Genomic DNA, 115,343 nt, shown 5'->3' with positions numbered 1-115,343 from the left:
GGTATTTCAAGGTGCGAGACAGATTGTCGCAAGCCAGGCTGTCCAACCAATGTAAGCCAGCCCAACTACGCAACCAGGTGAATTGCCGCTTCGCCAATTGGCGAGTGGCAATAATGCCGCGCTCCTGCATTTCAACTGATGTTAATTTGCCATCAAGATGATCCCAGACCTGGCGATAACCAACCGCTCGTATAGACGGCAGTCCCGCATGCAAGTCACTTCTGGCTCGCAGCAATCGGACCTCGTCAACGAAGCCCTGTTCCAGCATTTGCCCAAATCGTAGCGCAATCCGCTCGTGCAACACGTGCCGATCATTCGGTGCAATGGCCAGGCTGGCGACAGTATAGGGCAAATGACCCGCTGCCGAAGGGCCTGCGGCGCTACTTTCCGCGGATTGACGCTGGCGATGTGCTGTCATTGTCATGCCGCTGACCCGATAAACCTCGAGCGCACGGATCAGGCGCTGGGGGTCATTGGGGTGAATCCGCGCTGCCGATTCCGGATCAACTTCTGCCAATTGCTGGTGCAGGCCCTGCAATCCAAAGCGTGCAGCCTCTTGCTCAAGCTCGGCGCGCACCTGCGGATCAGCCGCCGGCATATCGGCCAGGCCTTCGAGCAGAGCCTTGTAATAAAGCATGGTGCCACCAACCAACAGCGGTATTTTGCCGCGGGTGGTGATGTCGGCCATCGCCGCCAACGCGTCACGACGAAAATCAGCCGCCGAATAGCTTTGCGCCGGGTCGAGAATATCGATCAGACGGTGCGGATGCGCCGCCAGCACTTCTTTCGAAGGTTTGGCGGTACCGATATCCATGCCCCGATAGACCAATGCCGAGTCGACACTGATCAGCTCACAGGGCAGCACCTTGGTCAGTTCGATGGCCAGATCGGTCTTGCCCGCCGCAGTCGGGCCCATCAGGAATATCGCGGGAGGTTTGCCACTCATGTCATCGACCGCGCAGGAACAGTTTGTCCAGATCGTCCAGGCCCATTTGGGTCCAGGTCGGTCGGCCATGGTTGCACTGGCCGCTGCGCTCGGTGTTTTCCATGTCGCGCAGCAAGCCATTCATTTCCGCCAGGGCCAGACGCCGATTGGCGCGAATTGCACCGTGGCAGGCCATGGTGCCGAGCAATTCGTTCAAGTGCGCCTGAATGCGGTCGCTGGAGCCGTACTCCATCAGGTCGGCGAGTACATCCTGAACCAGACGATTGGCCTCAGCCTGCTTCAGTAGTGCCGGAATCTGACGGATAGCCAGGCTTTCCGGGCCCAGGCGCTGCAACTCGAAGCCCAGGCGTTGGAACCATTGGGCGTGCTCTTCGGCGCAATCGGCCTCGCGCTGGCTCAGAGCCAGGGATTCAGGCACAAGCAAAGGCTGGCCGCTCAGGCCTTCGCTGGCCATGGCCACCTTCAAGCGCTCATACATGATGCGCTCATGAGCCGCATGCATGTCTACCAGCACCAGACCCACGGCATTCTCAGCGAGGATATAGATGCCCTTGAGCTGCGCCAGGGCGTAACCCAAGGGCGGAATATCACCCTGATTGTCGGGCAATACCGCAGGCGCGGCCTGGTTCAGCGGGGCAAAAAATTCGCGGTAGACGCCCTGCGCTTCGGCAGCTGGCACAGCCTGGGCCGGGCGCGGCGTGTACTGATATTGATAACCGCCGCCACTGCCAGTGCCATCGCCCAGCGGCCGCACGCTCGGCTCGGCCAGCGGTTGTTCGAGCAGATTTGCCGCCAGGCGCATTTCACCTTGTGGGCCGAATTCGCCTGCCTGTATGCCACTGGGGCGGACGATTTCGCTGCTGGCAGCGGGCGCGGCCAGTTGATCTTCCGGGCGCACATCAGCCAGCGCCCGGTGCAAGGTGCCATAGAGAAAGTCGTGGACCATGCGCCCGTCACGAAAGCGCACTTCATGCTTGGTCGGGTGAACGTTGACGTCGACGCCCGTCGGGTCGACTTCCAGGAACAGCACAAAGGTCGGATGCCGGCCGTTGAACAAGACATCGCGATAAGCCTGACGCACCGCGTGCGCCACCAGCTTGTCGCGTACGGCACGGCCGTTGACGAAGAAGTACTGCAAGTCAGCCTGACTGCGCGAGAAGGTCGGCAAGCCAACCCAACCCCACAAGTGCAAGCCGTTGCGCTCGATTTCGATCGGCAGTGCCTGTTCAAGGAAGCCTGGGCCGCAGATTGCCGCGACGCGTCGGGCGCGTGCGGTGTCATCCAACGCTTCGTGCAGGCTGAGAATGCTCTTACCGTTGTGGCGCAGGTGAAAGGCCACGTCGAAGCGCGCCAGCGCCAGGCGCCGGATCACTTCCTGCAAGTGATCGAATTCGGTTTTCTCAGTCTTGAGAAACTTGCGTCGGGCCGGGGTATTGAAGAACAGGTCGCGTACTTCGACCGAGGTGCCGGCCGGGTGAGCAGCAGGCTGCACCCGTGGCGCCATGTCGCGACCTTCGGTTTCCACTTGCCAGGCTTGGTCGGCGTCGCGGGTTCGCGAGGTCAGGGTCAAGCGCGCCACCGAGCTGATCGACGCCAGGGCCTCACCACGAAAGCCCAGGCTCATCACCCGTTCGAGGTCTTCCAGATCGCGGATTTTGCTGGTGGCGTGACGCGCCAACGCTAGCGGCAGGTCATCGGCGGCGATGCCTCGACCGTCGTCACGCACCCGCAGCAACTTGACCCCGCCCTGCTCGACTTCTACATCGATTCGTCGGGCACCGGAGTCCAGGCTGTTTTCCAGCAGTTCCTTGATCACCGATGCCGGGCGCTCGACCACTTCACCGGCGGCAATCTGGTTCGCCAACCGCGGGCTGAGCAGCTCGATTCGCGCGCTATCGGTCATTGCTGAGACGCCAGGGCAGTCGTCGGGATGTTCAAGCTCTGGCCGACTTTCAATTCATCAGTCTTGAGACTGTTGGCCGAACGCAGGCTGGCCACGCTGACCTGATAACGCACAGCGATCATGGCCAGGGTTTCGCCTGGGCGAACGCTGTGTTCGCGCGGCCCTTGGGCGATCTTGCCACTGTCACGCAGGAAGGCGATGTAGGTGCCCGGCGGCGGGTTCTGCTGGAAGAACTGGCGTACACCACTGTGAATCGAGCGTGCCAACGATTGCTGGTGGCTGCGAGTCGCGAGCTTGGCCGCTTCGTTGGCATTGGAGATAAAGCCGGTTTCCACCAGGATCGACGGGATGTCTGGCGACTTCAATACCATGAAGCCCGCCTGCTCGACCCGCCGCTTGTGCAACGGGGTGACCCGGCCCATGTTGCCCAGGACCTTCTGCCCGACGTTCAGGCTCGAACTCAACGAAGCAGTCATCGACAAGTCGAGCAGCACACCCGCCAACATACGGTCTTTGTCGTCGAGGCTGACGTTGCCGGCACCACCGATCAGGTCCGAACGGTTTTCACTGTCGGCCAACCAGCGCGCGGTTTCCGAGGTGGCACCACGGTCAGACAGGGCAAATACCGAAGCACCAAAGGCCGCCTTGGACGGTGCAGCGTCAGCGTGGATCGAGATAAACAGGTCGGCGCCTTTCTTGCGGGCGATCTCGGTACGTTTGCGCAGCGGAATGAAATAGTCGCCGGTACGCGTCAACTCGGCACGGAAACCTTTCTCGCTGTTGATCTGACGCTGCAGCTCCTTGGCGATCGACAATACGATGTCTTTTTCATGTTGACCCTTGGAGCCCGAGGCCCCCGGATCTTCACCACCATGGCCGGCATCGATGGCGATCACGATGTCACGCTTGCCACTGGGCACGGGGGTTAGCTTGATCGACGGCTGCGCAGGCGTCACCGGCACCGCCGGGGTGGTCGCAACCGGAGGTGTTGGTGGCGGCGATACGGCATCCGCGGCCTGGTCGAACAGGTCGACAACCAGACGATTGCCGTACTGGGCGTTCGGCGCCAGGGTAAAGCTCTTGGGCGTTACCGACTTGCTCAGGTCAATGACCACCCGCAGGTCGGTCGGTGTACGCTGGGCCGAGCGCACACTGGTAATCGGGGTATTGGAGGTCGACACGGCCAACGGCGCGGCCAGTGTTGCACCATTGATATCGATGACCAGACGATCCGGGGCTGTCAGGGTAAACACGCTGTGCTGTACTGGCCCGGAAAGGTCGAACACCAGACGTGTGTTATCCGGCGCTCGCCACAAACGCATACTTTTGACTTGCGTGACGGCCAAAGCATCAACAGTTACCGCCGTAAGCAGCAACCCTACGACCGCAACCAGTGCGCGAATGCGCATACCTATCCCCATTTTCTATTTGAATTCCAAGGCCAGAGTGGCACACCAGGCTACGCCACGTGCCCCCTGCGGCGACAGGTTCAGCGAACGACCGCTCGCCTGGGGGCTTATGGTAATGGTCAGGTCGGGCTTTGGCAAAACACCCGCACCCTTTTGGGGCCATTCGAACAGGCACAACGCGTCATCTTCGAAGTAATCGCGAATACCCAAGAACTCCAGCTCCTCTGGATCGACCAAGCGATAGAGATCGAAGTGAAACGCACGAATATCGCCGATTTCATAAGGCTCAACCACTGTAAAGGTAGGGCTTTTTACCGCTCCGGTATGCCCGAGACCGCGAATGATGCCGCGCGACAAGGTGGTTTTACCGGCGCCCAGGTCCCCTTCCAGAAAAATCACGCCGTGACCTTTGGTCACTTCGGCAATACGGTTACCAAAGCGGACCATGGCCTCTTCGTCGGCCAAAAACAGGGTTACACCTGACACGCTGAATGCTCCTCCAATAAATGACGAATCGCCGGCAGCAAATCACTGGCCGCCAGCCCACGACCTTGCACAGCCAGCCGCTCCCCGGCGCAGGCATGCAGCCAGACACCCAGGCAGGCGGCGTCCCAGCTCGACATGCCCTGGGCCAGCAGCGCTCCCAGCACCCCACTGAGCACATCGCCCAGGCCTGCACCGGCCATCGCCGGGTGCCCGCGCTCGCATAGGGCAAGCTGCCCGGCCGGATCAGCCACCAGCGTACCCGCGCCCTTGAGCACACATACGACCGCGTATTTACGCGCGAGTTTGCGTGCCGCGCCCGCTCGATCAGCCTGCACCGCTTCGGTTGCGATCCCTAACAGCCGGGCTGCCTCTCCTGGGTGTGGGGTAATGATCGAACCACCCGCCAGCGCCAGCGGCGCCCGTGCCAGCAAATTCAACGCATCGGCATCCCACACCTGCGCCAGCCGCGCAGTGGCAACCGCCGACAGCAAGCTGCGTCCCCAGGCTGCCTGCCCAAGACCGGGGCCTACCACCGCTACCGAAGCTCGCTCGATAGGTGTCATCAGCTGGTTGGCCGAATGTACGCCCAGGCACATCACCTCCGGCAACCGCGCCAGGACAGCAGCGGCCTGTTCGCTACGCGTAGCCACTGAAACCAGCCCGGCACCACAGCGCAATGCAGCTTCAGCGCTGAGCATAACGGCGCCGCCGGTGCCGCGATCGCCGCCAACCACCAAGACATGACCAAAGTCGCCTTTTTGCGCCGCGCGCGGGCGCGGCGCGAGTGGCACCAAGGTGACGCTGCTGAGGATCTGTGATGCGTTTGCAGGGTGTTTGGTCTGAGGCATGGGTCAAAGGCTCCGATGTCTGGCAGAATTATACGCACCTGAGTCCGTATTGCCTTATTTCCCATGTCTGCTGATACCCCCGATCTTCCCGCGTTGGCCCAATCGATCAAAGACTGGGGTAAAGCGCTCGGCTTTGCCCATGTCGGCATCGCCGGGGTGGATCTGGCTGAGCATGAACAGCACCTGGAGCGCTGGCTGGAAGCCGGCTATCACGGCGAAATGGAGTACATGGGTGCGCATGGCAGCAAACGCTCGCACCCCGAGCAACTGGTGCCGGGGACCCTGCGTGTGGTCTCGCTGCGCATGGACTACCTGCCCGGCGACACACGCATGGCCCAGCAACTGGCCCAGCCGGGAAAAGCCTATATCTCCCGCTATGCCCTGGGTCGCGACTATCACAAGCTGATTCGCAAACGCGTACAGCACTTGGCCGAACGCATTCAGAAAGACATCGGCCCCTTCGGCTTCCGCGCCTTCGTCGACAGCGCCCCGGTCCTCGAAAAGGCCATTGCCGAGCAGGCTGGGCTAGGCTGGATCGGCAAAAACACCCTGCTGCTCAACCGCAAGGCAGGCAGCTACTTCTTCCTCGCCGAGCTGTTTGTCGACATCCCGCTACCGGTCGATGCACCGCAGGCCAGCGAACATTGCGGTCGTTGTAGCGCTTGCCTGGACATCTGCCCGACCCAAGCCTTTGTCGGCCCTTATGTGCTGGACGCCAGGCGCTGCATCTCGTACCTGACCATTGAGCTGAAAAGCGCGATCCCTGAAGAACTGCGGCCTCTGATCGGCAACCGCGTATTCGGCTGTGATGACTGCCAGATCGTCTGCCCGTGGAATCGCTTCGCCCGGCCGACTGCCGAGAGTGACTTCAAGCCCCGGCACAACCTCGATAGCGCGGAGTTGGCAGTGCTGTTCATGTGGGACGAACAGACCTTCCTCGACAGCACCGAGGGTTCGCCGTTGCGGCGTGCCGGGTATGAACGCTGGCTGCGCAACTTGGCGGTGGGATTGGGCAATGCGCCTTCGACCATACCGGTACTGGAGGCGCTGAAGGCGCGCCAGGATTATCCGTCTGAGCTGGTACGCGAGCATGTGCAGTGGGCGCTGGAGCAGCATGCAATGAAAGCAGCGACAAGCGCCAAGCCACAGGCTTCAAGCTGACCCCGCCTACTTGCAGCTTATAGCTTGCCGCTGAGCGCTTCAGTGCTCATCGTTGTAATGAAACTTGGGCATTTCCCAGTGGAAGCGAATAGCCAACAAGCGCAGCAGAAAGCCACCAAACAAGGTCAGCAGGATCGCCTGCTCGCTGGGCACATTGAAGTAAACGCAGCCCAGATAGAACCAGGCGGCCGCAAAGGACACGCTCGCATACAGCTCGCGACGGAAGATCAGCGGAATATCGTTGCAGAAGATGTCGCGCAAAATGCCGCCAAACACCCCGGTGATCACTCCACTGATCGACGCCACCAGCATGCCCTGACCCATTTCCAGTGCCGTCATGCAACCAATCAGGGTAAAAGCCACCAACCCCAGGGCATCAAGCACCAGGAACAAAGAGCGCAGATGGCGCATCAAGGGGGCGATAAAGATGGTCATCAGTGCGGCAAAACTGGTCAGCACCAGGTACTCCGGGTGTTTTACCCAGGTCAGCGGGTAATGCCCCAGCAACACATCGCGCACCGAACCACCACCGAGAGCGGTGATACAGGCGATCAACACCACGCCGAACCAGTCCATACCGCGACGCCCGGCAGACAGTGCGCCAGTCATGGCTTCAGCAGTGATTGCAATGAGGTAGAGCATCAACAACATGGCGCAGATCCGTGCAAGGGGGCGCGCAGTCTAACCAGTTGCCTCAGGCACCAAAAGGGGGCGCCGCACGGATTGTCTATACACCCGTGCGGCAAGGCGATCAGAACTTGATGAAGTGCTCGCGATAGTGACGCAGCTCGTTGATCGATTCGCGAATATCGTCCAGCGCCAGGTGCGTGCCGCCTTTCTTGAAGCTGTCACGCACCTCGGGCGCCCAGCGCGCGGCCAGCTCTTTGAGCGTGGAGACATCGAGGTTGCGGTAGTGGAAGTAATTCTCCAGACCGCGCATGTGGCGATAGAGGAAGCGGCGATCCTGGCAGATACTGTTGCCACAGATCGGCGACTTGCCTTTTGGCACCCACTGCTCAAGGAAGGCAATGGTCTGTGCTTCGGCTTCGGCCATGCTGACCTTGCTGTCCTTGACCCGCTGAGTCAGGCCGGAGGCGCCATGGGTGCGGGTATTCCACTCATCCATACGCGCCAGCACTTCGTCACTGTGGTGAATGGCGATCACCGGGCCTTCGGCCAAGGTGTTGAGATCGCTGTCTGTGACAATGGTGGCCATTTCAATGATGACGTCGTGGTCCGGATCCAGACCGGTCATTTCCAGGTCGATCCAGATCAGGTTCTGTGGGTTCTGCATGATTCTGCTCCTCGGTAGGTGCGCAGTTTAGCCTAGTGGAGCGTGCTAAACTCTTCGCCGTTTAATAATGCTTGCCGAACACGGAACCTTCATGGCCAAACGCCAGCTCAATCGCCGCCAAAATTGGCGGATCGAAAAAATCCAGGGTGAACGCGCTGCTCGCGCCGCCAAACGCGAACAACTGACCCTGAAGGAGCTCGAAGGCGGAGACCTGGGCCCGGAACAACTCGGCCTGGTGATCGCCCACTTTGGCGTGCAAGTCGAAGTCGAGGCGCAGGATGGTGACGACGCCGGCCAGGTGTTCCGCTGCCACTTGCGGGCCAACCTGCCAGCGCTGGTAACCGGCGACCGCGTGGTTTGGCGTGCGGGCAACCAGGGCATCGGCGTAATCGTTGCGCAAATGCCGCGCAACACCGAGCTGTGCCGGCCCGACAGTCGTGGCCAACTCAAACCGGTAGCGGCCAACGTCGACCTGATCGTGATCGTCTTCGCCCCGGCGCCAGAACCCCATGCCAACCTGATCGACCGCTACCTGGTGGCGGCTGAGCACGCCGGCATTCGGCCGCTGTTGCTGCTGAACAAGGCTGACTTGATCAACGAGCAGAATGCCCCGGCGCTGAACGCCCTGCTGGCGGTGTACAGACAGTTAGGCTATCCACTGCTGGAAGTCTCGGCCCATCACGGCGATGGCATGCAGCAATTGCAGAAGCAGCTGGACGGGCATATCAGCGTGTTCGTCGGCCAGTCCGGGGTCGGCAAGTCGTCGCTGGTCAACAGCTTGCTGCCTGAGGTGCAGACCCGGGTAGGCGACCTGTCCGAATGGTCCGGCCAGGGTACCCACACCACCACAACCGCACGCCTCTACCACTTCCCAGGTGGCGGTGAGTTAATCGACTCCCCCGGCATCCGTGAGTTTGGCCTGGGCCACGTCAGCCGCGCCGATGTCGAAGCGGGCTTCATCGAGTTCAACGATCTGCTCGGCACCTGCCGTTTTCGTGACTGCAAACATGACCGCGAACCCGGTTGTGCCCTGCTCAAGGCCCTCGAAGACGGCCGGGTCCAGCAGCAGCGGATGAACAGCTACCGCTCGATTATCGCCAGCCTGCCTCAAGACAGCTACTGACCTGCGGCGTGAGGCTCGCAACGAGCCTCATTACCCCCGCCTTGTAGGACGGATCTGCAGGAAAATTTACCAATCGTTGTAGGGGCCTTCTTTATCGCGAGTGGTCCCTTGCTGCGATAACAGCTTTGATTGATTGTCGCCTTTCAGGTTCGCCCTAACCCAGCGAACCCTCTCCATGCCGTGAGTATGAAAGGAATCAACAATGACAATCCGATCCTTACGTATCAATTGCTCTACCTACGTACCAGGAGGGCCCGCCTGATGCCTGTGGTTATCAGCTATCGCCACCAGGAACGCCTGGATGCCTTCATCATCAACGAGCGCCTGAAACTTGAAGGCATCGATACCCACCTGGACGTGTTCGACGGCAGCACCGGACAGACCACCGACGACCTGACCGGCCTGGTGTGTCGTAACGTCAGCGGCTGCACGCACTTGATTGCCGTCCTCTCTCAGGAAAATGCCGACACGTGGTGGGTACCGTTCCAATTGGGCGCCGCCACGCTCAGCAATCGACGCATCGCCCTGTTCCAATGCACAGACAGCGTATTACCCGAGTACTTGGAGAAGTGGCCGATAATGCGTTTACGCGAACACATTGATTTGTTCGTGCTTGCCTACCACGATGAACAGACCTTCAAGCGCTCGATCGATAAAGAAGGTGCTAACGCGGATGCCACCAACCGCGTCAACGCCGACTTCTTCCATGCCGACTTGAAGGCCAAGATTCGCCGCGGCTTCTGAGCCCCCGAAAGCACAACGCCCGTGAGCATCGCTGCACACGGGCGTTGTGATCACAGCACAGGATTACTCCTTGCTCTCATCCATCTTCAACACGCCGTCCTCGAAGATGTTCAGCTTCTGGCGTAGCTCGCGAGGCTGCATCGGCTCCGGTTCGGGCGCTGGCGCTGCCGCTGCCGGTGCAGGCGCCGGCACTTGAGCACCAGGCGCTGCCTCCTCTGGCGCGGCAGGCTGGGGCTGCTCACCTTCCAGGGTGCGCTGGGCTTTTTTGGTCAGGACAATAATGTCGATACGCCGGTTTACCGGATTGAGCGGGTTGGCCCGGTCGAACAGCGAAGACGAGGCATAGCCTACCACCCGTGCCACTTGCGCATCCGGATAACCACCCGCGACCAGGGCACGGCGCGCTGCGTTGGCACGGTTGGCCGACAGTTCCCAGTTGCCAAAGTCACCGCTGCCGGCATACGGCTTGGCATCGGTATGACCACTGATACTGATTTTGTTCGGCACTGCTTTTATGGTGTCGGCCATGGCCAGCAGGATATCTTCGAAATACGGCTGCAAGCGAGCGCTGCCGAGGTCAAACATGGGTCGGTTCTCAGCATCCATGATCTGGATACGCAGGCCATCCTGGGTAATTTCGAAGAGGATCTGATCCTTGAATTTCTGCAGTTCAGGGTTTTCTTCGACCTTGTTCTGCAGCTCCTGCAACAACAGCTCCAGACGCTCACGCTCAACCTGCTCAGCCATGCTTTCAACTTTGTCCTGCCCCAGCTGAATACTGCTATCCGGGGTTGGCTCGGACTTCTCTTCTGGGTTGATGGTCTTTTCCGGAGCGAGCTGGGGCGAACCACCGAGGTCGATAACGTAGGGCGTGCCGCTTTCGGAAAAACCGATCGGGTCTTTGAAGTAGCCTGCAATGGCGATCTTCTGTTCCGGTGTCGCGGTAGACAGCAGCCAGAGCACCAGGAAGAACGCCATCATTGCCGTGGCAAAGTCAGCGAAGGCGATCTTCCAGGCGCCACCGTGGTGACCGTCGCCAAAGCGCTTGACGCGTTTGATGATTATGGGCTGGTTGTTTTCCATGACTCAGCGACCGCGAACTGCTTGTTCCAGCTCGGCAAAGCTCGGACGGTGGGCCGGGAACAGCACCTTGCGCCCGAATTCCACGGCCAGCGACGGCGGCATGCCGGAAGCCGAGGCCACCAGCGAAGCCTTGATGGCTTCATAGACGTTGAGTTCTTCCCGGGCGTCCTGACGTAGGGCCGTGGCCAGCGGGCCGAAGAAGCCGTAAGCGGCGAGAATACCGAAGAAGGTACCGACCAGCGCCGCACCGACATGCAGACCGATGGACTTCTGGTCACCGTCGCCCAAAGAGGCCATGGTCACCACAATGCCCAGTACTGCCGCGACAATACCGAAGCCTGGCATGCCGTCGGCAATGCCGGTCACGGCGTGGGACGGGTGCTCGAGCTCTTCTTTCATGCTCAGCAGTTCCATGTCGAACAGGCCTTCAAGCTCATGCGGCGCCATATTGCCGGTGGACATGATGCGCAGGTAATCGCAAATGAACGCGGTCATGCGCTCATCCCCCAACACCGCAGGGTACTTGGCAAAAATCGGACTGGAAGCGGCGTCTTCGATATCGGCTTCGATCGCCATCATGCCTTCGCGCCGGCTCTTGTTGAGAATCTCGTAGACCAGCCCAAGCACCTCGATATAGAAGGTGTGGGTAAAGCGCGTACCAAACATCTTCAGCGACTTTTTGATTACATGCATGGTCATGTAACCAGGGTTCGCCTGGAGGAACGCACCAAAGGCCGCGCCACCGATGATCAGCACCTCGAAGGGCTGAATCAGTGCCGCAATTTTACCGTGGGATAGAACATATCCGCCGAGCACACTCGCGAATACGACGATGATGCCGATAATTTTAGCCATAGATAGAAAGCACTTACTGTCGTGGTCAGGGTCGTGAGCGGAAGTTAATAAAACTCTTCTTCTACTTATCGGCAGATCTGCGCCAGACTATAGTCAGTCAAGGCGAAAAGCCAGTTCGGCCCCTCCAGCATGCCTATTGAAACCATCGTGCCAGAACCAACACCTAAAACACTCGATGCCTGGGTCAAGCTGCTCGACAGCGTTCGACTACCGGTTCCTCTGGCCAGTTACGAGCAGGTAAAAGCGGCGATCGCCGACAGCCGCCGCTCATTGCGCGACATCGCTGAGTTGATGCAGGACAGCCCTGCCCTGGTGCTCAGCGTGATGCGCGAGGCCAATCATCACACCAGCAGCAGCCTTGGCGAACCGGCGGAAAGCCTGGAGACCGCCCTCAATCGTCTGGGCCTGGCGCGCACCACAAAATTGCTCGAGCGGCTGCCGGCGCTGGCTGAGGACGAGATTGCCCCGACCTTGCGCCAACTGCAGTTGGTCAGTCAGCATGCGAGCCAACAGGCTAATGGTTTGTTCGCCAGCCGCCTGGCGCGGCTCTGGCAGGAAATCCACTGGGGCAGCCTGTTGTTTCTGTCGCCGTTGTGGCCACTGGCCCTGACCTTTCCGAAGCTGCTCGAGGACTGGGAGCTACGGGTTGTGCACAAGGGCGAAGCGGCAGCGCGGGTGGAAGTGGAGTTGTTTGGCGTGCGGATACTCAGCCTGTGCAAAGCCCTCGCCGAGCACTGGCGCCTGCCAGCATGGGTCAGCCATGGCTATCAATTGCTGCAGGATGAGCGCCGCTTGCTGGCCAAGGCATTACTTATCGCCCGTGATCCGAACAGCCTGCACCAACAGCAGCGCCTGGACGAACAGCCAAACGTACGCCGCTGGTTCAATCAACCAGCCAACACCGTGCTGCTGGCCAACGGTCTGGCCCTGGCAGCACACGTCGGTTGGACCAACCCTCATGTACGGCGCTGGCAGCTGCTCACCAGCCTGTACCTGCAAACTTCACTGGATGACGTACAGCAACTGACGCACCAACAAGCGGTGAGCAGCGCCCGCCAGCATGCCAACCCTGGTCTTTTTCACCCAGCCGAAGCGCTGCTTTGGCCCTGGCACCAACGACGCCCGCACAAGGGCCAGATCGCCCCGCCGCCGCCTTCGGCCCAGGCCTTGGGAGCTTGGCGCAAACTCTGCGCCGAGTTGCTGGTCGAGCCAAGCCCGTTCAGCAACGCCATCCACCTGACGACCCTGGCCCGCGATGCACTGGTAGCCTGTGGTATGCAGCGCCTGATGTTGCTGATGAGCGACAAGACCCTGACCCAACTGCGCGTTCATCAGATTGCCGGATTGCCGACAGAAGCGGCTACTCTGGTGCTGCCAATCGAGCAGAGCAAGTTGTTGCAGCGCCTGATGAGCAGCGCTGCGCAGCTACGACTGACGCCAGACAATCACAAGCAGTTTGCCGCGCTGTTGCCGGCCCACCTGCACGCTTTGTTTCGCAGCGAACACCTGCTGCTGCGCTCACTGTCGAGCAATGGTCGTGTGGTGATGCTGCTGATCGCCGACCAGGGTGGCAAACCACTGGCCGACATCAGCGTGCAGGCCTTTGGTAAAACTGCGCAATGTATCGAACGCGCCCTGACCGCCTTCAGCAACCGCAGTGCCTGACCCATGCGCTACAATCGCCCCCTCTGTTCCGCCCTGGAGACTCTGGATGACTGACTTTTCTGGCTTGCCCCTGGTAATCGAGCCGGCTGACCTGCAAGCCCGGCTTGATGTACCTGAGTTGATCCTGGTGGACCTGACCAGCGTCAACCGCTATGACAGTGGGCATATACCAGGGGCTCGCTTTGTCGATCCCAAGCGTACTCAGCTGGGCCACCCCCCTGCCCCGGGCCTGCTACCGGCCAAAGCCGATCTGGAAAAACTGTTTGCCGAACTCGGCCACAATGCCAGTGCGGTCTACGTGGTCTATGACGACGAAGGCGGCGGCTGGGCCGGGCGCTTCATCTGGTTGCTGGATGTGATCGGCCACTCCCGCTACCACTACCTCAACGGCGGCGCCCAGGCCTGGCCGGCGAGCACCCTCAGCACTGAAGTCCCGGCCAAAGCCAGCGGCACGGTCAGCCTGACCCTGCACGAAGAGCCCACCGCCACCCGCGAATACCTGCAAAGCCGTCTCGGTGCCGCCGATCTGGCCATCTGGGATGCACGCAGCCCAGGTGAATACCGTGGTGAAAAGGTCCTGGCCGCCAAAGCTGGGCACATCCCCGGTGCCGTCAATTTCGAGTGGACTGCAGGCATGGACATGAACAATGCCCTGCGCATCCGCAAAGACATGCCCGAAATCCTCGAACAGCTGGGCATCAGCAAAGACAAGGAAGTGGTCACCCACTGCCAGACTCACCACCGCTCCGGCTTTACCTATCTGGTGGCCAAGCATCTGGGCTACCCTCGGGTCAAAGCCTATGCCGGATCCTGGGGCGAATGGGGCAACCACCCCGACACCCCTGTAGAAATTTGAAGAATCAAGGAAACCCAATGAAATCCCGCTTGTTCATCATCAGCCAGTACCTGCTGCCGCATAACCTGCTGTCACGCCTGGCCGGTTGCATTGCCGAATGCCGTGTTCGCTGGTTCAAAAACGCCTTCACCAGTTGGTTCGCCAAGCGTTATCAGGTCGATATGTCCCAGGCGCTGGTCGAAGACCTGAGCGCTTACGAGCACTTCAACGCCTTCTTCACCCGCGCCCTGAAACCCGATGCACGCCCGCTCGACGAAACGCCGGGCGCGATCCTCTGCCCGGCCGATGGCGCAGTTAGCCAACTTGGCCCAATCGAGCACGGTCGTATCTTCCAGGCCAAAGGTCACAGCTTCAGCGCACTGGAGCTGCTTGGTGGTGATCCGGCCAATGCCGCCCCGTTCATGGGTGGTGAGTTTGCCACTATCTATCTGTCGCCCAAGGACTACCACCGTGTGCACATGCCACTGGCCGGTACTCTGCGCGAAATGATCTATGTGCCGGGTCGGCTGTTCTCGGTCAACCAGACCACCGCCGAAAACGTACCTGAACTGTTTGCCCGCAACGAGCGCGTGGTCTGCCTGTTCGATACCGAGCGTGGGCCGATGGCCGTGGTTCTGGTCGGGGCGATGATCGTGGCGTCTATCGAGACCGTCTGGGCTGGCCTGGTGACGCCTCCGAAGCGTGAACTCAAGACTTTCCGCTACGACGAAGCTAGCCGTGCACCGATCCACCTGGAAAAAGGTGCGGAACTGGGTCGTTTCAAGCTGGGTTCGACCGCCGTTGTCCTGTTCGGACCAGAGCAGGTCAAATGGGCCGAAGAACTCGGTGCCGGTTCGGCCGTGAGCATGGGTCAGCGCCTGGCACTGCCCGCCCAGGCCTAAACATGAAAAAGCCCGCAGCGATGCGGGCTTTTTTGTTTCTGGCTCGTACGGCCTCGCTTTTCAGACCCGGCCGTCGCGATCGCGAAAGCCCAGCAAGTACAGCACACCATCCAGACCCAAGGTCGAAATAGCCTGCTTGGCCGACTGTTTGACCAGTGGTTTGGCCCGGAAGGCCACGCCCAAGCCAGCAATGGCCAGCATCGGCAGGTCATTGGCTCCATCACCCACGGCGATGGTCTGCTCCATCTGCAGTCCTTCCTTGCGCGCCAGCTCGCCGAGCAGATCAGCCTTGCGCTGGGCGTCAACAATCGGCTCGACCGCCACACCGGTGACTTTACCATCGACCACTTCCAGCTCGTTGGCAAAGACGTAGTCGATGCCCAGCTTGGCCTGCAGTTGCTTGGCAAAGTAGGTGAAGCCGCCAGACAAGATCGCAGTCTTGTAGCCCAGACGTTTGAGCTCGGCAAACAGCGTTTCGGCACCCTCTGTCAGGCGCAATGAAGCACCGATCTCGTCCAGCACGCCGACGTCCAGGCCCTTGAGCAAGGCCAGGCGTTCTTTGAAGCTGGCACGGAAGTCCAGTTCGCCACGCATGGCCCGTTCGGTGATTTCCGACACCTGCTCGCCTACTCCGGCAGCCTTGGCCAATTCGTCGATCACTTCGGCTTCAATCAGCGTCGAGTCCATGTCGAACACCGCCAGGCGACGGTTACGACGGAACAGCGAGTCCTGCTGGAAGGCGATATCGACGTTCAGCTCCTGTGCAACGCTGAGGAACTCGGCGCGCAAAGCCTGCGGATCTTCCGGTTCGCCACGCACAGAGAACTCGATGCAACCCTTGCCCTGATCGACCGGCGTATCCAATGCCACGCGACCGGAAAGGCGATCGATGTGGTCGATGTTCAGCCCGTACTTGGCAGTAATCGAGCTGACTCGCTGCAATTGTTCAGCTGTAACCTTGCGGGTCAGCAGGGTCACGATATGACGGGCCTTGCCCTGACCTTCAACCCAATTCTGGTAGTCGGCTTCGGAAACCGGGGTGAAACGGACCTGTTGATCGAGTTCGTAGCCCGCAAACAGAATATTTTTCAGCACCGATGACGCCTTCTCGGTATCCGGGATTTCCACCAGGATGCCAAAGGACAGGGTGTCATGAATCACCGCCTGACCGATGTCGAGGATGTTCACACCACCCTGGGCCAGAACGCCGGTGATGGCCGCAGTAAGACCCGGACGGTCTTCACCAGTGATGTTAATCAGAACGATTTCGCGCAAGACGGGCTCCGACTCGTAGAAAAAAGCGCATTCTACCGATTTTCGCGGACCATCGGGCGCAGTGGATGCTTTGCCGGTCCTTGAGCGCTCGCTATACTGCGCAACAACTTCTCCGACATAAAGAGCCGCGCTCTGTGAACCGGCCCACGCCCGTTAAAACTGACAACTTCTTCCTGCTGATTTTTCATGCTCTGCGCCAACGCCGTGTGCCGCTAGCGCTAAGGATCGCCTGCCACAACGTGCTGCTGGTAGCACTGGCCCTGGTGATCTACGCCTGCGTGATGGGTTTGCAGTTCAAGCAGGCCATGCATGAACAAGCTGATGCTCTGGGGCAGAGCCTGACCACGCAGACTGCTACCTCGGCTACCGAGCTGTTGGTGTCTAACGACATCCTCAGCCTCAATGTGCTGTTGGGTAACCTGGTAAAAAACCCACTGGTCGCCCATGCTGCCATCTACAGCGTCGACAACCGGATCCTGGCCGAAGCTGGTCAGCGCCCGAAAAACGGCCTTTTGGGTGAGGCCGAAGGCCTGTATCAGACCAAGATCACCTTCCAGGACGTGACCGCCGGGCAACTGCGCATCAGCCTGGACATGAACCAGTTCCAGCAGCCACTGACCATTAGCCTGCAAAGCATGGGCATTCTCGCCGGCATCCTGCTGGCCTTGGCCCTGGCCATGAGCTTGCGCCTGGGGCGGTACATCTCTACGCCGCTGCTGCAACTGCGAGTCTGGCTGCGGGACATCAACGAGTTCACCCCGGCCACCGAACGCCAGGACGAGATCGGTGACCTGGCTCGCCAGTTGCACACACGTTTTGCTCCGCCACCGCGCGAAGTCGAGCCGGAGCCAGAAGAGCTGGAGGAGGACGACACTGAGTTCGAAGTGCGTAACCTGCGCGATCCGAGCTTTGACGAACAACCTGCTGCGGCCAAGGTCAGCAAGCCGGTCACCGCCGATGACGAACACGATGACGCCTTTGCCGACCTGATCGACGACCAAGCACACAGTGCCCCAAGCCCTGCCCCACAGCCGCTCAGTCGTGAACCTCAGGCCAGCGCGGTATTGGCCGTACAGCTGGGCTCGCAGGAGCAACTTCGGCGTCTGCCGCGTACGCGCCTGACCGAACTGCTGGAGCGCTATCGCGACTGCCTCGATCAAGCCGCCTCGCTGTATGAAAGCGAAGTACACACCCTTAACGACGGCAGCACGCTGATGCTGTTCAACAGCCAGGACAGTGGTGAGGACTACCTGACCAATGCCATTTGCTGTGGTGAGCTGTTGCGCGCGTTGGGCCACGCCCTGCAGATCGAGGTGGCCGACAGCGGCATCACCTTGCAGCTGCAACTGGGCCTGGTGCTGGGTGAAGACCTGCATGGCCTGAGCCAGATCGATCTGTTGTTGACCGACAAGGCTCAGGACGCCCTGGCCTTGTCACAGCACAGCCGTAACCTTCTGCTGGTTGAGCGCAAGATCAGCGACGACGCACTGATTCGCCAGCGCGCCCGGATCCGTCCGATTGCCAGCCCTGAGGGCGCCTGCTGCGTCGAGCGGCTGATGGAGCCCTACCCATCCATGCTGGAGCGCCAGTTGGCACGAATGCACGAGCGCCGGATCAAGAGCTGATCCCTGATGACGAAAAAGCCCGCAGCAATGCGGGCTTTTTATGTGTGCCGGTTTCTGTAGGAGCCAGCCTTGCTGGCGATGCTATAACGCGCTGTCGGTTGGTGCGCGGTGTCTGCATCGCTGGCAAAGGCCTGCACCGACAAAAAAGCCCGCTACGATGCGGGCTTTTTTGTGGTGCTGCCTTAGAAGCGAAACACTTCCATATCGGTACGAATCGGCGTCGCCAGTGGGATCTTCGGCTTTTCCGGCCCCTTACGCACCTGCACCGGCGCCGCGCGCTTCGGCGACTCCTCAGCAATCGGTGGCTGGTTGGCCAAAGGCTTGAGAGCAATGCTCAGCTGCTCAGCAAGTTTTTGTAGCAGCTGGCCCTGGGCCTGTACCTGTGCCGCGGCGCTACCCGCATGCTGCTGTTCGAGGTGAACGATGCGATTGTCACGAACCTGGCCACGACGATCGAGCAGTCGCCACTGGGCGTCGAGGATCGCGGGCTGGTTGCTCCCGGAGTCCAGGCGGGTGATCGACAGCAGCACCTGTACGTCCGGGGTGAACCCGCTATTGCCTGGTGCCAGGACCACGCGCTGGCTATCCAGACGCCAGGCCAGCTGACGAACCAGCAATTGATCGATATCCGCCGACAGGCTGCCTGCCCAGCGGCCATCAGTCGCTGCGGTCAGGCTGCCATCGGATTGGCGTTGTAGCAGGGTCTCGCGCTGCAAGTAGTCAGCAACCGATACCGGGCCGAGTACCACAGCCATGCCCGCGCTTTGCTTGGGTTGGCCAGGCTCACCGCTGTCGAGCTGATACAGGGAAACCGGCTGGTGCATGCTGCAACCGGCCAGACCGAGTATGCCGCTCATCAGCAAAACAAACGGAAGGCGCAGAAATTTCATCATCCCATCCAGGCGGCTGCCACAAGGCTAACCGCAGTGATACTCATATAGATTCATACGGGCGCACAGCTACGCTGGCACCGCAAGGGCCCTATCATCCGCGAAATAACGGCCCGACTCCAGTGTTTAAGCCCCGAACGGGCGCTAAATTACCGATTCGGGGCCTTTGTCCGGTCTTATGCAGGATTTTCTACCAACAATGCATCAACCCGCTGGAAGCCGCGTGGCAGTTTGTTACCGCGACGACCGCGCTCGCCTTTGTAGTGCTCCAAGTCATCGGCCTTGAGTGACAGCGTACGCTTTCCGGCTTGCAACACAAGGGTTGCGCCATCAGCCACTACCGCCAGATCGGTGACGAACTCCTCGCGACTGGCGACCCGGTCACCCGGAATCCCGATGATTTTATTGCCCTTTCCTTTACCAAGCTGTGGCAGGTCGCTGATCTTGAAGATCAGGAGGCGGCCTTCGGTAGTGACCGCCGCCAGCCAGTTCTGCTCACGGTCAGCCACCGCCCGCGGGGCAATGACCTTGGCACCATTGGGCAGGCTGAGCAGTGCTTTACCGGCCTTGTTCTTGGCCTGCAGGTCTTCACCTTTGACCACGAAACCGTAGCCGGCATCCGAGGCAATCACGTACAGCGCGTCGTCTTCAGGCAACAGCACACACTCGAACACCGCACCCGGTGGCGGTGTTAGCCGCCCGGTCAGCGGCTCGCCCTGGCCACGGGCCGATGGCAACGTGTGCGCGGCTACCGAGTAACTGCGTCCAGTGGAGTCGATGAATACCGCAAACTGATTGGAGCGCCCGGCAGCAGCAGTCTTGAAGCCATCACCGGCCTTGTACGACAGGCCCGTGGCGTCGATGTCATGGCCCTTGGCGCAACGCACCCAGCCTTTTTCCGACAGTACCACCGTGACCGGCTCAGTCGGCATCAACTCGTTTTCTGACAGTGCCTTGGCTTCCGCACGCTCGACAATCGGCGACCGACGGTCATCACCGTAGGTTTCGGCATCCTTGATCAGCTCAGCCCGCACCAGTTTGCGCAACTTGCTTTCGCTACCCAGAAGCGCGGTGAGCTTGGCTTGTTCCTTGGCCAGTTCATCCTGCTCGTTGCGGATCTTCATCTCTTCCAGCCGCGCCAACTGACGCAGGCGGGTCTCGAGGATGTACTCGGCCTGGGTTTCGGTAAGGTCGAAACGGGCAATCAAGGCGGCTTTGGGGTGCTCCTCGGTACGAATGATGTGGATCACTTCATCCAGGTTGAGGAAGGCCACCAACAAGCCTTCAAGCAGGTGCAGGCGGCGTTCGACTTTATCCAGGCGGAATTTCAGTCGGCGACGCACCGTCTGTACGCGGAATTCAAGCCACTCGACCAACAGCGCGCGCAGGTTCTTCAACTGCGGGCGGCCATCCAGGCCGATGATGTTGACGTTGACCCGGTAGCTGGACTCAAGCTCGGTGGTGGCGAACAAGTGCTGCATCAGTTCGTCGAGATCGACCCGGTTGGAACGGGCGATGATCACGATCCGGCAAGGGTTCTCATGATCCGATTCGTCACGCAGGTCAGCCACCATCGGCAGCTTCTTGGCCTGCATCTGTGCGGCAATCTGCTCCAGCACTTTGGCCCCGGAAACCTGGTGCGGCAGGGCAGTGACGACAATATCGCCATCTTCAATGCGGTAAACCGCACGCATGCGCACCGAGCCGCGACCGCTTTGGTAGATCTTCAGCAGTTCCGAACGCGGGGTGATGATCTCGGCTTCAGTGGGATAGTCCGGCCCCTGGATATGCTCGCAGAGCTGTTCGATGGTGGCCTTTGGCTCATCAAGCAAACGTACACAGGCGCTGGCAACTTCACGTAAGTTGTGCGGCGGTACGTCAGTGGCCATGCCCACGGCGATGCCGGTGGTACCGTTAAGAAGGATGTTCGGCAAGCGCGCCGGCAACACCGCAGGTTCGTCCAGCGTACCGTCGAAGTTCGGCACCCAGTCGGCAGTGCCTTGGCCGAGTTCGCTGAGCAGCACCTCGGAATAACGCGACAGGCGTGCTTCGGTATAACGCATGGCGGCGAACGACTTGGGATCGTCCGGTGCACCCCAGTTGCCCTGGCCGTCAACCAAGGTGTAGCGGTAGCTGAATGGCTGGGCCATCAGCACCATCGCTTCATAGCAGGCCGAGTCGCCATGGGGGTGGAACTTGCCGAGCACGTCACCCACGGTACGCGCCGACTTCTTGTGCTTGGAGTCGGCGTCCAGGCCCAGTTCGCTCATGGCATAGACGATGCGACGTTGCACCGGCTTCAGGCCATCGCCGATATGCGGCAAGGCGCGGTCCATGATCACGTACATGGAGTAGTTGAGGTAGGCCTGTTCGGTGAAGTCAGCCAGTGACCGGCGCTCTACGCCATCGAGGCTGAGATCAAGGGAGTCGCTCATGCGGGCCTCATCATTTCAGGTTCTGGCGCAGCAGCAAGGTGCCACTACGCTGGGTAAATTCGAGTTGTTTCAGGGCACTCATGCCCAGCAATACTTGTTCGCCATCCAGCCCTGGCACTACAAGGGCGCGCACTTCGCGCAGCAGGATGTCGCCCAGTTGCAGGGTTTCCAGACGCGTACGGTAACCCTGGGTACGGCCGTTGGCGGTACTCAGGGTTACCGGGGCGCCGCGCTCAAGGGCAAGCTTGGCCGCCAACCCCTCGGGAATCGCCACATCAGTAGCGCCGGTATCGAGGAGAAAATGTACTGCCTGGCCGTTGATCTGGCCATCGGCGACGAAGTGGCCCTGACCGTTGCCTGCCAGTTGCACTTCGATAAAACCTTCACCGTGTTGCGAGCGCACCTGCGCATTGGGATTGGCCTGACGCTGCTCCCACTCACCAAAAAAGCGTGTAGCCAGGAATAACCCTGCCGCCCAGGCCAGAACCAGCAGCACTCTGCCGGCACGCTTGCCTGGTGGCTGACTCACGGCTTGGCACTCCAACCGCCGGCCGGAGCAGCAAAACGCCAGACAATAGGTCGCGATTCGCCGTCTTTGCGGGTCGCGCTGTTATTGTCCAGGCCAATCCAGGCCCCTTCGGCATCGATCACCAGCGCCTCGGCCAGGCCGAACGGCTGTGAATACAAGCGCGGCTCTGCCAATGCACCTTCGGCGTACGACCAGCAACGCTCGACCTTGGCGCGCACCGGATCACGACGGCAGATCCGATGGGCGTTGCGCTCCAGAGTGAAGAGCTTGTCGTTGAACAAGGCCAGATCGGCGAAATCCCGCGGTAGCGCCCGCGCACCTGGCATCTGCGGCGGCTGCATCTCAACCCCGGCCTCGCTGAGCAATACACAGCCATTCCCGCAGTTCCAGACCGTTTGCTGACGATTGATCAGTAGCAGGCCACGGCGCTCACGTTCGGCCGCTAGCCAGATACGATCGCCGGCCGGGCTCACCGCCAGGCCTTCGAACAAGGCATTGAAATGCAGAAGCATGCCACTGGCACGGGCCTGACGGACCATGCTCGGATCAATTTTCAACCAGTTCGGCTCACCCTCGACCGGCACCTGCAAAACGGCGGCATGGGCTTCGCTGACCACATAACGATTACCGGCGGCGTCGCAGCTGATACCTTCGAAATCCAGGTCACCACCACGCACTTGGCCAACAGCCCAGGTCCGCGAACGAATACCCCACGGCAAGCCACTCTCCGGAACCGGCGGAGCCACCAACGGCACGGACTCGGCCTGCCATACCGACTGTTTGGTATTCAGTCGGTACAACAAATCGTCGTCACGGTCGGATATCGTCCACAGTTCACCCTTGCACAGGGCCAGACCCGACAGGTTGCCACCGCGCATGCCTTCGACCGGATATTCGGCGACAAACTTCAGCTCCGGCCACGGCGCAGCCTGTGCTGACAGGGCAAATACACCAAGGACGGCTGCCAGGAGTGTACGAATCAAACCAGTACCTCTGCCAGATTGCCCTTCGACTCCAGCCAGTTCTTGCGGTCACCGGCGCGCTTCTTGGCCAGGAGCATGTCCATGATCTCGCGGGTGCCTTCCAGATCATCCAGGGTTAACTGGACCAGGCGCCGGGTATTCGGGTCCATGGTGGTTTCACGCAACTGAGGCGGATTCATTTCACCCAGCCCTTTGAATCGGGTGACCTGCGGCTTGCCGCGCTTTTTCTCGGCAACCAGGCGATCAAGAATGCCATCGCGCTCGGCTTCGTCGAGGGCATAGTAGATTTCCTTGCCCAGATCGATACGGTACAGCGGCGGCATCGCCACATAGACATGCCCAGCCTCGACCAGCGGGCGGAAATGCTGGACGAACAGCGCACAGAGCAGGGTGGCAATGTGCAGGCCGTCGGAGTCGGCGTCGGCGAGGATGCAGATCTTGCCATAGCGCAGCTGACTCATGTCGGCGGCGCCAGGATCAACGCCAATGGCCACGGCGATATTGTGCACCTCCTGGCTGGCCAGGACTTCACCGCCATCGACCTCCCAGGTGTTGAGGATCTTGCCGCGCAGCGGCAGGATTGCCTGAAACTCTTTGTCGCGTGCCTGCTTGGCCGAGCCGCCAGCGGAGTCACCCTCGACCAGAAACAGCTCGGCACGCATCGGGTCTTGCCCGGCGCAGTCCGCCAGTTTGCCCGGCAAAGCCGGCCCCTGGGTTACGCGCTTGCGTTCGACCTTCTTGCTGGCCTTGAGGCGGCGCCCGGCGTTGCTGATTGCCAGCTCCGCCAGTTGCATGCCCAGTTCAGGGTTCGCATTGAGCCACAGGCTGAATGCATCCTTGACCACGCCGGAAACAAATGCCGCCGCTTCACGCGACGACAAGCGCTCCTTGGTCTGCCCAGAGAACTGCGGCTCTTGCATTTTCATCGAGAGCACGAAGGAAATACGCTCCCAGATGTCCTCGGGCGCCAGCTTGACCCCGCGCGGCAACAGGTTGCGGAACTCGCAGAACTCACGCATCGCATCGAGCAGGCCCTGGCGCAGGCCATTGACGTGCGTACCACCCTGAGCCGTAGGAATCAGGTTGACGTAGCTTTCCTGAATGCTGTCACCGCCTTCAGGTAGCCACAACAGGGCCCAGTCGGCGGCTTCCTTGTTACCCGCCAGGCTGCCGCAGAACGGCTCGTCGGGCAGGCGCTGGAACTCGCTGACCGAGTCGACCAGATAGGAGCGCAGGCCGTCTTCGTAGTGCCACTCGACCTTTTCGCCGCTGGCCTTGTCTTCGAAGCTGACCAGCAGCCCCGGGCACAATACCGCCTTGGCCTTGAGCACGTGCTTGAGGCGGCTGATGGAAAACTTTGGTGAATCGAAATACTTCGGGTCCGGGGCAAAATACACGCTGGTGCCGGTATTGCGCTTGCCGACCGTACCGACAACTTCCAGCTCGCTGGCCTTGTAACCGTCAGCGAAGGTCATCTGGTACTCGTTGCCATCACGCTTGACCTTGACCCGAACCTGGGTAGACAAGGCGTTGACCACGGAAATACCAACGCCGTGCAAACCACCAGAGAACTGGTAGTTCTTGTTGGAGAACTTGCCGCCTGCGTGCAGCTTGGTGAGGATCAGCTCGACCCCGGAGACACCCTCTTCAGGATGGATATCCACCGGCATGCCGCGACCGTCATCGGACACTTCCAGCGAATGGTCGGCGTGAAGAATTACCTGGACCGACTTGGCGTGCCCGGCCAAGGCTTCGTCAACGCTGTTGTCGATAACCTCTTGTGCCAGGTGGTTCGGCCGGCTGGTGTCGGTGTACATGCCCGGGCGTTTGCGCACCGGGTCAAGGCCCGAGAGGACTTCGATGGCGTCTGCGTTATAGGCACTAGCGCTGGGAATGGCCATGGGGTCTCGTCGTCAGTCGTGGGTGAAAATAAGTCATCAAAATACAGAAAAATCGAGCGATTGATACTGCTGTGGGGCAATCCCGGCAAAGCTCAACAGGGCCGGCAGTCGCTCGGCAAAGCCTTGGAAACTGTGATCGCCACCGGCCTGGATACGCAGCGCACAGGCCCGATAGAACTGCTCGGCCCGGCGGTAGTCCAGGGTCTCATCGGCGGTTTGCAGCCAGACTTGATAGCGTCCGGCGTCCGTAGGCGGGGCCACTTCAAGTTCGGCCAGGGCCTGCACGTGACCCTCGGTCAGCTCCCAGGTTTCACCGGTGTAATGGTTCTGCTGAGGCCCCAGGTAACCATCGAACATCTGGTGCGGGTTGACGGCCGGGTTGATCAGCAGCGCCTTGAGCCCGTGGCGCTCGGCCAGGTGGGTGGCATAGTAGCCGCCGAGCGAGCTGCCGACCAGTAATGGCGATTCGAGCTCGGCAATGGCAGCCTCAAGCTGAGCAATGGCCTGGCGCGGGTGATGGTGCAGCGCTGGCACCTGCAGGCATTCGCCCAGGCCGATCTGCTGCATCACTGCGACCAGCTGGCAGGCCTTCGTCGAAGAAGGTGCGCTGTTGAACCCGTGAATATAGAGAATCGAACCCGACATGCCGCCCCCAAAATGCACCTGAATCGTCCGGCGCTGCCAGACAGGAAAGCGCGCATTTTAGCCTGTTCGACGGCAGATGGAGCGCTTTCACCCATTCAGCAACATTTAATAGCCATCGCCTGCATAGTCGACCGTAAACGCGAAGTCACGCACTCGCGACACCCCGGTGTCGATCGAACCATCAGTGTGCAGGCGTAGCCAGCGGTAGCCCGGGGCCTGTTCGCCGACCTTGAAGTCCTCACTACCCGGCTCAAACTGGATACAGGTGGACGGTGAGGCTAACAGTCGCACGGCATGGCGCTGCTGGTCCCATTCCTGGTGGATATGGCCCCAAAGTAAGGCCCTGACCTGTGGAAAACCGTCCAGCACAGCAAACAGCGCCTCGGCATTACGCAAACCGATCGGCGCCATCCAGGCGCAATTGATGGACACTGGCTGATGGTGAAAACAGATCAGGTGATGACGCTCAGGCGCGTCTTTCAAGGACTGCTCAAGCAACTGCAACTGGCCCTCATCAAGGCCCCCTGGGACTGATCCCGGCACCGCCGAGTTGAGCAGCAAAATCCGCCAGTTGCCAATATCGAGCACCGGGTTTAACAACTCTGTACCCTGTGCCGCCTTTTCCATCGGCAACGGCTCGTCGTGGTTACCCGCGAGCCAGCGCGCCGGGGCTTGCAGGGTTGCCGTTAGTTCACGAAAACACGTATAGGACTCTTCCGAGCCATCCTGTGACAAGTCGCCAGTGGCCAGCAGCACATCAATCCGTGGTTGTTCCTCACGCACCCTGTCGATCACCCGCTGCAGGCTGTCGCGGGTATTCATGCCCAGCAGCGTTCCTTGCGCGTCAGCAAACAAATGGCTGTCGGTCAGTTGCACCACATACACCGGTGCGTCGTTAGTGGGGATCGATTGTTGCGGCAAGGGCCGACTCCTTGAACGGATTCAGCACGATTATGGCGGCAAGCGGCACGTGAGCAAATACTCGGAAACGACCGCTGTCACATTTCAGCGAACGACAGCCAACTCATGGCCACAGGCCAGGCAGTGGCTCAGCCATTCACCCAGGAACAGGTTGAGCTGGGCTTTCTCGTCGGGCTGGTGCATCGCCGCGTTGGGGTAAGGGTAAATGCTGCGAAAGCGCCGGGCGTGTTCGGCGCTGACCACTTCGGCCATGCGCGCATCGTGGTACACCTGCACTTCCAGCTGCGGCACCGGCAGCCACGGCAGGCTGTGCTCCTGACGCACGCGAAGGGTGGTTGTATACGGACAGGCAAGCACCACATCAAGGGCCAGCACACCAAGCATCTGGTCACCCTGGGTCATGCCGATGCGGCGCGAACTCATGGCACTGCGCATGTCCGGCAACAAGCGCATCAAGCGCGCATAGTTAGCCTCGCAGGCTGCCTGCAAGCCGACCAGATCGACCCGGTAGCGTTCGCGCAACAGATTCACGACCATAGCCCCCTGACTTCATCCCGATTCAAAGCCAGCCATTGCAAGGCAATAATGGATGCCGCATTGGCGATCAGCCCATCGCGCACGGCCTGCAAGGCATCGTCGAATGCCCAGACCTTGACGCGGATATCTTCACCCTCTTCCTCCAGCCCGTGCAGGCCACCCGCCCCAACACTGCTGCACTGGCCCAGATACAAGTGGACAAACTCATCGCTACCACCGGGTGACGGAAAATATCGCGTCATCGGCCATAGCGCTTTGAACACAAGTCCAGCTTCCTCCTGCGCTTCGCGGTGTGCAACTTCTTCCGGTGCTTCATCTTTATCGATCAGACCAGCGACCAGCTCTATCAACCACGGGTTGGCGACCTTGCCCATCGCTCCAACGCGAAACTGCTCGATCAGCACCACTTCGTCTCGTACCGCATCGTAAGGCAACACACATACCGCATCGTGGCGCACAAACAGCTCGCGGCTGATCTCGCGCCCCATGCCACCAGCGAACAGCTCGTGGCGCAGGCGAACCCGATCGAGCTGGTAAAAGCCCTTGAAGCAGTTCACCCGCTCGACGATTGCAACGTCGGTGGGCACAGGTTTCAGCGTGTCTGACATGGGAATCCTCATTACCTCGTGTACTGCATCGCGCCATCCTAACTTGCGCATCGCCACGTTTCACCCCTTTAAAGTTGCCCGCTGGGCTGCGAGGATAGACAGCCTGCTGATATTCAGCTTAGTGGCGAACTGAAGGCCTTGCCGACGGTCCAAGCCCGATTACCTTTGCCTGACAAGGATCATCATGACGCTTGTGAAACTGACTGCCGTGGCCGTGCTGGCCCTGGTTCTGGGCGCCTGCCAAAGCCTGTTCCAGCCCAACATGCGCACCCCGCTGGAGGTCAAACGCGACCGCTGGGAGCACATCAAGCCCGGTTGCAACACGGCCGATTGCCCACTGGTCAATATCGACACCATTCACTTCCCGGCCAATCCAAAACTGGACGCTATCGTCGAAAAACGCCTGCTGCAGATGACCCAGGACAACCAAAATACTGCCCTGCCGAGTTCACTCAAGGCTTACGAAGACCAGTTCATGGCTACGGCCGAAACCCGCAACAGCAGCTACCTGCAAGCCAAGGTACGCGAGCAGCATGACGGACTGGTGATCATCGAGTTGTCCAGTTATCTGGACACTGGCGGCGCCCATGGCATGCCGGGTCGTGGTTTCATCAACTATTCGCGTCAGCAAGACAAGGTCCTGACCCTGCAGGACATGCTGGTACCCGGTCAGGAGGCGACCTTCTGGAAGACCGCCGAGGAAGCCCACAAGGGCTGGCTGATCAGCACCGGCATGGACAAAGACGCCGAGTTCGTCAAGAACTGGCCGTTCCAACAGACGCCACACATCGCCCTGACCTATGGCGCGGTAGTGCTCAAGTACGAAGTGTATGCCATCGCCCCCTATTCCATGGGCCACATCGAATTGAAAATCCCCTACCCGCGCCTGAACGGTGTGATCAAGCCGGAGTTGTTTCCCGGCCGCGGCTGACCGACGGCGCCGCTAGCCAGTAAACGCACCCTGCCAGCAGCAAAGCGGGCAGGGTCGAGCCAACATCGGCAGCGTAGTGCGCCAGCAGATGATAAGTGGCAACGCCACAGGCCCATGCCAGCAAAGCGCGCCAATGCAGGCTTTGGATGGCACTGGCGTCGCTGCGACGGCGACGCACCACGAAGTGATCGACCAGCACCACGCCGAACAGCGGGGCGAACACCGAACCGATCAGCAACAGAAAGTTCTGGTACTGCGCCAGTGGCGCGAAGCAGGCGATCAAGGTGCACAGCACGCCGATGGCCAACGCCAGGTGCTCGACCTTCAGGCGTACCAGCAAGCCGGTGGAAACCGCCGCAGAATGAATGTCGGCAAAGGCCTTTTCCGACTCATCGAGCAGAATCAACAACAGCGGAATCCCAATACCGGCGCCAGCCAGGGCTAACAGCAGGGTATTGACCTCGCCCGCCGGGGCAAAAGCCAAGGTGTAGGCCACGCCCAAGCTCATCATCCAGATATTGCCGACGAAGTAGCCCAGCGCTGTGCCGAAAAACACCCGGCTGCCTTGGCGGCTGAAACGTGAATAGTCGGCAATCAACGGCAACCACGACAACGGCATAGCGATAGCAATGTCGATACCTACTGCCAGCGACATTGAGCCATCACCAGCACGCGCCCAAAGGGCGGCGAGATCAGCCTTGGCAAACAGGTTCCAGGTCAGCCACAGGCAGGCACCCAGCAACAGCCAGATACCCCATTTGCGCAGGATCTTGCGCACGAAGGTCAATGGCCCGCTGACGGCCAGCAAGGTGGCCAGAGCCCCGAAACACACGGTCCAGAGCAAGGGACTGGTCAGCGCACTATCCTCGCCAAAGGCGCGGGCGCCGAGCAGGCTGGCGGCATCACGCATGACGATGATTTCGAACGAGCCCCAGCCGATCAGTTGCAGCAGGTTGAGCAGTGCCGGAAGCCGAGCCCCGTCGCGACCCAGGCTGCGCCGCAGGGCTGCCATGGAGGAGAGGCCGGTATCGCTGCCGATCACCGCGACGGCTGCCAGCAGCAGAACACCCACGCTGGTACCGAGAATGATCGCCAGCACGGCGTTGGCCAATCCCAGGCCCGGGCCGAGCAATGCGCCGGTCTGCAAGACCATCAGGCCGATGCCAAGGGAGAACCACAGGGAACAGAGGTCGCGGCCGCTGAGGACGCGCTGCTGGTTGCTGACCGGGTGATCCGGAGAAAATTGGCTGGGTGTGCTCACAAAGGTGGTCTCGACAGGAAGAAAATTATTGTTGTTTCAGGACCTATCGCTGGCCATGCCAGCGATACGGTGTGCAGAGCACACCGCTGAATCAGCCCAGTCAGACTTTCTTGTACAACTGGCTGCCTTCCTGGCGGAACCGCTCAGCCTGCGCACGCATGCCGTCTTCGACCGCCACATCCACCGTATCAATGCGCTGGTTGGCGGCGTATTCACGCACTTCCTGGGTGATTTTCATCGAACAGAACTTCGGCCCGCACATCGAGCAGAAATGCGCGACCTTGGCCGAATCCTTGGGCAGGGTTTCGTCGTGGAACGCCCGTGCGGTATCCGGATCCAGGCCCAGATTGAACTGATCTTCCCAACGGAATTCGAAACGTGCCTTGGACAAGGCATTGTCGCGGATCTGCGCACCCGGATGCCCCTTGGCAAGGTCGGCGGCGTGGGCAGCAATCTTGTAGGTGATGATCCCGGTCTTGACGTCATCCTTGTTCGGCAGGCCCAGGTGCTCCTTGGGCGTCACGTAGCAGAGCATGGCGCAACCGAACCAGCCAATCATCGCCGCACCGATACCGGAGGTGATGTGGTCGTAACCCGGGGCAATGTCGGTGGTCAGCGGGCCAAGGGTATAGAACGGTGCTTCGTCACAGCACTCAAGCTGCTTGTCCATGTTCTCCTTGATCAACTGCATCGGCACGTGCCCCGGACCTTCGATCATGCACTGCACGTCGTGCTTCCAGGCAATCTTGGTCAGCTCGCCAAGGGTCTCCAGTTCGCCGAATTGCGCGGCGTCGTTGGCATCGGCAATCGAGCCCGGACGCAGGCCATCGCCGAGCGAGAAGCTGACGTCGTAGGCCTTCATGATTTCGCAAATTTCATCGAAATGGGTGTAGAGGAAGTTCTCTTTGTGATGCGCCAGGCACCACTTGGCCATGATCGAACCGCCACGGCTGACGATACCGGTAACCCGTTTGGCGGTTAGCGGCACATAACGCAACAGCACACCGGCATGAATGGTGAAGTAGTCCACACCCTGCTCGGCCTGCTCAATCAGGGTGTCGCGAAACAGCTCCCAGGTCAGGTCTTCAGCGACGCCATTGACCTTCTCCAGTGCCTGGTAGATTGGCACGGTGCCGATCGGCACCGGCGAATTACGGATGATCCACTCACGGGTTTCATGGATGTGTTTGCCAGTGGACAGGTCCATGACGGTGTCCGAGCCCCAACGGATACCCCAGGTCAGCTTGGCCACTTCTTCTTCGATGGAAGAACCCAGAGCACTGTTGCCGATGTTGCCGTTGATCTTCACCAGGAAGTTGCGGCCGATGATCATCGGCTCAAGTTCGACGTGGTTGATGTTGGCGGGAATGATCGCGCGACCGCGGGCGATTTCCTCACGAACAAACTCGGCAGTGATTTCTTTGGGAATACTGGCGCCAAAGCTGTGGCCTGGGTGCTGTTGGTCGAGCAGGCCGGCGGCGCGGGCTTCCTGCAGCTTCATGTTCTCGCGGATGGCAACGTATTCCATCTCGGCAGTGATGATGCCTTGGCGCGCGTAGTGCATCTGGCTGACGTTGGCACCGGCCTTGGCGCGGCGCGGGTTGCGCACGTGGGCAAAGCGCAGTTTGGTCAGTTCGACATCGGCCAGACGCTGCTGGCCGAAGTCCGACGATAGTCCGGCCAGACGCTCGGTATCACCACGGGCGTCAATCCAGGCGGAACGTACATCGCCAAGGCCTTTACGCACATCGATGACGACGGCCGGATCGGTGTAGGGGCCGGAAGTGTCGTAGACCAGCACTGGTGCGTTGGCTTCACCACCGAAGTCAGTCGGCGTGTCGTCGAGGCTGATTTCACGCATAGGCACGCGGATGTCCGGGCGCGAGCCTTCGACATAGATTTTGCGCGAGCGGGTGAACGGCTGTACGGACTGTTGGTCGACCTGGGCCGACTCACTCAGATTGGTAAGGTATTTTTCTTGTTTACTCATCACAGGCTCTCCAGACGGCTTCCTAGCAGTGGAATGTCGGGGTAGAACCTGAAAGGCACGGACGCACCATGAGTGGTGCTGTGCCAAATGCGCGGTGATGCCTGCAGCTGTAGAAGCTGGCTCGACATTTCCGGACCTGACACAAGAGATTCGCCGGGAAAGCGAGAAATCTTGTTCCCTACGCAGGCGCTAACCTGATCAGGTTCAACGGGATCCGGATTATCCGATCTCAGCCTCAACGCAAGGCACCCCGACAAGAACGCGCCCAGTCTAGACTGGACGCAACTGCAATGCCAATAGTACAAACACGGGCACGATAAATGGCGCAAATGGCAGATTGTTGCAAAGTGCCCGCGCATCTACACTCTCCGGCTCAGAAACACTCAATTGTTCAAGGACCGCCCTATGCTGCGCAAACTTTCACTGGCCTTTGCCGTGTCTTGTGCTATCAACGGAATGGCCTGGGCAGCAGACGCGCCCTTGTCAGCGAAAACCGATCTGGTCAGCGTTTACCAGGAAGCTGTGGACAACAACGCCGACCTCGCGGCCGCCCGCGCCAACTATGGCGCGCAAAAGGAAGTGGTTCCTCAGGCCCGTGCCGGCCTGCTGCCAAATCTCTCGGCCGGTGCCGAGATGCTGAATTCCCGGACCAAGATCGACGATCCATCGATTACCTCCAACCGCAGCGGTAACTCCTGGTCTGCGACCCTGGCCCAACCGGTCTTTCGTGCCGATCGCTGGTTCCAGTTGCAAGCCGCCGAAGCCGTCAACGAACAAGCCGCACTGGAGCTGTCGGCAACCGAGCAGAATTTGATCCTGCAAAGTGCCGAGAACTATTTCGCCGTCCTGCGCGCCCAGGACAATCTGGCGTCGACCAAAGCGGAAGAAGCTGCGTTCAAACGCCAGTTGGACCAGTCCAATGAGCGTTTCGATGTGGGGCTTTCGGACAAGACTGACGTCCTGCAATCCCAAGCCAGCTACGACACCGCCCGGGCCAATCGGATTGTGGCGCAGCGCCAGGTCGACGACGCCTTCGAAGCCTTGGTCACCCTGACCAACCGCGACTACAACGCGATTCAGGGCATCCGTCACACCCTGCCGGTGCAGGTGCCAGTCCCCAACGACGCCAAGTCCTGGGTAGAAACCGCTGGCAAACAGAACCTCAACCTGCAGGCAACCAACTACGCCGTCAGCGCCGCCGAAGAAACCCTGCGCCAGCGCAAGGCCGGGCACGCGCCAACCCTTGATGCGGTAGCGCAGTACCAGAAAGGCGATAACGACAACCTTGGTTTCAGCAACCCCAACCTCACTGGCCAGAACTACAGCGGTGACGTCGAGCAGACCACTATTGGCCTGCAACTGAACATTCCGATCTACAGCGGCGGCCTGACCAGCTCGCAAGTGCGCGAGGCGTACCAGCGTTTGAGCCAGAGCGAACAGCAGCGTGAAAGCCTGCGTCGTCAGGTGGTGGAAAACACCCGCAACCTGCACCGTGCAGTCAACACCGACGTCGAACAAGTGCAGGCGCGCAAGCAGTCGATCATTTCCAACCAGAGCGCCCTGGAAGCCACCGAGATCGGCTATCAGGTCGGTACCCGCAATATCGTCGACGTGCTGGATGCCCAACGCCAGCTGTACACCTCGGTGCGTGATTACAACAATACGCGCTACGACTACATCCTCGACAACCTGCGTCTGAAGCAGGCAGCGGGCACCCTGAGCCCACAGGACCTGACCGACTTGAGCCGCTACCTGAAACCAGACTACAACCCGGACAAGGACTTCCTGCCGCCGGACCTGGCAGCGGCGGCACAGGCTAACTTCGACGCCCGGCCTTAACAGCCATCGCCAGCAAGTCCGGCTCCCACAGCAGAAGATTCAGCGGGAGTCGGTATTGCCGGCGAAAGAAAGCGGCGCCTTACTAAATCAAGCGCCCCAACCCGTCCAGCAAACGCCGTAACGCCCCCTGATTGGCCTTCATCACCGCCCGCCCCGCTTCACCCATACGTTGGGCGTCCTGCGGCAGTTCGATCAAGCGCTGAACGTGTGCCGCCAGTCCCTGGGCATCATCCACCTCCTGCAGTGCCCCGGCTTCGCGCAGCATCGCCGCGATCTCCAGAAAATTGAACAGGTGTGGGCCGCTCAGCACCGGCAACGACAGCGCTGCAGGCTCCAACAGGTTGTGGCCGCCATTGGGCACCAGGCTGCCACCGACAAACGCGATATCGGCCAAGGCATACAGAAACAGCAGCTCACCCATGGTGTCGCCGAGCAACACGGAGGTGTCAGCCGTGACCGGCTCGCCACTGGAGCGACGGACCGTCGCCAGTTGTTGCCGGCACAATTCGAATACACTGTTGAAGCGCTCCGGATGACGCGGCACCAGAATCAGCAAGGCATCGGCATGTTGCTCAAGCAACCTCCGGTGGGCAGCGAGGATTATTTCATCCTCGCCCTCATGGGTACTCGCAGCGATCCACAGGGGGCGCTGACTGGCCTGCCATTGCGCGCGTAAATCGCGGGCACGCGGCAGCAACTGCTCATCGATGCTCAGGTCGAACTTTATTGAGCCGGTTACCTGCACGCATTCGGGTCGAGCCCCCAATTGGTGAAAGCGCTGCGCTTCGGTTTCGGTTTGCACGGCAATCAGACTCATCTCGGCCAGCATCGGTCGGGTAAGACCAGTAAAGCGCGCATAGCCCCGTGCCGAGCGCTCGGACAACCGCGCATTGGCCAGGGCTACCGGAATGCCACGCTTGGCGCACTGGTGGATATGGTTGGGCCACAGCTCGGTTTCCATGATCACTGCCAACTTCGGCTGGACGTGATCGAGAAAGCGCCCGGCCGCCCACGGCAGGTCATAGGGCAGGTAGCAATGCTGAATCCGTGGCTCATCGGCAAACATCGCCCGCACCCGCTCGGAACCGGTCGGGGTCATGCAGGTAATGGTGATCGGCAGCTGTGGATAAGCCTGCAGCAGGGCACGGATCATCGGCGCGGCGGCAATGCTTTCGCCAACCGACACGGCATGCACCCAAATCCCGCCTTTGTGCATGGCTGGCAGATTGCAGGCAAAGCGTTCGCCGATACGCTGGGCATAGGCTGGGGCCTTGCGCGAACGCAGGAACAGGCGCAGCGCAACCAGCGGCAGGCCCAGGTGAAACAGCAGGGTATAGAGTGTTCTGTTCATGGCGCCGAAGTGTACTAGCCAATGGCTCGCAAGTGCACTGCGAAGCGCTCGGCCAACCACTGCGCTGCGGGCCCAAGGGGTTCATCACGGCGCCAGACCAGCTCTACCACCAGTGCCGGTGGCGTCCACTCGCAACTCAGCTCGACCATCTGCGCATGGTAAGTCGGGTACTGCACCACATGCCGCGGCAACCAGGCCCAGCCCAGCCCACGCATCAACAGCTCAGCCATGGCGTAGAAACTGTCAGCGCGCCAGATCTGAGGGCTGATCGGCTCGCCCCCGGGATAGCCGCTTTGCTGTGGGGCAATCAACAACTGCCGGTGCCGCGCCAGTTGCTGACGATTGACCTTGCCCAGTTGTGCCAACGGATGGTTAACGGCGCAAACGGTGACCATCTCCACATGCCCCAGCGCACGCCGCTCCAGCGCTTGCGGCATACGTTCATGGTGAAACAGCAAGCCCAGGTCGGCACGGCGTTCGACCAGCTTGCGTGCGACATCGCCCTGAGCACCACTGGCCAGTTGCACTTCAAGCATGGGGAAGTGCTGGGCCAACTCATCGAGACTGTCGATGACCGGTTGGTAGGGCATGGCTTCGTCTTGAGCAACACGCAATTGCGCTTCCTGCCCGCGCATCAATGCCAGCGCTCGGCCGTCCAAACGCTCGCACTGGCGCAATAACTCGCGGGCATCTTCCAGCAGCGCCGCACCAGCCTCGGTCAATCGCGGCTGGCGGCCACTGCTACGCTCGAACAGCGTTACGCCCAAATCGGCTTCGAGCAAAGCAATAGCATTGCTCACCGCCGATTGCGCCTTGCGCTGGGCACGGGCGACGGCCGAAAACGAGCGCAGCTCGGCCACCCCAACAAACAACCGAAGCTGCTCCAGATTCCACTGTTCGGCCATGCAACCTATCCCCAGAAAAGATAGGTAATGACTTTACCCCATCCAGGCTTGCTCTAAAATGCCCAGCCAGAACAGAGGAACCACCATGAACGCCTACACCTACCTGGCTATCGCCATCTGCGCCGAAGTCATTGCCACCGCTTCGATGAAAGCCGTCAAAGGCCTGAGCACGCCACTGCCGCTGCTGCTGATGGTCTGCGGCTACGCTGTGGCGTTCTGGATGCTGACTCTGGTGGTGCGCAGTATTCCGGTGGGAATCGCCTATGCCATTTGGTCAGGGCTGGGTATTGTTCTGATCAGCATCGCCGCGCTGGTGATTTACGGGCAGAAGCTGGACATTCCAGCAATGCTCGGCATGGCCATGATTGTCGGCGGCGTGGTGGTGATCCAGGTGTTCTCGAAAACCGCCGGCCATTGATTCTGCTCACAGGCTGTATACTGGGCTTCTGTCCAAGCTTGTGAGGTGCATGCATGCCATCCGTTATTTCCACCGACGTGTTGATCGTCGGCGCAGGGGTCGCAGGCCTCTGGCTCAATGCTCGTCTGCGTCGCCTGGGTTATTCGACGGTCGTGGTGGAACGCGCCAGTCTCGGTGGCGAGCAGACCCTCAAATCTCAGGGGATCATTCATGGCGGCGCCAAATATGCCCTGCATGGCGCGCTGACCGGCGCGTCTGAAGCCATTGCCGATATGCCACGACGCTGGAGCGAGGCCTTGGCCGGCACCGGCGAGCTGGACCTCAGCGGTGTGCGCCTGCTGTCCGATGCTCATTACCTTTGGTCACCCGGCACCATCGCCGGCAATCTGACCAGTTTCTTCGCCAGTAAGGCTGTACGCGGTCGCGTTGACCAGGTCAAAGGTGAGCAATTGCCACCAGCCCTGCAAGACCGTGCCTTCAAGGGCAAAGTCTATCGTCTGGCGGAGCTGGTGGTCGATGTGCCCAGCCTGCTGGCCCGACTCGCAGACCTCGCTGGCGACAGCCTGCTCGCTGGCGAGCAAATCGAACCGCTGCAGGAAGCCGGAAAACTGTTCGGCCTGCGCGTCGATGGCCGCGAAATCCGTGCCCAGCGCGTCGTTCTCAGCGCCGGCGCGGGCAATGCCGCGTTGCTGGAGGCGATTGGCCTGAGCAAGCCCGCCATGCAGCGTCGCCCATTGCATATGGTCATTGCCAAAGGCGCCAGCCTCAAACCGCTGTATGCCCATTGCCTGGGCGGTGGTCCAAAACCGCGCATCACGGTGACCAGTCACCCTGCGGCCGACGGCCAGTGGGTCTGGTACATGGGCGGCGACCTCGCCGAAGCCGACGGTGTGGCCCGCGAACCCGAAGCGCAGATTGCTGCTGCCAAGAAGGAAGTTGCCAGCCTGCTGCCTTGGATCGACTTGAGCCAAGTGCGCTGGGCCACTGTGCGCATCGATCGCGCTGAACCGGCACAGTCTGGCCTGGTGCGCCCAGACAACGCCTTCCTTGCCGAACAGGACCACCTGCTGGTCGGCTGGCCGACCAAACTTGCGCTGGCACCAGACTTTGCTGACCGGGTTCTGGCCAACCTTGAACGTGATGGCATCAAGCCCAGCGTGCACGCTGCCCTGCCCGATCTGCCCAAGCCGCCGCTGGCCGTGCCGGTCTGGGAGCAATTGCTGCCATGAGTCTGGCCACCCTTCACGATCTGCACCGTCCTTTGGGCAGTACTGGCCTACGCGTTTCACCGCTAGGCCTCGGTACCGTCAAGTTGGGCCGCGATCAAGGAGTCAAATACCCCAACGGTTTCACCATACCCGACGACCAGCAGGCTCGCCTGCTGCTGGCCCAGGCGCGTGAGCTGGGCATCAATCTGATCGATACCGCACCGGCCTATGGCCGCAGTGAAGAGCGCCTCGGCCCGCTGCTTCGCGGCCAGCGTGAGCAGTGGATCATCGTCAGCAAGGTGGGCGAAGAGTATGACGACGGCCAGTCTCGCTTCGACTTCAGCGCCGCGCACACACGGCTCTCCATCGAACGTAGTCTAAAACGCCTGGAAACCGAGCATATCGACCTGGTGCTGGTCCATTCCGACGGCAACGACCTGCACATCCTCGAACACGAGGAGGTTTACCAGACACTCGAAGCCTTGAAACAGGAAGGCAAGATCGGCGGCTTCGGCTTGTCCGGCAAAACCGCAGCGGGAGGTTTGAAGGCGCTGGAGCGCGGTGATTGCGCAATGGTCACCTACAATCTGAACGAACGGAGCGAGCGCGTGGTGCTCGACTATGCCGCCGAGCATGGCAAAGCCATTCTGGTGAAAAAGGCGCTGGCCAGCGGGCATGTGTGCCTGAGCCCAGGTGTTGACCCGGTGCGCGCCAGCTTCGAGCTGTTGTTTGCCCACCCTGGCGTGAGCAGTGCCATTGTCGGCACTATCAACCCTGTACACCTGGCCCATAACGCGGCTACTGTTGCCGCCATACTCAAGAGCTGACGCCAACGCCGCCGTCGCGGCCGACCCCAACGCAAGAAGGAGCCGACATGCCGCGAACGCTGATCCGCAAAAACCCAAGCATCTTCAAGACACTGCCCCTGCATGTCGAAGCCAGCCCTGAGGGACTGTGCTATCAAAGCATCGGCAAGCCGCAGAATTTCGCCCAGACCCAACAGCGGCGCAAGCAGATTCAGTTACAAGACAGTCAACGCTTTGCTGTTGAACTGGCCAATCTCGGCGTGTCCGTACGCCTGACGCTGCATTGGCAAAACCGCGATTACTGGGTACTGGTGCGCCAGCGTCGGCAGGATCGTGGTGATGTAGTGCTCAAGCTTATTTCCGGCTATGTCCCGGCCCAGGAACTCAACCTGCCGCTGCACACGGCTATCCAGGAAGTCGCTGAAGAGTGCCTGTTGGAAACCCCGGAGGGCTGGCTTGGAGGTCGTTTCAACGATACCTGGCTGCCGGCACCCTATGCCGACGCCCTGCATTACCGTGAAGCACTGCCGTTCATCCTCACGCCACAGTCGGGCGCGGCAAGGCCTGTGCGCTGCGCCAACCTGCAACTACTGGAGCGGCCGCGGGCCTATGTGCACCTGCCGACGGCCTCGTTGCAACTGATCTACGACCTGCGCCTGCAGGTGCCACGCGAAGCAAAATCCCTGAGCTTGTTTCATGTCGATGAGCGCCTGGAAGGTGACCAATTGGTGGCCCGCCTCAATCGTAGCCGTCCTGACCTGTACCTGATGCCGCTGGAAGATGGTCACCCCCGCGCCGAGCTGTACACGCTGAAGAAGGACCGCTTGCTGCCCGCAAGCACGCGTGGGCTGTACCTGGCGGAAAGTTTCGCCCGGCAAGAAGGCTGGCTTGTCAGGGATGAGCGGATTCGCTGGAAAGACTGGGTCAGCCAGCAAGGGCTGGCAGCGCCCAAACCCGACACCGGATTGCAGCGATTGACGGGCAAAGCGCGGGAACTACTGCAGATGGCGCGCGGGTTACATAAGTAGTTATGTGAGAGCCCGCAAGGCCTGTTCCCAGAGTGGGAACAGGCCTTGCCACGCGATTTTCTCGTCAATGCTTGCGGATTTTCTCGACGATGGCCGTGGTCGAGCTGTTCTCAACCAGCCCCAGCACTTTCACCGTGCCACCATACGCAGTGACGATGTCGGCGCCGACCACTTGGTCGATACCATAATCGCCACCCTTGACCAGCACATCCGGCTTGACCTGGCTCAGCAGGTTTTCCGGCGTACCCTCAGGGAAGCTGATGACCCAGTCCACCGCCCCCAGCCCAGCGAGCACAGCCATGCGTCTGTCAACGCTGTTGATTGGTCGGCCCGGCCCTTTCAGGCGACTGACCGAAGCATCGTCGTTGACTGCAACGATCAGTCGATCACCTTGGGCACGTGCCTGCTCCAGATAGGTCACATGACCGGCATGGAGAATGTCGAAACAACCATTGGTGAAGACAATTTTCTCGTTGTGAGCACGGGCATCATCAATCGCCAGCAACAGCTGATCAAGGCTCAGCACCCCGCGCTCAGAACCCTCCTCACGCTGGATCGCCCGGCGCAGTTCGGGTGCGCTGATAGCCGCGGTACCAAGCTTGCCAACTACGATGCCAGCAGCCAGATTGGCAAGGCCCACGGCATTCGGCAGCTCTTCACCGGCGGCGATGGCGGCAGCCAGGGTCGAAATCACTGTGTCTCCAGCACCGGTGACATCGAACACTTCACGGGCACGGGCTGGCAGGTGCAGGGCTGGATGACCCGGGCGCAGCAGGGTCATGCCGTGCTCGCCACGGGTGACCAGCAAGGCCCCCAGCTCCAGCTCATTCATCAGTTGGGCACCCTTGGCGACCAGCTCCGCCTCATCGGCGCAGCGCCCGACGATGGTTTCGAACTCGCTGAGGTTCGGTGTGATCAGGCTGGCACCACGGTAAATCGAGAAATCCTTGCCCTTGGGATCGGCCAGGACCGGAATCCCTTTGGCTCGCGCTGCCTGGATCAGGCTCTGATGGTTCTTCAGCGCACCTTTGCCGTAATCCGACAACACCAGGACCTTGACCCCTTCGAGCAGGGTATCAACTTCAGCACCCAGTGACAGCGGATCGGTGGCGAAGGGTTCTTCAAAATCGATACGCAGCAGTTGCTGGTGTCGGCTCATGACCCTTAACTTGACGATGGTCGGCTGGTGCGCAATGCGCTGGAAAATCGAGCGGACACCCGCCGCTTGCAGGCTGTTGGCCAGGCTGTCGGCGGCTTCGTCCTGGCCGGTGACACCGATCAGAGAGGCAGGAGCACCCAGGGCGGCGATGTTCAAGGCAACGTTGGCCGCACCACCAGGACGGTCCTCGATCTGTTCGACTTTGACCACCGGTACCGGGGCTTCAGGCGAGATCCGTGAGGTACCGCCATGCCAGTAGCGGTCGAGCATGACATCGCCCACCACCAGTACCGGGGCTTGATCGAAACGCGGCATGGACAACTTCATGGGCAACCCATATATACAAAATTAACAGGGGCGGATATTAGCACAGGCGAGGCAAAGGCTTGATTACCGCCGTGTCGACAAGCTATTGCAGGCAATGACCGGAGCCCAGGATGGACTCCGGCGACAGGCTCAGGTGATATCGGCCTTGGCCGGTTCGTCCAGGCCCATGGCATGGAGCCTGGCGTAGTAGCCGTTGGCAGCCAGCAGCTCAGTATGGGTGCCGCGTTCGACCAGCTTGCCCTGATCCATGACCAGGATCATGTCAGCCTTCTCGATGGTCGACAGGCGGTGGGCGATGACCAGCGTGGTACGGCCTTTCATCACATGATCCAGCGCTGCCTGGATGTGCCGCTCGGACTCGGTGTCCAGGGCCGACGTGGCTTCATCGAGGATCAGCAGCGGAGCATTCTTGAGCAAGGCCCGGGCAATCGCCAGGCGTTGGCGTTGGCCGCCGGACAACAGCACACCGTTCTCACCCACCTGGGTATCGAAGCCCTTGGGTAGCTGATCGACAAACTCCTTGGCATAGGCATCAGCGGCCGCCGCCTCGATATCCGCACGCGGCGCACCAGCCAGATCACCGTAAGCGATGTTATTGGCCACGGTATCGTTGAACAGCGTGACATGCTGAGTCACCTGCGCCACATGGCGGCGCAGGTTGCGCAAACGATAGTCTTCGATCTCTACGCCATCGAGGAGGATCTGCCCCTGATCATGGTGATAGAAACGCGGAATCAGCGCAGCCAGCGTTGACTTGCCACTGCCCGAACGCCCCACCAGGGCAATCATCTGCCCCGGTTCAGCGGTGAAGGAGATATCAGACAGCACCTGACGCTCAGTACCTGGGTAGGTGAAGTTCAAGTTGCGCACTTCAAGACGCCCCTCCACTCGCTCCAGCTCAACGCTACCGTTATCGACTTCGGGGGCTTCATCCAGCTGCTCGAAAATACTTTCGGCACCGGCCAACCCTTTCTGGATCGTCGAGCTGACTTCCGACAGCTGACGGATCGGTTTGGGCAGCAGGCCTGCGGCAGTGATGTAGGCGACCAGATCACCTGCGGTGGCATCCCCGCGAAGGAACAGCACCAGGAACATCAGCGTGGCCATGGCAGAGTAGATCACCAATTGCAGCATCGGCGTGTACACCGCCCCGGTCTTGGTCATGCGCAATTGCTTGTCAGTGTTGCTCTGACTGGCATTGGCAAAACGCTGCTGCTCGTAGCTCTCACCGCCAAAGCTACGGACTACACGGTAGCCCTGAATAGTTTCCGAAGCGACGTGGGTGACATCACCCATGGCCACCTGGATTTTTTTGCTCTGCTTGCGAAATTTTTTGCTGGTGGTACTGACCATCATGGCGATGACCGGCAGGATAGCCAGCATCACCAGGGTCAATTTCCAGTTCATCCACAACAGGTAGCCGAACAGGAAGACCACGGTCAGGCCTTCACGGATCACCACCTTGATAGCATCGGTGGCGGCGCCGGTAACCATGGTCACGTTGAAGGTGATACGCGAGATCAGGTGCCCGGAGTTGTGGTTGTCAAAGTAGCGGTTCGGCAAGACCAACAGCTTGTTGAACAACTCAACGCGCAAGTCATGAACCAGCCCGAGAGAGACTTTGGCCAGAAAGTAGTTACCCAGGAATGACCCCAGACCTTGCCAGGCGGCGATCAACACGATCAGCAAAGGCACAGCCTGCAACAGCTGCAGATCTTTCAGGTACGGGACATTCGGGAACAACACCGCCTGAGGGTTGCTCAAGCCGTCGACGAAGTACTTGAGAATCCCGGCCAACATGGGCTGGGTCGAGGCGAAGATGATGAAACCGAGAATACTCAGCATAAAAATGCCGATGTAGGGTTTCACATAGCTCAGTAGCCGGAAGTAGATTTTCAGGCTGGAGCTGCTCTGCTGCTCCGCCTTTAGCGGTGTTTCGGCCATCATCGAGCTCGCTGTTCGGATTGAACCGGAAATTTTATCACAGCCCGGGCGACGAGCACGCCCCCAGGCCACCAACAGAACCAACCCAGGTGACCCAAGGTTCTGCCCACCCTAATTGCCTAAACAACACCGGCATGGTGCATCGGCACGTTTTTCGGCATTATTGCCGGTCCTTTTGCTCGCCCGTTGGCAAGGCCTCTATCCATGCAATGTTCCCGGCTACACCAGGTCGACCTCAACCAGCTCATCCTTGGCGCCAAAGTGCTGGAGGCCGATAGCTATGGCGCCAAAGTGTACCTGCTCAATGACGGCAACATCCTTAAACTCTTCAGGCGCAAGCGGTTAATTTCATCTGCCTTGCTGCGCCCGTACTCCCAGCGCTTCATCGACAATGCTAAACAACTAAAGGAAAAAGGAATTCCTACCCTGAAGGTGCTGAACCACTACAAGTTGGACGCGCCAGGAATGACGGCAGTGTTGTATCAACCGCTGCCTGGAGAAACCCTCAGCCAAATATCCCGAAAAGCTGGTTTCAGCTGGCAGGAACGCCTCCCAGAGCTGGTGGCGCTGGTGCGCAGGTTACACAAATCGGGCATTTACTTTCGCTCGTTGCACCTTGGCAACATCGTCGTAACACCGGAACAGGAAATGGGCCTGATTGATGTTGCCGACATGCGCTTCATGCGCGCACCACTCTCCAAGCGCATGATCAGGCGAAACGTGCAACATTTCGCCCGTTACATAGCTCGAGAGCGCCTTGAAGATCAGTTCCCGCTCGCCGAACTGGAAAGCCGCTTGCTGGGCTGAGCCCTCAGGGCTTACCCAGCAAACTGCCGGAGAGCCGACTGAAACGCTGCCAGGCCTGTTCGGGGGCCAAGGCCTGATATTGCGCTTTGGCCACTTGCTTGCCATCTCGGCTCACACAGTCGGCAATCGCGCCCCCCCAGGCTGCGACATCACCGACGGCAATATAGCCGCCGGTATCACCCAGTTGCTCGCGAAACACCGACAAATCGCTGCATAGCACCGGCACATCAGCCATTACCGCCTCCTGCAGGACCAAGCCCAAGCCCTCAGACCGGGAAGGGATCAGCACCCAGTCAAACGCCCGGTAGAGACTGGACAGTTCACGACAGTGCCCCTGCAGCGTCACAACCGATTCCAGGCCCAGCGCCTTGATGCGCGATTCGAGTACGGAGCGTTCATTACCCTCACCGAGAATCACCAGGCGCATGTCGGGTTGACGTTGACGGGCCAAGGCAAATGCATCAATCAGGTGATCAAAGCCCTTGCTGTCGACCAGGCGCCCGACAGCGCCAAAAACCGGTACGCCTTGCAACGGCAAGCCCAGGAATTGTCGGGCTGCAGTGCGCTCCTGCAAAGCCTGGCGAAAACTTTCCGGCTCAAGCGCCGAACGCAGCACTTGCACCGGTACACCAAGGTCCCGCTCCAAATCAACGGCTAACGTTTGTGAGACCGCGACGACTGTGACCTGTGGTGCCTGGAAACTGCGCAACAAGGCAATATCGCCAGGGTGCAGGCGTGTCTTGCCATGAAAGACAATTGTCGCCCGCACCTCAGGTAACTGACGCAACACCGGCAAGACCAAGCGCGACACGCCCAGGCCGTCGAGCAATACCACTTGGGTCCCAGCCTGCGTCAATGCCTTGCGAAAGCGGCTGCGCATCCACGGATGCAGCAGTTTCCAGACATGCCTTCCCTTGAGAAGACGCTGAGACAATTGCCACTCGCGAGTAGTCCCGTCATTGCAACAAGAACCTTGCCCTTGCAATAGCCAACTGGTGACAGAGGCATCCGGCGCTGCGCGGGAAAGAATCTGCTGATGCACCTTGTGCACCGAGACATACGGCGCGCCGCCCGCCCACATGATATTGACGATGTTCACGGGGTGTTACCCCCTATTGCGGAACGGATTACCAGCAAACAAACCAAGTCAATGTGCAAAAAAGCCCACTCCTGCGCCCAGGACCACCCCCGCCACCAACATCACTATCAGCTTGATACGATCACGTTTACGGCGACGCTTTTTCCGGCGGCGCTCCTCGGGCAGGCCTACGTGCGCGCCGAAGCCGGTGTGCAGCACGGCATCGCCTTCAAGACTGACCGCCGTGAGATTCAACTCGGCGTAGCGTTTTGACAACGCCTTTTCACCAGCATAGGCGGCAAATGGTGCGCAGCGCTGATAATCGCTCAACCGGCGCAGACCCGGGTTCAACGAAAAGCTCTGCCACTCTGGCTTGTCCGAAAGCAATGGATAGCAAGGAACGCCGGCAACTACCTGACGCTCGCCCAGATGGATGTACGGGCTGTGCACTTTCAGGTCATGGGCGTAGCTACGCAGCCAGACCTGAAGCAAGTGTGGACTGACTTCGAGAATGCTCCGAGAGTCTTCGATGAAACCCGGTCGATAAAATTCCCAGTCATCTTCGCAGTGAAAGATGTAAGGCGTCTTTACCTCGCCATAGGCAAGGTCAATCGACGCCAACTGACCGAGTTTGGGGCGATTAACGAATACTTTGCAGTGAGGCTTCCAATGCTCCGGGATCGTCTCGTGGACAGCATCATCCCCCGAGTCCTCGGTAATGAACACTTCACGAATCGGTGCAGTATTGAAACGATCGAAACTCTCGAGCGTACGCTTGAGCAGGTCGAAGCGCCCGCAACTGGTAACCACCAGGGTTACTTCACTGTCATCACTGAATCGCACCGGATTCCCTCCCCATCTTCTGTATTCGGTTGTTCGAGACTACTTCCCATGACGCGGGCAGCCGGCTCATATACCCAGTCTCAAACGCAAGCGCTGCCAGCCGGTCAAGGCAGGTCGTGAACGCAGAGGTGGCTGCATTTTTTCAACAATGCTACGGCCCACTTGGGCGAAGCTGAACTGCGAGACAGCCAGGTCACGACCGTTACTGCCAATGCGTTCAACCAATGCCGGGGCGGCACGCAACACTTTAAGCTTCTCTTGCAATTGGGCAATGCAGTCATACAGCACCACGTTGTGCATGTCTTGCAGACCCAGGGCGCGATTCTCCGCCTCGCCCTGATCAAACGCCAACAACACGCAGCCGCAGGCCATTGCCTCAAAATTCTTGATCATGTATTCGCCCATGCCGACATCGGCACTGACGAAGAAACGAATGCGATTGAGCGTGTCACAGTACTCTTCACCGGACTTGGTCCGGGTTACCAGCAAGTTTTCGACCTGAGCAAGCTCATCGAGCAACGCCTTGCGGCCACTGTAGGCAACACTGTTGGTACTGCCGACAAAGGCCAGATCAATGTCACGCTCGCGCCCCTGATCGGTGAGCAACTGCTGGTCGTAACCCTTAGGCACGAACTCGGCATCGAAGCCCTCTTGGCGCAGGCGCTCGCTGACCATGTAACCCGAGCTGATCACCCGCGCCCACGGCAACTGCCGGTAGTGCGCACTGAACTTGCCGGTGTACTTGCACGGGATGTAGTTCTGGTAGGCATCATGTTCGAGGATGACCAGGTTGGGCACCGTGCGAATGAAGCCGACCTGACGGATTTCCTGCTTGAAACGCAGGAAAAACACGATCCGGTCGTATTTTTCGACGTCGACTTCGCGACGAAAATAGCTGCGCAGGTTGCGCTGATCGGCGCTGCTGAGCCAGCGCAGATCGCACTCACAATGGGCCGCGACACCGTCGTAGAGACGATCCAGAATGGCCCGTTGTTCTTTCTGCACCAGAAATAGAACTTTCATTGTCTTCCTTGCGGCGCTTACCCGCCCGCTTACAGTCATACGCCAGGATCAGAGATCACGGCGCCAGAACAATTCATGTCGACGCACGGCCTTGCGGAAAAACTCGTTCTCGCCATACGGCGAAGTCCGTCGGCCCGCGAGCCAGCGTTGCAACAAGCGACGCACACGACGCTTGAACGGCGCCGGCGGTTGCAGGTCATGCATCATGCCCAGGGCCATGGCCTTGTCGTGCTGGGTCGCCAGGTCCAACGTCAGGCTATAGGGCGCCCATGCCTGCTGTGCCTCCAGTTGCGGTGGCAAGGCAACACCCGCGCCACTGTCGCCCATCGGCCAGCGGTCGTTGTCATGCAGGTGATTGGCATACCCCAGCAACGTTTCCGGCTGCCACTCCAAGCCTTGTAAGGCTTCGAGCACTGCAGCCTGAGCGCAGATATGATCGGGGTGCGGGTCCAGGCTCGGATGAGGCATTACCAGCACCTGTGGACGCGCCTTGAGCAACAATTCGCGCAGGTCGGCCAGCAGATTATTCCAGGTCGGCGCGCCGTCCTGGTCACCGGGCAAGGCCATCGCATTGAACTGCCTGAACAGCCGGGTATCGGCGATTTCCGCCTCCCGAGAAGCTATTGCTTGATCCGGCGCTGCCTGCATCGCCGGCAACTGCAGGCAGAAATAGCCAAGCTGGACACAGTGCGACTCGGGCACCCCAGCCCAACGTGGTACAGCAATACTGTCCCAGGCCCGCAGTCGCCCCTTCAAGCGTGCCGCCTCGGCCTTTGCCATGCCCATTTGCTGATAGTGCTCAGCCTCGATCTCGCCAGCAGTCAAGGTCACTACCCAGGCTTCCTCGGCCTGACTATAGAGGCCATAAGCAGCAAGTTCGGCATCGTCGGCATGCGGCGCAATGACCATGAGCCGCTTCTGACGCAAGTCACTACCTGGTACAACCCAGAGTTGCCCCTCAGCTGCCAGACGACAATAACGTGCGCGCAAGCGCAACTGGCCTGCAACGAGCTTGTCGGCCAGACCTGTCAGGTTCAGGTAACGCAGGCCCGCAACACCGCGCTCGAAGGACTGGCAATCACCGCCGCTCAACCCTACTGCTGGATCAAGGAAACGCCCTAGCCAGTGGCTTTTCAGGCCAAGGGCCAAGACCAGGGTTTCATCACCGGCAAGCTGCAGGGGCGATTGCACCTGTACCACGCCATCAACCAGCTTGACAGGATGCGCCACGCACTCCGGTGGAAACTGATAGTGGTAGTCCTCGGCAGGCGAGTAGAACAGGTGATCAGCGAACCAAGCCTCGTGGGCGACCCATAGCAGCGGCAGCAGCAACAGCGGCAACCACCATTGGACAAAAACACCTAGCCCCAGCAAAACCGCCAGCGCAACCAACAGCCCCAGCCGCTTGTTGCGCCGGTGCTGCTTGAGCAACTGCTGTTTGCGGCTCACACCTGAAACACCGGCACGGGGTTGCACCAGCGATCCTTGTACTCGCGATCGGCGCGACCAAAGGAGAAACGCAACGGTTTGTTGCGCGCCCGGGCATCTTCCCAAGCGGACTGAGTATTGAGAAAACTCAATACGCTGCCAGGGCTGAAGGCCTTGGTTTGCGGGTCGACGCCGCCGTTGATGTACTCAACGCTGATCCACTCAGGCGCTTCCACCCGATAGACCAACTGGATCGCAATCGGCGCATCGTCGAGAAACAACACCGAGCCGATCAACAGCTCGCGAAGGCGTTCGATGACTTCGGCCATACGCTCGGCCCCCGTAGCCGGGAATTCCCAGCGACGCTGGAACAAATCGCAGTAGATCGCCGCCAGTTCGCCACTGGTGAATTCCGTGACCGGGCGTACCTGACCACCCGCTTCTTCAAGCAGGCGCAACTCGCGGCGCTGGTTGTAGCGAAACTTCTTCGACAAATCTTCAGGCGTACGCGCCATTGCCAGAGACTCAGTCTGCGGCTTGAGATTGGCGAAACGACCCTGATTGAGCTCGGACAGGTAACGACCAGCATGGCGCAAGGGCGCTTGGGCGTGAGCAGCTGCGGGCAGAATCAGCTCGGCGTTACCCAGGTCGTACAAACCTTTCTTGCCTTGACGCTTGAGCACGTCCTTGGACAGCGCCAGATAACGACCCCAGGTGGGAATCGCCGCCTTGAGTTCGCCATTGTGCTCCCAGCCCAGGTAACGCACAGGAATCTGCGCCAGTTCCGCCAGTTGCTCGATGACCAACGGATGGGTGGCCACACTACCACCGAAGCGATGCCAGGCCTGGGCGTAGGTGGGCGCGTCGATCACGCGCCAGCCGCGCTCACGCCAGCCTTGGATATGATTAAGCATCAAGCCTCCGCCGTCAGCGCGCGTACCGGCGCCAGCTGCCAGAAGGTGCTGCGCACTGCATCATCAGAGAAGCGCTCCTGCAGGCGCGCAAGCATGCGCTCGGCGCACTCCTGGCGTTGCCCTTGGTCAAGCACCACCAGATGCTGCAGACCTTGAGCCAGGCGTCCGGCATCCGCCAGCGGAAACAGGATACCGACACCCTCGACCACTTCCAGGGCACCGCCGCAAGCCGTGGCCAGCACCGGCACACCCGCGACCATCGCCTCGAGCAAGACCATGCCGAATGGCTCATGATCAGAACTCAGGGCAAAGGCGTCAAAAGCCTTGAAATAACGGCGGGCATCGGGCACTTGCCCGAGAAAATCCACCTGCCCGGCGATACCCAACTCGGCAGCCAGCGTCTTCAATGAAGACTCCAGTCGCCCCTGACCAAGAATGGCCAGTCGCGCACCGGCCGGCAAGCCTGGCAACGCCTGGGCAAAACCGCGCAACAGCGTGGCCTGATCCTTGTCCGGATGCAGGCGCCCAACATTACCGACAATCCAGGCCTGCGGGTCCAGCCCCAGCGCCTGGCGCGCATCGGCGGCAGGTGCCAGCACCGCCTGCAGCGCTTCGATATCGATGCGGTTGTAGAGGGTCTGGATGCGGTCGGCCGACCACTTGGGCAGGCATTTACGCATGTCATCACGCACCGCGTCAGAGACACCGAGCAAACTCAAGCGCTGGCGGAACAGATTGGCAAATAGCTGGCGGCTGCCGCGCTGATAATCACCAAAAGCATGGTGCACACCGATAACCGGCAGGCGACTGCCGAGCAGGGCGATGTAGATCGGCTTGAAGCGATGAGCAATACAGAAGCTGAAATTGCGCGTGGCGACGATCCGTCGCAACGCGCGGATCGCCCCAAGCTTGAGGCCACGAATGGCCTTGGAGCTGAACTCCAGGAAAATCACTTCGTCAGACGCACAACCAGCTGCCACTTGCGGGTCGGCAGCGCCAGTCAAGAACACCGTGGTGACCTTGTAGCCGCTGCCGTTGAACAGGCTGGCGTATTGCCGTGCGCAGTCCAGGAACGGCCCGTCATAGCCGTGGCAGAACTGCAGGACGCGTTGTTCAGCCTTGGACGTCATAAGTGTCCGCGCCGTCCTTGACTACCAAAATGTCTTCCATGATCAGGTACTGCAAGTCCGAGCCGAAGAACATGTTCAAGGCGTCGGTCGGCGAGCAGATCATCGGCTCACCCCGGCGATTGAGTGAGGTGTTCAACGACACACCGTTGCCAGTCAGGTCTTCCAATGCCTTCATCATGTCGTAATAACGCGGATTGTACTCACGCTTGAGTACCTGGGCCCGCGACGTACCGTCTTCGTGGACGACTTCCGGCACTCGGGTCTTCCATTCTTCCGCGACTTCGAAGGTGAAGGTCATGAACGGCGCCGGATGATCGACCTTGATCATCTGTGGCGCGACGGTGTCGAGCATCGACGGGCAGAAAGGCCTCCAACGCTCACGGAACTTGATCTGGTGGTTGATGCGGTCGGCAACGCCGGCAACGCTTGGGCAACCAATGATCGAACGACCGCCCAGAGCGCGCGGGCCGAACTCCATGCGCCCCTGAAACCAGGCCACAGGATTGCCATCGACCATGATCTTAGCGATATGTTCGGGCATGTTCTCCAGCTTGCGCCATTTCGGCTGGCTCGGGTGACGGGCACAGGCAGCAATCACGTCTTCATTGGAGTACGCAGGGCCGAGGTAGACATGTTCCATTTTCTCGACCGGCACGCCACGGGCGTGGGAGACGTACGCTGCGGCACCGACTGCGGTACCGGCGTCGCCGGAGGCCGGCTGGACGAACAGTTCCTTGAGGTCGGGACGGGCAATGATTTTCTGGTTGAGCTTGACGTTCAGCGCGCAACCACCCGCGAAGGCCAGCTTGCCGGTTTCCTTGAGGATGTCGCCCAGGTAATGATCGATCATCTGCAGGGCGAGCTTCTCGAACAGCGCCTGCATGCTGGCGGCGTAGTGTATGTACGGCTCGTCGGCGATATCGCCTTCGCGCTTGGGACCCAGCCACTCGATCAGCTTCGGCGAGAAGTAGAAACCCTTGCCCTTCTCTTTATAGCGGCGCAGGCCGATGACGTTGGCGTAGTCGGTGTTGATGACCAACTCACCGTTCTCGAAGCTGGCCAGTCGCGAGAAGTCATACTTGCTGGCATCGCCATACGGGGCCATGCCCATGACCTTGAACTCACCGTCGAGCATCTCGAAGCCGAGGAATTCGGTGATTGCACCGTACAGGCCGCCGAGTGAGTCAGGATCAAAGAATTCTTTGATCTTGTGGATCTTGCCGTTTTCGCCATAGCCGAAGAAGGTCGTGGCGTACTCGCCCTTGCCGTCGATGCCAAGGATCGCGGTTTTTTCCTTGAAGCCGGAGCAGTGGTAGGCACTGGAGGCGTGAGCCAGGTGGTGTTCGACCGGTTCGATCTTGACTTTCTTCGGATCGAAACCCAGTTGCTCCAGGCACCAGACGATCTTCTTGCGATAGCGCTTGTAGCGGCGGTTGCCCATCAGGATCGCGTCGAGAGCGCGGTCCGGGGCGTACCAGTAACGCTTGGCGTAGTGCCAGCGAGCTTCGCCGAACAGGCTGATCGGGGCGAACGGAATGGCCACCACGTCAACGTCGGACGGCTTGATGCCAGCCTGCTCCAGGCAGAACTTCGCCGATTCGTAGGGCATGCGGTTCTTTGCATGTTTATCGCGCACGAAGCGCTCTTCTTCAGCGGCGGCAATCAGCTTGCCGTCGATGTACAGGGCCGCGGAAGGATCATGGCTAAGGGCGCCGGACAGGCCAAGAATCGTCAATGCCAAGGGTCTAGCCTCTTCAATCTGTAAAAATGCGCCCTGGCCCCTTGGGGCGAGCGGCAACGAAAGAGCGGGATTATAACGTAATCCGTGGGTGCTTGTAGGCGCGGCGAAACGGTTACTCTGCGATCAGCCAATCCATCCGCCAACTGCCCTGGGTCTGCGCCAGCACTTGGGACAACCACGGCAACAGCTCACGCAGCTCTTCTTCCAGACCCCAAGGCGGGTTGGCGATAGCCAGACCGGAGCCATTGAGGCCCTGCGGGCTGTCCTGGGGATGCACGTACAGCTCAACCCGCAGCAGTTTCGGCGCACCGGTACTGGTCAGATCTTGATAGAAACGCACCAACTGGCGCTGGTCCTTGATCGGGTACCAAATCGCCGCAACGGTCTGGCGCATGCGACTGATTGCCTCTTTCAAGGCCACGGTGCAGCGCTTGAGCTCATCAGCCTGCTCGAATGGCGGATCGATCAGCATCACTGCACGCTTTTCCTGCACCGGCAGCAGGGCGCGCGGCACATGCCAACCTTCACCCAGGTGCACAGCAACACGCGGATCCTTCTTCATGTTGTCCTTGAGCATGCGCCCGTCTTCAGGGTGTTTCTCGTTGAGCAACACGCGATCCTGCTGACGCGCCAGACGCCGCGCAAGCTCGGGCGAACCTGGGTAGTAGCGCAGCTCACCGTCAGGGTTCATTTTGCGCAGGATACGCAGGTAGTCAGCGATAACCTCCGGCAGATCATCACGCCCCCAAAGCCGCCCGACGCCTTCAATCCACTCGCCGGTCCGCGTTGCCTGGTCGCCCTGCAAGTCGTACAGACCGAGGCCCGCATGGGTATCGAGATAGGCGAATGGCTGCTCCTTGCGCGACATCAGCGCAATAAGTCGGGTTAACACCAAGTGTTTGAAGACGTCGGCATGGTTGCCGGCGTGAAAGGCGTGACGATAGTTCATGGCAACTCCTGCAAGACCGTGCAGTTTACCTTGTCGCACGAACGGCGTCAGGCGCAGGACGCCAAAACGACAACGGCCCGGACTCTTTCGAGGCCGGGCCGTTGCTAGGCGCAATTTAACAGTCGATCAATGACCGGCTTTGAACGCCTCATCGGCAGCTTCGAAACGCGAAACCATCGCGGTCGACGGGCTGCCAGCCTTGCTGACGAAGTAGATAGCCAGGGCACCAAACAGGAAGCCCGGGATGATTTCGTACAAGCCCCAGATGGAGAAGTGTTTCCACACAACTACGGTGACCGCACCAACCAGGATACCGGCCAGCGCACCGTTACGGGTCATGCCTTTCCACAGTACCGAGATCAGTACAACCGGGCCAAAGGCAGCACCGAATCCGGCCCAAGCGTAGCTGACCAGACCCAGAACGCGGTTCTCAGGGTTGGAAGCAATCAGAATGGCCACGACAGCAACCAACAGCACCATGGCGCGACCGACCCAGACCAGTTCCAGCTGCGAAGCACCTTTGCGCAGGAAGGTCTTGTAGAAGTCTTCAGTCAGAGCACTGGAGCACACCAGCAACTGGCAACTCAGGGTACTCATGACCGCCGCGAGAATGGCCGACAACAGCACACCGGCGATCCACGGGTTGAACAGGATCTTGGCCAGCTCGATGAACACACGCTCAGGGTTCTCGGTGACCGCACCTGCAACTTCCGGATGCGCCGAGAAGTAGGCGATACCGAAGAAGCCGACAGCACAGGTACCGATCAGGCAGAGGATCATCCAGGTCATGGAGATACGGCGAGCCTTGGCGATCGACTTGACCGAATCGGCAGCCATGAAGCGCGCCAGGATATGCGGCTGACCGAAGTAGCCCAAGCCCCAACCCATCAGCGAGATGATACCGATGAAGGTGGTGCCTTTGAGCATGTCGAAGTTCGACGGATCCTGAGCCTCGATGGCCAGGAAGGTGGTATCAACGCCGCCAGTGGCGATCAGCACGATCACTGGGGTCAGGATCAGGGCAAAGATCATCAGGGTCGCCTGGACGGTATCGGTCCAGCTTACCGCCAGGAAGCCACCGACGAAGGTGTAGGCAATGGTCGCTGCCGCACCGGCCCACAGGGCGGTTTCGTAGGACATGCCGAAGGTGCTTTCGAACAGACGAGCACCGGCAACAATGCCGGAGGCGCAATAAATGGTGAAGAACACCAGAATGACCACAGCGGAAATGATCCGCAGCAACCCGCTCTTGTCTTCAAAGCGGCTGGAGAAGTAGTCCGGCAGGGTCAAGGCATCGCCGTTGTGCTCAGTCTGCACGCGCAGACGACCGGCAACGAACAGCCAGTTCAGGTAGGCACCGATGATCAGGCCGATGGCGATCCAGCTTTCCGACAGACCCGACATATAGATGGCGCCCGGCAGGCCCATCAGCAGCCAGCCACTCATGTCCGAGGCACCGGCCGACAGTGCGGTCACGACGCTACCGAGACTACGGCCACCGAGAATGTAATCTGAAAGGTTGTTGGTGGAGCGATAGGCCATGAAGCCGATCAGCACCATTGCCGCGATGTAGATCACGAACGTGATCAAGGTTGGATTACTTACACTCATTGTTGCGCCCTGGCGTTTGTTTTTATGTAGCGACAGCCTCAGGAGAGGTTGCACCCAGGCCGCGAATCCTATGCAACAACGCAAAGACGGTGCAACCTGTTTTTACAATCAAGTTGCACCTCGTCGGATTTTTTGCACATCAGCGGCTTTTTGCTCCCTTTCGGAGCAAGAACCTCGGCTTACAGAAGAAAATGCACCATAAACAGCCATTTTCCCTGTGGGGTTTTACCCACCGGACGAGCTGCACTCTTTTCCTACATATTTTGGGTTGCACTAGGTTGCACCCGAAATCGCGCACAGCTAATCTTGGCGCCAGCTTAAGCCACAGCCTGTGGCAATAATGAGGATAAGAAATGGCGACGACCACCCTTGGGGTCAAACTCGACGACCCTACCCGTGAGCGACTCAAAGCCGCTGCGCAGTCCATTGACCGCACGCCGCATTGGTTGATCAAGCAAGCGATCTTCAATTACCTGGAGAAGCTCGAGGGTGGCGCTACCCTGACCGAACTCAACGGTCAGCCCGGCAATCACGCCGATGATGCCGGCGAAGTCCAGGGCGACCACGCCCATCAGTGCTTCCTCGAATTCGCTGAAAGCATCCTGCCGCAGTCTGTACTGCGTTCGGCGATCACAGCCGCCTACCGCCGCCCAGAGCCGGAAGTAGTCCCCATGCTGCTGGAGCAGGCACGCCTGCCTGCCGTCATGGCCGAGGCCACCAACAAGCTGGCCGCCGGTATTGCTGAGAAACTGCGCAACCAGAAGAGCGCTGGCGGCCGCGCCGGTATCGTTCAGGGCCTGCTGCAGGAATTCTCCCTGTCGTCCCAGGAAGGTGTGGCACTGATGTGCCTGGCCGAAGCGCTGCTGCGCATTCCTGACAAAGGCACCCGTGATGCGCTGATTCGCGACAAGATCAGTACCGGCAACTGGCAGCCGCACCTGGGCAACAGCCCGTCGCTGTTCGTCAACGCGGCGACCTGGGGCTTGCTGCTGACCGGCAAGTTGGTCTCAACCCACAACGAATCCGGCCTGACCTCCTCGCTCAGCCGCATCATCGGCAAGAGCGGCGAACCGATGATCCGCAAGGGCGTCGACATGGCCATGCGCCTGATGGGCGAGCAGTTCGTCACAGGCGAAACCATCGCCGAAGCCCTGGCCAACGCCAGCAAGTTCGAAGCCAAGGGCTTCCGCTACTCCTACGACATGCTCGGCGAAGCCGCACTGACCGAGCACGACGCGCAGAAATACCTGGCGTCCTACGAGCAGGCGATCCACTCGATCGGCAAAGCCTCTCACGGTCGTGGCATCTATGAAGGCCCGGGCATCTCGATCAAGCTCTCGGCCCTGCACCCGCGCTACAGCCGTGCTCAGTACGAGCGCGTGATGGAAGAGCTGTACCCGCGCCTGCTGTCATTGACCCTGCTGGCCAAGCAATACGACATCGGCCTGAACATCGACGCCGAAGAAGCCGATCGCCTGGAGCTGTCGCTGGATCTGCTCGAGCGCCTGTGCTTTGAGCCACAACTGACCGGCTGGAACGGTATCGGTTTCGTGATCCAGGCTTACCAGAAGCGCTGCCCGTACGTGATCGACTACGTCATCGATCTGGCCCGCCGCAGCCGCCATCGTCTGATGATCCGCCTGGTGAAAGGCGCTTACTGGGACAGCGAAATCAAGCGCGCCCAGGTCGAAGGCCTGGAAGGCTACCCGGTCTACACCCGCAAGGTGTACACCGACGTGTCCTACATTGCCTGCGCACGCAAACTGTTGTCGGTGCCGGAAGTCATCTACCCGCAGTTCGCCACCCACAACGCCCATACCCTGTCGGCCATTTACCATATCGCCGGTCAGAACTATTACCCGGGTCAGTACGAGTTCCAGTGCCTGCACGGCATGGGTGAGCCACTGTACGAACAGGTTGTCGGCAAGGTTGCCGATGGCAAGCTGAACCGCCCGTGCCGCGTATACGCACCGGTTGGTACCCACGAAACGCTGTTGGCCTACCTGGTCCGCCGCCTCCTGGAAAACGGCGCCAACACCTCGTTCGTCAACCGTATTGCCGACCAGTCGATCTCGATTCAAGAGCTGGTAGCTGACCCGGTGGCGACCATCGAGCAGATGGCCACCCAGGAAGGCAATTTCGGCCTGCCGCATCCGCGCATCCCGTTGCCGCGTGATCTGTACGGTGCCGAGCGCTCCAACTCCGCCGGCATCGACATGGCCAACGAGCACCGTCTGGCGTCGCTGTCCTGCGCCCTGCTGGCCACTGCCCACAACGACTGGAAAGCCACGCCGATGCTCGGTTGCGCCTCCAGCAACGAAGCCGCCGCGCCGGTGCTCAACCCGTCCGATCACCGTGACGTGGTTGGTCACGTCCAAGAAGCTACCGTTGCCGACGTCGATAACGCCATCCAGTGCGCTCTCAACGCTGCACCGATCTGGCAGGCCACCCCGCCGGCTGAGCGTGCTGCGATCCTCGAGCGCGCCGCCGACCTGATGGAAGCCGAAATCCAGCCGCTGATGGGCCTGCTCGCCCGCGAAGCCGGCAAGACCTTCGCCAATGCCATCGCTGAAGTCCGTGAAGCGGTCGATTTCCTGCGCTACTACGCCGTGCAAGCACGTAACGACTTCAGCAACGATGCCCACCGCCCATTGGGCCCAGTGGTGTGCATCAGCCCGTGGAACTTCCCGCTGGCGATCTTCAGTGGCCAGGTCGCTGCAGCCTTGGCAGCCGGTAACCCGGTGCTGGCCAAGCCTGCTGAGCAGACTCCGCTGATCGCCGCCCAGGCTGTACGCCTACTGCTTGAAGCCGGTATTCCTGAAGGTGTGGTGCAGTTGTTGCCAGGCCGCGGTGAGACCGTCGGTGCAGGCCTGGTCGGTGATGACCGGGTCAAAGGTGTGATGTTCACCGGTTCCACCGAAGTCGCTCGCCTGCTGCAACGCAACATCGCCGGTCGCCTGGATGCCCAGGGCCGTCCGATCCCGCTGATTGCCGAAACCGGTGGTCAGAACGCGATGATCGTCGACTCCTCGGCACTCACCGAGCAAGTGGTCATCGACGTGGTGTCCTCGGCCTTTGACAGCGCCGGCCAGCGCTGCTCGGCACTGCGCGTACTGTGCCTGCAGGAGGACTCCGCCGACCGTGTGATCGAAATGCTCAAGGGCGCCATGGCCGAAAGCCGTCTGGGCAACCCTGAGCGCCTGTCAGTGGACATCGGCCCAGTGATCGACGCCGAAGCCAAGGCCGGTATCGAGAAGCACATCCAGGGCATGCGTGACAAAGGCCGCACGGTTTACCAGATGGCCATTGCCGACGGTGAAGAAATCAAGCGCGGCACTTTCGTCATGCCAACCCTGATCGAGCTGGAAAGCTTCGACGAGTTGCAACGCGAGATCTTCGGCCCTGTCCTGCACGTGGTGCGCTACAACCGCAAGGACCTCGACCAACTGATCGAGCAGATCAACGCCTCCGGTTACGGCCTGACCCTGGGTGTACACACCCGGATCGACGAAACCATCGCTAAGGTCATCGACAACGTCAACGCCGGTAACGTCTACGTCAACCGCAACATCGTCGGCGCCGTGGTCGGCGTCCAGCCGTTCGGCGGCGAAGGTCTCTCCGGCACTGGTCCGAAAGCCGGTGGCCCGCTGTACCTGTACCGCCTGCTGTCGACCCGTCCGGCCGATGCGATCGAGCAATCGTTCCTGCGCACCGACGGTGACAACGCTCCGGACACCCGCATGCGCGACGAGCTGAGCAAACCGCTGCAAGCATTCAAGGCCTGGGCAGCGAGCAACACGCTGAACGACCTGGTCAGCCTGTGCGAGCAGTTCGCTCAACAGTCGCAAAGCGGTATCAGCCGCCTGCTGGTCGGCCCGACCGGTGAGCGCAACAGCTACACCATTCTGCCGCGTGAACACGTGCTGTGCCTGGCTGAAGTCGAAGCTGACCTGCTGACCCAACTGGCTGCGGTGTTGGCCGTGGGTAGTTCCGCCGTATGGCCGGAAGGCGAGCTGAGCAAGACCCTGCGCAACCGCCTGCCGAAAGAAGTACAAGCACGCATCAAGCTGGTCGGTGACTGGACCCAGGATGAGGTGGTGTTCGACGCCGTTCTGCATCATGGCCATTCCGACCAGTTGCGCGCTGTCTGCGAGCAAGTGGCCAAGCGTGCTGGTGCTATCGTTGGCGTGCACGGCCTGTCGTCAGGCGAGACCTCTATTGCCCTGGAACGCCTGGTGATCGAGCGCGCGCTGAGCGTCAACACCGCTGCTGCCGGTGGTAACGCGAGTTTGATGACAATCGGCTGATAGACCAGACAACGCCATCGCCGGCAAGGCCGGCTCCCACAGGAATCGAGACAATCTTGATGCTATGGGGGTCGGCCTTTCCGGCGATGGGGTTTTGCCGCCCAGCACAGCTGGCATATCACCCCCATCTATGGTGCTAGGCACCCTCCTTTCCCCCTCCTAGACTCGACGCATCCCCAGACAGGAATGCCGTCATGTCCGAGACCCTGCTCAGCGCCCGCAACCTGGCCTTCGAACTCTACGAAGTGCTCGACGCCGAGGCCCTAACCCAACGCCCACGCTTTGCCGAACACAGCCGCGAGACGTTCGATGCCGCACTGAACACTGCGCGCACCATCGCCGAAAAGTATTTCGCGCCGCATAACCGCAAGGGCGACGAACAGGAACCGCGCTATGAGAATGGCGAAGCGATTCTGATCCCCGAGGTCAAACCCGCCGTCGATGCCTTTCTCGAAGCCGGTTTCCTCAATGCCAGCCGTGACTTCGAGGCCGGCGGCATGCAACTACCGACGCTGCTCTCGCAGGCTTGTTTCGCCCACTTCCAGGCAGCCAACGCCGGGACTACCGCCTACCCATTCCTGACCATGGGCGCAGCCAATCTGATCGAGAGCTTCGGCACTGAAGAGCAGAAGCGCCTGTTCCTGCAACCGATGATTGAAGGTCGCTACTTCGGCACCATGGCCCTCACCGAGCCGCATGCCGGTTCGTCCCTGGCCGATATCCGCACCCGCGCCGAACCTGCCGCTGATGGCAGCTATCGCCTGCGCGGCAACAAGATCTTCATTTCCGGCGGCGATCACCCGCTGTCAGAAAACATCGTGCATATGGTCCTCGCCAAGCTGCCGGACGCACCGCCGGGGGTAAAAGGCATCTCACTGTTTATCGTGCCCAAATTCCTGGTCAATGCCGACGGCAGCCTGGGCCCACGCAACGACGTGCTACTGGCCGGGCTGTTCCACAAGATGGGCTGGCGCGGCACCACCTCGACAGCGCTGAACTTCGGCGATAACGGTGAATGCGTCGGCTATCTGGTGGGCAAACCGCATCAGGGCCTGGCCTGCATGTTCCAGATGATGAACGAGGCGCGCATCGGCGTCGGCATGGGGGCGGTGATGCTCGGCTATGCCGGTTACCTGTATTCCCTTAAATATGCACGTCAGCGACCGCAAGGGCGCCTGGTGGACAACAAAGACCCCGCTACCCCAGCCGTACCGATCATCAGTCACAGCGACGTGAAACGCATGCTGCTGACCCAGAAAGCCTACGTCGAAGGCGCCTTCGACCTCGGCCTGTATGCGGCGCGGTTGTTCGATGAAACCCAGAGCGGCGAGTTTGAAAGCCAGCGCCAGCAGGCCCATGAGCTGCTCGATCTGCTGACCCCGATCGTCAAATCCTGGCCTTCGGAGTTTTGCCTCAAGGCCAACGAACTGGCGATCCAGATTCTTGGTGGCCACGGCTACACCCGCGAATACCCGGTCGAACAGTACTACCGCGACAACCGCTTGAACCCGATCCACGAAGGTACCCACGGCATCCAGTCACTCGACCTGCTGGGGCGCAAGCTGGCACAGAACGGCGGTGCCGGGCTCAAGCAACTGGTACGTCTGATCGCCACCACCTGCGAACGCGCCAGTGGCTACCCCAGTCTTGATCATTTGCGCACGCCCCTTGAGCAATTGCAGGTGCGCCTGCAACGCGTAACCCTGAGTCTGCTCGGCGACCTGGCCCAAGGTCAGGTCAATCTCGCGCTGGCCAACTCAGCGCTGTACCTGAAAGCCTTTGGTCACTGTGTTGTTGGTTGGCGCTGGCTGGAACAGGCGGTCCATGCTGAACAGGGTCTGGCCTGGGGCATTCAGGCCGATTACGACTTCTACCAAGGCAAGCTGCAGGCGGCGCGTTATTTCCTGACCTGGGAAGTGCCGGGCTGCCATAATGAGCTGGCATTGCTCGAGGCCCGCGATGATACCTGCCTGAGCATGCGCGACGAGTGGTTCTGAGGGGGAACCACCGTACCCACGGAGGTTCTTGCATGTTTGAGATGACCGCATTGCTGCGCCAGCGCTTTGCCGCCTTGCGCAGTGATGCCGATTTTTTTTCGCTGCGCTATGTGCAGCAGTCCCAACAGCAGCTTTCAGTACGTAAGAACGTCGCCGAACCGCCGTTTTTCTACCGCGACGAAGGCGTCATGCTGACCGTCCGGGTCAAGGGTGTAGAAGCCTATGCCGCCACCGCCGACTTGTCTCAAGCTGGCCTGCAGCGTGCCCTGGATCAGGCGCAGGAACTGGCTGCACAGATTGGCACACGGGCACTCCTTGACCTCAGCGAGCAGCCCGTCGCCACGGGGCACAGCGACTATTTTTCGCCCAACCTCGAGCAACCCTTGCCGTCCCTGGCCGACTGCTATGCCTTGCTCGCCAGTGAATCAGCCAGCGTGCCTGCCGACAGCCGCCTGGTGAACTGGCAGGCAAGCCTTGGTATCACTAACGTCGAACAAATCTACCTGAACACTGCCGGCGCAGAGCTGCGCCAAGCCCAGCGGTTTATCTATCCAGGCTTTGGCGTCACCGCGTTCGATGGCCAAGACAGTCAGAGCCGCACCCTGGGCCGGGAAAACTTCGGCCAACAGGGCGGCCTGGATGTAATCGAGCGCTGCGGCCTGATTGGCGCTGGTGCCAAGGTCGCTGACCAGGCCCTGCAATTGCTCATGGCCGACAATACGCCAAGCGGGGTCCGCGACCTGCTGCTGATGCCCGACCAGATGATGCTGCAGATCCACGAATCCATCGGTCATCCCTTGGAGATGGACCGAATTCTCGGCGATGAGCGCAACTACGCCGGCACCAGCTTCGTCAAAGCCAGTGATTTCGGCACCCTGCAATACGGCTCGAAATTGCTCAATGTGACCTTCGACCCGAGCATTGGCGAAGAGCTGGCCAGCTACAGCCACGACGACGACGGCAGCGCCGCCGACAAGCAGTTCCTGATCCGTGATGGCTTGTTGTTGCGCCCCCTGGGCGGTGCCCTGTCGCAGTTCCGATCGGGGCTGGACGGTGTTGCCAACAGCCGTGCCTGTGGCTGGAACCGCGCGCCGATCGATCGCATGGCCAACCTCAACATCGAACCCGGGGACAAAAGCCTCGAGCAGCTGATTGCGGGTATCGAGCACGGCATCCTGATGCGCACCAACCGCTCCTGGTCTATCGATGACGCACGCAACAAGTTCCAGTTTGGCTGTGAATGGGGCCAGTTGATCGAGAACGGCGAGCTCAAGGAAGTCGTGAAAAACCCTAACTACCGGGGGATATCCGCACAGTTCTGGGGCAACCTCAGCGCGGTTGGCGACGCCAGTACTTTCCAGGTACTGGGCACACCCAATTGCGGCAAGGGTGAGCCAAACCAGGTGGTCCGGGTCGGGCACGCTTCACCGGCCTGTGTCTTCAGCCAGATTGACGTATTCGGAGGAGACGCCTGATGGCTACCACCCCACTGCACAGTTTCCAGACCCTGGTGGCCTGCCTGCAACAACAGGTTCGAACGCCAGAGCACTTCACCCTCAGTTACAGTGCCGAACACTCGCAGTTCATCCGTTTCAACCATGGCAAAGTGCGCCAGGCCGGTGAAGTACAGCAAGCCAGTTGCGTCCTCAAGCTGGTCAAGGACGGCCGTCAGGCAGAGCTGCAGTTCACCTTGGGCAACGATGCCGAAGTCGACCGGCAGCGCGTGCTGCAAGCACTTGAACAATTGCGTCAGACCCTGCCGCTGCTTGAAACTGACCCCTATCTACAACTCAACGAAAGTGCCTGGCACAGCCACAGCGTGCAGGATCAGGCCCTACCTGAGATTGCGCAGGTGTTGGCGCAGATCGAACAAGGGGCAAGCGACCTTGATCTGGTCGGCATCTATGCTGCGGGGCCCATTTGCCGTGGTTTTGCCAACTCTTTCGACGCCTTCGGCTGGCACCAGGCCAACAGCTTCAACTTCGACTGGAGCCTGTTCCATAGCAACGGCCAAGCCGTCAAAGCCAACTATGCCGGTCAGAACTGGGACAGCGAAGCCTTGGCTCTGCGCCTGCGTCAGGCACGCGAACAGCTGGAATACCTTGGCCGGCCACTCAAGACCCTCGCCCCTGGTGAATACCGCGCCTACCTGGCCCCGGCGGCAATCGATGAAATCATGGCCATGCTCTGCTGGGGCGGTTTTTCCGCTCAATCACTAGCCACCAAGAACAGTCCTCTGCAACGCCTGTATGCTGGCGATGCACGGCTCAATCGATTGGTCAGCATCGCCGAGCAGGTCAGCGGCTCGCTGAGCCCGGCGTTTTCCGATGAAGGCACGCCGCGCAGCGATTTGCGCTTGATTGAGCAAGGCCAAGGCCTGGATCGCTTGATCTGTGCCCGCAGCGCCGCCGAGCTCGAGTTAGTCGCCAACGGTGCCGATGGCCATGAATCACCTTGTGCATTGAGCATGGCCGCTGGCGAGCTCGAACAGGAAGATCTCCTCGCCCGCCTGGGCACCGGCCTGTACATCAGCAACCTTTGGTACCTGAACTTCTCTGACCTGCCTGCCGCGCGCATGACCGGCCTGACGCGCTTTGCTACCTTTTGGGTCGAGGACGGGAAAATCCAGGCACCGGTCAGCACCATGCGTTTCGATGACAGCGTCTACAGTTTGTTGGGTTCGCAACTGGAAGCCTTGACCCAGGAGCGCGAGTTGATCCTGTCGACCAGCACCTATGGGCAGCGCCAGACCAGTTCGAGCCACTTGCCAGGAGCGCTGGTCAAACGCCTGACGTTGACATTGTGATGAACCTCATCGTCGGCCTGGCCGGCGATGAGGCCCTAAAGGACACCTGAGAAATCATGCCCAACCGCGCCCCGCTGGACCCGACCACCGCCCGCTGGATCCCGTGGGTCGTGGCCATCGCTTTTTTCATGCAGTCGCTCGACGGCACCATCCTCAACACCGCCTTGCCAGCCATGGCCCGCGACTTGGCCGAAGACCCGCTGCGCATGCAGTCGGTGATCATCGCCTACATGCTCACCGTGGCCCTGCTGATCCCGGCCTCGGGCTGGATCGCAGACCGCTTTGGCACCAAGCGGATTTTCTTCGGCGCAATCCTGCTGTTCAGCCTCGGCTCACTGCTTTGCGCCCTGTCAGAAAGCCTCAGCATGCTGGTGGCGGCGCGGGTGGTACAGGGTTTGGGCGGCGCACTGATGCTGCCGGTAGGACGCCTGGTGGTGCTGCGCGCCTACCCGCGCTCGGAGCTGGTGCGGATCATGAGCTTTATCACCATCCCCGGCCTGCTCGGCCCACTGCTGGGTCCGACCATGGGCGGCTGGCTGGTGGAAATCCTCAGCTGGCACTGGATCTTCCTGCTCAACCTGCCGGTGGGGGTGATCGGCTGTTACGCCGTATGGCGCTTCATTCCTGACCTGCGCGGCAGTGAGCGCACGCGCTTTGATGGGGTGGGATTCGTGTTGTTCGGTGCCGCCATGGTGTTGATCACCATCGCCATGGAAGGCCTGGGCGAATTGCACCTGCCGCACCTGCGGGTGATGTTGCTGTTGTTTGCCGGTATGGCATGCCTGGCGGCCTATTGGCTGCGCGCCGGGCGCATCGATAACCCGCTGTTTGCACCCAGCCTGTTCCGCACGCGCACCTTTTCCGTGGGCATTCTCGGCAACCTGTTCGCCCGCCTGGGCAGCGGCGCCTTGCCGTTTCTGGTGCCGTTGCTGCTGCAGGTGGCCCTGGGTTATTCACCGGCCCAGGCCGGCATGAGTATGATTCCCCTGGCGGCGGCCGCGATGCTGGCCAAATCAATCGCCCGGCCGCTGATCGAGCGCTTTGGCTATCGCACCATACTCACGGGCAACACCCTGTTGCTCGGATTGTTGCTGGCCAGCCTGGGACTGGTTGACGAACAAACGCCTTACGCCTTGCTGTTGTTCCAGCTGGCTCTGCTTGGCGCCGTCAACTCGATGCAGTTCACCGCGATGAATACCGTCACCCTGATCGATCTCGACGATGCCAGCGCCAGCAGCGGCAATAGTTTGCTTTCAGTGGTGGCACAACTGTCCCTGAGCCTCGGCGTAGCCTGTGCGGGTGCGTTGCTCGGCGGCTTCAGCGCAGCGGGCAGTGCCGAAGGTGTGGAGAGTACCTTGGGAGCATTTCAACTGACCTTCCTGACCATCGGCCTGATGGCCATGCTGGCGGCGGCGATCTTCATGCAGCTGGCGAGGACGGACGGAAGGCGTGCCCCTCGTCCGGAACCGGAGATCGAGCCTTAGGGCTAATGGCCACGAGGCTGGTACACTGCGCGACATTTTGTTTTGCAGGCCCGCCTCGTGACCACCATTGCCACCGCCTTCGCCACCTTGCCGCTGTCCGCCGCCATGCTGGCCAACCTGGACGCCCTCGGCTACGCCCAGATGACCCCGATCCAGGCCCAGAGCCTGCCGGTCATTCTCAAAGGCATGGACCTGATTGCCCAGGCCAAGACCGGTAGCGGCAAGACTGCCGCGTTCGGCATCGGCCTGCTCAACCCGATCAACCCGCGCTACTTCGGTTGCCAGGCACTGGTCCTGTGCCCAACCCGCGAGCTGGCCGACCAGGTGGCCAAGGAGCTGCGTCGTCTGGCCCGTGCCGAAGACAACATCAAGATCCTGACCCTGTGTGGCGGCGTGTCGCTGGGCCCGCAGATCGCTTCGCTGGAGCACGGCGCGCATATCATCGTCGGTACCCCGGGCCGTGTTCAACAACACCTGAGCAAAGGCACCCTGGTGCTCGACGGTCTCAACACGCTGATCCTCGATGAAGCCGACCGCATGCTCGACATGGGTTTTTACGACGCCATCGCCGACATCATCGAACAAACCCCAAAACGTCGTCAGACACTGCTGTTCTCGGCTACCTACCCGGCCGGCATCAAGCAGCTGGCTTCGACCTTCATGCGCGATCCGCAGACCGTCAAGGTCGAAGCCCTGCACGCCGACAGCCAGATCGAACAGCGCTTCTACGAAATCGCCCCCGAACAGCGCATGGAAGCGGTGAGCAAAGTGCTCGATCACTTCCGTCCACAATCCTGCGTGGCGTTCTGCTTCACCAAGCAGCAGTGCCAGGAACTGGTCGAACACCTGCAGGCCAAGGGTGTCGCCGCCCAGGCCTTGCATGGCGACCTGGAGCAACGTGACCGTGACCAGGTTCTGACCCTGTTCGCCAACCGCAGCCTGTCGGTGCTGGTCGCTACTGACGTTGCCGCCCGTGGCCTGGACATCGATGCCCTGGACATGGTCATCAACGTCGAACTGGCCCGCGATGCTGAAATCCATGTGCACCGCGTCGGCCGCACTGGCCGCGCCGGTGAGAAAGGTCTGGCGGTGAGCCTGGTCGCTCCGGCCGAAGGCCATCGCGCGCAAGCGATCGAGCAGATGCAGAAAGCCCCGCTGCGCTGGGAACAACTGGACAGCCTCAAGCCCCAGAACGGTGCGCCGCTGCTGCCGACCATGAGCACCCTGTGCATTGCCGCCGGGCGCAAGGACAAGCTGCGCCCAGGCGATATCCTTGGCGCCTTGACCGGTGATGCCGGGTTGCCGGGCACTCAGGTAGGCAAGATCGCTATTTTCGACTTCCAGGCGTTTGTTGCCGTGGAGCGGGCGGTGGCGAAACAGGCACTGCAGCGGCTGAACAGCGGCAAGATCAAGGGCCGTTCGTTGCGCGTGCGCATCGTCTGATTTCTTGTTGCTCTTGATGACCTCTTCGCCGGCAAGGCCGGCGAATGCCTCACCACTGACCCGAGGACTACCGCTGTGCGTTCCACCGAAGTGATCATCATTGGCGCAGGCGCCGCCGGTCTGATGTGTGCCCTGACCGCCGCCGGCCGTGGCCGTCAGGTACTGCTGCTCGACCACGCCAACAAACCGGGTAAAAAGATCCTGATGTCCGGCGGTGGTCGCTGCAACTTCACCAACATGTACACCGAGCCTGCCAACTTTCTTTCGCACAACCCGCACTTCTGCAAGTCGGCTCTGGCCCGCTACACCCAGTGGGACTTCATCGAGATGGTCGGCAAACACGCCGTGCCCTATCACGAGAAAAAACTCGGCCAACTGTTCTGCGATAACAAGTCCAGCGACATCCTCGGCATGCTCCTGAGCGAATGCGACAATGCCGGCGCCCAGCTGCGCATGGATACCCGCATCGACCAGATCGAGAAAGTCGACGGTGGCTACTTGCTGGAAACCAGCGCCGGGCAATTCCAGTGCCAGTCACTGGTGATCGCTACCGGCGGCCTGTCAATTCCGACCCTGGGCGCTACCGGCTTTGGTTATCAGGTCGCTCGCCAGTTCGGTCATACCTTGCTGCCAACCCGCGCCGGTCTTGTACCGTTCACCATCACCGAGCCACAGCTCAAGGCGATCTGTACGGAACTGTCCGGCACCTCGGTGGATTGTGTCGCCAGCTGCAATGGCACCCGCTTTCGCGAGAACCTGCTGTTTACTCACCGTGGTCTGAGCGGGCCGGCAATCCTGCAGATTTCTTCGTTCTGGGAGCCCGGTGATACCGTCGAAATCAACTTGCTGCCCGAACACGACGCCTTGAGCTGGCTGCAGCAGCAACAGAGCGAGCGCCCCAACAGCGAACTTAAAACCCTGCTCGGTGAGATTTTCACCAAGAAGATGGCCAACCTGCTGGCCGAGAATTGGTTCGTCTCCAAGCCGATGAAGCAGTACACTCCGGCCGAGCTGGCCCAGGTCAGTGACCAGCTGGCGGCCTGGCAAGTGGTCCCAGCGGGCACCGAAGGCTACCGCACCGCGGAAGTGACCCTCGGTGGTGTCGATACCCGCGAAGTGTCCTCCAAGACCATGGAGTCGCTGAAAAGCCCGGGGCTGTACTTTATCGGTGAAGTGCTCGACGTCAGCGGCCACCTTGGCGGCTTCAACTTCCAGTGGGCCTGGGCCTCGGCGTACGCCGCCGCGCAGTTCGTCTAACCTTCGCGGTAGAATCAGCGCATCAAGGAACAAATTTTGCTGGTCAGATGACAGCCGTAACACGGTTGCCACCTGACTGGCTCAATTTCGATCATCGCCCAAGGCCTGCCTACCCGACATGTCATCCTCCTCGTTCAGCCAATCGTTGCGCCGCCTCTGGGCCCTGGACAAGTTCAGCTATGCCATCCGCGTCCTCATCGCTCTGACCGGCAGCATGCTGCTGTGCTGGTACCAGGACGAGATGAGCCTGCTGATCCCGCTGTTCCTGGGCATTATCGCCAGCGCCCTGGCCGAGACCGACGACAGCTGGCAAGGGCGCCTGAACGCGCTGGCGGTCACTCTGGTGTGCTTTACCGTTGCCGCCCTATCGGTAGAGTTGCTGTTTCCCTATCCACTGATTTTTGTCTGTGCCCTGGCCCTGGCCAGCTTTGCCCTGACCATGCTCGGCGCCTTGGGTGAGCGCTATGGCGCCATCGCTTCAGCGACATTGATTCTCTCGGTCTACACCATGATCGGCGTAGACCAGCGCGGCGGTGAAGTCAGCGACTTCTGGCACGAGCCCCTGCTACTGGTGGCCGGGGCTGCCTGGTACGGGCTACTCTCGGTGTTGTGGCAAGCACTGTTCTCCAACCAGCCGGTGCAGCAAAGTCTGGCGCGGCTGTTCCGTGAATTGGGCCGTTACCTGAAGCTCAAGGCCACGCTGTTCGAACCCATCCGCCAACTGGATGTGGAAGCCCGGCGCCTGGAGCTGGCGCAACAGAATGGCCGGGTAGTTGCGGCGCTCAATGCGGCCAAGGAAATCATCCTGCACCGAGTCGGTAATGGCCGCCCCGGCTCGAAGGTCAGCCGATACCTGAAGCTGTACTTTCTCGCCCAGGACATCCACGAGCGCGCCAGCTCTTCGCACTACCCCTACAACGCCCTGACCGAAGCCTTCTTTCACAGCGACGTACTGTTCCGCTGCCAGCGCCTGCTGCGCCAGCAAGGGGTGGCCTGCCAGCAACTGTCCGAATCGATCCAGTTACGCCAACCGTTCAGCTACGACAGCGGCTTTGCCCAGGCCCTGGAAGATCTCAATGCCTCCTTGGAGCACTTGCGCATTCAGAGCAACCCGGCCTGGCGCGGTCTGCTGCGTTCGCTGCGCGCCCTGGCCGCGAACCTGGCGACCCTCGACCGCCTGCTCAGCGATGCGAGCAATCCGGACCTGCTTGCCGACGCCAGCGACAGCAGCCTGCTCGACCGCTCACCGCGCAACTTGCGTGACGTATGGAGCCGCCTGCGCCAGCAATTGACCCCGACCTCACTGCTGTTCCGCCACGCGCTGCGCCTGCCCCTGGCGCTGTCGATCGGCTACGGCATGGTGCACTTGATCCACCCGACCCAGGGCTACTGGATCATCCTCACCACGCTGTTCGTGTGCCAGCCCAACTACGGTGCAACGCGACGCAAGCTGGTGCAGCGGATCATCGGCACCGCCATCGGCCTGACCGTGGGCTGGGCGTTGTTCGACCTGTTTCCGAGCCCGATCATCCAGTCGCTGTTCGCCGTGGCGGCCGGGGTCGTGTTCTTCGTCAACCGCACCACTCGTTACACCTTGGCCACCGCAGCGATCACCCTGATGGTGCTGTTCTGCTTCAACCAGGTTGGCGATGGTTACGGGCTGTTCCTGCCACGCTTGTTCGATACCCTGGTAGGCAGCCTGATCGCGATTCTCGCGGTCTTCCTGTTCCTGCCGGACTGGCAAGGCAGACGCCTGAACAAAGTGCTGGCCAATACCCTGAGCTGCAACAGCACCTACCTGCGCCAGATCATGCAGCAATACGCCCAGGGCAAGCGCGACGACCTGGCCTACCGCTTGGCCCGGCGCAACGCCCACAACGCCGATGCGGCGCTGTCGACCACGTTGGCCAACATGCTCATGGAGCCTGGGCATTTTCGTAAGGAGGCGGACGTCGGCTTTCGCTTCCTGGTGCTCTCGCACACGTTGCTCAGTTATCTTTCAGGCCTGGGTGCACATCGCGAAACCAGCTTGCCTGCCGACGTCCATGAGCAATTGATTGACGGCGCCGGAGCCAGCTTGGCCAACAGCCTGGATGAAATCGCCGAAGGTCTGGCCAGCAAGCTGCCAGTGGCGATCCACAGCGATACTGAAGAAGCGCTTGCCAACGCCCTGGAGCAGATGCCCGAAGAGCTGGAAGAAAACCAGCGGCTGGTACAGACCCAACTGGCCCTGATCTGCCGTCAGTTGGGCCCGCTGCGTACCCTGGCCGCCCACTTGATCAAGGAAGATGCACCCGCCTGATCAGAAGCCGTAGTGCTTGAGTAAGCGCTCGTAGCTGCCATCGGCCTTCATCTCGTCAATGGCACGGTTGAAACCGGCAATGATCTGCTGGTGCTGAGGCGTCTTCAGACTCACCAGAATATGCAGGGGATTTTCACTCAGCGGTGGGTCGATGAACTCAATGTGATCACGCACCGAGCGCGATTCACGCTGCAGGAAGTAGCGCGCGACGTATTCGTCTTCAAGGGTCAAGCCCACTCTGCCGGCAGCCAGCATGCGCACCGCCACAGAAAAGTTGCGCACCGGTATTTTTTGCAAACGCTGATCGGCATCGAACGCTGGTGAATAGGCATAATCCCTGACCACCGCAATCGGATAGGGATAAAGATCGTTCAAACTGTTGAACGTGAGCGGATCACCCTTGCGCTTGAGCAAGCGAACGCGATTGCTCAGATAGCCTGCAGAGAACGCGCCGATCTGAGTACGGCTGTCATTGAACCAGGCGTTGATCAGGACGTCGTAGCGCCCCTCTTCCACCCCCAGTAACGCCCGCGCCCAAGGCACTTGCTCGAACTCGCTGTCGTAACCGGCGCGGCGCAAGGCGGTGGTGACGATCACCGTGGCCAGACCGCCACCGGGCATACTGGCATCCGCAAAGGGCGGCCAACTGTCGGCAACCAGGCGCAGTTTTTCCGCTTGTGCGGTATTGAGTGCCAACAACAATCCAAGCAAAGCCAAGACTCGAAGCAGCGCAGCCATGCTCAAATCCTTTAGTAGACGCGCCGTTTCACGTCGTTGATGTCAACTGCTTGAGAGCTACCGTTATCAGCACATTTGCGCAGGTTACACAAAGATCAAGCGTCAAGGCAGGATCAATGATATCAAATTGCCTTCACCTTGATTGGCATCACACCTTGAGTCGTCTTGTGGCATTTTCGCCCTCGTCCTCAGCCCAGTCATCTGCCATGATCATGCCAATCAACTGCTTGAGAGCCACCATGAGTATTGACTGGATCTGTAAACATCACAGCGATATTGGTAAAGAACAACTCTATGCCATTCTGCGCTTGCGCACCGAAGTCTTCGTCGTCGAGCAGAAGTGCGCCTATCAGGAAGTCGATGGCCAAGACCTGTCCGGCGACACCTGCCACCTGATGGGCTGGCAGAATGACGAGCTAAAAGCCTACCTGCGCTTGCTCGATCCAGACTCTCAAGGCGGCGATGTGGTGATTGGCCGCGTGGTCACTGCGCCGTCTGCACGGGGTCAGGGGCTGGGTCATGAACTGATCAAGGAGGCACTGGAACAGGCTGAGAAGAACTGGCCTGGAGTACCGGTTTACCTGTCTGCACAGGCGCACTTGCAGGACTACTACGCAGGCTATGGCTTTGTCGTGGTGGGCGAGGAATATCTTGAGGACGATATTCCCCACATCGGCATGCGCCGCGGTTGAAATCTGGAGCCGCTACATCTTTTAGCAGCAGATTCACCGGGACGCCGGACCGGTGAATCCGCCCACGCCCGCCCGTCAGGGATATCCGAGAACCTCACGAATGTTGCGCAAATGCTGGATGATCCACTGCTTGTCGATCGCCCCCCAATCGCGAATTCGATAGTGTCCGGCATGATTACGCGCGCCCGCCTGCTGCTCGAACTCACAGACGATATCCAGATCGGCCAGCGCGGCAATAGTGTCCTGCGCGGTGCGCCGGGGCATACCGGTCGCCTCCATCAGCGCAGGCACGCTGACAGCGGTCTGGCTATCGATCAACCAGGCGACGTACAGCCGACGGTAAAAACTGGTCTTGGTCTTGCTCACATCCATTGGCAGGTCCTTACGGCTCACCCGTTGCCAGGCAGCTCGCGGTAAATCAGGTAGACACGCAGGTCGAATTCCAGTTGATGGTAGCCCGGCTGCATGTGTTCGCAGAGTTGGTAAAAGGCCTTGTTGTGGTCACTTTCCTTCAAATGGGCCAACTCATGCACCACGATCATTTTCAAAAATTGCGGCGCCGCGTCCTTGAACAGTGAGGCGATGCGGATTTCCTTCTTCGCCTTCAGCTTGCCGCCCTGCACCCGCGAGACGGCCGTGTGTAGGCCCAGCGCACGATGGGTCAGGTCCAGGCGGTTGTCGAACAAGACTTTGTCCAGGTTCGACGCGTTGCGCAGGTATTCCTGCTTGAGGCCCTGAGCATAGCTGTACAGCGCCTTGTCACTCTGCACGGCATGACGGTCCGGGTAGCGTTGCTGCAGGTAGTCACCCAGACGATTGCTGGCAATCAACTGGCGTACCTGATCTTGCAACGCGGGCGGATAGGCTTGGAGGTACTTCAGAGCGGTCATGGGCGAAAGCGGGCGGATAAAAAACGCAGTGTACCCAACTACACCTGTTGCCAGTCAAAAAAGCGCGGAAACTCGCCGGCATCCTCAGCGGTCATCGGATGCGCCAGTAGATAACCTTGTACATACTCACAACCGTTGGCCTGTAGCCAACGCATCTGCTCACGGGTTTCCACGCCCTCGGCGACCACGGTGATCCCGTACTCCCGGCAGAGCTCGATCAAACAGCGCACCATTGCCGCGTCAGCACTCGATTCCGGTAGCTGTGCCACCAGGTGCCGATCAAGCTTGAGGGTATCGATGGGCAGATCACGGATCCTGCGCAACGAACAATCGCCTGCACCAAAATCATCCAGGGCAATGCGCACCCCGAGTTTATGCAGCCGGTGCAGCTGCTTAATGGCGTCATCGAAGTTGTAGCACAAGGAGGATTCGGCAATTTCCACTTCCAGCTGGGCCGGCTGAAGCTCTTGGCAAAATATAACCCGCGCCAACTCCTCCACCAGGTTGGGCATGCTGAACTGCACCTGGCTCAGACTGATAGCCAACACCAGGCCAGCATCATAGCGCTCGTTCCAGGCCCGGCGCTGTGCCGCCCCGTTTTGGTAAATCCAACTGGCCAGGCGGGTGATCAGCCGGGCCTCCTCCAGCAGCGGAATGAATAAACCTGGCGACACGTCGCCAACGCTGGGATGGCGCCAACGCAACAGCGCCTCGAAACCCCTTAGGCGACCATCGGCCAACGCTACCTGGGGTTGGTAAGCCAGGGTGAACTCCTTGTGTTCAATGGCGCCACGTACACTGTCTTCAAGCATCAGCCGCGAACGCGCGCGCCCGTTCAAGTCCTGATCGTAATAGCGGTACTGCTGACGGCCCGATTGTTTCGCCGCATACATCGCAGCATCCGCAGCGCGCAGCAGCCCATCCAGACTGGCTCCGCACTCTGGGTAGGTGGCGATACCGATACTGACCCCAAGGGTCACCTCCAGCCCATCGATTTCTTGATAGATAGACATACGCTCGATGAGCTTTTCGGCACAACGCGCGGCCTGTTCAGGGTATTCAAGCGAGTCGAGCAACGCGGTGAATTCGTCGCCCCCCATGCGCGCAAGAATCGCGCAATTACCCAGGCAATCCTTGAGCTGCTCGGCCACCCAATTGAGCACCCGGTCACCAGCCTCATGTCCGAGTGAATCGTTGATCCGCTTGAAGCCGTCCAGATCCAAAAACAACAAGGCCTGCGGCCGATCCAAGCGCTCGTTACGCAACAACGCACTTTCCGCCGCCTGGTAGAAACCCCGCCGATTGAGCAGGCCGGTCAGCGGATCGGTGATGGCCTGGTACTCGAGTTGCTGGTGCAAGTGGCGCACTACCGACATGTCCAGCACGGTAACCACCAGGGCTCGCTGCTCACTGGGTAACGGCGCACATGACAGCGCGACAGGTATCGGATGCCCACCCAGGGTACGCAACACGGCATCGTGAATGCGTAGGGTGTCGCGCTCCAGGTAAGTGCGATAAAACGCCGAGTCACGCCACGAGGTCGATCCGGGTGACTGCACAAAATCCAGCAGCGACATGCCCTGCAAGTGTTCGAACGGCGCGTCGAGCAAGCCGGCAATAGCCGGGTTGGCGAAACGGATCAAACCGTCCTCCGCCACCACCAGGATACCTTCGGCGGCATTTTCGAGCACCGAAGCATTGAACGCCCGGGCGGCTTCCAGGTCATGGCTCAAACGCTGCAAAGAACGGCGGTTGCGCTGCTGCTCCAGCAAGGCCTGGACCTTGGGTTTGAGAATTTGTGGATCGAAGGGTTTGAACAGGTAATCGACCGCGCCACTGGCGTAACCTTTAAGCACGGCCGCCTGGGACTGCTCGTTGGCCGTCAGGAAAATGATCGGGGTAAGCCGGGTGCGCTGGCTACCGCGCATTAGCCGGGCCACTTCGAAACCGTCCATGCCGGGCATCTGCACATCCAGCAGGACCAGATCGACTTCGTGCTCGAGTAGCGCGCTCAGCGCTTCCGTTCCGGAGCTTGCGGTGAGCACTTGCCAGTCCTGACGGGCCAGCAAGGCACGCATGCTGATCAGATTCTCAGGGTAATCGTCGACGACCAGTAGTACCGAGCCGCCATCGTTTGGATGAGGTTGCGCGCAATCCATGCTGCTTCTCTTGGGAAACTGACATCGAATTTCGGTTGAAATCCGAAACTAACTCTAGACCTGGCTGCCATAAATCTGAAGTCATCAGATTGCCATCATCACACGAAAGCACCGTTAGCCGACTAACGGTCTGACCAATCAAGCCAATACATCCCTGTGCTTGGCGTGAAAGGTATAAAAAAACCCGCATCGCTGCGGGTTTTTTTACGCCCGGGTCTTAGTTGACCTTGGCGGCCAGCTCACCTTTGAGGTAGCGCTGGAACATGCCTTCCAAGGAGATCGGCTTGATCTTCGAGGCATTGCCGGCAGTACCGAAAGCTTCGTAACGGGCGATGCAGACATCACGCATGGCCGTTACGGTGGCACCGAAGAACTTGCGCGGGTCGAACTCACTTGGGTTCTGCGCCATCAGGCGACGCATGGCACCGGTCGAGGCCAGACGCAGGTCGGTGTCGATGTTGACCTTGCGCACGCCGTACTTGATGCCTTCGACGATTTCCTCAACCGGTACGCCGTAGGTCTCTTTGATGTCACCACCGTACTGGTTGATGATCGCCAACCACTCTTGCGGCACAGAGGAAGAACCGTGCATCACCAGGTGGGTGTTAGGGATGCGCTTGTGGATTTCCTTGATGCGGTCAATTGCCAGGACATCACCGGTAGGTGGCTTGGTGAACTTGTAGGCGCCATGACTGGTGCCGATGGCGATTGCCAGGGCATCGACCTGGGTCTTCTTGACGAAGTCGGCGGCTTCTTCCGGGTCGGTCAGCATCTGGCTGTGATCCAGAATGCCTTCGGCACCGATGCCGTCTTCTTCACCAGCCATACCGGTTTCCAGCGAACCCAGGCAGCCCAGTTCACCTTCAACCGAAACACCACAGGCATGCGCCATGGCCACGGTCTGCTGGGTGACGCGCACGTTGTACTCGTAGTCGGTTGGGGTCTTGCCGTCTTCACCCAGCGAGCCGTCCATCATCACCGAGCTGAAACCCAGCTGGATCGAGCGCTGGCAGACGTCAGGGCTGGTGCCGTGATCCTGGTGCATGCACACCGGGATGTGCGGGAACTCTTCGATCGCAGCCAGGATCAGGTGGCGCAGGAACGGCGCGCCAGCGTATTTGCGGGCACCGGCCGAGGCCTGGACAATCACCGGGGAGTCGGTCTTGTCGGCGGCTTCCATGATGGCGCGCATCTGCTCGAGGTTGTTAACGTTGAAAGCTGGAACGCCGTAGCCGAACTCGGCGGCGTGGTCCAGCATCTGGCGCATGCTAATGAGTGCCATTGTGTATCTCTCTCCCGACAAGCGTCGTTTTTCGTGCAAGCCTGCCGCAGTGGCGGTTGCTATTCAAGTAGTGTGGGCCGCCATCACGCGGCCCGGCCAGTCACGGCGCCTTGCAGGCCCGCCCTATCAAATCGTTGGTGGCGACCCAGTACACCAGGCCTTCATCACCCTTGCTGTGAAACGCCAGCACACCATCGCTGTACAACGCACCCGAAGCGCCCGGCTCGGCCTTGAGCCGATACACCTGGTCACCGCCCCCCAAGCGCACATCGACGCTTTGCAGGCTGCTGTCGGCAAAACGCCAGAGCACTTCGGCCTGGCTGTCACAGACCCAACGGGTCCAGTTGTCCGACGGTGCCGGTGAAGAAGACGAGAAGCTTGCGCATCCGCCCAGTACTGCCAGGGCCATCAGGGCCACGACACCTTTCATCCAATATCCTCTAGCAGACCACAAACTGGCCGGTAGGTTGCCATCAACCGATCAAGGGCAACCCTGAGCCCGGCGCTGGTGTTCGTCGTCGTATTTTTCCAGGCCATCCGGGCCCAACCGCTTGTTGATCACCGGGACGGTTTCCGCCTGCCATTCGGACTGATAGCAGCCACCTTTCGGTGCACCAGGCTTATCAGCCTCAGGCTCCGGGGTACTGGAGCAGGCGCTCAGCATCCCGACCAGGATAAACACAGGCAATCGCTTGACCATCAGGTCGCTCCCTTTGCCAGGCGCTGAGCGGATCAGGCCTTGGCCCGTTGTTCCAGTACTTCCACTGCTGGCAGGACTTTGCCCTCGACGAACTCGAGGAATGCACCACCACCGGTAGAAATGTAGGAGATTTGCTCGGCCACGCCATATTTGTCGATAGCGGCCAGGGTGTCGCCACCACCGGCGATCGAGAACGCGGTGCTTTCGGCGATAGCCTGGGCGAGCACTTTGGTGCCGTTACCGAACTGATCGAACTCGAACACACCCACCGGGCCGTTCCACAGGATAGTCTTCGACGACTTCAGCAGCTCGGCGAAATTGGCCGCGGTTTGTGGGCCGATGTCGAGAATCATGTCGTCTTCAGCAACGTCAGCCACCAGTTTGACGGTAGCAGCGGCGCTTTCAGCGAATTCCTTGGCAACCACAACGTCTACGGGCAACGGCACTTTGACCTTGGCGGCGATGGCCTTGGCGGTGTCGATCAGGTCTGGCTCATACAGCGACTTGCCGACTGGGTGACCGGCAGCCGCCAGGAAGGTGTTGGCGATGCCACCACCGACGATCAGCAGGTCGCAGATCTGGCTCAGGCTGTTGAGTACGTCGAGTTTAGTCGATACTTTGGAGCCGGCGACGATGGCAGCCATTGGCTTGGCCGGGGCCTTCAGGGCCTTGCCCAAGGCATCCAGCTCGGCGGCCAGCAGCGGGCCTGCGGCAGCGACTTTGGCAAACTTGGCCACACCGTGGGTCGAACCTTCAGCACGGTGAGCGGTACCGAAAGCGTCCATCACGAACACGTCGCACAGCGCCGCGTACTTCTGCGCCAGCTCGTCAGCGTTCTTTTTCTCGCCCTTGTTGAAGCGCACGTTCTCGAACAGCACGATGTCACCGGCTTTTACTTCGACACCGTCCAGGTAATCGGCAACCAGCGGCACTTCGCGGCCCAAGGCTTTGCTCAGGTACTCAGCAACCGGCTTGAGGCTGTTCTCGGCAGAGAACTCACCTTCGGTCGGGCGGCCCAGGTGCGAGCAGACCATCACGGCCGCGCCCTTTTCCAGCGCCAGCTTGATGGTCGGCAGCGAAGCGAGGATGCGCGCATCGCTGGCAACCACAGCGTCCTTAACGGGGACGTTGAGGTCTTCGCGGATTAGTACGCGCTTACCTTGCAGGTCGAGGTCGGTCATCTTCAACACGGTCATGAATGCAGTCCTTCAGGGCTGTTTACAAGTGGAGCGGGTTTGATTGACGACGTGCAGATAGTGATCGGCAACGTCGAGCATACGGTTGGCAAAACCCCATTCGTTGTCGAACCAGGCCAGCAGGTTGACCAGCCGGGGGCCGGAAACGCGGGTCTGACTGGCATCGACGATGGCCGAATGTGGGTCATGGTTGAAATCACAACTGGCGTGCGGCAGTTCAGTGTAGGCCAGCAAGCCCTTGAGCGGCCCGCTCAGGGCGGCATCACGCAGCACCTGATTGACCTCGGCCGCCGTGGTATCACGAGCGGTCTGCAGGGTGATGTCCAGGCACGACACGTTAACAGTCGGTACACGTACGGCTTTGGCCTGAATTCGCCCGGCAAGTTCCGGCAGCAAGCGTTCAATACCGCGGGCAAGCCCGGTGGACACCGGAATCACCGACTGGAATGCTGAACGGGTACGACGCAGGTCTTCGTGGTGATAAGCATCGATGACCGGCTGATCATTCATCGCCGAGTGGATCGTGGTAATCGACACATATTCCAAACCAAAGGCCTGGTCCAGCACACGCAGCAGCGGCACACCGCAGTTGGTGGTGCAGGAGGCGTTGGAAACCAGGCGTTCACTGCCATTCAGGCAGTCCTGATTGATGCCGTAGACGACCGTCGCATCGACGTCCGACTCGCTGGCCATGGGCTGGGAGAACAGCACGCGTGGTGCGCCGGCGTCGAGAAAACGCTGGCCATCGCCACGGGTGTTGTAGGCGCCAGAGCACTCCAGCACCAGGTCGACGTTGAGCGCTGCCCAGTCGATGCCTTCCGGGGTGGCACTGCGCAAGACTTTTACGCAGTCGCCATTGATATGCAGACAATCGCCATCGACCTTCACCTCGCCGGGGAAACGCCCGTGAGTGGAGTCGAAGCGTGTCAGGTATTCGATACTGGCCTGATCGGCCAGGTCGTTCAGTGCAACGATCTCAAAGCCTGCCTTCGCCCCCCGTTCAAAGAGTGCGCGCAAGACGCAACGACCAATCCGGCCGTAGCCGTTGAGTGCAACTTTGTAAGGACGCGGTTGGGGCATGGGATGCTCACGGAACAGAAACGTTATCTGCAACCTGTAGGGTTCGAGGTGAGGCCATCGCGAATCAATCCGCTCCCACAGGGTTTGTGGGAGCGGATTGAACCGCGACTACTCCAGCACCGCTCCCACAGAACAGCGGGATCAGTCTTCCAGCAGCTCTTCAGCAGTACCCAGGATGTTCTCCAGGGTGAAGCCGAACGCTTCGAACAAGGCTGGCGCAGGGGCCGACTCACCGTAAGTGGTCATGCCGATCACACGACCTTCGAGGCCGACGTACTTGTACCAGAAGTCGGCATGGGCCGCTTCGATAGCGATACGCGCACCGACCTGTACTGGCAGCACCGACTGCTTGTAGGCAGCATCCTGAGCATCGAACACGCTGGTGCACGGCATCGACACGACGCGGGCCTTGCGGCCTTGCTCGGTCAGCTTGTCGAAAGCCTGAACGGCCAGGCCCACTTCGGAACCGGTGGCGATCAGGATCAGCTCAGGCTCGCCCGCGCAGTCCTTCAGCACATAGCCACCACGGCTGATGTCGGCGATCTGGCCAGCATCGCGGGTTTGATGCTGCAAGTTCTGACGCGAGAAGATCAGCGCCGATGGGCCGTCCTTGCGCTCCAGCGCATGCTTCCACGACACCGCCGATTCAACGGCGTCGGCTGGACGCCAAGTGTCCAGGTTCGGTGTGCTGCGCAGGCTGGTCAGTTGCTCGATCGGCTGGTGAGTCGGGCCGTCTTCGCCAAGACCGATGGAGTCGTGGGTATAGACGTGGATCACACGCTGCTTCATCAGTGCGGACATGCGCACAGCGTTGCGAGCATATTCCATGAACATCAGGAAGGTCGCGCCGTAAGGCACCAGACCGCCGTGCAGGGCGACGCCGTTCATGATCGCGGTCATGCCGAATTCACGCACGCCGTAGTACATGTAGTTGCCGCTGGCATCTTCAGCACTGACGCCCTTGCAACCTTTCCACAGGGTCAGGTTGGAACCGGCCAGGTCAGCCGAACCGCCGAGGAACTCTGGCAGCAGTGGGCCGAAGGCATTGAGGGTGTTCTGGCTGGCTTTACGGCTGGCGATGGTTTCGCCTTTGGCCGCGACTTCAGCAATGAAGGCCGAAGCTTTCTCGGAGAAGTCAGCCGGCAGTTCACCGCTCAGGCGACGCTTGAGCTCGCTGGCCAGCTCAGGAAAGGCAGCAGCGTAGGCAGCAAAACGCTGGTCCCACTCAGCTTCAACAGCCTTGCCGGCTTCTTTGGCGTCCCACTCGGCGTAGATATTCGCCGGGATTTCGAACGGTGCGTGGTTCCAGTTCAGTTCCTTGCGCGCCAGGGCGATTTCGTCGTTGCCCAAAGGAGCACCGTGGCAATCTTCCTTGCCCTGCTTGTTCGGCGAACCGAAACCAATGATGGTCTTGCAGCAGATCAGGGTCGGTTGCTCGCTCTTGCGCGCGGTGTCGATGGCGGTCTTGATCTCTTCAGGATCGTGACCGTCGACATTGCGGATCACCTGCCAGTTGTAGGCTTCGAAACGCTTTGGCGTGTCGTCGGTGAACCAGCCTTCAACTTCGCCGTCGATGGAGATGCCGTTGTCATCGTAGAAGGCAATCAGCTTGCCCAGGCCCAGAGTACCGGCCAGGGAAGCGACTTCGTGGGAAATGCCTTCCATCATGCAACCATCACCCAGGAACACATAGGTGTGGTGATCGACGATATTGTGGCCTGCGCGGTTGAATTGAGCTGCCATGACCTTTTCGGCAATGGCGAAACCAACGGCATTGGCCAGGCCCTGGCCAAGCGGCCCGGTGGTGGTCTCGACGCCGGCGGTGTAACCGAATTCCGGGTGGCCCGGAGTGCGGCTGTGCAACTGACGGAAAGCCTTGAGGTCGTCGATAGTGACGTCGTAGCCGGTCAGGTGCAGCAGCGAATAGATCAGCATCGAGCCATGACCGTTGGACAGCACGAAGCGGTCACGGTCAGCAAAATTCGGGTTGCTTGGGCTGTGTTTCAGATAGTCGCGCCAAAGAACCTCGGCGATATCCGCCATGCCCATAGGGGCACCTGGATGGCCGCTGTTGGCCTTTTGCACGGCATCCATGCTGAGGGCACGAATGGCGTTGGCACGCTCACGACGGCTGGGCATCGCTTATCTCCTGGGGCTTGAATTAATTATGAAACGAAAAAAGGCGGCCATTTTCGCCTACGCACGTGCCTGGGGGCAATGACGGATGGTCGATGCAGCATGATTTTCCTGTGTTTGAGAGAAGAATCAGGCGTTAACCCGGGCAATCAGCAGGATCCGTCGCACAGGCTGCGACGAATTGCCCCGCTTATCGCGCAATATCAAAACTTTTTGATATTGCTCTTGCAGCCTATGGGTGCCCTGTCTAGACTGCCGTCCCATGAACCTACCTGCGCCGTCAATCCGCCCCGAGCAAAGCGACGAGCTGGCCGCCCTGTGCAAAGCCAGCGGTGACCCGCTGCGCCTGAACGTTTTACGGGCCCTGGCCAGCGACTCGTTCGGCGTGCTGGAGCTGGCGCAGATCTTCGCAATCGGTCAGTCGGGCATGAGCCACCACCTTAAGGTGCTGGCCCAAGCCGGGTTGGTGGCAACGCGCCGTGAAGGCAATGCGATTTTCTATCGTCGCGCCCTGCCCGATGGCTTTCGACTGGGTGGCAAGCTGCATGCTGCGCTGCTCGAAGAGGTCGATGGGCTGAGCCTGACGAATGAAGTACAAGAGCGCATCGGTCAGGTTCAGCAGCGTCGAGCGGTGACCAGCCAGGACTTTTTCCTGCGCGTCGAAGAAAAATTTCGCGCCCAACAGGACCTGATTGCCGGGCTTGCGCAGTACCGCGAAAGCCTCTTGTCCCTGCTCGACAAATTAAGCTTCACCGCTGACGCCAGCGCCCTTGAAGTAGGCCCTGGCGATGGTGAATTTCTTCCCGAGCTGGCCCGGCGCTTTGTCCGGGTCACCGCACTGGACAACAGCCCGACCATGCTCGAGCTGGCACGCCAGGTCTGTCAACGCGAAGGCCTGGCTAATGTGAACCTGCAGTTGGCCGATGCACTCAGTGCAACGGATGTGGAAGCCGACTGCGTAGTGCTGAACATGGTCCTGCACCATTTCAGCGCCCCGGCCGAAGCCCTGCGGCAGCTGGCCAACCGCGTGAAAGCAGGCGGCAGCCTGTTGGTAACAGAGTTGTGCAGCCACGATCAGAGCTGGGCCAGAGAGGCCTGTGGCGATATCTGGCTGGGCTTTGAGCAGGACGACCTGGCCCGTTGGGCCAGCGCTGCGGGACTGGCTCCCGGGGACAGCCTCTATGTGGGCTTACGTAATGGTTTCCAGATTCAGGTCCGCCATTTTCAGCGGCCGGCTGGCGACACTCAACATCGGTAAATTTTAGGAACCCGTCGAGATGAGCGAATACTCCCTTTTCACCTCCGAGTCCGTGTCTGAAGGGCATCCGGACAAAATCGCCGACCAGATTTCGGATGCCGTGCTGGACGCCATCATCACCCAGGACAAATACGCACGCGTAGCCTGCGAAACCTTGGTGAAAACCGGTGTAGCGATCATCGCAGGTGAAGTCACCACCTCGGCCTGGGTAGACCTGGAAGAGATCGTCCGCAACGTCATCGTCGACATCGGCTACAACAGCTCCGACGTTGGCTTCGACGGCGCCACCTGCGCGGTCATGAACATCATCGGCAAGCAATCGGTAGACATCGCCCAAGGCGTTGACCGCAGCAAGCCGGAAGATCAGGGCGCTGGCGACCAGGGCCTGATGTTCGGCTATGCCAGCAACGAAACCGACGTACTGATGCCCGCCCCGATCTGCTTCTCTCACCGCCTGGTCGAGCGCCAGGCCGAAGCACGCAAGTCCGGCCTGCTGCCATGGCTGCGCCCGGATGCCAAGTCGCAGGTCACCTGCCGTTACGAAGGTGGCAAGGTCGTCGGTATCGACGCCGTGGTTCTGTCGACCCAGCACAACCCTGAAGTGTCGCAAAAAGACCTGCAGGAAGCGGTGATGGAGCTGATCGTCAAGCACACCCTGCCTGCCGAACTGCTGCACAAAAATACCCAATTCCATATCAACCCGACCGGCCAGTTCATCATCGGCGGCCCAGTGGGCGACTGCGGCCTGACCGGCCGCAAGATCATCGTCGACAGCTACGGCGGTATGGCCCGTCACGGCGGTGGCGCGTTCTCCGGCAAGGATCCATCCAAGGTTGACCGTTCCGCCGCTTACGCCGGTCGTTATGTGGCCAAGAACATCGTCGCAGCCGGTCTGGCCGAGCGCTGTGAGATCCAGGTTTCCTACGCCATTGGTGTAGCTCAGCCAACCTCCATCTCGCTGAACACCTTCGGCACCGGCAAAATCTCCGACGACAAGATCGTCCAGTTGGTCCGTGAGTGCTTCGACCTGCGTCCGTACGCGATCACCACCATGCTCGACCTGCTGCACCCGATGTACCAGGAAACTGCCGCTTATGGTCACTTCGGCCGTATTCCGCAGCAGAAGACTGTCGGCGACGACACCTTCACCACCTTCACCTGGGAACGTACCGACCGCGTCGACGCCCTGCGCGCTGCTGCCGGGCTGTAGGCGGTAGCTGCAAGCTGCAAGCGTTAAGCTTCAAGAGAGCCCCTACCGAGCAATCGGTAGGGGCTTTTTTGTGACATATCGGCTGACAACTCAAGGCTGCGCTAGCGGCAAGACTTTCCTAGGCTGAGCATTCCCCCGCCAAGCAAGGATGCTGGCCATGCTATTGAAAACTATCGTTGCTCTGTTGTTTGTCTTGCAGTTATCCACAGCCCAAGCAGAAGCGTGCCCCGCCTGGTCAATGGAGCGCGCTCGCGAGGAAGTCGCGCAGTTGCGCCAAACCCTTACCACATGGGACGACCATTATCATCGGCAGGGCATCTCGCTGGTGTCGGATGAACTCTATGACCAGAGCCGACAGCGCTTGCTGAACCTTCAAGCGTGTTTCGAGCTGGCGCAGGACGATAACCCGCCGCTAGCCAGCGCCCGCGGCCCAGTCCGCCATCCGATTCCCCATACCGGCGTTGCCAAGCTGGCCGATGAACAAGCCGTGGCGCACTGGATGCACGACAAGCAAGGCATCTGGATACAACCCAAAATCGATGGTGTCGCCGCTACGCTGATCTATCGACAAGGTCGCCTGGTGCGCTTGCTCAGTCGTGGTGACGGTGTCCAGGGTCACGACTGGAGCCATCACATCCCACAGTTAAGTGCCATTAGCCGACAATTACCACAGCCTCTGGATCTGGTTTTGCAGGGTGAACTCTATTGGCGTTTAAGCAGCCACGTGCAGGCCACAGAAGGGAGCGTCAACGCCCGTGGCACGGTGGCGGGCCTGATGGCGCGCAAGCACCTGAGCAACGAACAAGGTGCGAACATCGGTTTGTTCGTCTGGGATTGGCCCGCAGGCCCTGCCACTCAAGCCGAGCGCCTGGCCAGGTTGGTAGAACTGGGCTTCCCCGACAGCCAGCACTACAGTGTTTCCATTAAAACGTATGAACAAGCCGCTGATTGGCGCCAGCGCTGGTACCGCTCGCCCTTACCCTTTGCCACTGACGGTGTAATTCTGCGCCAGGACAGCCGCCCGCCTGCCGCGCGCTGGCGGGCAAAAGCACCTTACTGGATCGCCGCCTGGAAGCATCCTTTCGCCCAAGCACTCGCCGAGGTGCACAAGGTGCACTTCAGGATCGGCCGCACCGGCAAGGTCACGCCTGTCCTGCAATTGCAGCCAGTGGTGCTTGATGACCGGCGCATCACTCAAGTCAGCCTGGGCTCTCTGGGTCGCTGGCAGGCCCTCGACGTGCGCCCAGGCGATCAGGTGGCGATCAGCCTGGCAGGCCTGACTATCCCGCGCCTGGAACAGGTGGTGCATCGCAGTGTGCAGCGTCAACCGCTGCAACCGCCGGCAAACGGACAATTTCACGCCATGAGTTGCTGGCAGGCCAGCCCCGGCTGCGAAGAGCAGTTCATCGCACGATTGGCGTGGCTCAGCGGCAAGCAAGGCCTGCACATTCCCGGTGTCGGGCCAGGCACATGGCGCCATCTGGTAGAACACGGCGCAATCAGCACTCTCGGCGACTGGCTGGAGCTCGACAACGCGCAGCTGACGCCAATTCCCGGCATCAGTGAAGGTCGCAGCCGCCATCTGCTGAAACGTTTCAGCGAAGCTCGCAGTCGCCCGTTCGAGCAATGGCTACGTGCCCTTGGCGCACCGGTACCACGCGCCACAAAATTCGATGGTGACTGGTCGACACTCGCCGCCAGAAGTGCCGAAGATTGGCAGCGTGAGCCCGGCATCGGAGTGCGGCAAGCGAAGCAACTTGAAGACTTTTTCCAAAGTCAGGAACTCCTGGCCCTGACACAGAAGCTGCGCGCTCAAGCGGTCGCGGGATTCTGATCCCGATCAGCTTCCGACACGTTTGTTTGGTGTAGGATTTTTCCCAACTACCAGTTGAAAACACTGCTCGGGGTTTCCTAATAGGGGAAATCAAGGCAGGATTTCCCCAACTCTTGCTGCTCTGCCCCGACAAGGAGGCTCCCATGAAACTTTTTTCCAACCTCGTCCTGCTAACCGCTATCGGTCTTGGCGCAACTTCACTGCAGGCAGCCGAGTCGAATGCAGACCTGACTGGCTGCGCCGCAAAGAAGGCAGACATCCAAAAGCAAATTGATAACTCGGTTAATCCTTTCGAAAAATCAGGTCTTGAGAAAGCCCTCAGTGAAGTTAACGAGCACTGCACCGATGCGGGTCTGCGCAAAGAGCGCAACGATAAGGTGCTGAAGGCCAAGCACGAAGTGGCTGAGCGTCAAAGTGATCTGGACAAGGCCATGAAAAAAGGTGATCCCGAGAAGATCAACAAGCGTAAGGACAAGCTGGCCGAGTCCAAGCAGGAACTGCAACAAGCCTTGGACGAACTCGATAAGTAGGGCAGCGCCCTGGTGCTATCTTCATTGCGGGGGCAAGCCCCGCAATGGCGTAATCAATGGTTACGAAATTCGGTATGACAAGCTTTGCAGGCGGCTTCAACCTTGTCGGTCGGCGCGGCCAGATCCGCAGCCTTCAGTGGCTGGGTACGCGTAACGGCAACAAGCTCCCCCGTAGCGGCTTCCAACTGGCGAGCCAGGTCCTGAAAGCGCGCCTGTTTCTCCCAGACTTCTGGCCGAGCACTGGTTTCATCGTCTTCGCGAACCTGCGGAAAATGCTTCCACGGCTCCCGCGACAAATTGTCGAGTTTGACCGCGCCATCGGCGAACTTCTGACTGTCGAAGGCCAGTCGACCGCGCAGCATGCCGCCCAAGTCTTCACTGGTCTTGAGCATCTGCTTGAAGAGGGTCTTGCGCTGACCCAAGGGCGAGTTAGGATCGACACCGCCACAGGCAGTCAATGTCAGGCAGGCCAGTAGTACAACAGAGAGTCGCTTGAGCATCATGGTAAGTTCGGCTCACGGGAAAAAAGGCGGCCAGTATCCTCGTCTCATCGCCAAAGACCAATACCCTTATTAACTATACGGGTTGCCCAGGCAGCTGAAGCCCAGGCAAACCGCCAAGGAAACCTGTTCATGAAATTTTCCCTGCGCCATCTGGGATGGTCACTCTCGGTCATGGCTCTGCTCGCCGGTTGCAACGGCGGTGCCCCGGAAAAACCCAAGCCTCACCCCCTCGCCACTTATACCAGCAGCACCTGGAAAGACCTGCCCCGCGTCAGCGACAGCGATCTATTGGCCGGCTTTGAAGCCTGGCGCAGCGCCTGTGAACGCCTCAAGCGCGATGCCATCTGGGCGACCACCTGTGCCGCCGCAGCCAGTGTGCCCAGCGACAGCGCCAACGTGCGCAGCTTTCTCCAGGCTCAGCTGGACGTGTACAGCATGCGCTCAGGTGAAAACAGCGCCAACGGCCTGATCACCGGTTACTACGAACCGGTCTACCCAGGTAGCCTGGCCCAGACCGACAGTGCCCATGTGCCCGTGTATGGTGTGCCCGATGACATGATCGTGGTGGCACTCGACAGCGTCTATCCAGAGCTCAAGGGCAAGCGTCTGCGCGGCCGCCTGGAGGGGCGTTTCCTCAAGCCCTACGACACCGCCGAAGTGATCAACCGGCAAGGCGTACCGGCACCGGTACTGGCCTGGCTGACTGACCCCATGGACCTGCAGTTCCTGCAGATTCAAGGCTCCGGGCGAATTCAGCTAGACGACGGTCGCCAACTGCGCGTCGGTTACGCCGACCAGAACGGTCACCCGTATCGCCCCATTGGCCGTTGGCTGGTTGAGCAAGGTCAGCTGAAAAAAGAAGATGTCAGCATGGGCAGCATTCATACCTGGGCTCAGGCCAACCCCACGCGCGTGCCTGAACTGCTGGCAAGCAACCCCAGTTACGTATTCTTCAGTACCCGTCCAGACAGCAATGAAGGCCCGCGCGGCTCACTCAATGTGCCACTGACTGCAGGCTACAGTGTCGCCATCGACCGCAAGGTGATTCCGCTGGGCAGCTTGTTGTGGCTCTCCACTACTCGCCCCGACGGTGCACCAGTGGTACGCCCGGTTGCCGCCCAGGACACAGGCGGCGCGATCACCGGCGAAGTACGCGCCGATCTGTTCTGGGGGACCGGTGCCGAAGCGGGTGAACTAGCAGGCAACATGAAGCAACAAGGGCAGATCTGGCTGTTGTGGCCCAAGGGCACAGCCTTGCCGAGCGTGCCCCAGGTGCAGTGATCGAAGCTAGATCGATACAAAGAAGAACGACACCACCAGCCCCAGGCCGACGAACCAGACCAGCGAACGCAGCGCGGCCCAGTCGGCCAGGTAGCAGATGATGTAGAGCAGACGGCTGGTGATGTACAGCACCGCCAGCACGTCCTGAGTCACCTGTTCAGCATTGCCGACAATGTCGGCAATGATCACTGCCGCAGCGAAGGCCGGGAAGGCTTCAAAACTATTCAACTGGGCGGCATGGGCGCGTCGCGGCAAGCCTTCAAGGGTGTCGAGAAAGGCGCGCGGGTCATGGTTCTGACGCAGGTTGAAGCGTCCGCTGCTGAGCTTGGCGATACTGGTACACAGAATCGGCAGGAACATCGCAATCAATACACACCACAGAGCAACGGTCATGGCTAAGTCCTTGTCGGTTGGGAAGTCAGAGTTTCATGATCAGCATGCCGATCAGCACCAGGGCACAAGCTAAGAGCCTGGGCCCGCCAAAAGGTTCTTTGAGGTAACGCATGCCGAACAGCACCACCAGGATTACGCTGACCTCACGCAACGCCGCCGCCTCCGCCACTGATCCCAGCTGCATGGCCCAAAGCACCAGGGCGTAGCTCAACAGCACGCAAATCCCCACCGCCAAACCCAGCCGCCACTGCAAGCGCCAGAACAACACAAAGGGTGCACGTCGAGCGACACCGGCGAGCAACGGAAATGGCCAGGCACTGAGCAGCGTCAACCAGACAAGATAGTCCAACGGCTGCGACCAGAGTCGGATCGCCTGGCCATCGAACCAGGTGTAGCAACCAATACACAGCCCGATCAAAGCCACCACCGGCAGCATCGACCAGGGCAGACGGTCACCGCCACCACCCTGCCAGAGCAGGCAAGCCATGCCGCAGGGAATCAGCAAAATGCCGATGATCTGCTGGCTGCTTAACGTTTCACCCGCGAAGGTCAATGTCAGCGCCAGCACCACCAGCGGTGAGAGCCCACGCATCAGCGGATAGACCAACCCCAGATCACCCACCCGATACGCCTTGATCAACAGAAACCGATAGAACTGCTCGAACAGCGCAGAGGCCAGCAACCACGGCCAGATTTCGGCAGGCGGAAACTGCACGAAAGCCACCATCAGCAGCGCAAACACCAACGCCACTACGTCCATGCTGGCGATGACCAGCAGCCGTTCGCCGCTGAATTTGATCAGGGTATTCCAGGTTGCGTGCAGCAATGCGGCAACCAGTACCAGAGAAGTGGCTAACACGCGAAAGTCCTTGGCAGTGCAGTTCGGGTCGTCATTGGCCAGCCGCTATCTAAGCATTTCCCTCCACACCACGTCGCGCACATTTGCCGGTGATGGAAACGAATCACACAGAACGCGGTCAACGCATCCAGTCAAAAAACTGTGCCCTCACGCCATCGACAGACCATCCAAGGGCTGCCCGATGGGATCGGGTGCCAAATTGAAAGCCATTACAGGACCCGGAATGCTTGAGCTTGTTGCTGCGTTTATCTGTCTGACCACACTCCTCACTTATCTGAACTACCGCTTCATCGGCCTACCGCCAACCATCGGTGTAATGGTCACCGCACTGTTCTTCTCGCTGTTGCTGCAAGGCCTGAGCGTTATTGGCTATCCCGGCCTGGAAGACCGCGTGCAAAGTCTGATGAGTCAGATCGACTTCAACGATTTGCTGATGCACTGGATGCTGTCGTTTCTGCTGTTTGCCGGCGCCCTGCACGTTAACCTTGCCGACCTGCGCAACTACCGTTGGCCAATCGGCCTGCTGGCCACAGTCGGCGTGCTGATCGCAACCGTGGTCATCGGTTACCTGGCGCACTGGATCTTCGCGCTGTTCGGTTGGCATGTCAGCCTGCTGTACTGCTTGCTGTTCGGTGCCCTGATCTCGCCGACCGACCCCATCGCGGTATTGGGTGCTCTGCGTACCGCCAACGCTTCCAAACCGCTGAAAACCACTATTGTCGGTGAGTCGCTGTTCAATGACGGTACCGCGGTCGTGGTCTTCACCGTACTGCTGGGCATTGCACAACTGGGCGAAACCCCGAGCGTCAGTGAAACCGCCATCCTCTTCGTCCGCGAAGCCATTGGCGGGGCACTGTTCGGTGGCCTGATCGGCTACATCACCTACCGCATGATCAAAAGCATTGAGCAGTACCAGGTCGAGGTCATGTTGACTCTGGCGTTGGTCATCGGCGGCTCGGCCATGGCTTATGAGCTGCATGTTTCGGCACCGATCGCGATGGTGGTGGCCGGTCTGATCATCGGTAACCTGGGCCGCAACCTGGCGATGAACGAGATGACCCGGCGTTACCTGGACGGCTTCTGGGAGTTGATTGACGACATGCTCAACGCGCTGTTGTTCGCCCTGATCGGCCTGGAGCTATTGCTGCTGCCATTCTCCTGGATGCATCTGGCGGCGGCCGGCGTGCTGGCGGTGGCGATCCTGCTGTCGCGCTTGCTGACTGTAGCGCCTGCAATCGTCATGCTGCGCCGTTGGCGCACAGTGCCACGCGGCACCGTGCGGGTGCTGACCTGGGGCGGTTTGCGCGGTGGCGTGTCGGTTGCGCTGGCGCTGTCGCTGCCGGCTGGCACCGAGCGTGACCTGTTGCTGAGCATCACCTACATCGTGGTGCTGTCGTCAATCCTGTTGCAGGGGTTGACGATCGGTCGGGTGGTGAGCGGGGTTACCAAACAGCCTTGAAACTGCAATCGCCGGAAGGCCGGCTCCCACTGGAGCCGGCCTTCCGGCGATGGAGTGCAGAGCACTCCTGGAGCGGTTACTCCACTGCCGAGTCCGGGAACTGATCCTGGACATACTTGATCTCGGTCCGTCCGTGGGCCGCCGGCAAGCCGTCTTCCCCCAGGTTGACGAAGACCATCTTGTCCACAGTCAAGATGCTCTTGCGGGTGATCTTGTTGCGTACCTCACACTTGAGAGTGATCGAGGTGCGGCCAAATTCGGTGGCGGTGATACCCAGCTCGATGATGTCACCCTGGCGCGAAGCGCTGACAAAGTTGATTTCCGAGATGTACTTGGTGACCACTCGCTGGTTGCCCAACTGAACGATCGCATAAATCGCTGCCTCCTCATCGATCCAGCGCAGCAAACTGCCGCCGAACAGGGTGCCATTGGGGTTGAGGTCTTCGGGCTTGACCCATTTGCGGGTGTGAAAATTCATACGTACTCCTGTGCGTCTTGCCAATCGATGTCGCTAATGATGGCAGAGCCTGCCCCCCTCCTCCATTTAACATCGACTATGGTCTCGATTAATCGACAGAAAGCCTTGGGCAGATGCGCGAGCGCAGCTATAATCGCCCTCGCTTTAAAACGGTCATCTGCACTTGATACCGTCCCGCCACCTGTCCGAGGGGCGCTGCAGCAGGTTCAACCTGTCAGGCTCGGATGGGGCGTTGTCTGGCCAGGCTTGCCTGCCGACACTAAACGCACAACGGCGCCCATTCGCACACTACGAATGGAGGCTCTTCATGAGCGCTGTAATTACGCCTGCCGGTTTTACCGATTTCAAAGTTGCTGACATCTCCCTGGCTGCCTGGGGTCGTCGCGAAACCATCATCGCCGAATCGGAAATGCCTGCACTGATGGGCCTGCGCCGCAAGTACCTGCAAGAGCAACCGCTCAAGGGTGCGAAGATTCTCGGCTGCATTCACATGACCATTCAGACCGCCGTACTGATTGAAACCCTGGTTGCCCTGGGTGCCGAAGTGCGCTGGTCGTCCTGCAACATTTTCTCCACCCAGGACCAAGCCGCTGCCTCCATCGCCGCTGCCGGTATCCCTGTGTTCGCCTGGAAAGGCGAAACCGAACAAGAGTACGAGTGGTGCCTGGAGCAGACCATCCTCAAGGATGGCGCGCCATGGGATGCCAACATGATCCTTGACGACGGCGGCGACCTGACCGAACTGCTGCACAAGAAATACCCAGCCGTACTGGACCGCGTTCACGGCGTGACCGAAGAAACCACCACTGGCGTACACCGTCTGCTGGACATGCTGGCCAAAGGCGAGCTGAAAATTCCGGCCATCAACGTTAACGATTCGGTAACCAAGAGCAAGAACGACAACAAGTACGGTTGCCGTCACAGCCTCAACGATGCCATCAAGCGCGGCACCGACCACCTGCTGTCGGGCAAGCAAGCTCTGGTAATCGGCTACGGTGACGTGGGCAAGGGCTCGGCCCAGTCGCTGCGTCAGGAAGGCATGATCGTCAAGGTCAGCGAAGTCGACCCGATCTGCGCCATGCAGGCCTGCATGGACGGTTTCGAACTGGTTTCGCCGTTCATCGACGGTATCAACAACGGCACCGAAGCAAGCATCGACAAAGCACTGCTGGGCAAGATCGATCTGATCGTGACCACCACTGGCAACGTCAATGTCTGCGACGCCAACATGCTCAAAGCCCTGAAAAAGCGCGCTGTGGTCTGCAACATCGGCCACTTCGACAATGAAATCGACACCGCTTTCATGCGCAAGAACTGGGCATGGGAAGAAGTTAAGCCACAGGTACACAAGATCCACCGTACCGGCGCTGGCGATTTCGACCCACAAAATGACGACTACCTGATCCTCCTGGCTGAAGGCCGTCTGGTCAACCTGGGTAACGCCACTGGCCACCCAAGCCGCATCATGGACGGTTCGTTCGCCAACCAGGTACTGGCGCAGATCTTCCTGTTCGGCCAGAAGTACGCCGACCTGCCAGCCGCTCAGAAAGCCGAGCGCCTGACCGTTGAAGTACTGCCGAAGAAACTCGACGAAGAAGTAGCCCTGGAAATGGTTCGCGGCTTCGGCGGCGTGGTGACCCAATTGACCCCACAACAGGCCGAGTACATCGGCGTCACTGTTGAAGGGCCATTCAAGCCACACGCCTATCGCTACTGATGAGCCAAAGCCGGTGTCGCTGTAAGCGATACCGGCTTTTTTCTGTAAGCCAGCTTCAGGGCTGGCCTGCTTGATCGGTATACCAGGATTTCGCCATGTCTCAGGAACGTCGTTACAGCTTCGAGTTCTTCCCGACCAAGACCGATGCTGGACATGAAAAACTGCTCGCCACTGCCCGTCAGCTGGCCAGTTATAACCCGGATTTTTTCTCCTGCACCTACGGTGCCGGTGGTTCGACCCGTGACCGCACGCTCAATACCGTGCTGCAGCTGGAAAGCGAAGTGAAGGTCCCTGCTGCGCCGCACCTGTCTTGCGTCGGCGACAGCACGGACGACCTGCGCAGCCTGCTGGCCCAGTACAAGGCCGCTGGCATCAAGCGCATTGTCGCGCTGCGCGGTGACCTGCCTTCGGGCATGGGCATGGCCAGCGGCGAATTGCGCCACGCCAACGAGCTGGTCGAGTTCATCCGTCAGGAAAGCGCTGATCACTTTCACATCGAGGTCGCCGCCTACCCGGAAATGCATCCGCAGGCGCGCAATTTCGAAGATGACCTGAATAACTTCGTGCGCAAGGCCAACGCCGGCGCCGACAGTGCCATCACCCAATACTTCTTTAACGCCGACAGCTACTTCTACTTCGTCGAGCGTGTGCAGAAGCTGGGCGTGAACATTCCTGTCGTACCGGGGATCATGCCGATCACCAACTACAGCAAGCTGGCACGCTTTTCCGACGCTTGTGGTGCCGAGATTCCGCGCTGGATCCGCAAGCAACTGGAAGCCTATGGCGATGACGTCAACAGCATCCAGGCATACGGTGAAGAGGTCATCACCCGCATGTGCGAACAACTGCTGCAAGGCGGTGCGCCGGGGCTGCATTTCTACACCCTGAACCAGGCTGATCCGAGCCTGGCGATCTGGAACAACCTCAAATTGCCCCGCTGATCGAATCGCTACGCCTCTGGTAACAATTGCCGCAGGATACTGAAAAGGCCTTAGCTTACGCTAAGGCCTTTTCTACTTTTATCCATCTAACGGACTATCGTGCTTCATGTCACAAGGACATACCCCTGCTCGCCCGCAACTCGTTTACCTGGTCTTCGGTGCCGATACCTATCATCAGGAAGCACAGTTCAGCATCGTTAGCGCCCTGGCCAACCTGCGCAAGACGCCAGGCGAAACCCTGGATATTCAGGTCTACAGCGACAACCCCGAACCCTACCAGCACCTTCCAGTAACCGTTCACCCGCTGGATGTTGCCACCCGCGAAGCCTGGAACCAGCCCTATGGCTACCACTTTCGCAGCAAGCACGTGGTCTTGCGCCAGGTATTGGCCTGCGCACCCGTGGCGGTGCTGATCGATACCGACACCTTCTTTCACCAGTCACCCATCGAACTGTTCCGGCGCATCCAGCCAGGCACACTGCTGTGCAATGCCATCGGCGCCAACTTTGGCGACAACAAGCAGTGCCGGCTGTACCAGAACCTGGCCCCACGGCTTGCAGCCCGCGGGTTGGCCGACCGCAACATGAAGCTGCTCAATTCTGGTGTTATCGGTCTGATGCAAGAGGATGCTTCTCTGCTCGATCAGTCCCTTGTCCTGATGGACGAGTACTACCCGCATGCCCAGGGCGCTTACACGCTGGAAGAGTTCTGCCTGTCGGTGGCGGCCTACCGGCAAGTGCACGTCAATCAGTGCACCGACTTGCTCCATCACTACTGGAGCCGCAAACAGCTGTTCAGGGCCAAGGTCCAGGCCTGGCTGGCCAAGCACCAACAGGCACCGCTAAGCTGCGAGGCGCTGGAAGATGTGGCACGGGTCAACGCCCAGCTGCCAAAGCCACCCGCCTTGCACCGCCTGAGCTACAAGGCGCTGAGCCTGACGCTACCCAGCGAACAGCGGCAGTTTCTGCGTGAGTTGATGTACGGCTGTTATGCATACCCCAACGAGTTCGATCGTGCCTGCGCCCCTGCCTGGTGGGACAAGGCACTGGACAACGCCAATGCTCGTGCTTCACGTCCGTTGTGCGATAAAAAGCTGCAGCGCTGGTTCGCTCGTCCCGGTATGCGTCTGGGCCTAGGCAGCAAACACCGCTCTGTTCGTGATTCGTTGATAAAGCGATCACAACGCTGAACACCTACAAGGCGTATCGCGCATGTCTACTAGCCATTACCGTGCGCACGTCGTAATCTCCAGGCATGCCTGATTTCACCCGCCTATTGACCGCCCTGCTGCTCACTTGCCTGAGTGCTTTTGCCCACGGCGAGAAGCTGCGTATTGTCACCGAGCCTTGGGCACCCTATGTGTACCTGGAGAACGGGCAGGCCAAAGGCATCGACTACGACGTCACAGTCGAAGTACTCAAGCGCTTGGGTGTTGAAGTGGAGTGGCAGTTCCTGCCCTGGAAGCGCTGCCTGGCCATGATTGATCAAGGCCTGGCCGATGGCATCCTGGATATTTTCTATACCGAACAACGTACCCATCAGCTGTTTTTCCCCAGCGAGCCGTTGTCGAACGTGGAATTCGCCCTGTTCTACGCCAATGCCCGTCCACACCAGGTCACCCGCCTGGAAGACCTGCGCGGCCTGACCGTCGGCACCTCCCCAGGTTACTCCTACGCGCCGGCGTTCAACGACTCCCCCCTGTTTATCCGTGAACCCGCCCCGACCCATGAAGCCAACTTCGGCAAACTACAGCGCGGGCGCATCGACTTGCTGATCACCGACCGCCGTGTCGGTCGCTATCTCAGCAAAAACCTGGGCGTGGACGAGCAAATCAGCGAGCTGCCACTGGTTATCAGCCGCCAGAGTCAGTACCTGGCGGTACGCCGCATCGCCGGCATGGATCTGTTGATGCAGCGCTTCGCCGCTGAGTTGCGCCGCTTCAAGGCTGAACCGGCCTATGCGGCCTTGAATGCCCGCTATGACAATGGAACTGACAACTTTCGAACCACCGTTGAGCAGCAGGAACGCAGCACGCCCTGAATGCTCTGTTATACTCGGACCTTCCCGCCAGGCTTACGCCCGGACGCTCGGCCTTGCAAAAGGCATCCCGACCGGCAGGACAGCGCGGCCAAGAGCCCGCCCGCCCTACTCCGGATGCGCATTGAAGGCCCTGCTGGACCGGACGCGATAGCATCACCCGATGCCCGTCGCGCCAGGCAAGATTATCCCATCGGGCTTAGCCCTAATTAAGAACAGGATTGCTCATGTCCTTTGCTTCCCTCGGTCTCTCCGAGGCTCTAGTCAGCGCCATCGAGGCAGCAGGCTATACCCAGCCCACTCCGGTGCAACAGCGGGCCATTCCCGCCGTGTTGCAAGGTCGCGACCTAATGGTCGCCGCCCAGACAGGTACTGGTAAAACTGGCGGTTTCGCTCTGCCGATCCTCGAACGCCTGTTTCCAGGTGGTCATCCCGATAAATCCCAGCGTCATGGCCCTCGCCAGCCGCGGGTGCTGGTACTGACCCCAACGCGTGAACTGGCCGCCCAGGTACACGACAGCTTCAAGGTCTATGCCCGCGACCTCAAATTCGTCAGCGCCTGCATCTTCGGTGGCGTAGGCATGAACCCACAGGTTCAGGCCATGGCCCGTGGTGTTGATGTGCTGGTGGCCTGCCCGGGTCGCCTGCTCGACCTCGCCGGCCAAGGCAGCGTCGACCTGTCCCACGTCGAAACGCTGGTATTGGACGAAGCCGACCGCATGCTCGACATGGGCTTCATCCACGATGTGAAGAAGGTCCTCGCGCGGTTGCCCGCCAAACGTCAGAACCTGTTGTTCTCGGCAACCTTCTCCAAGGACATCACCGACCTTGCCGACAAGCTGCTGCACAACCCCGAGCGCATCGAGGTTACTCCGCCCAACACCACCGTTGAGCGTATCGAGCAGCGGGTCTATCGCCTGCCGGCCAGCCACAAGCGTGCCCTGCTCGCTCACCTGATTACCATGGGCGCCTGGGAACAGGTGCTGGTCTTCACCCGCACCAAGCATGGCGCCAACCGCTTGGCCGAGTATCTGGAAAAGCACGGCCTGACCGCCGCAGCCATCCATGGCAACAAGAGCCAGAATGCCCGTACCAAGGCCCTGGCCGACTTCAAGGCCGGCACTGTGCGCATCATGGTCGCTACCGACATCGCTGCTCGCGGCCTGGACATCGACCAGCTGCCTCACGTGGTCAACTTCGAACTGCCTAACGTCGAAGAAGATTACGTGCACCGTATCGGCCGCACCGGTCGTGCTGGTCGCTCGGGTGAAGCGATCTCGCTGGTTGCTCCAGACGAAGAGAAGCTGCTCAAGAGTATCGAGCGCGTCACCCGCCAGAAGATTGCGGATGGCGACCTGATGGGCTTTGATGCCTCCAAGGTCGAAGCCGAGAAGCCTGAGGTCCGCGAACGTCCGCAGAACAACCCACGCGGCGGCCGTGGCCAGCGTGCCGATGGCAGCAACACCGGCAACGGCGGACGCAAGGACAAAGGCAAGGATCAGGGTAAGGAAAAAGGGCGCGACAAGGACAAGGAAAAAACCGCAGAGAAATCTGCCGGTGGCCGCCAGGATCGCAAACCACGTGACAATAAAAAGCCACGTCAGCCTCAGTCTGCCCAAGCAGGCGTCCCATCGGCGCCAGCCAATCGTGATCCGGAAGAGTTCCTGGATGACGAAGTGGACAACTTCGGTAACCGCGCCGACTACGTCAGCCCTTACCAGAACAAGGGCAACCAGGGCCGCAATCGTCGCCCGGGCGCTCCCGCCCAGACGGGTGCTGGTGCTGGTACTAGTGGCCAACCACGTAGCGGCGGCCAAGGCCGCAACAATGGTCCGCGCACCGGCGGCGGCACTAGCGGCTCGGCCTCGGGTGAAAAACGCGGTGGCGCACGCAATGGTGGCGGTGGCCAACAACGCCGTGACGGTGGTGGTAGTGGTGGTCGCAATCGCCGCCCCAACAGTGACAACTCATCGAGCGAGCCGGCTGTACGCAACCCGCGTGAGGGCCAACCGCAACCGAAGATCATGCACAAAGAGTCAAAGATCGACCGCTTCCCGACTGCCGAGCAGCTTGAACAATTGCCAAGCCGCCCGCGTGGCGAGAAGCCTGCACTGCTGACGCGTAACCGTTGATTCAGCAGTCGCAGAAACAAAAACGCCGCCCCTAGGGGCGGCGTTTTTATTTCTGCATACAGCGATGTTACTTCTGCTTGATGCCTTCGATCGAGATATTCAGCACCAGGGTCTGCGAGCTCGGGCCAGGGCCTTTGATGCCGAAGTCATTCAGGTTCAAAGTCGTGGTAGCGTCGAAGCCTGCACGCTCACCGCCCCACGGATCCTTGCCTTCGCCGTTGAAGGTAGCCTTGAAGGTGACCGGTTTGGTCACGCCGTGCATGGTCAGATCGCCGGTTACGTCAGCAGTTTTCTCACCGGTCGATTTGACGCTGGTGGAGACAAACTTGGCCTCTGGGTACTTACTAACGTCGAGGAAGTCTTTACTGGCGATGTGCTTGTCACGCTCGGCGTGGTTGGACCACAGGCTGGCGGTTTTCAGGTCGACAGAGATTTTGCTGGCTTCAGGCTTAGCTGCGTCCCAGCTAAAGGAACCATCGAAATCCTTGAAGGTACCGTGAATGAAGCTGTAGCCCAGGTGGCTGATCTTCCAGTCAACGAAGGCATGCTGGCCTTCCTTGTCGATCTTGTAGTCTGCAGCCATGGCTTGGCCGGCCGAAAGCAGTGCGGTACCGAGCGCCAGAGCGGCAAAAGTCTTTTTCAACATGCGTCTATATCCTTTGAAGTTGAGGTTGAACATCAAGCTTTGCGGCCCAACATGCGTGTCAGGGTCGCGTCACGGTCGATAAAGTGGTGCTTCAGGGCTGCCACAGCATGCAACCCGGCAAAAATCACCAGGCCCCAGGCCAGGTAGAAATGGATTTCACCGGCTACATCAGCCTGATCGGGCAAATTGCTGACCAGCGCAGGCACTTCGAAAAGGCCAAATACCGGAATAGCCGCGCCATCGGCAGTAGAGATCAGGTAACCGGCGATCATTACTGCGAACAGGCCGAAGTAAAGCAGACTGTGCCCAGCCTTGGAGGCGGCGCGTGTCAGTTTGCCGTGGTTGGGCAATGCCGAAGGCGGCGGGCTGATAAAGCGCCAGACAACCCGCAGCAGCATGACAGCCAACAGCACCAGACCGATGCTCTTGTGCAGGTCAGGCGCGTCTTTACGCCATGGGCTGTAATAGTCGAGCCCCATCATCCACAGGCCCAGACCGAACAAGCCAAAGACGACCAGCGCAACCCCCCAGTGCAGGATGATGCTGACAAAGCCATAACGAGAAGTTGAATTGCGCAGTTGCATTGCCGTGTTTCCCTGTAAGAACTGTGCTCAAGACTAACGATTTATCTATCGAATTAAAGCGGAAAATTTTGCTTCGAAATATCGACAAAAACGATTGATAGTGTGAAACAGCGCTATTAAGGAAACATTAACTACTGGGGAAGGAAGGATCTCACCGGGTGGAGATCCCACAGGTACTGCATGCACTGCGTACCTGTGGGAGCCGGCGTTGACGGCGATACGGTCACTGCATTATTGAGCCTTGGCCTGGATATTGGCCACTGGCTTTTTAATGGGTTCAGCCTTAGCGGCTGCTTTCTTGACCGGTGCAGTTTTGGGCGCCGTCTTCTTCGCCTGCTCGCTTTTGGCCACTGGCTTTTTCACCGGAGCCTGCTTGACCGGCGCTTTGACAGGTGCCGCCTTCACGGGCTCCTGCTGGGCCACTGGTGCCACAGCCGGCGCGGTTGGCGCTACAGGCGCCGCAGCCGCGTCACCTGCTTTGGCAGCAGGTTTCTCGACCGGCTGGTCTTCAGCGCCAAACATCCGCGAAAAGAATCCTGGCTTGCTGTCTTGTTTCTTCGCAGGCTCAGCAGCCTTGGCAGACTTGTCAGAGGCCCCACCGAACAGATTGGAGAAGAAGTTACCCTTGCTGGCCGCTACTGCCGAAGCAGCGGCAATGGGCGCAGCGCTGGCCGGATCAAAGGACTTTCCGGCCGCCAGGTCCTGAACCTGGCTAGCTGCGCGCTGACCGCTGCGCAAGGCACCTTCCAGGGTACCTGGGTAGAGGGCATCAGTATGCTCGCCAGCGAAGGCGACACGTTGTACCGGACGCTCCCACAGGCGCCAGAACTTGCTGATCTGACCTGGGCCATAGGCCAGGTAGGCGCCGCCCATGTTGGCGTCGGTACTGTAGCGGCGAACTTCGTAACCGGTGAAGGCACCACGAGCCTGTGGATAGAACGCATGCATGCGGATCAACACCTGGTCGACCATCTGCTTGTCGCCAAAGGCCTGCAGCAGACGCGCATTGTCACCCGACAGATTGATGACAACGTTAGCCCCACCTTTGAGCGCCGGTTCGATCCACAGCATGCCCAGGCCGGTATTGCTGAAGATTTCCCCGGACATACGCGCACGGCTCTCCCACACCGGCGTCTTGAATTTCAGCAACAGCTGATCGCGCCAGCCGTAGTTGGTGCCTTTGAGTGCGGCCAGATGCTTGGTGTCCAGGCCCGGGGTCATCTGGATCTTCGCCAGGGCGCGTAGAGGTACGGCGAGAACGACGTAATCAGCCTGATAGCCGACACTGCCGACTTTGACAGTGACGCCGTCCCGCTCTTGGATAATGGCGCTGACCGGCGAGCTGGTCTTGATGGTTTTCAGTTGTTTGACGAACGCTTGGGCCAACACCGGGCTACCACCCGGCAGGCGTGCGGCGCGCAGGTCGCGATCACTGACACCGCGGTAAACACGCGTCTGTTGAGCGAAATAGAGCAGCGACAGACGTGACGGCTCGTCGTAGCGCGTACGGATTTGCTGATTGATCAACTGACGAGCGGTAGTCGGCAGTTGCAGTTTATCCAGCCAACCGGACACATTGAGCTGATCAAGGGCGAACAAGGTGCTGTTGGCCGCCGGGTTCTGCGGGTCGTCAATTGAGCGAGCCAAATCGTCGAGGGTCTTTTCATAGCGCTTGAGCGCCTCGGCAGTAGCTGGCTGCTTGGTGGTCAGGTCGGCCGAGCTGTAATACTCGCCATCAATCAGGTAACCCGGTGTACGGACGAACTCCGGTGCTGGCAGGGTTTCGATCTTGAAGGTGTCGAGATACTGATTGAGGACCGGCTGGGCCTTGCTGTTGCCGATCCATTCGCTGGTGGCCAGCCCCGAACGCCCGCCCATCCCGGATTTGGCCTCCAGCACGGTGACCTGCCAGCCCTTACCCTGCAGTTCATACGCCGCTGTCAGGCCAGCCAGACCGCCGCCGATGACGATTGCCGTCGGAGTTTTGTCTTTGGCCAGCGCGACGCCGCTGAACAGTCCTATCATTACGAGCGCACAGGCGCGCAGCCACCGAGCAGACATTTTGGCGAACTCCGGATCAAGCAGAAATTTAGGGGGGATCCCCCTGGAAAGAATAGCCGAAGGATACGCCAGGCCAAGCGCCATCACCAGCGACGCCAACGCGCTGAATGCACGTCACGGGTTGTCCTCAGCCGACGCATTGCATAGGCTTGCGCCGCATGTCCGCGCAGTCGTCGCCAGGAGAATAGAAATGGGCCTCAATCAACAGTGGATGGAACGTGACCTGAAGGTCCTGTGGCACCCCTGCACTCAGATGAAAGACCACGAACACCTGCCCCTGATCCCGATCAAACGTGGCGAAGGCGTGTGGTTGGAAGACTTCGAAGGCAAGCGCTATCTCGACGCGGTCAGCTCCTGGTGGGTCAACGTCTTCGGCCATGCCAACCCGCGGATCAACCAGCGCATCAAAGACCAGGTCGACCAACTTGAACATGTGATTCTCGCCGGCTTCAGCCACCAACCGGTGATTGAGCTGTCCGAGCGCCTGGTACAGCTCACGCCTGAAGGGCTGACTCGGTGCTTCTACGCCGATAATGGCTCTTCGTGCATCGAAGTGGCGCTTAAAATGAGCTTTCACTATTGGCTCAACAAAGGTCTGCCAGAGAAGAAGCGCTTCGTCACCCTGAGCAACAGCTACCACGGTGAAACCATCGCGGCGATGTCTGTGGGGGATGTACCGCTGTTCACCGAAACCTACAAAACACTGCTGCTCGACACCATCAAGGTGCCGAGCCCTGATTGCTATCTGCGCCCTGAAGGGGTGAGCTGGGAAGAGCACTCACGCACGATGTTCCAGGCCATGGAGCAAACCTTGGCCGAACATCACGACAGCCTCGCAGCGGTGATCGTCGAGCCGCTGATCCAGGGTGCCGGCGGCATGCGCATGTACCACCCGGTGTACCTCAAGCTGCTGCGTGAAGCCTGCGACCGCTATGGCGTGCACCTGATTCACGATGAAATCGCCGTCGGCTTCGGCCGCACCGGAACGATGTTCGCCTGTGAACAGGCTGGCATCCGCCCCGATTTCCTCTGCCTGTCCAAGGCCCTGACCGGCGGCTACCTGCCACTGGCCGCGTGCCTGACCACCGACGAGGTGTACAACGCCTTCTACGACGACTACTCGACCCTGCGCGCCTTCCTCCATTCGCACAGCTACACCGGCAACCCGCTGGCCTGTGCCGCGGCGCTGGCGACCCTGGACATCTTCGAGCAGGACAACGTCATCGAGAATAACAAGGCCCTGGCTCAACGCATGGCCAGCGCCACCGCGCACCTGGCCGACCACCCGCACGTAGCGGAAGTACGCCAGACCGGCATGGCCCTGGCCATTGAAATGGTTCAGGACAAAGCCAGCAAAACGGCCTATCCATGGCAAGAACGTCGCGGCCTGAAGGTCTTTGAACACGCCCTGACCCGCGGTGCCCTGCTGCGTCCATTGGGGAGCGTGGTGTACTTCTTGCCACCGTATGTCATTACCCCGGAGCAGATCGACTTCCTCGCTGAAGTAGCCAGCGAAGGGATCGACATTGCTACCCGCACCGGTGTCAGCGTGGCGGTCCCCGCCAACTTCCACCCCGATTTCCGCGACCCGGGCTAAAACACATCGCTGGCAATGCCAGCGATGAGCGCCCGCCCCGCCAATACACTTTCAGAGTTTGCAGATGAGACTGTCCCGCTTCTTCATTGACGCCCCCTTGAGCCTCGGCGAGCACGACCTGCCGGAGGCCCAGGCCCATTACATCGGCCGCGTACTGCGCATGGCAGTCGGCGACGCCGTGCAGCTGTTCGATGGCAGCGGCCAGGAGTTCCTTGGCCAGTTGCTGGAGGTCGGCAAGAAAACCGTGCGCGTTCAACTCAACGAAACCTTTGCCGGGCCAGCAGACTCGGGCCTTAAGGTTCACCTCGGGCAAGGCCTGTCACGCGGCGAGCGGATGGACTGGGCAATCCAGAAAGCCACCGAACTGGGCGCCAACATCATTACCCCAATCGTCAGCGAACGCTGTGAAGTAAGGCTCAAGGATGAGCGCGCCGACAAACGCCTGGCGCACTGGCGCCAAGTGGCAATCAGCGCCTGTGAGCAATGTGGCCGTTCCAGCGTGCCGCAGATCAACCCACCTGTGCTGTTGGCCGACTGGCTCAAAGCCTGCGATGAACAGCTCAAGCTGGTACTGCATCCGGTCGCCGAGCCACTGCTCAGTCACCAAAAGCCAGACAGCCTGGCGTTCCTGATCGGCCCTGAGGGTGGCTTGAGCGAGGCCGAAGTCGAACAGGCCAAGGCCGCCGGTTTCCATGCCGCGCGTCTCGGCCCGCGGGTACTGCGTACCGAAACCGCACCAGTGGTGGCATTGGCCGTGGCCCAGCAGCTGTGGGGCGACTTTTAAAGCACGTAGAAGAACACGGCAATGAAGTGCAGCAGGCTGCCGGCGATGACAAACAGATGCCAGATGCCATGCCAATGGCGAAAACGGCTGTCATAGGCAAAGAAGATAATGCCGATGGTGTAGAACGCACCACCGGCAGCTAGCCAGGCAAACCCTGCGCCGCCAAGAGTGGCCAGCAGCGGCTTGACCGCAACCAGTACGATCCACCCCATCACCGCATAGATAACAATCGACAGTATGCGCGCTTCGCTGCGTGGCTTGATTTCCTGCAACATACCGATCACGGCCAGCCCCCAAACCACGCCGAACAGGCTCCAGCCCCAAGGGCCACGCAGACTGACCAGACAAAAGGGCGTATAGCTGCCAGCTATAAGCAGATAGATCGATAAGTGATCGAGCTTGCGCATCAGCACTTTGGTCTTGCCGCGCACGCTGTGGTAGAGGGTCGAGATGCTGTAGAGCAAGAGCAAGGTAAAGCCATAGATGGCCAGGCTGACGATCTTCCAGGGATCGCCCTGCAGGCTGGCCATGACCAGCAACCAAATGACGCCGACACACGCCAGCACTGCGCCGACCAAATGCGTCCAGGCATTGAAACGTTCACCGTGATACATACGAAAGGGTCCTCCAAACTACGGACTGGCTTCCCATCCTACACAGGCAAATATTTCAAACCAGCCCTGCCGCCTCAAGCATCTGCTCCAGCGCCGGAAGATCAGGAACCCTGGCAACCTGATCGCCAACCTGTACCGCCGCCAGCTCCAGCGTCGCCAATGGCACATCAACGTAGTTGAGCTGGCTGTCGAGCTTGCAGGAGCGTGGAATGCCTTGCACCAACACAGCGATAAAGCGCAAACGACTGCCACCCAAGGCGTTGAGTACGACAATCCTAGCCCGATCACCGACTTGAACCTGACCACCACACGCCGCCTCGAAACTAAGCAAAGGCAGACGCTGATTGCGCCAGTCGATCCAACCGAGCATCCACTGTGGCTGTTCAGGCGCCGGGGTACCCGGTTGGTAGCCGATCAGCTCGGCCACCGCGACATTGGGCAGGACCAGACAGCGGTCAGCCAGCGCCAACAACAAACCGGTGAGGCTGCTGCGGCGGCCATTACGTACGGATTGTTCAAGCATGACGGCTCCAAAGCGCAATACTCTGCAGCAACACCGACTCCTGATAGGGTTTGCCCAGGTAGTCGTTGACGCCAATGGACATGGCCCGGTCGCGGTGCTTCTGGCCGGTTCGCGAGGTGATCATGATGATTGGCAGGTCCTTCAAAACGGGATCGTGACGAATCTGCGTGGCTACCTCAAAGCCGTCCATACGCGGCATCTCGATATCCAACAGCAGGACATCCGGACGGTGTTCCTGCAACAACGCCATGGCATCGACGCCATCCTTGGCGGTCAACACGTTCATGCCGTGACGTTCGAGTAGGCGCCCGGTCACCTTGCGCACCGTGACCGAATCATCGACCACCATCACCAGCAACGGCCGCTTCGGTGCCCTGTCAATCTGCACCTGATGGCTACGGACTGTGCTGCCAGCCTGGAACCCGTGGCGCTGCTGCCAACCGCGCAGTTGCCCAGGCAAATCCAGGATCAGCACCACTCGCCCATCACCGAGCAAGGTCGCTCCGGACAATCCCTGAACGCTGGCAAACTGCGGGCCCAGGCTCTTGACCACGATCTCGCGGCTGGCTGCCAGGCTGTCGACCTGGATCGCATACTGCTGCTCATGTGAATGCACCAAGAGTACCGGCAACGGCAGGCTCTGGCCCAGCAACCGCGGCTGAACCGCACCTTGCAGTAGCTCACCGAGGTAACGCAGTTCATACCGATTCCCGGCATATTCATAGTGCGGCGGATCAAGCTGATAGCAGGCTTCCAGTTCGGCTGGCGGGACCCGCACAATGCCCTCGATGGTGTTGAGCGGCACGGCGTACTGTTCTTCGCCGTAATGCACCATCAATGCGCGGTTGACCGACACGGTGAACGGCAAGCGAATCAGAAAGCGCGCGCCTTTGCCGGGATTGGACTCGATCACCATCGAGCCGCCGAGCTGTTTGACCTCTTCATGAACCACGTCCATGCCCAGGCCGCGCCCCGATATCTGGGTGATTTTCTCCGCGGTGGAGAACCCCGGCTGCAGGATGAACTGCATGACCTCATGGTCGCTGAGCACCATGTCGGGGTCGAGCAAGCCACGCTTGATCGCTTTGCGGCGTACCGCCTCCAGTGGCACACCGGCACCGTCATCGACCATTTCAATGACAATGTCGGCACCCTCGTGCAACAGGCTCAAGGAAATCAGCCCCTGCTCCGGTTTGCCGGCGGCCAGACGCCCCTCGCGGGACTCCAGCCCATGGTCGACAGCGTTGCGCAGCATGTGCTCCAGCGGCGCCACCATGCGTTCCAGTACGCTGCGATCCATTTCGCCTTCGGCATTGCCGACCACCAACTCGACCTGCTTGCCCAGCTCGCTGGCCACCTGCCGCACCACCCGCTGCAAGCGTGGCACCAAGCGCTCGAACGGCACCATACGCGTGCGCATCAGGCCTTCCTGCAAATCACTGTTGACCCGCCCCTGTTGCTGCAACAGGCTCTGCGCGTCCTGGGCGCGCAGGGTCAAGGTTTCTTTCAGATCCAGCAGGTCTGAGGCCGATTCAAACAAGGCCCGCGATAGCTGCTGCAGCTGTGAATGGCGGTCCATTTCCAGTGGATCGAAGTCATCATAAACCTGGCCATCGCCATCACCCTGCCGTCCGAGGACCCGCCCCTGGGTTTCGCTGTCCAGCCGACGCAATTGATCGCGCATGCGCTCCAGGGTGGTTTCCATCTCGCTCAGCGCCACTTGGGCATCATTGACCTGCTGCTCGATGCGCCCGCGAATGATCGAGTGTTCGCCGGCCAGGTTGCCCAGGTCATCGAGCAAGTCCGAGGCCACCTTGACCATGTCCACCGGACCGCGCTCCGGCACGGCCGCCGGCGCCTCCTGCGGTGCCAATTCCGGTTGCACTTGGTGCGCAGCGGCATCGGCAAGCGCCGCACTGCTGAAGTTGCGAATGTAGTCGATCAGGGCTGTCGCGGCATGCAACGGTTGGTGCAAACGTACCGCATCAAGCATGTGCGCCAGGCGGTCATGGCAGTTCTGCAACAGGCTGAACAGTGCCGCACTTGGCTGCAACTGCCCGGCTGCCAACAGCTCATAGAGAAATTCCAACTCATGGGCGAGGTCGCCGATCGCTGCGATCTCGACCATGCGTGCGCCCCCCTTGAGGGTATGCAGGTCGCGCAGCAGGTTCTCGACTTCGACGCCATTGCGCGGCTCGGCCTGCCAGCGCAGCAACGCGGCCCCGGAGCTTTCAACGATATCAAAGCTCTCTTCGAGGAAAATATCCAGCAGCTCCTTGTCGCCAGCGTCCTCGACCGGGCCGGCAACTTTATCGGTTGCCACGGCAGGTGGCGCGCTATGGCGGAACTCACGCAGTGCGGCCAATAAATCCACGGCAGCTGAGGACGAGCGGCCCGCCTGCAATTGTTCAAGTATTTCTGCAAGGCGTGCATGGCTGCGCTTGAGCAAGCTGAACAGTTCAACTGCCGGGGCAAAGCGTCGGTCGGCCAAACCTTCGTACATCAGCTCCAGTTCCTGCGCCAGCACTTCGACCGCGCCAATGGCGGCCATCTGTGCCCCACCCTTGAGAGTCTGCAAGTCACGTTGCAGTGACGACAGCGCCGGTACATTGTCCGGATCGCTCAACCAACGCTCCAGGGTCTGGTTCGCGCCTTGCAGCACATCGCTGGCTTCTTCTAGAAACAGCTCAACCACAGCCGGATCTGCCGTCAGCGCTGCCGTTGCAGCGCTCAAATCGGCAATCTGTGCCTGGCCATGTTGATGCCTGATCAGGCCAGTGGCGTTGGGTGCCAACGCTTCGTCGAGCAACTCGCGCAACGCCTTCAGACGCTCTGGCCGCGAGTCCACTTCTTGACCGGCAGCGATTTGATCGAGCATGTCGATCAGCGCCTCGTGGGCAAGTTGCGCTTGTTCGAAAAAGCGCGCGCTGACCGCCAGGCTGCTTTCCTCAACCGCGCCATACAGGTCCAGCAATGCCTCGCACAGGTCATCCACCTGCCACAGGTCGGCCAGATGGGCGCTCTGCCCCAGGGTCGTCAGCTCATCGAGCAGTGCGGTGAGTTCCTGACGTTCTCCAGGGTGCTCTTGCCAGCGCAACAACAGCGATTCGGCATCGAGCAAAATATCCATGCCCTGGGCCAGAAAGCTGGCGATCAGTTGCGGATCGCGCTTGATCCGCCCGCCCTGGCTCGGTGCCTGCAACAGCGCCTGCAGGCGCGCGTCGACAACCTGGTAAATTTCCTCGATCAACGTTGCCGCCCCCTTAATCGGCGTCAGCGGTGACTTGGACAATTGTTCCAGACCACGGCGCAACAGCGGCTCAGCGCTTTCCAGCAGATAGATTTCCTCAAGATCGAAGGCCAGTTGATGGGCCTTGAATTCGCGCGCCAGCAAATCGAGCGCGCCCGCCAGCTCGGCGATCGGGGTGACCCCGGCCATGGCGGCGCTGCCTTTGAGGGTGTGAAAGGCACGTTGCAGATTGTCACTGACCGGTTGTGGCAAGTATTGATCGGCCGCCGCCAGGAAACGCTCGAGGCTGGCCAGATGCCCCTCGGCCTCGTTGCGGAAAATCTCCAGCAATTGCGGATCGATGGCCTCGTGGGCATCGGCTTCATGCGGTGCATCATTCATCGCCAGCGCGTGCAGACGCAACGCCAACTGTTCGACGTCCTTGCTGGCCTGCGCCTGGCCATCAGCAAACGCCAACAGCAACCTGGGAATCAGGTCCAATGCCTGCTGTAGGCTGGCCAACGGCACTGCGCAAATTTCCACGCGCCCCTCAAGCACACGATTGAGCAAGTGCTCAGCGGCCCAGGCCAGTTCGGCCAGGCCTTGCGCCCAGACCATCCGCCCGCTGCCTTTGAGGGTGTGCAGGCCGCGGCGCAGTTCCACCAGCGCATCACGGTCGGCGCTATTGGCTTGCCAGCGCGCCCATTGCTGATTCAGTTGCGGCAGCAACTCATCGGCTTCCTCAAGAAACACCGCGCGCAGTTCGTCATCAACCACGGGCGTTTCGATCACCGGGTTCTTGACCTCCAGCACTTCAGGCTCTGGCTCAGGTACATAACCGAGGGCAGCCAAGCTGGCCTGCGCGACATCAAGAAACTGCCTGGGGTTAGCCTGTGGATCAGCCACCAGCCACTGCAGATAGCACTCACACGCGCTCAGCGCATCGGCCAGGTGCGCCAGGGCTACGGCATCGGGTGGCGCAGCACCAAGCATGTGCGCCTGAACATAATCACCACAGTGGCCAAACAAAGCCGCCGCTCGGGGCAGCATGAGCATCGCCAGAGCACCGCGAATCTGTTGTAACAAGCCCGGCAGCACCAACAGGCGCTGTGGTTGCCAGCCAGCCTCGAGGCAATCACCCATCTGGTCTTTGACCTGCTGCAACACCGTGTGTGCTTCGTCGAGGACCAAATGGCGGATTTCAGCCAGATCGGTGCCGGGCAACGAGCTCTGGTTGGGGTTTTGCTCCAGCGGGCCGACCATCCCCGCCAGGGTCGCTTCGACGTACAGTAGCGCCCCGGCAACATCCATCAATACCGCATCGTCGGGCGCCCGCTGGCCCTGAGCCAGACTCTGCAACACCAGCACCTGGTCGATGATCACTCGGCGCGGCTGGCCGAAGCTGAGCACAGCCAGGGTGTCAGCGATCTGCCGCAGCGGCGACAGCAGCGGCTGCAGGTCGTCCAGCCGTTGACGGTCGCCGCGCACAAACAGGTCCAGGCGCTCCTTGACCCGCATCAGGTCTTCACACAGCGCCGCCACCACCGAACGCAAAGCATCGCGATCAGAGCCGGCCTGCAGACGCTCGCGCAAAGAGCCCAGCGACAAATCGAGGTTGGCCAGTTCCTCGGCCGCTGCCGGTGCCGCGCCTGACAGGCTGGCTTGGCCCAGCGCCTCGACGCCGCGCTCTGCGCGCAGCTGGTTGAGCACCGGCAGCACCACCAGGGGCAAGTCGCGTCGGGCGCTACGCAGCCGGTCCAGGTACAGCGGCAACTGTTCAAGGCCGCGAAACAAAGCCCCCAGGGCTTCACCGCGCTGGCTGACGCGCTTTTCCCTGAGCGCCAGGCCCAACTGTTCCAGCTCTTCGGCCAGCAGCGCCGCGCCATTGAGTTCGAGCATCAGCAGACAACCGCGTACCTGGTGCAGGTTATCTATAAATCCCACCAGATCATCTTCATCGCCAGGTTCAGCGCAAAAGTGCTCCAGCGCCAGACGCGCCTTGCCCAGGCAATCAGCAATGGCGCCCTTGACCCAGGTCAGGGCTACCGTGTCGTGCCGCTCAGCCATATCTGCTCCTGTTGCCATGATCACTTGCGAGCACTCAACGTGGCGGCGTCGGTGGCAGGGTGAAGCCTGACACCGAACGGCGCATCTCGCTGGCCATGCGCGCCAGGTCGCCAATGCTTTCGGCAGTCGCGCTTGAGCCAGCCGAGGTCTGCGCAGTGATCTGCTGGATCACTGCCATGGTATGTGAGATCTGCCCGGCCGATGAGGTCTGCAGCTGGGCGGCATCCGAGATGCTGTGGATAAGCTCGGCGAGGGTTTGCGACACACCTTCGATTTCTTCCAGGGCGACGCCGGCATCCTGGGCCAGTCGCGCACCGCGCACCACTTCCGCCGTGGTTTGCTCCATGGAGATCACCGCTTCGTTGGTGTCGGTCTGAATGGTGCGCACCAGCGCCTCGATCTGCCGGGTGGCCGAAGATGAACGTTCCGCCAGGCGTTGCACTTCGTCGGCGACCACCGCGAAACCACGCCCCGCTTCACCGGCCAGCGATGCCTGAATCGCCGCATTGAGGGCAAGGATGTTGGTCTGGTCGGCAATGTCATCGATCAGGTTGACGATATCGCCGATCTCCTGAGACGACTCACCAAGGCGCTTGATGCGTTTGGCGGTGTCCTGAATCTGCTCACGGATGTTGTCCATGCCGTGGATGGTGTTGTGCACCACTTCGTTGCCCTTGTTGGCAATCGCCACCGACCGTTCGGCAACCTTCGCCGATTCATAGGCGTGAGTGGACACCCGGTCGATGGATTCAGCCATGTCACCGACAGCCAGCGAGGCTTCGGTGATCTGTTCTGCCTGATGTTCTGAGGCCTTGGCCAACTGGTGCGCAGTGTTCTGGGTATCCTGCACGGCGCTGGCCACTTCCTCGGCGCTGAGGTTGATGGTGGCGACCAGATCGCGCAGTTGATCGATGGAGTAATTGATCGAGTCGGCAATCGCCCCGGTAAAATCCTCGGTGACCGAGACCATCACTGTCAGATCGCCATCGGCCAGGTCTTCGATCTCATCGAGCAAGCGCATGATCGCTTGCTGGTTACGTTCGTTCATTTGCGCGGTTTCACGCAGTTGCCGATGGGTCTCTCGGACCATCACCAAGCCGATCAGGATAATCGACGCCAAGGCCAGCAGGCCCAGGACATAACCCCCGACGGTATCCAGGGTGCGGCCACTGGCCAGGTTCTCAAAACCGTTGGCCAGGCGCGAAGCCTCGTCAAGCAGGGTCTGCGACTGGTTGAAGATATTCCCGGCCGCCTCGCGTACGCGGAATAACTCCGGCGAGGTTTCGAGGATTTCATCCACTGAACCGGCAACGAACTGGAACAGCTCGGCAATGTCTGCCAAGCGGGCCCGGGCATCCAGATCCTCAACGCGGCTGATCTGCAGGGTCGAGTTGCCCGCCAGCATCCCTTCGAGCACCTGGCCGAAGCGGCTGGCGTCACGCCCGAACGCGTCTGCCGCTTGCACTGCCGTGTCATCACCCGCCAGCACGGTGTTGACCGAACCGAGGATGCGTTCGGCCAGCAATGACTGACGCTGGGCGACTGCCACCTGACTGGCTGGCGCGCCGCTCTGTAACAGGATTTCGACGACTTTTTCGTACTCGACCTGCAGCTGCGGCACGGTCTCGGCCAAAGTCGCGGCGACCTGATGCAACGACAGCACGGTCTGCTCACTGGCCAGAATGGTGTCGGTGTTCTTGCGCAGGCCTTCCCAATCGCGCAGTACCGCCTCCATCTCGTTGCGTACCGCCGGTGGCGCGGCAGGCAGGCCGGTGACTGCATCACCCTTTTCCAGGTAGCCCCAGCGCTGCTCGAAGTCGTTACGCGCCTCGCCGAGTAAGCGGAACGCCCGCGCCTTGCCCGCTGCCGCCTCGGTGGCGTTCTTGGCAATCCGCTGGGACAGCACCCGCAACTCACCTGCGTGCCCGATGTACTGCTTGTCGTAGTTGGCCTGGGTGTTGAGGTAGGCGAAATGGGCGAACAGCAGAATGATCGACAGGATCAACACGACGAACAACGCCGCGATCCGGGCGCTGCTGCGCGAGCCTTGGGGCGAAGTTGGCGTACTGGTCTTGGTCACGAATCTGGCATTCCTTTACAACGCCACGTCAAGAAAACCCGGGGCCTGAGCTAAGGCTAGCGGACTGAAGATGGCCCAGCAGCGTTGCCGCTGGAAGTGGCCCTGGACAAACGGCGCAGCACCGCTGAGCAACGGGTTTGGCGGCGACAGTTCGAGGCTGTGCAGGGGGAAATGCTGCAAGCCCAGCACCTCATCGACCAGCAATCCGACAAATAACTCCTCATGATCGAGCACCAGCACCCGACGCTGCTTGCGCGGTGCCGACAGGCCCAGGCCAAAGAAGCTGCACAAATCCATCACCGGCAGCAGCCGCCCCCGCAGGTTGGCCACGCCACTGACCCAGGGTTTGACTCCAGGAATTCGGCTTAGGTGCGGCTCGTGCAACACTTCGGCAACCTCGCCCATCGGCGCGACGAACCACTGCTCGCCGATGCGAAAGCCGATGCCGCTCCAACTTTGCAGGCGGGTTTCCTGCAGCGGCAAGTCGGCTGCCAATAGTCGGCAGCGCCGGTCGATATCCAGGAGCAGTTCAAAGGCTGTCAACGACTCGCCCATGGGCCGAGTGGTCAACCTTTGAGGACGCCGTTGAGCACCTTGATCAGGGTTTCTTCATCCACCGGTTTGGTCAAGTAGTCGCTGGCACCTTGGCGTTTGCCCCAGACTTTGTCGGTTTCCTGATCCTTGGTGGTGACGATGATCACCGGAATTGCTGCCGTTTCAGGATCCTTGCTGAGCTGGCGAGTCGCCTGGAAGCCATTGACCCCGGGCATGACGATATCCATCAGCACCGCGTCGGGCTTTTCGTGACGCGCCAGGGCCACGCCATCGGCGCCGTTTTCGGCCTTGAGCACCTGATGCCCGTGCTTCTCGAGCATTCCGGTCAGTTTGTACATTTCGGTCGGCGAATCGTCGACGATCAGAACTCGGGCCATGCTGTTCCCCATCAAAGGAATCGACGCCGCCTTGGCGCGGCGTCAGGGTGCGTGTTGTTCTTCTGCGGCGAATCCGGGCACATGGGCCCTGATTGCGTCCAACAGTTCTTCCTTGCTGAATGGCTTGGTCAAAAATTGATCGGAGCCGACCACTCGGCCCCTGGCCTTGTCGAACAAGCCATCACGGGACGACAGGAGAATCACCGGCGTGTCCTTGAAAGCGCTGTTGTGCTTGATCAGCGCGCAGGTCTGATAACCATCCAGACGCGGCATAAGCACATCGACAAAAATAATCTGCGGATGCTGGTCGACGATCTTGGCCAGGGCATCAAAGCCGTCGGTGGCAGTGATGACCTCGCAGCCTACTTCACTGAGCAACATTTGGGCGGTCCGACGAATCGTTTTCGAGTCATCGATCACCATCACCTTCAGTGCCGCACCGGGCTGTTCCATAATTGCTCTACCATCGCTGCTCGCTTAGAGCGGCAAGCTACAAGTTTCAAGCGGCAAGAGAAAGCAGACTGACACCCGGCATGCTTTTTCTTGCCGCTTGCAGCTAGCGGCTTGCAGCTGGAGACGGCCGTGCAGGCCACGTGCCAAGCCTTTTTAGCACACTCTGGAGGTGCATTCCATCGGCCCGCGTCATGGCTCGGTACGCTACCGCTGCGGATGCGTTTTTCCCTTGACCGCCAGCGCCGCGGGCGCCACCCTGACGCCACTTTTCATTAGAGCCAACGCGGCACATTGCCGCCAGAGGATATAGCCCATGAGCGTTCGCCTCGGGATTGTCATGGACCCCATTGCGCGCATTTCCTATAAGAAGGACAGCTCGCTAGCCATGTTGCTTGCCGCCCAAGAGCGCGGCTGGTCGCTGTTCTACATGGAACAGCAGGACCTCTACCAAGGCCAGGGCCAGGCCCGCGCGCGCATGCGTCCGTTGAAGGTGTTCGCCGATCCAGAGCACTGGTTCGAGCTGGAAGCTGAACAAGACAACGCCCTGAGCGATCTGGACGTGATCCTGATGCGCAAGGATCCGCCGTTCGACATGGAGTTTGTCTACAGCACCTACCTGCTAGAACAGGCCGAAGCCGCTGGCGTGCTGGTGGTCAACCGCCCGCAGAGCTTGCGCGACTGCAACGAGAAGCTGTTTGCCACCCTATTCCCGCAGTGCACTCCGCCGACCCTGGTCAGCCGCCGCCCGGACATCATTCGCGCGTTCGCCGCCGAACACGGCGATGTGATCCTCAAGCCGCTGGACGGCATGGGCGGCACCTCGATCTTCCGCCACCGAGCCGGCGACCCGAACCTGTCGGTGATTCTCGAAACCCTGACCGCCCTGGGTGCCCAGCAGATCATGGCGCAGGCTTACCTGCCCGCGATCAAGGATGGCGACAAGCGCATCCTGATGATCGATGGCGAGCCGGTGCCGTACTGCCTGGCGCGCATCCCGGCCAGCGGCGAAACCCGTGGCAACCTCGCGGCCGGTGGCCGTGGCGAAGCCCGCCCACTGACCGACCGCGATCGCTGGATTGCCGAACAGGTCGGCCCGACCCTGCGCGCGAAGGGCTTGCTGTTCGTTGGCCTGGACGTAATCGGTGAGCACCTGACCGAAATCAACGTCACCAGCCCGACCTGCATCCGTGAAATCGACAACGCCTTTGGCACTCGCATTGGCGTGCAGTTGATGGATGCCATTGATCGCCAGCTCAAGGCGCGCTGACCGCCGACGCGGAGCAACCCGGCAGAGTGGGGTATCATGCGGGTCGTTTTTTGACCTGTACACCCGCTCTGCCGGTTTCCCCCCGGCCTTGTGGCTGCTGGATACCTGATGACGCTGCCTGCTGACATCCCTGCCGACTTCATCCCGCCCCGCGTTCGCCCGGCGGATCGGCTCGGCTTTACCTTGTTTTTGGCCGCCCTGCTGCACTTGGCGCTGATTCTCGGCCTGGGCTTTTCCTTCGCCAAGCCGGAAGAAATCCGCCGCACCATGGAAATCACCCTGGCCACCTTCAAGAGCGAGAAAGCGCCGCAGAAGGCCGACTTCCTGGCTCAGGATAATCAACAAGGCAGCGGCACCCTGGACAAGAAAGCGGTGCCGACCACCACCGAAATTGCCCCGTTCCAGGACAGCAAGATCAACAAGGTCACACCACCTCCGGCAGCCAAGCCAGAAGTGAAGCCACAACCGACGCCGCCTAAAGCCGTAGTCACTACCAAGGCGCCGAAACCGGAAAAAGTCGAAACTCGACCGAAGGAAACCAAGCCACAGCCCAAACCCAAGGCCGCGACGCCGGACTTCGACAGCTCGCAGCTGTCCAGCCAGATCGCCAGCCTCGAAGCCGAGCTGTCGCAAGAGCAGCAGCTGTACGCCAAACGCCCGCGTATTCATCGTCTCAATGCCGCCTCGACCATGCGCGACAAGGGCGCCTGGTACAAGGACGAATGGCGCAAGAAGGTCGAGCGTATCGGTAACCTCAACTATCCCGATGAAGCCCGTCGCCAGCAGATCTACGGCAGCTTGCGGCTGATGGTTTCGATCAATCGTGACGGCTCACTGTATGAAGTACTGGTGCTGGAATCTTCCGGCCAGCCGCTGCTCGACCAGGCCGCTCAGCGTATCGTCCGCCTGGCGGCGCCATTTGCACCGTTTACCGGCGATCTGGCGGACATTGACCGCCTGGAGATCATCCGCACCTGGCGCTTTGCGCGCGGCGACCGTTTGTCGAGCAATTAACCTGTGGGAGCAACTGTCTCCACCATGCTATTCGTCACCGCCATTCGGTACCGTCGCGTAGCATGGCGTTCAGCCTGATCAGCAGTATCCGCATACA

Annotated in this window: 96 protein-coding genes and 2 riboswitches (1 of these 98 running past the window's edge); of the genes, 38 read left to right on the top strand and 58 right to left on the bottom strand. The window is 60.2% G+C overall.

All coding sequences use genetic code 11. The annotated features are described in order from the left end of the window. The 5 genes in view from miaA to ACQRAX_RS17860 are tightly spaced (at most 3 nt apart) and all read right to left on the bottom strand, a layout consistent with a single transcriptional unit that may run on beyond the window. On the bottom strand, window positions 1–946 hold the 5' portion of the coding sequence (gene miaA, locus ACQRAX_RS17880) for a tRNA (adenosine(37)-N6)-dimethylallyltransferase MiaA (RefSeq protein WP_412040592.1). Its footprint begins 26 nt before the window's first position; 946 of the gene's 972 nt are visible here — the first part of the coding sequence; it begins with the start codon at window positions 944–946; its stop codon lies beyond the left edge, outside the window. A gap of 1 nt (window position 947) precedes the next feature. Next, window positions 948–2,849, bottom strand: a complete 1,902-nt coding sequence (gene mutL, locus ACQRAX_RS17875; protein ID WP_412040591.1) for a DNA mismatch repair endonuclease MutL — start codon at window positions 2,847–2,849, stop codon at window positions 948–950. Continuing rightward, window positions 2,846–4,270: an N-acetylmuramoyl-L-alanine amidase gene (locus ACQRAX_RS17870; protein WP_412040590.1), complete on the bottom strand. Its 1,425-nt coding sequence runs from the start codon at window positions 4,268–4,270 to the stop codon at window positions 2,846–2,848. The genes mutL and ACQRAX_RS17870 overlap by 4 nt, the downstream gene beginning before the upstream one ends. Window positions 4,271–4,273: 3 nt before the next feature. Next, window positions 4,274–4,744 (bottom strand): tRNA (adenosine(37)-N6)-threonylcarbamoyltransferase complex ATPase subunit type 1 TsaE, encoded by a 471-nt coding sequence (gene tsaE / locus ACQRAX_RS17865; RefSeq protein WP_412040589.1) that lies wholly within the window; start codon window positions 4,742–4,744, stop codon window positions 4,274–4,276. Further along, the gene (locus tag ACQRAX_RS17860) at window positions 4,732–5,592 is read right to left on the bottom strand and encodes an NAD(P)H-hydrate dehydratase (RefSeq protein WP_412040588.1); all 861 of its coding nucleotides are present in this window, start codon (window positions 5,590–5,592) and stop codon (window positions 4,732–4,734) included. The genes tsaE and ACQRAX_RS17860 overlap by 13 nt, the downstream gene beginning before the upstream one ends. 63 nt (window positions 5,593–5,655) lie before the next feature. Between ACQRAX_RS17860 and queG the strand changes: the two genes are divergently transcribed. After that, window positions 5,656–6,753 carry a tRNA epoxyqueuosine(34) reductase QueG gene (gene queG / locus ACQRAX_RS17855; protein ID WP_412040587.1) on the top strand — a complete coding sequence of 366 codons (1,098 nt, stop codon included), beginning with the start codon at window positions 5,656–5,658 and terminating at the stop codon, window positions 6,751–6,753. Between the two features lie 39 nt (window positions 6,754–6,792). On the opposite strand, the gene ACQRAX_RS17850 is transcribed toward queG, so the two are convergent. Next, the gene (locus tag ACQRAX_RS17850; RefSeq protein ID WP_412040586.1) at window positions 6,793–7,404 is read right to left on the bottom strand and encodes a trimeric intracellular cation channel family protein; all 612 of its coding nucleotides are present in this window, start codon (window positions 7,402–7,404) and stop codon (window positions 6,793–6,795) included. A gap of 100 nt (window positions 7,405–7,504) precedes the next feature. Then, the gene (orn, locus tag ACQRAX_RS17845) at window positions 7,505–8,047 is read right to left on the bottom strand and encodes an oligoribonuclease (protein ID WP_038615221.1); all 543 of its coding nucleotides are present in this window, start codon (window positions 8,045–8,047) and stop codon (window positions 7,505–7,507) included. 91 nt (window positions 8,048–8,138) lie between these two features. On the opposite strand from orn, the gene rsgA reads away from it, so the two are divergent. Together rsgA and ACQRAX_RS17835 are read left to right on the top strand one after the other, a co-directional pair. After that, window positions 8,139–9,170, top strand: a complete 1,032-nt coding sequence (gene rsgA / locus ACQRAX_RS17840) for a small ribosomal subunit biogenesis GTPase RsgA (RefSeq protein ID WP_412040585.1) — start codon at window positions 8,139–8,141, stop codon at window positions 9,168–9,170. Between the two features lie 261 nt (window positions 9,171–9,431). Continuing rightward, window positions 9,432–9,914 (top strand): toll/interleukin-1 receptor domain-containing protein, encoded by a 483-nt coding sequence (locus ACQRAX_RS17835; RefSeq protein ID WP_412040584.1) that lies wholly within the window; start codon window positions 9,432–9,434, stop codon window positions 9,912–9,914. Between the two features lie 63 nt (window positions 9,915–9,977). Here ACQRAX_RS17835 and motB read toward each other — a convergent pair whose 3' ends face one another. Together motB and motA are read right to left on the bottom strand one after the other, a co-directional pair. After that, window positions 9,978–10,997, bottom strand: a complete 1,020-nt coding sequence (motB, locus tag ACQRAX_RS17830) for a flagellar motor protein MotB (RefSeq protein WP_412040583.1) — start codon at window positions 10,995–10,997, stop codon at window positions 9,978–9,980. A 3-nt stretch (window positions 10,998–11,000) separates the two neighbouring features. Then, window positions 11,001–11,852 carry a flagellar motor stator protein MotA gene (motA, locus tag ACQRAX_RS17825; RefSeq protein ID WP_038615227.1) on the bottom strand — a complete coding sequence of 284 codons (852 nt, stop codon included), beginning with the start codon at window positions 11,850–11,852 and terminating at the stop codon, window positions 11,001–11,003. A gap of 129 nt (window positions 11,853–11,981) precedes the next feature. Here motA and ACQRAX_RS17820 point away from each other — a divergent pair, with 129 nt between their 5' ends. Genes ACQRAX_RS17820 through asd form a run of 3 tightly spaced genes read left to right on the top strand, consistent with a single transcriptional unit; the run spans window position 11,982 to window position 15,254 of the window. Beyond that, window positions 11,982–13,517, top strand: coding sequence for an HDOD domain-containing protein (locus tag ACQRAX_RS17820; RefSeq protein ID WP_412040582.1), 1,536 nt, complete (start codon window positions 11,982–11,984; stop codon window positions 13,515–13,517). 46 nt (window positions 13,518–13,563) lie between these two features. Then, a complete protein-coding gene (locus ACQRAX_RS17815) occupies window positions 13,564–14,373 on the top strand; it encodes a rhodanese-like domain-containing protein (protein WP_412040581.1) in 810 nt (269 codons plus the stop codon). 17 nt (window positions 14,374–14,390) lie between these two features. Then, entirely contained in the window at window positions 14,391–15,254 is an 864-nt protein-coding gene (asd, locus tag ACQRAX_RS17810) for an archaetidylserine decarboxylase (RefSeq protein WP_412040580.1), read from the top strand. A 60-nt stretch (window positions 15,255–15,314) separates the two neighbouring features. Here the strand turns inward: asd and serB are convergent, their stop codons facing one another. Continuing rightward, window positions 15,315–16,529: a phosphoserine phosphatase SerB gene (gene serB, locus ACQRAX_RS17805; protein ID WP_412040579.1), complete on the bottom strand. Its 1,215-nt coding sequence runs from the start codon at window positions 16,527–16,529 to the stop codon at window positions 15,315–15,317. Window positions 16,530–16,663: 134 nt separating this feature from the next. On the opposite strand from serB, the gene ACQRAX_RS17800 reads away from it, so the two are divergent. Then, on the top strand, window positions 16,664–18,154 hold the full coding sequence (locus tag ACQRAX_RS17800; RefSeq protein WP_412040578.1) for a histidine kinase: 1,491 nt from the start codon (window positions 16,664–16,666) through the stop codon (window positions 18,152–18,154). Between the two features lie 182 nt (window positions 18,155–18,336). Here the strand turns inward: ACQRAX_RS17800 and ACQRAX_RS17795 are convergent, their stop codons facing one another. From ACQRAX_RS17795 to ACQRAX_RS17755, 9 genes are all read right to left on the bottom strand, one after another. After that, window positions 18,337–19,044: a PqiC family protein gene (locus ACQRAX_RS17795; RefSeq protein ID WP_412040577.1), complete on the bottom strand. Its 708-nt coding sequence runs from the start codon at window positions 19,042–19,044 to the stop codon at window positions 18,337–18,339. Between the two features lie 176 nt (window positions 19,045–19,220). Continuing rightward, a complete protein-coding gene (gene parC / locus ACQRAX_RS17790) occupies window positions 19,221–21,479 on the bottom strand; it encodes a DNA topoisomerase IV subunit A (protein WP_412040576.1) in 2,259 nt (752 codons plus the stop codon). Between the two features lie 10 nt (window positions 21,480–21,489). After that, entirely contained in the window at window positions 21,490–22,008 is a 519-nt protein-coding gene (locus tag ACQRAX_RS17785; protein WP_412040575.1) for a retropepsin-like aspartic protease family protein, read from the bottom strand. Continuing rightward, the gene (locus tag ACQRAX_RS17780) at window positions 22,005–22,991 is read right to left on the bottom strand and encodes an esterase-like activity of phytase family protein (protein ID WP_412040574.1); all 987 of its coding nucleotides are present in this window, start codon (window positions 22,989–22,991) and stop codon (window positions 22,005–22,007) included. Before ACQRAX_RS17780 ends, ACQRAX_RS17785 begins: the two co-directional genes overlap by 4 nt. Beyond that, window positions 22,988–24,892, bottom strand: coding sequence for a DNA topoisomerase IV subunit B (gene parE, locus ACQRAX_RS17775; RefSeq protein WP_412040573.1), 1,905 nt, complete (start codon window positions 24,890–24,892; stop codon window positions 22,988–22,990). The genes ACQRAX_RS17780 and parE overlap by 4 nt, the downstream gene beginning before the upstream one ends. A gap of 36 nt (window positions 24,893–24,928) precedes the next feature. Continuing rightward, on the bottom strand, window positions 24,929–25,537 hold the full coding sequence (locus ACQRAX_RS17770) for a YqiA/YcfP family alpha/beta fold hydrolase (RefSeq protein WP_412040572.1): 609 nt from the start codon (window positions 25,535–25,537) through the stop codon (window positions 24,929–24,931). A gap of 105 nt (window positions 25,538–25,642) precedes the next feature. After that, complete coding sequence (gene cpdA / locus ACQRAX_RS17765) at window positions 25,643–26,458, bottom strand: 3',5'-cyclic-AMP phosphodiesterase (protein ID WP_412040571.1); 816 nt, start codon at window positions 26,456–26,458, stop codon at window positions 25,643–25,645. An 84-nt stretch (window positions 26,459–26,542) separates the two neighbouring features. Then, entirely contained in the window at window positions 26,543–26,995 is a 453-nt protein-coding gene (locus ACQRAX_RS17760) for a DUF1249 domain-containing protein (RefSeq protein WP_412040570.1), read from the bottom strand. Continuing rightward, complete coding sequence (locus ACQRAX_RS17755) at window positions 26,986–27,603, bottom strand: NUDIX domain-containing protein (RefSeq protein WP_412040569.1); 618 nt, start codon at window positions 27,601–27,603, stop codon at window positions 26,986–26,988. The genes ACQRAX_RS17760 and ACQRAX_RS17755 overlap by 10 nt, the downstream gene beginning before the upstream one ends. Window positions 27,604–27,787: 184 nt before the next feature. Between ACQRAX_RS17755 and ACQRAX_RS17750 the strand changes: the two genes are divergently transcribed. Beyond that, complete coding sequence (locus ACQRAX_RS17750) at window positions 27,788–28,534, top strand: RsiV family protein (RefSeq protein WP_412040568.1); 747 nt, start codon at window positions 27,788–27,790, stop codon at window positions 28,532–28,534. Here the strand turns inward: ACQRAX_RS17750 and cytX are convergent. Both cytX and thiC read right to left on the bottom strand, forming a co-directional pair. Further along, window positions 28,503–29,795 carry a putative hydroxymethylpyrimidine transporter CytX gene (gene cytX, locus ACQRAX_RS17745; protein WP_412040567.1) on the bottom strand — a complete coding sequence of 431 codons (1,293 nt, stop codon included), beginning with the start codon at window positions 29,793–29,795 and terminating at the stop codon, window positions 28,503–28,505. The two genes, ACQRAX_RS17750 and cytX, sit on opposite strands and share 32 nt — an antisense overlap. Window positions 29,796–29,895: 100 nt before the next feature. Beyond that, the gene (gene thiC, locus ACQRAX_RS17740) at window positions 29,896–31,785 is read right to left on the bottom strand and encodes a phosphomethylpyrimidine synthase ThiC (protein WP_412040566.1); all 1,890 of its coding nucleotides are present in this window, start codon (window positions 31,783–31,785) and stop codon (window positions 29,896–29,898) included. A 158-nt stretch (window positions 31,786–31,943) separates the two neighbouring features. Continuing rightward, window positions 31,944–32,048, bottom strand: a riboswitch (TPP riboswitch). A gap of 142 nt (window positions 32,049–32,190) precedes the next feature. On the opposite strand from thiC, the gene ACQRAX_RS17735 reads away from it, so the two are divergent. After that, complete coding sequence (locus ACQRAX_RS17735; RefSeq protein ID WP_412040565.1) at window positions 32,191–33,624, top strand: TolC family outer membrane protein; 1,434 nt, start codon at window positions 32,191–32,193, stop codon at window positions 33,622–33,624. 82 nt (window positions 33,625–33,706) lie between these two features. On the opposite strand, the gene waaA is transcribed toward ACQRAX_RS17735, so the two are convergent. Further along, on the bottom strand, window positions 33,707–34,975 hold the full coding sequence (waaA, locus tag ACQRAX_RS17730) for a lipid IV(A) 3-deoxy-D-manno-octulosonic acid transferase (RefSeq protein ID WP_412040564.1): 1,269 nt from the start codon (window positions 34,973–34,975) through the stop codon (window positions 33,707–33,709). 14 nt (window positions 34,976–34,989) lie between these two features. After that, window positions 34,990–35,880, bottom strand: coding sequence for a LysR family transcriptional regulator (locus ACQRAX_RS17725; RefSeq protein ID WP_412040563.1), 891 nt, complete (start codon window positions 35,878–35,880; stop codon window positions 34,990–34,992). 85 nt (window positions 35,881–35,965) lie between these two features. Between ACQRAX_RS17725 and ACQRAX_RS17720 the strand changes: the two genes are divergently transcribed. The 4 genes from ACQRAX_RS17720 to ACQRAX_RS17705 are packed head-to-tail and all read left to right on the top strand — an operon-like array spanning window position 35,966 to window position 39,340. Next, entirely contained in the window at window positions 35,966–36,298 is a 333-nt protein-coding gene (locus ACQRAX_RS17720; protein WP_136478440.1) for a DMT family transporter, read from the top strand. 53 nt (window positions 36,299–36,351) lie between these two features. Next, window positions 36,352–37,527: an NAD(P)/FAD-dependent oxidoreductase gene (locus ACQRAX_RS17715; protein WP_412040562.1), complete on the top strand. Its 1,176-nt coding sequence runs from the start codon at window positions 36,352–36,354 to the stop codon at window positions 37,525–37,527. Beyond that, complete coding sequence (locus ACQRAX_RS17710) at window positions 37,524–38,333, top strand: aldo/keto reductase (protein WP_412040561.1); 810 nt, start codon at window positions 37,524–37,526, stop codon at window positions 38,331–38,333. Before ACQRAX_RS17715 ends, ACQRAX_RS17710 begins: the two co-directional genes overlap by 4 nt. A 47-nt stretch (window positions 38,334–38,380) precedes the next feature. Next, a complete protein-coding gene (locus tag ACQRAX_RS17705; RefSeq protein WP_412040560.1) occupies window positions 38,381–39,340 on the top strand; it encodes a metal ABC transporter ATPase in 960 nt (319 codons plus the stop codon). A 64-nt stretch (window positions 39,341–39,404) separates the two neighbouring features. Here ACQRAX_RS17705 and hldE read toward each other — a convergent pair whose 3' ends face one another. Together hldE and msbA are read right to left on the bottom strand one after the other, a co-directional pair. Continuing rightward, window positions 39,405–40,826, bottom strand: a complete 1,422-nt coding sequence (gene hldE / locus ACQRAX_RS17700) for a bifunctional D-glycero-beta-D-manno-heptose-7-phosphate kinase/D-glycero-beta-D-manno-heptose 1-phosphate adenylyltransferase HldE (protein ID WP_412040559.1) — start codon at window positions 40,824–40,826, stop codon at window positions 39,405–39,407. A gap of 129 nt (window positions 40,827–40,955) precedes the next feature. Then, complete coding sequence (gene msbA, locus ACQRAX_RS17695) at window positions 40,956–42,770, bottom strand: lipid A export permease/ATP-binding protein MsbA (protein WP_412040558.1); 1,815 nt, start codon at window positions 42,768–42,770, stop codon at window positions 40,956–40,958. Window positions 42,771–42,974: 204 nt separating this feature from the next. Here msbA and ACQRAX_RS17690 point away from each other — a divergent pair, with 204 nt between their 5' ends. Beyond that, window positions 42,975–43,577, top strand: coding sequence for a toluene tolerance protein (locus ACQRAX_RS17690; RefSeq protein ID WP_412040557.1), 603 nt, complete (start codon window positions 42,975–42,977; stop codon window positions 43,575–43,577). 4 nt (window positions 43,578–43,581) lie between these two features. On the opposite strand, the gene ACQRAX_RS17685 is transcribed toward ACQRAX_RS17690, so the two are convergent. From ACQRAX_RS17685 to putP, 9 genes are all read right to left on the bottom strand, one after another. Next, window positions 43,582–44,676: a glycosyltransferase gene (locus tag ACQRAX_RS17685; RefSeq protein ID WP_412040556.1), complete on the bottom strand. Its 1,095-nt coding sequence runs from the start codon at window positions 44,674–44,676 to the stop codon at window positions 43,582–43,584. A 48-nt stretch (window positions 44,677–44,724) separates the two neighbouring features. Further along, entirely contained in the window at window positions 44,725–45,498 is a 774-nt protein-coding gene (locus ACQRAX_RS17680) for a glycosyltransferase family 2 protein (protein WP_412040555.1), read from the bottom strand. A gap of 66 nt (window positions 45,499–45,564) precedes the next feature. Further along, window positions 45,565–46,521 (bottom strand): glycosyltransferase family protein, encoded by a 957-nt coding sequence (locus tag ACQRAX_RS17675; protein ID WP_412040554.1) that lies wholly within the window; start codon window positions 46,519–46,521, stop codon window positions 45,565–45,567. A 48-nt stretch (window positions 46,522–46,569) separates the two neighbouring features. After that, window positions 46,570–47,970: a PIG-L deacetylase family protein gene (locus tag ACQRAX_RS17670; RefSeq protein WP_412040553.1), complete on the bottom strand. Its 1,401-nt coding sequence runs from the start codon at window positions 47,968–47,970 to the stop codon at window positions 46,570–46,572. Then, window positions 47,967–48,863 (bottom strand): antimicrobial resistance protein Mig-14, encoded by an 897-nt coding sequence (locus tag ACQRAX_RS17665; protein WP_412040552.1) that lies wholly within the window; start codon window positions 48,861–48,863, stop codon window positions 47,967–47,969. Before ACQRAX_RS17665 ends, ACQRAX_RS17670 begins: the two co-directional genes overlap by 4 nt. Beyond that, window positions 48,863–49,993: a glycosyltransferase gene (locus ACQRAX_RS17660; RefSeq protein ID WP_412040551.1), complete on the bottom strand. Its 1,131-nt coding sequence runs from the start codon at window positions 49,991–49,993 to the stop codon at window positions 48,863–48,865. The genes ACQRAX_RS17665 and ACQRAX_RS17660 overlap by 1 nt, the downstream gene beginning before the upstream one ends. Beyond that, on the bottom strand, window positions 49,977–51,734 hold the full coding sequence (locus tag ACQRAX_RS17655) for a carbamoyltransferase family protein (RefSeq protein ID WP_412040550.1): 1,758 nt from the start codon (window positions 51,732–51,734) through the stop codon (window positions 49,977–49,979). Before ACQRAX_RS17655 ends, ACQRAX_RS17660 begins: the two co-directional genes overlap by 17 nt. A gap of 112 nt (window positions 51,735–51,846) precedes the next feature. Beyond that, entirely contained in the window at window positions 51,847–52,683 is an 837-nt protein-coding gene (locus tag ACQRAX_RS17650) for a 23S rRNA (adenine(2030)-N(6))-methyltransferase RlmJ (RefSeq protein ID WP_412040549.1), read from the bottom strand. Window positions 52,684–52,809: 126 nt separating this feature from the next. Next, window positions 52,810–54,294, bottom strand: coding sequence for a sodium/proline symporter PutP (gene putP / locus ACQRAX_RS17645; RefSeq protein WP_412040548.1), 1,485 nt, complete (start codon window positions 54,292–54,294; stop codon window positions 52,810–52,812). A gap of 353 nt (window positions 54,295–54,647) precedes the next feature. Between putP and putA the strand changes: the two genes are divergently transcribed. The 8 genes from putA to yccS all read left to right on the top strand — a co-directional run bounded on the left by putA (window position 54,648) and on the right by yccS (window position 69,890). After that, window positions 54,648–58,601, top strand: coding sequence for a trifunctional transcriptional regulator/proline dehydrogenase/L-glutamate gamma-semialdehyde dehydrogenase (gene putA / locus ACQRAX_RS17640; protein WP_412040547.1), 3,954 nt, complete (start codon window positions 54,648–54,650; stop codon window positions 58,599–58,601). Between the two features lie 194 nt (window positions 58,602–58,795). Next, a complete protein-coding gene (locus ACQRAX_RS17635; protein ID WP_412040546.1) occupies window positions 58,796–60,598 on the top strand; it encodes an acyl-CoA dehydrogenase in 1,803 nt (600 codons plus the stop codon). A gap of 32 nt (window positions 60,599–60,630) precedes the next feature. Next, the gene (locus tag ACQRAX_RS17630; RefSeq protein ID WP_412040545.1) at window positions 60,631–62,073 is read left to right on the top strand and encodes a TldD/PmbA family protein; all 1,443 of its coding nucleotides are present in this window, start codon (window positions 60,631–60,633) and stop codon (window positions 62,071–62,073) included. Further along, window positions 62,073–63,404, top strand: coding sequence for a TldD/PmbA family protein (locus ACQRAX_RS17625; protein WP_412040544.1), 1,332 nt, complete (start codon window positions 62,073–62,075; stop codon window positions 63,402–63,404). Before ACQRAX_RS17630 ends, ACQRAX_RS17625 begins: the two co-directional genes overlap by 1 nt. 56 nt (window positions 63,405–63,460) lie before the next feature. Next, window positions 63,461–64,888: a multidrug transporter subunit MdtD gene (mdtD, locus tag ACQRAX_RS17620; protein ID WP_412040543.1), complete on the top strand. Its 1,428-nt coding sequence runs from the start codon at window positions 63,461–63,463 to the stop codon at window positions 64,886–64,888. Between the two features lie 105 nt (window positions 64,889–64,993). Then, window positions 64,994–66,331 carry an ATP-dependent RNA helicase DbpA gene (dbpA, locus tag ACQRAX_RS17615; protein ID WP_412040654.1) on the top strand — a complete coding sequence of 446 codons (1,338 nt, stop codon included), beginning with the start codon at window positions 64,994–64,996 and terminating at the stop codon, window positions 66,329–66,331. 75 nt (window positions 66,332–66,406) lie between these two features. After that, window positions 66,407–67,588: an NAD(P)/FAD-dependent oxidoreductase gene (locus ACQRAX_RS17610; RefSeq protein WP_412040542.1), complete on the top strand. Its 1,182-nt coding sequence runs from the start codon at window positions 66,407–66,409 to the stop codon at window positions 67,586–67,588. A gap of 118 nt (window positions 67,589–67,706) precedes the next feature. Then, window positions 67,707–69,890, top strand: a complete 2,184-nt coding sequence (gene yccS / locus ACQRAX_RS17605) for a YccS family putative transporter (protein WP_412040541.1) — start codon at window positions 67,707–67,709, stop codon at window positions 69,888–69,890. Here the strand turns inward: yccS and ACQRAX_RS17600 are convergent, their stop codons facing one another. Further along, a complete protein-coding gene (locus ACQRAX_RS17600) occupies window positions 69,891–70,628 on the bottom strand; it encodes a substrate-binding periplasmic protein (protein WP_412040540.1) in 738 nt (245 codons plus the stop codon). Window positions 70,629–70,867: 239 nt separating this feature from the next. Here ACQRAX_RS17600 and ACQRAX_RS17595 point away from each other — a divergent pair, with 239 nt between their 5' ends. Continuing rightward, window positions 70,868–71,320 carry a GNAT family N-acetyltransferase gene (locus ACQRAX_RS17595; RefSeq protein ID WP_412040539.1) on the top strand — a complete coding sequence of 151 codons (453 nt, stop codon included), beginning with the start codon at window positions 70,868–70,870 and terminating at the stop codon, window positions 71,318–71,320. A gap of 75 nt (window positions 71,321–71,395) precedes the next feature. Here ACQRAX_RS17595 and ACQRAX_RS17590 read toward each other — a convergent pair whose 3' ends face one another. The 9 genes from ACQRAX_RS17590 to tkt form a co-directional block, all read right to left on the bottom strand. Beyond that, window positions 71,396–71,692: a winged helix-turn-helix domain-containing protein gene (locus tag ACQRAX_RS17590; RefSeq protein WP_412040538.1), complete on the bottom strand. Its 297-nt coding sequence runs from the start codon at window positions 71,690–71,692 to the stop codon at window positions 71,396–71,398. Window positions 71,693–71,709: 17 nt separating this feature from the next. After that, window positions 71,710–72,210: a M48 metallopeptidase family protein gene (locus ACQRAX_RS17585; protein ID WP_412040537.1), complete on the bottom strand. Its 501-nt coding sequence runs from the start codon at window positions 72,208–72,210 to the stop codon at window positions 71,710–71,712. Window positions 72,211–72,248: 38 nt separating this feature from the next. Next, window positions 72,249–74,369 carry a putative bifunctional diguanylate cyclase/phosphodiesterase gene (locus tag ACQRAX_RS17580; protein WP_412040536.1) on the bottom strand — a complete coding sequence of 707 codons (2,121 nt, stop codon included), beginning with the start codon at window positions 74,367–74,369 and terminating at the stop codon, window positions 72,249–72,251. A 217-nt stretch (window positions 74,370–74,586) separates the two neighbouring features. Next, on the bottom strand, window positions 74,587–75,651 hold the full coding sequence (gene fba / locus ACQRAX_RS17575; protein ID WP_045182031.1) for a class II fructose-bisphosphate aldolase: 1,065 nt from the start codon (window positions 75,649–75,651) through the stop codon (window positions 74,587–74,589). Window positions 75,652–75,751: 100 nt separating this feature from the next. Further along, a complete protein-coding gene (locus ACQRAX_RS17570) occupies window positions 75,752–76,081 on the bottom strand; it encodes an MliC family protein (protein ID WP_412040535.1) in 330 nt (109 codons plus the stop codon). Between the two features lie 51 nt (window positions 76,082–76,132). Next, entirely contained in the window at window positions 76,133–76,384 is a 252-nt protein-coding gene (locus ACQRAX_RS17565; RefSeq protein WP_412040653.1) for a hypothetical protein, read from the bottom strand. Then, on the bottom strand, window positions 76,384–77,547 hold the full coding sequence (locus ACQRAX_RS17560; protein WP_412040534.1) for a phosphoglycerate kinase: 1,164 nt from the start codon (window positions 77,545–77,547) through the stop codon (window positions 76,384–76,386). The genes ACQRAX_RS17565 and ACQRAX_RS17560 overlap by 1 nt, the downstream gene beginning before the upstream one ends. A gap of 12 nt (window positions 77,548–77,559) precedes the next feature. Continuing rightward, entirely contained in the window at window positions 77,560–78,627 is a 1,068-nt protein-coding gene (gene epd / locus ACQRAX_RS17555) for an erythrose-4-phosphate dehydrogenase (RefSeq protein WP_412040533.1), read from the bottom strand. A 141-nt stretch (window positions 78,628–78,768) separates the two neighbouring features. Beyond that, window positions 78,769–80,766 carry a transketolase gene (gene tkt, locus ACQRAX_RS17550; RefSeq protein WP_412040532.1) on the bottom strand — a complete coding sequence of 666 codons (1,998 nt, stop codon included), beginning with the start codon at window positions 80,764–80,766 and terminating at the stop codon, window positions 78,769–78,771. Between the two features lie 259 nt (window positions 80,767–81,025). Between tkt and ACQRAX_RS17545 the strand changes: the two genes are divergently transcribed. The 4 genes from ACQRAX_RS17545 to ACQRAX_RS17530 all read left to right on the top strand — a co-directional run bounded on the left by ACQRAX_RS17545 (window position 81,026) and on the right by ACQRAX_RS17530 (window position 85,595). Then, on the top strand, window positions 81,026–82,021 hold the full coding sequence (locus ACQRAX_RS17545; RefSeq protein WP_412040531.1) for an ArsR/SmtB family transcription factor: 996 nt from the start codon (window positions 81,026–81,028) through the stop codon (window positions 82,019–82,021). Between the two features lie 19 nt (window positions 82,022–82,040). After that, window positions 82,041–83,231, top strand: coding sequence for a methionine adenosyltransferase (gene metK, locus ACQRAX_RS17540; protein WP_412040530.1), 1,191 nt, complete (start codon window positions 82,041–82,043; stop codon window positions 83,229–83,231). Between the two features lie 157 nt (window positions 83,232–83,388). Continuing rightward, on the top strand, window positions 83,389–85,065 hold the full coding sequence (ligB, locus tag ACQRAX_RS17535; RefSeq protein WP_412040529.1) for an NAD-dependent DNA ligase LigB: 1,677 nt from the start codon (window positions 83,389–83,391) through the stop codon (window positions 85,063–85,065). Window positions 85,066–85,208: 143 nt separating this feature from the next. Then, complete coding sequence (locus tag ACQRAX_RS17530) at window positions 85,209–85,595, top strand: DUF1090 domain-containing protein (RefSeq protein ID WP_412040528.1); 387 nt, start codon at window positions 85,209–85,211, stop codon at window positions 85,593–85,595. Window positions 85,596–85,648: 53 nt separating this feature from the next. On the opposite strand, the gene ACQRAX_RS17525 is transcribed toward ACQRAX_RS17530, so the two are convergent. Further along, a complete protein-coding gene (locus tag ACQRAX_RS17525; protein WP_412040527.1) occupies window positions 85,649–86,098 on the bottom strand; it encodes a c-type cytochrome in 450 nt (149 codons plus the stop codon). A 129-nt stretch (window positions 86,099–86,227) separates the two neighbouring features. Between ACQRAX_RS17525 and mltA the strand changes: the two genes are divergently transcribed. After that, on the top strand, window positions 86,228–87,379 hold the full coding sequence (gene mltA / locus ACQRAX_RS17520; protein ID WP_412040526.1) for a murein transglycosylase A: 1,152 nt from the start codon (window positions 86,228–86,230) through the stop codon (window positions 87,377–87,379). 6 nt (window positions 87,380–87,385) lie between these two features. Here mltA and ACQRAX_RS17515 read toward each other — a convergent pair whose 3' ends face one another. Together ACQRAX_RS17515 and ACQRAX_RS17510 are read right to left on the bottom strand one after the other, a co-directional pair. Continuing rightward, a complete protein-coding gene (locus ACQRAX_RS17515; RefSeq protein WP_412040525.1) occupies window positions 87,386–87,772 on the bottom strand; it encodes an MAPEG family protein in 387 nt (128 codons plus the stop codon). A gap of 25 nt (window positions 87,773–87,797) precedes the next feature. Further along, window positions 87,798–88,631, bottom strand: a complete 834-nt coding sequence (locus tag ACQRAX_RS17510; RefSeq protein ID WP_412040524.1) for an EamA family transporter — start codon at window positions 88,629–88,631, stop codon at window positions 87,798–87,800. A gap of 223 nt (window positions 88,632–88,854) precedes the next feature. On the opposite strand from ACQRAX_RS17510, the gene ACQRAX_RS17505 reads away from it, so the two are divergent. Further along, a complete protein-coding gene (locus tag ACQRAX_RS17505) occupies window positions 88,855–90,090 on the top strand; it encodes a cation:proton antiporter (protein WP_412040523.1) in 1,236 nt (411 codons plus the stop codon). Window positions 90,091–90,166: 76 nt separating this feature from the next. Here ACQRAX_RS17505 and ACQRAX_RS17500 read toward each other — a convergent pair whose 3' ends face one another. Further along, window positions 90,167–90,568 carry an acyl-CoA thioesterase gene (locus tag ACQRAX_RS17500; protein ID WP_016501956.1) on the bottom strand — a complete coding sequence of 134 codons (402 nt, stop codon included), beginning with the start codon at window positions 90,566–90,568 and terminating at the stop codon, window positions 90,167–90,169. Window positions 90,569–90,749: 181 nt separating this feature from the next. Then, window positions 90,750–90,854, top strand: a riboswitch (S-adenosyl-L-homocysteine riboswitch). 21 nt (window positions 90,855–90,875) lie between these two features. Between ACQRAX_RS17500 and ahcY the strand changes: the two genes are divergently transcribed. The 5 genes from ahcY (at window position 90,876) to ACQRAX_RS17475 (ending at window position 97,395) form a co-directional block, all read left to right on the top strand. Beyond that, window positions 90,876–92,285 carry an adenosylhomocysteinase gene (ahcY, locus tag ACQRAX_RS17495; RefSeq protein ID WP_412040522.1) on the top strand — a complete coding sequence of 470 codons (1,410 nt, stop codon included), beginning with the start codon at window positions 90,876–90,878 and terminating at the stop codon, window positions 92,283–92,285. Between the two features lie 95 nt (window positions 92,286–92,380). Continuing rightward, window positions 92,381–93,226, top strand: coding sequence for a methylenetetrahydrofolate reductase [NAD(P)H] (metF, locus tag ACQRAX_RS17490; protein ID WP_412040521.1), 846 nt, complete (start codon window positions 92,381–92,383; stop codon window positions 93,224–93,226). 106 nt (window positions 93,227–93,332) lie between these two features. Then, window positions 93,333–94,415: a hypothetical protein gene (locus ACQRAX_RS17485; protein WP_412040520.1), complete on the top strand. Its 1,083-nt coding sequence runs from the start codon at window positions 93,333–93,335 to the stop codon at window positions 94,413–94,415. 65 nt (window positions 94,416–94,480) lie between these two features. Continuing rightward, entirely contained in the window at window positions 94,481–95,266 is a 786-nt protein-coding gene (locus tag ACQRAX_RS17480) for a substrate-binding periplasmic protein (RefSeq protein WP_412040519.1), read from the top strand. Window positions 95,267–95,490: 224 nt separating this feature from the next. Further along, complete coding sequence (locus ACQRAX_RS17475) at window positions 95,491–97,395, top strand: DEAD/DEAH box helicase (RefSeq protein ID WP_412040518.1); 1,905 nt, start codon at window positions 95,491–95,493, stop codon at window positions 97,393–97,395. Between the two features lie 67 nt (window positions 97,396–97,462). On the opposite strand, the gene ACQRAX_RS17470 is transcribed toward ACQRAX_RS17475, so the two are convergent. The 3 genes from ACQRAX_RS17470 to ACQRAX_RS17460 all read right to left on the bottom strand — a co-directional run bounded on the left by ACQRAX_RS17470 (window position 97,463) and on the right by ACQRAX_RS17460 (window position 100,686). Further along, window positions 97,463–98,041, bottom strand: coding sequence for a YceI family protein (locus ACQRAX_RS17470; protein WP_412040517.1), 579 nt, complete (start codon window positions 98,039–98,041; stop codon window positions 97,463–97,465). Window positions 98,042–98,073: 32 nt separating this feature from the next. Next, window positions 98,074–98,625 (bottom strand): cytochrome b, encoded by a 552-nt coding sequence (locus tag ACQRAX_RS17465; RefSeq protein WP_412040516.1) that lies wholly within the window; start codon window positions 98,623–98,625, stop codon window positions 98,074–98,076. Between the two features lie 231 nt (window positions 98,626–98,856). Beyond that, the gene (locus ACQRAX_RS17460) at window positions 98,857–100,686 is read right to left on the bottom strand and encodes a flavin monoamine oxidase family protein (RefSeq protein WP_412040515.1); all 1,830 of its coding nucleotides are present in this window, start codon (window positions 100,684–100,686) and stop codon (window positions 98,857–98,859) included. 190 nt (window positions 100,687–100,876) lie between these two features. Between ACQRAX_RS17460 and ACQRAX_RS17455 the strand changes: the two genes are divergently transcribed. Together ACQRAX_RS17455 and ACQRAX_RS17450 are read left to right on the top strand one after the other, a co-directional pair. Further along, on the top strand, window positions 100,877–102,283 hold the full coding sequence (locus ACQRAX_RS17455) for an adenosylmethionine--8-amino-7-oxononanoate transaminase (protein WP_412040514.1): 1,407 nt from the start codon (window positions 100,877–100,879) through the stop codon (window positions 102,281–102,283). 64 nt (window positions 102,284–102,347) lie between these two features. Beyond that, complete coding sequence (locus ACQRAX_RS17450) at window positions 102,348–103,067, top strand: 16S rRNA (uracil(1498)-N(3))-methyltransferase (protein ID WP_412040513.1); 720 nt, start codon at window positions 102,348–102,350, stop codon at window positions 103,065–103,067. Here ACQRAX_RS17450 and trhA read toward each other — a convergent pair. From trhA to pilG, 7 genes are read right to left on the bottom strand one after another with little or no spacing between them, the layout of a single operon-like run. After that, entirely contained in the window at window positions 103,064–103,681 is a 618-nt protein-coding gene (gene trhA, locus ACQRAX_RS17445) for a PAQR family membrane homeostasis protein TrhA (RefSeq protein ID WP_412040512.1), read from the bottom strand. The two genes, ACQRAX_RS17450 and trhA, sit on opposite strands and share 4 nt — an antisense overlap. Window positions 103,682–103,736: 55 nt before the next feature. Further along, on the bottom strand, window positions 103,737–104,204 hold the full coding sequence (locus tag ACQRAX_RS17440) for a chemotaxis protein CheW (RefSeq protein ID WP_412040511.1): 468 nt from the start codon (window positions 104,202–104,204) through the stop codon (window positions 103,737–103,739). Further along, window positions 104,197–109,500, bottom strand: coding sequence for an Hpt domain-containing protein (locus tag ACQRAX_RS17435; protein ID WP_412040510.1), 5,304 nt, complete (start codon window positions 109,498–109,500; stop codon window positions 104,197–104,199). The genes ACQRAX_RS17440 and ACQRAX_RS17435 overlap by 8 nt, the downstream gene beginning before the upstream one ends. Window positions 109,501–109,534: 34 nt before the next feature. Next, entirely contained in the window at window positions 109,535–111,580 is a 2,046-nt protein-coding gene (locus tag ACQRAX_RS17430; RefSeq protein ID WP_412040509.1) for a methyl-accepting chemotaxis protein, read from the bottom strand. Window positions 111,581–111,595: 15 nt separating this feature from the next. Next, window positions 111,596–112,150, bottom strand: a complete 555-nt coding sequence (locus ACQRAX_RS17425; RefSeq protein WP_412040508.1) for a chemotaxis protein CheW — start codon at window positions 112,148–112,150, stop codon at window positions 111,596–111,598. Then, window positions 112,147–112,512: a twitching motility response regulator PilH gene (gene pilH, locus ACQRAX_RS17420; RefSeq protein WP_038615379.1), complete on the bottom strand. Its 366-nt coding sequence runs from the start codon at window positions 112,510–112,512 to the stop codon at window positions 112,147–112,149. Before pilH ends, ACQRAX_RS17425 begins: the two co-directional genes overlap by 4 nt. A gap of 42 nt (window positions 112,513–112,554) precedes the next feature. Further along, the gene (gene pilG, locus ACQRAX_RS17415; RefSeq protein ID WP_412040507.1) at window positions 112,555–112,965 is read right to left on the bottom strand and encodes a twitching motility response regulator PilG; all 411 of its coding nucleotides are present in this window, start codon (window positions 112,963–112,965) and stop codon (window positions 112,555–112,557) included. Between the two features lie 313 nt (window positions 112,966–113,278). Between pilG and gshB the strand changes: the two genes are divergently transcribed. Then, complete coding sequence (gene gshB / locus ACQRAX_RS17410) at window positions 113,279–114,232, top strand: glutathione synthase (RefSeq protein WP_412040506.1); 954 nt, start codon at window positions 113,279–113,281, stop codon at window positions 114,230–114,232. 108 nt (window positions 114,233–114,340) lie between these two features. Then, window positions 114,341–115,246 carry a TonB family protein gene (locus ACQRAX_RS17405; protein WP_412040505.1) on the top strand — a complete coding sequence of 302 codons (906 nt, stop codon included), beginning with the start codon at window positions 114,341–114,343 and terminating at the stop codon, window positions 115,244–115,246. Window positions 115,247–115,343: the final 97 nt, after the last annotated feature.

The organism is Pseudomonas sp. UM16, assembly GCF_050312595.1.
In the GTDB taxonomy this organism is placed as follows: domain Bacteria; phylum Pseudomonadota; class Gammaproteobacteria; order Pseudomonadales; family Pseudomonadaceae; genus Aquipseudomonas.
This window is presented reverse-complemented; position numbering and strand designations above follow the sequence as displayed.

Bases quoted from the DNA above. Each gene is read 5' to 3' on its own strand.
- mutL (WP_412040591.1), bottom strand. From the start codon at position 2,849: ATGACCGATAGCGCGCGAATCGAGCTGCTCAGCCCGCGGTTGGCGAAC.
- ACQRAX_RS17870 (WP_412040590.1), bottom strand. From the start codon at position 4,270: ATGGGGATAGGTATGCGCATTCGCGCACTGGTTGCGGTCGTAGGGTTG.
- ACQRAX_RS17860 (WP_412040588.1), bottom strand. From the start codon at position 5,592: ATGCCTCAGACCAAACACCCTGCAAACGCATCACAGATCCTCAGCAGC.
- queG (WP_412040587.1), top strand. From the start codon at position 5,656: ATGTCTGCTGATACCCCCGATCTTCCCGCGTTGGCCCAATCGATCAAA.
- ACQRAX_RS17850 (WP_412040586.1), bottom strand. From the start codon at position 7,404: ATGTTGTTGATGCTCTACCTCATTGCAATCACTGCTGAAGCCATGACT.
- orn (WP_038615221.1), bottom strand. From the start codon at position 8,047: ATGCAGAACCCACAGAACCTGATCTGGATCGACCTGGAAATGACCGGT.
- rsgA (WP_412040585.1), top strand. From the start codon at position 8,139: ATGGCCAAACGCCAGCTCAATCGCCGCCAAAATTGGCGGATCGAAAAA.
- ACQRAX_RS17835 (WP_412040584.1), top strand. From the start codon at position 9,432: ATGCCTGTGGTTATCAGCTATCGCCACCAGGAACGCCTGGATGCCTTC.
- motB (WP_412040583.1), bottom strand. From the start codon at position 10,997: ATGGAAAACAACCAGCCCATAATCATCAAACGCGTCAAGCGCTTTGGC.
- motA (WP_038615227.1), bottom strand. From the start codon at position 11,852: ATGGCTAAAATTATCGGCATCATCGTCGTATTCGCGAGTGTGCTCGGC.
- ACQRAX_RS17820 (WP_412040582.1), top strand. From the start codon at position 11,982: ATGCCTATTGAAACCATCGTGCCAGAACCAACACCTAAAACACTCGAT.
- ACQRAX_RS17815 (WP_412040581.1), top strand. From the start codon at position 13,564: ATGACTGACTTTTCTGGCTTGCCCCTGGTAATCGAGCCGGCTGACCTG.
- asd (WP_412040580.1), top strand. From the start codon at position 14,391: ATGAAATCCCGCTTGTTCATCATCAGCCAGTACCTGCTGCCGCATAAC.
- ACQRAX_RS17795 (WP_412040577.1), bottom strand. From the start codon at position 19,044: ATGAAATTTCTGCGCCTTCCGTTTGTTTTGCTGATGAGCGGCATACTC.
- parC (WP_412040576.1), bottom strand. From the start codon at position 21,479: ATGAGCGACTCCCTTGATCTCAGCCTCGATGGCGTAGAGCGCCGGTCA.
- parE (WP_412040573.1), bottom strand. From the start codon at position 24,892: ATGGCCATTCCCAGCGCTAGTGCCTATAACGCAGACGCCATCGAAGTC.
- ACQRAX_RS17770 (WP_412040572.1), bottom strand. From the start codon at position 25,537: ATGTCGGGTTCGATTCTCTATATTCACGGGTTCAACAGCGCACCTTCT.
- ACQRAX_RS17760 (WP_412040570.1), bottom strand. From the start codon at position 26,995: ATGGTCGTGAATCTGTTGCGCGAACGCTACCGGGTCGATCTGGTCGGC.
- ACQRAX_RS17755 (WP_412040569.1), bottom strand. From the start codon at position 27,603: ATGTCAGACACGCTGAAACCTGTGCCCACCGACGTTGCAATCGTCGAG.
- ACQRAX_RS17750 (WP_412040568.1), top strand. From the start codon at position 27,788: ATGACGCTTGTGAAACTGACTGCCGTGGCCGTGCTGGCCCTGGTTCTG.
- thiC (WP_412040566.1), bottom strand. From the start codon at position 31,785: ATGAGTAAACAAGAAAAATACCTTACCAATCTGAGTGAGTCGGCCCAG.
- ACQRAX_RS17735 (WP_412040565.1), top strand. From the start codon at position 32,191: ATGCTGCGCAAACTTTCACTGGCCTTTGCCGTGTCTTGTGCTATCAAC.
- waaA (WP_412040564.1), bottom strand. From the start codon at position 34,975: ATGAACAGAACACTCTATACCCTGCTGTTTCACCTGGGCCTGCCGCTG.
- ACQRAX_RS17725 (WP_412040563.1), bottom strand. From the start codon at position 35,880: ATGGCCGAACAGTGGAATCTGGAGCAGCTTCGGTTGTTTGTTGGGGTG.
- ACQRAX_RS17720 (WP_136478440.1), top strand. From the start codon at position 35,966: ATGAACGCCTACACCTACCTGGCTATCGCCATCTGCGCCGAAGTCATT.
- ACQRAX_RS17715 (WP_412040562.1), top strand. From the start codon at position 36,352: ATGCCATCCGTTATTTCCACCGACGTGTTGATCGTCGGCGCAGGGGTC.
- ACQRAX_RS17710 (WP_412040561.1), top strand. From the start codon at position 37,524: ATGAGTCTGGCCACCCTTCACGATCTGCACCGTCCTTTGGGCAGTACT.
- ACQRAX_RS17705 (WP_412040560.1), top strand. From the start codon at position 38,381: ATGCCGCGAACGCTGATCCGCAAAAACCCAAGCATCTTCAAGACACTG.
- hldE (WP_412040559.1), bottom strand. From the start codon at position 40,826: ATGAAGTTGTCCATGCCGCGTTTCGATCAAGCCCCGGTACTGGTGGTG.
- msbA (WP_412040558.1), bottom strand. From the start codon at position 42,770: ATGGCCGAAACACCGCTAAAGGCGGAGCAGCAGAGCAGCTCCAGCCTG.
- ACQRAX_RS17690 (WP_412040557.1), top strand. From the start codon at position 42,975: ATGCAATGTTCCCGGCTACACCAGGTCGACCTCAACCAGCTCATCCTT.
- ACQRAX_RS17675 (WP_412040554.1), bottom strand. From the start codon at position 46,521: ATGAAAGTTCTATTTCTGGTGCAGAAAGAACAACGGGCCATTCTGGAT.
- ACQRAX_RS17665 (WP_412040552.1), bottom strand. From the start codon at position 48,863: ATGCTTAATCATATCCAAGGCTGGCGTGAGCGCGGCTGGCGCGTGATC.
- ACQRAX_RS17660 (WP_412040551.1), bottom strand. From the start codon at position 49,993: ATGACGTCCAAGGCTGAACAACGCGTCCTGCAGTTCTGCCACGGCTAT.
- ACQRAX_RS17650 (WP_412040549.1), bottom strand. From the start codon at position 52,683: ATGAACTATCGTCACGCCTTTCACGCCGGCAACCATGCCGACGTCTTC.
- putP (WP_412040548.1), bottom strand. From the start codon at position 54,294: ATGAGTGTAAGTAATCCAACCTTGATCACGTTCGTGATCTACATCGCG.
- putA (WP_412040547.1), top strand. From the start codon at position 54,648: ATGGCGACGACCACCCTTGGGGTCAAACTCGACGACCCTACCCGTGAG.
- ACQRAX_RS17635 (WP_412040546.1), top strand. From the start codon at position 58,796: ATGTCCGAGACCCTGCTCAGCGCCCGCAACCTGGCCTTCGAACTCTAC.
- ACQRAX_RS17630 (WP_412040545.1), top strand. From the start codon at position 60,631: ATGTTTGAGATGACCGCATTGCTGCGCCAGCGCTTTGCCGCCTTGCGC.
- ACQRAX_RS17625 (WP_412040544.1), top strand. From the start codon at position 62,073: ATGGCTACCACCCCACTGCACAGTTTCCAGACCCTGGTGGCCTGCCTG.
- mdtD (WP_412040543.1), top strand. From the start codon at position 63,461: ATGCCCAACCGCGCCCCGCTGGACCCGACCACCGCCCGCTGGATCCCG.
- dbpA (WP_412040654.1), top strand. From the start codon at position 64,994: ATGCTGGCCAACCTGGACGCCCTCGGCTACGCCCAGATGACCCCGATC.
- yccS (WP_412040541.1), top strand. From the start codon at position 67,707: ATGTCATCCTCCTCGTTCAGCCAATCGTTGCGCCGCCTCTGGGCCCTG.
- ACQRAX_RS17600 (WP_412040540.1), bottom strand. From the start codon at position 70,628: ATGGCTGCGCTGCTTCGAGTCTTGGCTTTGCTTGGATTGTTGTTGGCA.
- ACQRAX_RS17595 (WP_412040539.1), top strand. From the start codon at position 70,868: ATGAGTATTGACTGGATCTGTAAACATCACAGCGATATTGGTAAAGAA.
- ACQRAX_RS17590 (WP_412040538.1), bottom strand. From the start codon at position 71,692: ATGGATGTGAGCAAGACCAAGACCAGTTTTTACCGTCGGCTGTACGTC.
- ACQRAX_RS17585 (WP_412040537.1), bottom strand. From the start codon at position 72,210: ATGACCGCTCTGAAGTACCTCCAAGCCTATCCGCCCGCGTTGCAAGAT.
- ACQRAX_RS17580 (WP_412040536.1), bottom strand. From the start codon at position 74,369: ATGGATTGCGCGCAACCTCATCCAAACGATGGCGGCTCGGTACTACTG.
- fba (WP_045182031.1), bottom strand. From the start codon at position 75,651: ATGGCACTCATTAGCATGCGCCAGATGCTGGACCACGCCGCCGAGTTC.
- ACQRAX_RS17570 (WP_412040535.1), bottom strand. From the start codon at position 76,081: ATGAAAGGTGTCGTGGCCCTGATGGCCCTGGCAGTACTGGGCGGATGC.
- ACQRAX_RS17560 (WP_412040534.1), bottom strand. From the start codon at position 77,547: ATGACCGTGTTGAAGATGACCGACCTCGACCTGCAAGGTAAGCGCGTA.
- epd (WP_412040533.1), bottom strand. From the start codon at position 78,627: ATGCCCCAACCGCGTCCTTACAAAGTTGCACTCAACGGCTACGGCCGG.
- tkt (WP_412040532.1), bottom strand. From the start codon at position 80,766: ATGCCCAGCCGTCGTGAGCGTGCCAACGCCATTCGTGCCCTCAGCATG.
- ACQRAX_RS17545 (WP_412040531.1), top strand. From the start codon at position 81,026: ATGAACCTACCTGCGCCGTCAATCCGCCCCGAGCAAAGCGACGAGCTG.
- metK (WP_412040530.1), top strand. From the start codon at position 82,041: ATGAGCGAATACTCCCTTTTCACCTCCGAGTCCGTGTCTGAAGGGCAT.
- ligB (WP_412040529.1), top strand. From the start codon at position 83,389: ATGCTATTGAAAACTATCGTTGCTCTGTTGTTTGTCTTGCAGTTATCC.
- ACQRAX_RS17530 (WP_412040528.1), top strand. From the start codon at position 85,209: ATGAAACTTTTTTCCAACCTCGTCCTGCTAACCGCTATCGGTCTTGGC.
- ACQRAX_RS17525 (WP_412040527.1), bottom strand. From the start codon at position 86,098: ATGATGCTCAAGCGACTCTCTGTTGTACTACTGGCCTGCCTGACATTG.
- mltA (WP_412040526.1), top strand. From the start codon at position 86,228: ATGAAATTTTCCCTGCGCCATCTGGGATGGTCACTCTCGGTCATGGCT.
- ACQRAX_RS17515 (WP_412040525.1), bottom strand. From the start codon at position 87,772: ATGACCGTTGCTCTGTGGTGTGTATTGATTGCGATGTTCCTGCCGATT.
- ACQRAX_RS17505 (WP_412040523.1), top strand. From the start codon at position 88,855: ATGCTTGAGCTTGTTGCTGCGTTTATCTGTCTGACCACACTCCTCACT.
- ACQRAX_RS17500 (WP_016501956.1), bottom strand. From the start codon at position 90,568: ATGAATTTTCACACCCGCAAATGGGTCAAGCCCGAAGACCTCAACCCC.
- ahcY (WP_412040522.1), top strand. From the start codon at position 90,876: ATGAGCGCTGTAATTACGCCTGCCGGTTTTACCGATTTCAAAGTTGCT.
- metF (WP_412040521.1), top strand. From the start codon at position 92,381: ATGTCTCAGGAACGTCGTTACAGCTTCGAGTTCTTCCCGACCAAGACC.
- ACQRAX_RS17485 (WP_412040520.1), top strand. From the start codon at position 93,333: ATGTCACAAGGACATACCCCTGCTCGCCCGCAACTCGTTTACCTGGTC.
- ACQRAX_RS17480 (WP_412040519.1), top strand. From the start codon at position 94,481: ATGCCTGATTTCACCCGCCTATTGACCGCCCTGCTGCTCACTTGCCTG.
- ACQRAX_RS17475 (WP_412040518.1), top strand. From the start codon at position 95,491: ATGTCCTTTGCTTCCCTCGGTCTCTCCGAGGCTCTAGTCAGCGCCATC.
- ACQRAX_RS17470 (WP_412040517.1), bottom strand. From the start codon at position 98,041: ATGTTGAAAAAGACTTTTGCCGCTCTGGCGCTCGGTACCGCACTGCTT.
- ACQRAX_RS17465 (WP_412040516.1), bottom strand. From the start codon at position 98,625: ATGCAACTGCGCAATTCAACTTCTCGTTATGGCTTTGTCAGCATCATC.
- ACQRAX_RS17460 (WP_412040515.1), bottom strand. From the start codon at position 100,686: ATGTCTGCTCGGTGGCTGCGCGCCTGTGCGCTCGTAATGATAGGACTG.
- ACQRAX_RS17455 (WP_412040514.1), top strand. From the start codon at position 100,877: ATGGGCCTCAATCAACAGTGGATGGAACGTGACCTGAAGGTCCTGTGG.
- ACQRAX_RS17450 (WP_412040513.1), top strand. From the start codon at position 102,348: ATGAGACTGTCCCGCTTCTTCATTGACGCCCCCTTGAGCCTCGGCGAG.
- trhA (WP_412040512.1), bottom strand. From the start codon at position 103,681: ATGTATCACGGTGAACGTTTCAATGCCTGGACGCATTTGGTCGGCGCA.
- ACQRAX_RS17440 (WP_412040511.1), bottom strand. From the start codon at position 104,204: ATGCTTGAACAATCCGTACGTAATGGCCGCCGCAGCAGCCTCACCGGT.
- ACQRAX_RS17435 (WP_412040510.1), bottom strand. From the start codon at position 109,500: ATGGCTGAGCGGCACGACACGGTAGCCCTGACCTGGGTCAAGGGCGCC.
- pilH (WP_038615379.1), bottom strand. From the start codon at position 112,512: ATGGCCCGAGTTCTGATCGTCGACGATTCGCCGACCGAAATGTACAAA.
- pilG (WP_412040507.1), bottom strand. From the start codon at position 112,965: ATGGAACAGCCCGGTGCGGCACTGAAGGTGATGGTGATCGATGACTCG.
- gshB (WP_412040506.1), top strand. From the start codon at position 113,279: ATGAGCGTTCGCCTCGGGATTGTCATGGACCCCATTGCGCGCATTTCC.
- ACQRAX_RS17405 (WP_412040505.1), top strand. From the start codon at position 114,341: ATGACGCTGCCTGCTGACATCCCTGCCGACTTCATCCCGCCCCGCGTT.